Here is a 115343-nt window from a genome sequence, read left to right on the forward strand (position 1 = left end):
AGTTTGCTGCTATCGCTATTGTCCTCATTACTTGGTTGCTACTCACTGGTAAGCGTCATGAGTTAGCCTTAACGTGGCAGTACCGTTATCGCTCCGCAACCGCAGGTATTATGATGGCATTGACATACGGCATGGTACTGTTCGCCATGACCATGGTTGATAACGTCAGCTATGTGGTGGCATTGAGACAAGTAAGCATCATCTTTGGTGTATTGATGGGTATTTGGTTTTTAAACGAGAAGTGGTTTTATACTCGTGGCGTTGGTGTGAGCTTGGTTTTGGCCGGGTTGATAGTGGCGTTAGCGTAAACCTTGGCTTTCATCACTCACTCTGCGGAGTTGGTATCATTATTAGGTTGCGATATCTAGAGTTAGAGTGCTGGGTATTTGTCGGTTTAATTATTACTACGTAGTGAGGGTAAAATTAAAGCCCAATATTTAGATATTGGGCTGGAGTCTTTTAGAGGCTATTTTTTCACAGCCCTTGTCTCATTGGCGGATACTGAAACCGTCACATAGCTGACGGTTTGCCCGTTAACTTGCTTTTGTTCGGTTTTGATGGATTGTCCGTCTACGGTTAGTGATGCATAGTCACCATAGAACCAAGCTTCCCATTGTAATGTTTGTGTTGAATCGTTAGTGAGTGTTGATTGGTGCAATCCATCATGGCGAATAGTCACCTCATGATTGCCCATTGGCAGTTGTGTCGCTTCTAGCCAGTCAATATCACTCGGCAAATGTGACGCTGTCACTAATTTGTGGTTCGCCGCGTCGGGTTTAATCCCCATTAAGCCTTCAATGGTATTGGAGATGAAGGTGAAAGAGATCTCAGGGTAATCGCCGTTGGTGCCCTGCGTTGGTCGTTCGTGCGGCTGGTCCTTGATATCCATAATGTACTGCATCCACTTCCACGCTTCGTTATTTCGGTTGTATGGGAAGTAGGTTTCAGGGATATACGTGTAGGCTTCAATGTTATTTGGTGCTTCCGGTGTTGTCCCGATACCATCGCCCAAATTCTCTGCAATAAAGTCTAGGTACCTGTCGTTGCGCTCACCGGGTTCGGTGATACGTTTCATCGGCATAAACCAGCTGTTTTCTTTGCCAAAATCGTTCATTCGGAAACCGTCTCTTTGAACAATATTGACGTAGTTGTCCAGCGGCTTATCGGGATCGGCGATACTCCAATCTTCATTAAAGTAAGTTTTGAGTTGCTGTGCTTTTTCGCGCCACACCGCAGCTTCACTGTATTCTTCTCTTGCTTCTAGCATGGCGGAATAGGCGACCGTAGCTTGATACTGCGAGCCAATGCCATCTCCGGCTTCAATTGGGAATTCCCCACGCTCGTTGTAAGTGGCGGAGCCTTCAAAAATACCGCCGTAACCTTCAGCAATGCCATTGGGATCTTGGTCGTCATGCAACTCGATATAGTCGGTAAGCACCTTGGTGTAGAAGCGCCATAAGTCTTCGTCTTCAATGTAGCGCGTATCACCCGTCCATTGGTACTGCTGCCACGCTTTTTCTACAAACTCGAATTGTGCGGGCACCTCACGCACAAACCAGTCGTCATCTTTGTAGTCGATGGTGTGGGCCGAACCGTCGAAGTTAATTGCCCATAATGTGTACCACTTTCTCGATTCGGTAGCGTGTTTAGCAAAGGTCTTGAACATAGAGAAGTTTTCGAGATCCAGCCCCGCAATTTTTGCCCCGCTGGCTTGGTGTAAAAAATCCCGTGAATAGAATGCGGTTCGATCAAAGTAGCCGGCCCAATAAGAAGGAATGTAGTCAGCGGTTCCGTCCCCATCGTTATTGAACTCATCACGGTTGAGTAAATCATGTTGCCCTGTCATCACAAAGCGGCGGGTTTTATCCATCGCCCACTCGAAGGAATCTTGCAGCTTTTGATTGGAAGAGGTGACGACCACTTGTTTTTCTTTTTCGATGGCTTTGATTGTCCATCGCTGTTTATTGCCTTTTTTGTCTGTCACGATGGCGCGCACTGGCTGAGTAAAATCAACCGTATCGCCACTTTTCAGCGATAGTTGACTGCTTGATGAGATCAGTATGTCGTCAATGGTGATATGGCTTAAATCAGTACCGTAAGGTACGTAGAACGTTATTTGCTTGGACTTTTTATTGAGGTTGGTTGCCCCGACTTGTTCGTGAGCTGAAAACTGAATGATCTGATTGAAATTGAGCGGTTTATTTTTGTTATTTTTAATTAGCCCGACACTATCCACACTTACTCCACCACGCTTAGAACCGGAGAACCAGACTTTCAGTTGCTCTCCTTTCTCTAAAGGAATGTGCTTAAGCTTATTGCGCTTATATTTCGAGCTTTGTTTTACTTTGTCACGCACTAATATTTCATCGTACAAATTTGTTATTGCGAGAGTGGCGTCTTGCCCTGGGCTGACGATAAACGCGGATAAATCGTAGTAGCCGCTTTCAGGGATAGTTACTTCTTGGCTGATGTGATGGTTTTGGCCTTGTGCGATACGGCCTCTGTATTCCCCCTCATGGGTTTGATCGCTTTTGATATTGGCGAACCAATAGCTCCAGCCTAAGCCTTTGTTTTCAAAGCTAGGGTTGACAATTATATTGTCGTTTTGTTGTGCAATTGCCCCGCTAGATAGTGTGAGGGCAAAAGTGATTGCGGATGCAAGGACTTTACGTTTCATACTGTTCTCTTTATTGGAAGTGGAATGACTAGCCGATGTTTGACGTGTTAGTGCATCAGTACAGATTGAACAATCTGTACTGATTTTGGTTTAGGTTTTATAGCACTTGCGCTGGCTCTGCTGGTTTCGTTGGTTTTTCGTGGTCAGAGCGGTCATGGGTAACGTGATCGTACTTTTCAGTCAGATGGTCTTGAATCTGCTGGTGATAAGCGCCGTTTAGCTTGTAGTAGCGGAAGTAAATGATGAGGGCGATAGCAAAGAAGAATGCGGGTAGTCCTACCATGATGCACTGCATGCCGAATACGGTGTCAGCGCTTTGCTCTACATTCGGAATATAATTCACTGCGGTGAGCGCAATACCGATGAAGAATGCGGCAAACGCAGAGCCAGCTTTGACCACCAACGTTTGTACTGAGTAAGCAATGCTTTCGCAGCGCGATCCCAGTTTGTATTCGCCGTAGTCAACGGTGTCTGCGACCATAATAACATTCAACACCCAAAATAAGGCCGTACCAATTTGCAGTAACACACCTGCTGTTGAAATCAGTAGGATGCTTTGTTTGTCGTACATGCCGACATAGATAAGGACAGCACTGCCTAGGATTGGAAAGCTAGATGCGCAGGCCCATAAGACGCGGCGTGAAAACATTTGCGCCAGTTTAGGGAATAGCACCAGAGTAATGAGATTGGCGATGCCTGCATAAGCCATGTAGTAAGGGAATAAGGCTTCATTGCCAACGACATAGGTGAAGTAGTACACCGCAAACGCCATAATGATGTTGGTCGCTAAGTTGTATGACAGCGCCATACAGAGCACGCTGGTGAGTTGGTCATTTTTGTAGATTAGCGTGAGCAACTTTTTCAGCGATACTTTTTCTTCCGGCTGCGTAGCGTCTAAATTGGCGGTTGAGTAGCGTTCTTTTACGTTACGTAATGTGATAAAGGTTGAGACTAAGAAACAGGCGATCAGTAAAAAGGTGAAAATTTGAAATCCGAAGCCTTTATCGTCGCCGCCGACGTAATTAATAAATGGCATCGCAATCGCAGCGGTGACGATCCATGCCAAGCTAGCAAAGAATCTAGGGTAGGGAACCAGTTCTTCACGTTCGCGTTTATCGAGCGTTAACGTTGGTACGAGGGACCAGAAAGGAATGTCCATTAATGTATAGGTCATGCCCCAAAGAATATAAGTGACAGCAACATAGGCGATAAGCCACGGCCCTTCGATGTAATGGGCACTAAATAGTAGAATGAGTACGACAGAATTGGCAATAGTACCGATTAAGATCCATGGCTTAAACTTGCCCCATCGACTGCGCGTGTTGTTGACGATCCAGCCCATGATAGGGTCATTCACCGCGTCCCAAATACGGGCCACAAGAAAGATGGTTCCGACAGCAGCTGCCGAGATCCCAACCACGTCGGTGTAATAGAACATGAGGTACATGTAGACGATCGTGATGGCAAAGTCCTTGCCGAATGCGCCAAAGCCGTAGCTTAGCTTGGTATTCATAGAAATACTCATTGTTGCTCCTTACGCCCTCTCTTTGAGAGGGCGCTGATGTTCACGTTATTATTAGTTAAATTATTAATAGCTAAATTATTATTTTTGAAATGACATTACTGATGAACCCAACTTGGCAACCAATCGCCATGAGCTTCGATGAGGTCATCAACCAGTGCATATATCTCTTCTAGCCCAAGTACGGTTGCGGTGTGAGGATCAAGCAGCGCAGCATGGTAAATTCGGTCGCGATTCTCGGTAAGAATCGCTTCTGTTAATAGAGTTTGAACATTGATGTTGGTTTGCATCAACGCCGCTAAGTGGTTTGGTAGGCGACCCGCTTTTAGTGGTTGAACGCCGTTCGCATCCACCAAACACGCTACTTCGACACAACAGCCTTGAGGTAGGTTGTCAATTAAGGCTTCATTTTTTACGTTGCCGTAAATTACGCTTGGTGTACCTGTCAAGATAGAGTTCATAATTGTGCTCGCGTACTCATGCGATTCTTGAACCACAATTTGATCCGCGTTCTTAAAGGATTGTAAGTCTTGTTTCCAATCAGCAATTTGTTCTACACAGCGTTTAGGATATTCATCCAGTGGCACTTTATAACGTTCTATTAAATCTGGGCGATTTGGTTTGATAAAATATGGCGTGTATTCAGAAAAATGTTCCGATGACTCTGTGACAAAGTAGCCAAGCTTCTTAAACATTTCGTAGCGAACGAGGTTTGTGCAGCGCCCGTTGTGGTGAAGGCCTGGTTTTGGTGCTTTGCCACTTTCAAACGCTTCAAGAAGATCGGGATAGATGTCGACGTAGTGACCTTGCGGTGTTTTTTTCTCTAAAGTCAGGTAATAAGCCATGTGGTTAATCCCTGCGCACGTGTAGCGAAGATCGGCATAATCGATATCCAAATCGCGGGCAAGTTCTTCGGCGGTGCCTTGTACGGAATGGCACAGACCAACTTGCTTAATATGCGGGTATTTTTCATACATCGCCCATGTATTCATCGCCATTGGGTTGACATAATTCAACATGGTGGCATCTGGACATACTTCTGTCATGTCTTCACATACACTCCAGAGGTGGGGAATGGTACGTAGCGATCGCATAATGCCGCCAGGGCCTAATGTGTCGGCAATAGTCTGCTCTAAGCCGTGGCGTTTGCAGACGTCAAAGTCGATGACTGTACAGGGTTCATAGCCACCAATTTGGAAAGCAATCACCACAAAGTCCGCGTCTTTTAGCGCTTCTTTTTGGTTAAGGTGACAGGTGATGGTGCCGGTGGCTCCTGCTGACTCCATGAGTTTACCGACGACTAGGTGAGATTCTTCTAGACGCAGTTCATCGATATCCATCAATGCAATTTGTGCTTGTTTAAGCGCAGGCTTGTGGAAAACATCACCCAGAATGTTTTTAACGAAAATGGTGGAGCCAGCACCGATGAAGGTAATTTTAGGGGTTTTCATAGTTGAATCCTATCTCTTAACGTTCTGTTTCGATGGAGATAAGGTACACCTTGCGCAAGGGGGAATTCGTCTCAGATAAACCAATCACTCTCCCATTTACTAATATTTCAACTTGGAAAAATTAAAATCTTAGGAAATAGGATAACTTTGTTGTTTTTGCGGATAGTACGGGTGAAATAACTGTTGATTTTCAGTTAACGTACTGACTTTAATCACATAAACAAGATCTTATGAATCAGGGTAGTTCCGCTCTATGATCACCTTCAGAGTTTTATTTTTAGTAACTGGTTAAGATTCTTTTATACAACTTCCTAAGGAGTGATAAATGCAACAGTACGACCAAGATGCCCTTAAAGTGATCACTCAAGAAAAGTATTCTTCAGATACGGTTTCGGTCAGTCCTCTGTCGCTTTATTCTTCTTATGAGAAAATTGATATTGAACTGCGGCCACCCCATTCTATGCCGGGTTACCATTGGCATGGGCAAGTTGAGGTGAATATTCCATTTGGGGATGATGTGGAATACATCATTAATGGTAGTCCTGTTGTTGTCAAAAGTGACACGATTGGTGTGTTTTGGGCATCAGTCCCCCATCGGCTGACAAACCCGGGTCAAAGCCATAACATGGGTATCATCAATATTCCGATTCACCATTTTATGTCTTGGACGCTAAGCCGAGACTTAGTGAACCAAATCACCCATGGTAGCGTATTACAATCTAATTCAGCTTCGCTGATCAGTGAATTTGAGATTGCTCGATGGGCAGAAGAAATGAATCACCCGTCCGAAAGCCGTCAGCAACTGGCGATTGATGAAATTGGGTTGATGCTAAAACGAGTTTGTCTAGATGGCTGGCGACAATTGCTGATCAATAAACAAGATAAATCGACCAATAAAGGGGTATCTAAGCACTCGCAATTCTACGTGAGTCAAATGTTGGAATACATTGCTACACATCATAATCAGCCTCTAACGATTAAAGATATTGCGGAGCATATCGGCCTGCATGCTAATTACGCCATGAATGTGTTTCAACGCACCATGCAGATGACGATTAAGCAATACATAACCGCTATGCGCATTAATCATGCACGTGCGCTACTAAGCGATACCGACCGAACCATACTCGATGTCTCGTTGACCGTTGGTTTTAACTCGAGTAGTCGTTTCTACGAAACTTTTCAAACGTATATTGGTGTCACTCCCACTCAGTACCGCAAGCTTGCGAGGGAAGATCATCGTTGGAGTAACCATGGCAGTAGCCCTTTATATGATTTAGAAAAAGGCGCTTGCGATGGTAAGCGCCCTTTGGGGGTGATGGGTAACTAGCAGGGTGTCTCGCCATAAAGTGCGTTTCTCCCTTACAGAAAAACTGCGCTGTTGCTACGCCTTAATATATCGATTCTTAACAATGCAGTCGGCATAACGTTGCGCTGAGAGATGCTTAAATTTTATTGGTTTATCCAGTGAACCGAACAGAGAAATCCCTCCGCCAAGCAAAATTGGGATGGTGGTAATAATCATTTCATCAATCAGGTCTGCTTGTAAGAAGTTTTGAATCGTGACTCCACCATCAATATAAAGGTCGTGGTAACCTCGTGTGTTTAAGTCTTTGACGATGTCGTTTAGGTCACCGTTTATTAAAAATACTTTACCTTCGTACCCTTTTGGCACTTCTTTCATTGTATTACTGAGTACAAAAACAGGCTTAGAGTAGGGCCACTCGCAATCAAAACTGAGCACGACGTCCAGAGTATTACGTCCCATGACTAGGGCATCAATACGATCCATAAAGTCGACAAATCCAAAATCAGATCCTTCGGGGTTTGGAACGTCGTGAAGCCACTCTAGGTTATTGTTTTTATCAGCTATAAAGCCGTCTAGGCTGGTAGCAATATAAACGATGTTAGCCATTATTGTAGACTCCGTAGTTTGAAAAAGGTGAGGTTTAACATATAATTCTACAGTGTAGAAAATAAGTTTAGCTAGGAACTCATATGACTGTCAAGCCAAAGAAACGTGGCCGCCCTTCTAAATCAGGCCCCAACCTAAGTCAGAAAATGATTGTAGACACCGCTAAGACACTGATGCAGCAACAAGGGTCTGTGCCAAGTATTCGAAAGCTAGCGGCGGAGCTTGGCGTTGATGCTATGGCTATCTATTACTACTTTAGCAATAAAGAGGAATTGTTGGAGGGGGTGGCCATTTCGCTTGTTGAAGGCATTTATCAGCCTGCAGGGTTAGCACCCTGGCAAGAAGAACTGACCGAATTAGGTTGGAGCTACCTTACGTTGTTAAGTGATTATCCGGGCTTACTTGAAACGCTATTAAAAATGCGCAGCAGTGGGCCTGCTGAGGTATTCATGACTCGATTTGAGCAAGTGATTTCTGATATTGGTTTAGTGGGGGATGCAAAGAGACATGCTGTGAACTTATTTGCGGACTACTTACATGGTTTTGCATTTTCGATGCAGTTTACCACTATTGAACGAGAGGAAAAAAAGGCGATTTATGACGGCTCTATGTCGTTGTATCTGCAAGCGTTATCCCCAACGGCAACGACGGGCTGTAATTTGACCTCCAACGCCAGCGTATAGCCGAAGTGTGGGTTGGCGTTGAAGGTCGTGTTAATGCGTTAGGTGTTAGAGTTGCTCTTCAATTGGTAGGATGCCGCTGAACCAAGCCCCCATTCTTCGCCATATGCTGGCGTCAGGTTCAGTAGTGAGCTTTTCACCCGTGGAATGGTCAACCCAGATGGTATTGCCATCAACCACTTCAATTTGATAGGCGGTGTTGGGTATTTCCTTCATAATTTCTAGGTAAACTTTGTGTGCGTACTCGGGCTGCTCAATGACGACACCCATTTCAGTGTTGAGATCGGCAGATCGTGGATCCCAATTCATTGAACCAACGAAAATCTTCCGTTTATCTATTACAATCGCTTTGGTATGTAAACTAGAACGGCTGCTACCGGTTAAGCTCCAGTTCTTCTTAATTTCGGCGTTAGATTTGACTTCCCAAAGTTGCACCCCCCCTTCGACAAGGTCTTGTCGGTATTTGGCATACCAACCGTGTACTGCAAAGACGTCGTTTGAGGCTAGCGAGTTGGTAATAATGATTACCTCACGCCCGTCCTTTACTGCTTGGACAAACTCAGTCACACCAGATTCTGTGGGGACAAAGTAGGGGGAAATAAGGACCAGTGACGTTTTACCTTCATTAATGACAGCGCCGAGGCTATCGATAAGTGTGCTTCGTTTACTGTCTGGTTTATCTGGGAGATCATAAAGGAGATCCCCCTCGCCCCAATACAGCTTAATAGTGCCATTGAGCAAGTCACTGTAAAGGGGCAGTTTGGCAAAGTCATGTGCACCACCGGAAAACTTTTCTTCTAAGCCTTGTGCTTGCACCCACGCATCCACATCGGCGTCGGTATATTGCAATTGGTTGTCGGTTAGCCATTCAATGGGGATTGAATAATCACTATTCCAATAAAGATCGTACTGTCGGTTGACTTGTCTGACGGCTTTACCCACTAGGAGAAGATCCAAATCGGCAAACTCCACATTAGATTCAATGGAGTAGTATTCGTTGCCGACATTTCGTCCTCCGATGATGGAGGCGACGCCATCGACGGTTAAGGACTTATTGTGCATACGGTGGTTTAAACGTTCGAAGTCACTGAGCATAGCAAGTCCGCGAGCCGTGCGCAGGTGATGTGGATTAAACATGCGGACTTCGATGTTGGGATGGCTACTAAATCGTACTAAGTCACTGTCGTCGTAATTTTGCATGTCATCGAGAAGCAGCCTAACACGCACGCCACGCTCTGCCGCTTCAAATAAACGCCAAGCAATGAGGTTACCTGCGGTGTCATCGCGGAAAATATAGTACTGCACATCAATACTTGATTGTGCAGTTTCAATGATAGCGAGTCGGGCAAGTAATGCGTCGTGCCCTTTATCAAGTGGATAAAATCCAGTTTCTTTTGTTAATGAGTGTGAAGCCACTTCACGTTCGAAATATTGATCCAGTCGAGTTGGTTCGTCGTTGATGAGCGTATATGAAGTGGTTTTTTCATATCGTGACGGGTCAATGCTTGAGGATACACAGCCACTAAGCATCACAATAAACATGAGGGGTAAGAGTTTTTTTATAGACAAAAAGTAGGACATAGTTAAAGTGTTGGTCACGAGAATAGTAAAAAATGCACGGCGAGTTTAGCCACTTCTAAATGCAAATGCACTGTATCTCCAAGGATTTGACGGATATTTTTCACACCTGCATGGTAAAGGTTAATTGAAACGTCATAAGTTGCATAGTGCTTGCTTATAACTCTTTTGGTGTGGGTGCTGAGTTTAGATATTAGGAGATATGATGGCGGGATTAGGCTCGAATAAATACACGCTTTTTGGTATCAGTGCGATATTACTTTGGAGTGGTTTACTCGCATTGACTCGTAATATTGCTGAGCTGTTTGGACCTATTGGTGGTGCGGCATTATTGTATACGGTCAGTGCTATTGCTTTAACGCTCGTAATGGGTGTACCTAAGCCAAAAGACTTTTCGGTTAAATACTTGATAGTCGGAGGGGGTTTATTTGTTACTTACGAGATTTTTCTTGCGTTAGCATTAGGAATGGCTAACGATCGCCATCAGGCCATAGAAATGGCGGTCATTAATTATTTGTGGCCAGCATTGACCGTGCTATTTGCGGTTGTTATGAGTAAGCGCCATATTAATATTATGGTCTATCCAAGTGTGCTGCTGGCATTTTTTGGTGTGGTTTGGTGTATTACAGGCGATGAAGGGTTATCGCTTGCACTTATTATGAAGAATATCGCCTCAAATCCAACTAGCTATTTTATGGCAGTGTCAGCAGCGTTTATTTGGGCGGTATATTGCAATATTACGCCGATAATGAGCAATGGCAAAAATGCTATTGTGTTGTTTTTCATTGCCACGGCGAGTGTATTATGGGTTCAGTATGCCTTGAGTGATGAGCAAGGCATGACGTTTTCTTTGCCGTCTGTGTTGACTTTGCTGCTTGCCGGGGCGGTTATGGGAGCAGGGTATGCGTTATGGAATCACGCCATTATAGGCGGCAATATGATGTTATTAGCGACGTTCTCCTATTTTACCCCAGTGCTATCGACTATTTTCTCTTCATTTTATTTATCAGTGGCTCTAGGCGCGTCATTTTGGCAAGGCGTGATCATGGTGACCGTAGGGTCTTTGACATGCTATTGGGCGACGAGAGAGAAAACTAAAACGGTGAGTAATACGTAGATATTTGGTGTTGGTCATTAGTTCGCGAAAAGCGCTTTGTTAAACTAACGTAATGGATAGAGTGGGTTATCTTTGACAGGGATGGATTATTGTACCTATATCAATTACAGCAAGGTATTCGTTTAATGCTGTTGGCTATGGTGGTTTTCCCCATAGTCTGTTTCGCCAAATCAACAGAAACGCTTGCGGAAACAACAACGTTTGTCCAGACACAACGTAAGCCTTGGCTCGTGAGTTACAACCAAGATGCGATCACCTTGTATAAACGAGAGCATAAGGATGGGCTGGTCGAAATTCGAGTTCATGCTGATGTGGAGACAACTTTTAGTGGGTTCTTGCTCCTTTTTGAAGATACTGAGCATGTGCCGACGTGGCTGCATAACGTCGATCAAACTAAGGTGTTGTCACAACTATCGGTCAATGAAAATATTGTTTACACGACGTTCGCTGCACCGTGGCCTGCGTTAGATCGTGATATGGTGACGTATTCTCGCTACTACCAGCAAGGTAAACGTTTTGTATTGGAGATACGGGACGCATCTGATTATCTTGCCAAGCAAGCTGGCTTTGTTCGTATTACTCAAGTGAAGTCTCGTTGGGAGTTAACTAAGTTAGGCGATGGGCAGGTATTTATTATGTATACCGCTTTTGCCGATCCAGGGGGAGCACTCCCTGACTGGTTAGTGAATCAGCTAGCCATTGATGGGGCGATTGAAACGTTCAAGGGATTAAAAAGAGAGATACGGCATTACCAGCATCTCTCTCATCCTAATGTTGTTGATTAAAGGCAGACTTTTAAAGCTTATTTAGGCGCTTGTTGTCGCTACTCGTTTACTTGGAGCAACTCGTTTACTTGCCGCTGTGCGTGTGGCTCGCGATTGGCGGTTTTGGCGTTCGCGCTTTGTTCTTTCAATCGCAAGCTGAGTGAACGCTTCTTTTAGCATCACAGCAGGTACTTTAATAAAGTAGGCTGACATTAGAATCATCATCATAGGGTCTGCGTAGATGCTATAACTTGCCCATGGTGTTTGCTCGACAAACCAAGCCACAATAAAGCCTGCAGTCACCGCAACACTAAGCATGGTGTCCATTTGCCACTGTTTTGATTCAGCGTTAATTAAATTTGAAGACAAAGCCTTGTTTTTGTTTTCAATGTACCACCATGCATAACCACAGCCGAGTACGTTTAATACGCCAAAAATCGTTGCTACAGAGGTGTCAATTGGACGTCCACCAGTAAACATGGCAGAGACGGCCGAGTACAAAGAGACACTGACTATCAATAGAATCACTGACGCTTTAATGGCTATCACGATGGCTTCAACACGATTGCGGCCAAGCAGAGATAACATGCTCTGATTATTTTTTAATTGGTTTGCCGCTGCCAGTGACAATAATGTTAACAGCAAGCTGACTAATGAATACACTCCGTCAAAAGCGATGACAAGAGAGCCCATTACCAATCCTACAACTAAACCACCAACAGCAAAGACTGTAGCAATAAAGGCTGAGACTGTTAGCGTTCTTGTTTCACTATTTCCATTGTTCGGGCGCATACCATATACCTTATTTAATTTCTAAGTCTATTGTTTGCTCTATGTGGTGTTATTTCAAACAATAGTTAAGAAGTTAGTAGGTGGTGATATGAGTGACTATGTAATTTTTCTATTAAATTCAATAGTATAAGGTGGTTATTTCGGTGTCACAAATACTGACGGTCACTGATGGAAGGTGGATATAAAGTGGAGAAATAGTGATGAGCGTCTGTCGTTAGGGATGATCAGCATGTTTTAGCAGAAGGCTGTTCACTGAAAAGAGAGATAGGTTTAACTACTTAAAAGGCAAAAAGATAATCACTGATTTGATCCGCTGTCCACGTCATCGCAGGGTGTTCGGACATTCCTGCGGCGGTGAACATACAAAAGTCTTCCTGGTTGAGCCCGTAAGTGTGCTTGATAACCGACAGCTTTTGTTCACGAAGATATTGACGAATGAGAGGCTCAGGTAGCACTCCCCACGCGCCTTCAGAGATAATGGTTTTGAGCATATATTCGAAGCTTGAAAACCCGATGTATTTCAAGGAAAAAGGCAGCAATTCAGGGTTCGCTTTTTCGTTTAGATAGGCTAACGAGACTTGCATAGAGTTACGCAAAACGTCGTCGGAAACACGGGGTAATTTCGACAGCTTATGGTCAGAACGACATACCGACATCATGCGGATTTTACCTAGCGGTTGATAGACAATTCTAGGATCATCGATACGTTCGTAGTCGACACCAAACGCGAAGTCCACTTGACCTTTTTCGACCAAAGCGGATAAATCACCAGAAGAGGCTAAGACAACGTTAAATGAAATGGCAGGAAAGTTTTGGTTAATTTGTACGGTGAGATCTTGCCATAGTGTGTCTGGAAGCGAGTCGTCGTGAGCGATCCACACTTCTGTCGCAAATTCTCCGGAGATCTGCGCGCATGTTTTGCGAATTCTATCGGAGGTGATCAGTAAATTCTCACAGTCTTTATAAATGGCTTTTCCAGTTTCAGACAAGGTGACATTGTTGCCGGTGCGAACAAAGAGTTCTGTCCCGAGATCTTTCTCTAACGCTTTAATTGCCATGCTGAGTTTGGTTCTATTGCAGTCGATCTGGCGAGCAGCAGCAGATACCGAACCTGTTTCGGCGACGGCACAAAACGCTTCAATTTGAGTAAAGTTCATAGTCATCCAATGATAAAATTTCGGCAATAAATGCAGGGTAAAATCATAGCATGTATCGCAAAGATTACGAAGATAACACTAGGAATTGGCGGGTATTCTGGTTTAATCTAGGGCCAGAGATTAAGGAATTAAAATCAGTGTGGGATCTGTAACCAATACTGATGAAATAAATGGAGTGAACGATGTCAAACGATTGGGATGAGTACGCAGCGACATGGGAAAACAATCAAGCGACGGCAGTTTTTGCTCAATCTTGTTTTGAAGAGTTAACGGCAATCACCTCTCTGACCCGCAAGACGGTGCTAGATTTTGGTTGTGGTACTGGGTTGCTAAGCCAGTTAATGTCGCCATGTACGAAACAAATCATCGCATTAGATGGCTCTGAATCAATGATTGAAGAGTTGGACAAAAAAGCGTTAGTGAATGTTGAACCTGTGGTTGACTTCCTGACACGCGGTTTAGTCGCTCAGCATCCAGCATTTCGTAATCAATTTGATTTAGTGGTGGCGTCTTCTGTATGCGGCTTTCTTGGCAATCCTCAGGAAACCGCGAATATTATCTATACCTTGCTCGACGAATACGGTTTATTTGTTCACTGGGACTGGGCGGTGGACAGTGATGACCTTGATTACGGTATGACAACACGACGAGCAGAGACGATATTACTTAATGCTGGCTTTGAAAGCGTGACCGTATCGGTGCCATTTGAGGTTGAAACTGACTCAGGTACACGTTCAGTACTGATGGGCGTGGGGCGTAAGTAACGCATTACTCACTGTTCATGTTCATTGCGCTGTTGTCGCGAATTCTTAGTCTGGGTTAATGTTAGTTTGGATTAATGTTAGTCTAGATTAATGTCAGACTTGGGTTAAAGTGGCAACATTGTTAATAGGTGGCGTAATCAGCGCCACTTTTTCTTGATACTATATGCTCCAATCCCTCTTTGGAGTCAGTTATGCGCGACCTACCTCTTCTTTTAAGCCGTACGCTCGTGTTCGGTCTATCTCTTCTTAGTGTTTCAACATTGGCTTCAGATGATGTAATGGCATTGAATACGCAATCGTTGCAAGCCAATACTTCCAGCATTGATACTTCTACTAGACCTCCTCAAAGTGAAGAAGCCAAGCGAGCCTCTAAGGTTATCGCGCTAGCGGCAGAGGAAATTGATAAGTTTGATTCTACTGCTCACTGGCAATCGGTGAAGCGTTTGACAGGGGTTGCCCAAGCCGTGGTTATTTTTCCTATAGGCGGGCAGGCCGGATTTCTTGTGGGTGCACAATGGGGAGAGGGAATATTGCTAACTAGGCATGAACATCAATGGAGTGAGCCTGTTTTTGTCGAGTTTACGAGCTTTATGTTTGGCTTACTGGCTGGGGCGCAAAAAATTGGTGGTATTGGGGTGATCTTGTCAGACGAGGTGGTGGATGATCTAGTACAACAGCCAATCAAAATGGGTGGGACAGCGGACTTAACCATTGGGTCGGGTGTTAGCGGTAAAGTGGTGGGTGGCACCAGTGGCATTTCAGCCATGATGGTGTCTGAGAATACAGGGCTGTATTTCGGTGGCAGCATTGATACCTTTCAAATCAAGTTAAACCAACCTCTTAATCAAGCGCTTTATGGCGATGATGTTGATATCTTACAGATTCTGGAGCGCTATGATAGTGACCAAGGCTATGCTCAAACGCTGCGTAAACGATTAGAAGGCATTGCTTACCGTGCGGTGTATCAATAGCTACGTATACCAATAGCTACGTATACCACTAGAAACTAGTACAACCGTAACAGTAATGGCAACAATCACGCGAACAGCGTACTGGCAAAGTGGTTGTTTTTACTAGGCACTTGTCAAAACGTGAATTAGTATTAGACGATAATTGAGTAAAAAAAGAGCACGAGTATGAAGTCATCATTACTAGTATTCATTATGAGTGGCTTACTTATAATGGGTTGCACCACGGTTACTCCACCTCAAGCCGATTTTTCTTATGGTATTGCTACCACAGGTGATTTTTCATTTTTGCCAGCCAGCAAACCCAATACCTATTCTTGGAAATCAGACGCGGCCGTAGCCCATGTTTCCAAAGAAATAGATGCTAAAGAATATCTCTCTGTGATTCAAAGTCTTATTGACCAAGAACTGCTTAATAAAGGGTTTGTAAAAGTGGCGCCTTCGCAATCACCGCAGATGTGGATGGAATTTGGTATCGCGACAGAATCGAAGATGACGGATGATGATATTTTTGCCAGCACGCAAATTTCGACGGGTATTCAAGTCGCGGCCGAACCGGGCGAAAGTGGTGAAAAAGGCAGCTTATATATCGCAGCCTTTGCGCCGTTAGGCGACTTTCCCCGTTGGCGAGTCTTAGCGCAAGGGCCAACCGAGCGCCGTATAGAAGACCCGGATCAGCGAGCAGAGATGGCGCAAATTATAGGTTCAATGATGAAAAATGTCCCCGCTAAGCCATAGCTGAGAACGCGAAGAATCCGATAGCTGGTAAATACAACCGTGCCCTGCCAACGAGCAGGGCACGGTTGTATTTACCGGTCAGAATGTCAATCCTCTAAGCTCTACTCGGCTGGTTGGCCATGCGCTACCTTGTAGCGGAATGGGGCGTACCATTGCTGAGATGTTAGTACCGGGCATTAACATCGACTTATCCATTAGGAAAAAATTGGTGACCCGTTTGTAGCCGCTGGATGAATAGACTTCATCACGACCAAATAGAATCGAATACTGCATTCCCAGTTGCGCCATCTTTATATGCGCGTGCTCAAGTAGTTGTTTCACATAACCTTGCCCCCTGTGCTCGGGATGAACACAAACCTCCGCAATGCCGCCAATGACAATCGGTTTTGCATTGTGATAAACATACTTCTCGTGCACAGCAAGGTGAGCAACCAACAGGTTGGATTTAGAGTCTTTTATATACCAGCGATGAGCGGGCATCTCATTGTAATAGCGTTGTGTTTTAAATCGCTCGTCACTGGGTTTTGTGAAACAAGCGCTCAGCAAGGTAATTAATTGCTGATTTAATGTTTCCTCAACAGCGCTATCTTTGATGTACTCTATGGTCATTTCTTACCTCAGGTTGTGAACGTATTAGTCTTCAACACACTTGTCTGTAATGACGTTATGTGTGCCTTTATCTGGGCCTCTCGCAATGTTAAGGCGGCTTAAAATGCTGTAACAGATTGCGTCACTCTCATTGCTCACCGACTGGATGATGACTTCACCACTATTGCCTGAACGAGAATTAGACCAACGTGTAGAGTGGCCTTTTTTGGGTGTTTTCATCAATTTTGTTAGTGCGGCTTTGTGTTTATCTCTATCTCCGTCGGTATAGCTCTTATCTTGCTTTAACCCAAAGGTATCTGAAGACACGTCGGTAATTTTGTCGACTAATTGAAAAGGAGAGTTGAGAATGCCGCCAATGACACCAGAAACAGCACCCTTGCTTGCTTCTCGACCCGCTTGCTCAGCTTGAGCGACCAACCCTTCTGCTTGAACAATGATTTCAGGTACCTCTTTTCGAAGTGCTGCGCTTTCTGCCAAAACATCAGGTATTTGCTTGTTCACTTTGTTAATTTGTTGATTCGTTTGACGAACCGTTTGATTGGTATAGTCGACTTGTTTTAGGACGCTGGGTAATGAACTATGCCACGCCTCACTCTGGGCGAGAATAGGTTGGATCGCATCACGTACTCGTGCAACTTCGCCGACAACAATTGGCAGTTGTTGGTTAATGTCGTCAATACGTTGTAGTACTTCGGGCACTAATCTTTGGTACTCTGCGCTTTGCGCCAAAATGGACGGCACAATGGATTGCAGGTTATTGATTTCTTCTATGACAGGGGTGATACGTTGTGCTGTCGTATCTACTTGCGCCAACAGTGCAGGTAGCTCGGTGCGTAATTGTCTTGCTTCTTGAGTAAAGGAATAGATTGATGCTGCAAGTGCGATTAAGGCAAGCGCAAATAACAAGCGAGATAGCGCGATGAGTTTATCCATGTGTGAGTTTGTCCATAAAGCATCCATAGAGGTTACAACATAACGAATGTTGAGCAGAGAGTAAAAGACAACCGTATACCTTGTGAGTATGCTCGATAACTTAGTAGCAAAACTCGGCAATTTTTTTTTTGGGGGGGGGGAGGAATTGATTACATATCGGCGCACTAGCGTGAATCTAGAGCGCCGAAAGATCGGATGTTGAGTTTGGCGTTAGGCTAGAGTTTGATAGCTTTAACGTTAAATTGCCCATTGTCTAGTGGGTAGGCTTTTTCATTTTCGGTATTAAAGTCGATGCTGTTAACGTCCACTTTTTTGATTTGGCTATCATACATGGTTTTGTAATAGAGAAAGCCATTGCTTTGGTCAATCGCCGATGTCCACTGTGTCGCACTAGGTAAGTCAGGGATGTGCGCACGATGTTCATTGTTAAATTCACTGCCAATGGGAATATCAAAGTTATTTAGAATATGGAACGCTTGTGAGATTGCTTGGTCTGCTGTTTTAGAAGCTGGCGCTGTGCTGACATAGAATGCTGCACGTACAAAGCGAGAAGGCGGGGTGATGTCGCCTGGCAACCCTAAAAATCCCGTGCCAATACCAAAGGAAGTGGCTTTAGCATCACCAAATTGACGAGGCGCACTGCTGCCTGGCTGCAAATTAACGTAGTTATTTAAATTGGTGACGTGCCAAGGGAAGGTGGGTGAGTTGGTCAGAACGCCAACGTTGTTATCGTAGATGTTAATTTCACCTTGGTTCATGATCTCAATGACAATGCTTTTACCACTCTTATCTGTGACGCGCCAGTGAGCAGTCGGCGATGGTTGGCCATCTTTATCAAGATACACCGTGACGATATTAATGGTATTTAGCGCCGCTTTGACTTCTTCAACGGTCTTGAAATTAGAAAGCATCCAACGGACAAAGTCCATGTCGGTGATATTATTTTTCACGTGGTTAGGGTCAAAAGGCGTGAGTGAACCGTAGCCTTTAAAGTAAAACAATCCTGCATTTAGACCTGCTTCATTTACCCCCTCGCCGATAAAACGATCATCGCTGACCGAGATACCAACAAACCCATACCGGCTGCGCCATGTCAACCCAGCTTGTTGGTCGGGCATGGTTGAGGTAAAGGCGTAATCTCGAGGAGAAACAATCAGCCGACTATTGAGGTTACTTTCCCCCCACTCGATGGTTCTGGCCTGAATGTGGCTGTTATCAAGAGCGGAGAGTGAAATCCCAGTACACGCCTGCGCAGGTATTAGAGCGTTGGAGGAGAGCAGTAAAGCAAACAGTATTTTCTTCATGATAGTTAGTAAACAATAAGGAATCCTCCTCTGATGTTAGACCTAATTTCGCCGTATGCAATACCAATTGTCGCCAATAACCTTAGTATTGATGAAATATAAAATTGAACGAATAACGTGATGGTTCGACGAAAAGAACCCTATGAAGTGAGGGGGGAAAAAAGGGTTCTTAATGAAGTCGATATCTATCTTTTAAGGGTTAAGGCGTGAGTTCAGCTCGTAGTTCCTCCATTTGTCGGCGACGTTGCCAAAACGCTTCGGATTTTTTCTCACCCTCAGTGAGATTTGGGCTCTCGCCAATATAGTCAATACTGTTCAATGATGCAGAGTACGTTATGGCTGGTTTATTAACTATTTTACTCGTCACTGAGTGTTCAGAGGTGCCTAGTGCAACGGCTTCACCCGGTGACAGCATTGTGTCGCTCCAAATAATCACTTCGTCAAGCAGCGCGGCGTGACCAGTATTATGAGCTTGGGCATGGTCATTATTGAACAGCCATGGTAGTTCTGTATGGATGGTATTATTTCGGTCACCTGTTAAATTGACGCTACCATATTGCAACTTATTATCTGCGTCATAAACGCCGAATGTCATGACGCCATGACCTTCTCCGTTATCCCAAGGTTGAGTTTTATCTACCCCAATGACCAGTAGATTCCATTGCAAGTTATTTGGGTTAGTTGTTGGCGTATAAGGAAGTTGTACGAAGCAGCAGCTGCCTTCACCATCCATTCCGACCTGAAGCTTTAAACTGTCGTTGAGTTGAGCGAGTACAATACCATTGGCGCTGGAGGTCCAGCGTTTATTGGTAAGCACTGCCGGGTCGTAGGAAGAGCCGTCTCCGGCAAACCATAGTGAGATTGAAAACTTGTCAGTGTTGGTGATGGTGTCTTCTAAAAGTAAATCGTTATTAAATGAGCGAATATGGTACAGCGCATTATTATATTTACCTGACACTGAAGAAATTGTTGGTTCACCCGTTTTGATTAATGCATTGCCACCAGAGATGCTGTTACTCGTGAGGTCATCATCAAAACTGTATAGTGACGTAATGGACGCAAAAGGTAAGTCGTCAAAGTCCACGTGATCGACAACGGTAATATTCGTTGTGATGGATTTAGGAATAGTATTGTTGATTAAGGTGTAAGTGATTTGGTGGTTACCCGGTTCTAAATCTTTGGCGATATAGTCGAAGGTATAGACTTCACCGGTCACAGCATCGGTTATTTGTGCCATTTCTTTTCCGTTGGCGAGCAGTTGAACTGGCAGGTTGTTGGAGGCGGTAAAAGTGATGCTGACACGGTTGGTTTCTTGCTCACTTGAAACAAACAATCCGCGAACGCCAACGTCGCCAATGAGAGGGGTCCCTTCAATCTCCCACTCAGGTTCAAGAGAGAGTTGGTGCCAAGTAAGGATGGTAGGCGTGACATCGGTTTGAGCCACATAGCGATAGAGGCCATCTTTATCTCGGTTACCGATATTGTTTAATGGCTGTTTAAACTGTTGATTAAGTAGTGGTTGTTGGTTTGATGCAACCCAGATTTTTTTTGCGTCGATGTCTTGCGAACCATGAGCGCAGTCAACAGAACCATTGTCTTTTTGACGGTTAAAACCATGGTCAGGGGCAACCATCACAAGCCAGTCTTCGTTGTGTTGTGCTTCTCTTGCCTTTACTGCATCTAACATGTAGCCAAATACTTGGTCCGCTTCTTCTATCGTCGCGACATAATCGTCAGACCAAGCCCCGCCGCTGTTGCCGTAATTACAATGCCCAGAATAGTCGACCATATCAATCGTCGTAAATAAAGCGTCGTAGTTACCTGACAAAATTTTATCGGCGACGATTTGTGCATTGTCATGTTCTGCTTCGCGACTTGTGCCCGTACGAAAGGCTTCCTTATGCTGAATATCACTTAGGTCAAAATTAACATAGTCGAAAATGGGTCAATTAGGGTATAGACCAATCGACATATTAGGCTTGTCTTCTTTCAGGTGCTGCCAGATCGTTTTGAAACCGTTTTCGCCTGATTTTTGAATAGTGTGCCAGCTTCCCGTCCACAGTGTTGATTCGCCTTCCACCGTACTTGTTCCAGATTGTGACAGCGTGTTGGATATACCTCCAGTGTAGGCTTGTGAAATGGCAAGCTGGTCTAAGTTAGGGGTAGAGGCGTTGAGGATGGCTTCGTAGCGCGCACCATCAATCATCACTAATAGTGACTTTCTTGTCTTGTCGATGGATTCTGACTCACTTTCATTTGAGGAGGTGTTACATCCTGCCAGTAGCAATAAAGCACAGGCAATGCTAGTTGACCTTAGGGTCGTATTCATTTGTATTACTCCAATTTGTATTAATGTGATTTATGCTTTTTCTTTTGATGTTCTTGTGGTCAATGTTTTCGCGGTCAATGTTATGGCGGGGAGGTGGCAGAACTATTTCAAAATTGCAGCGCGTTTCTTTACGGGTTTCACATAAAAACTAACTTGTTTAAAAATGAAAGTTGAATTAAACGCGCGCTAGGCCACAGGAGCTAAAGCAGGAGGCTTAGTGTTGAAGAATGTGTGAAAAGAAGGGTGAAAGATTCTATCTATCGCGTTTAGATTTTCTAACTGAGTAGAAAGATGGAATGCGATTACCCTAGCGCTACACAATGAAACTTGAATAAGCAGAACAACACTATGTCAAAGAAATACAGTTATTGGCTTAATAATGCATTGGCTTCAGAATCTGGAACCGTTGAAGTCCTTTCCAACGACATCACCGTCGATGTTGCTATTGTAGGGGGAGGCTTTACAGGGCTTTGGAGTGCCATTCTTCTTAAACAAAAGCAGCCTGAATTGTCTATTGCCGTATTAGAACAAGCAATCTGTGGCTCGGGAGCATCCGGTTATAATGGCGGCTGTTTATTGACTTGGGCGACGAAATATCCAACATTGAAAAAGCTATTTGGAGCAGAAGAAGCGCGCTGGTTAGTCGGAGAGTCAGAGGCGGTGATTGCAGAAATTGATGAATTTTGCCAAGCATTTGATATTGATGCTGAGCTGTATACGAAGGGGACGTATTATACCGCAACAAATCACGCTCAAATGGGAACGATGGCACCAGTTGTGGGCGCGCTCAAAACGGAAAAAATAAACAGTTGGTCGAACGTCGATATTAATAGTCTCTCATCTAAAACTGGATCGAAGGTTCACAAAGAAGCGCACTACTCACAAGCCGCAGGCAGCGTACAGCCAGCTAAATTAGCGCGTGGGCTCATGCGAGTCGCCAAGCAACTTGGTGTGCAGGTTTATGAGCAAACCGCAATGGAAACCTTACAAGAAACGCAGCCAGCGGTGATAGGTACCAATCAAGGTTCGGTAACGGCGGATAAGGTGATCTTTGCAACGAACGCATGGCTCATTGAACAATTTCCCGAATTTAAACGCTCTATCGTCGTGGTGTCATCCGATATGGTATTAACAAAGCCTGTGGCAGATACGCTTGCCACTCATGGCCCGGAAAAGGGAGTGACTGTGGTTGATTCTCGTATTTTTGTACACTATTACCGGGATACGAAAGATGGGCGATTAATGTTAGGGAAGGGCGGAAATCGCTTTTCATTCGGTAATAAGATCGACGGTATGTTTGATTCTAAAACTCGTTATCTATCGCAGTTAGAAAGCAGCTTTTCTTGGTTATTTCCTTATTTAACTAAAAACGATATAGAGCATAGCTGGACGGGAGGCTCTGATCGTTCGGTGACCGGCTTACCCTTTTTTGATCGCTTACGTGGGCATCCGCATATATTTTATGGGTTAGGTTATTCAGGAAATGGTGTCGCGCAAACCCGTATTGGAGCAAAGATATTATCGAGTATGGTATTAGGTGACGATAATCGATATACCCAATGTGGTTTAGCCAAAGGGCCCAGAGGACAGTTTCCGCCAGAGCCGTTTAGATGGTGTGGAGCGATGGTTGTGCGAGATGCAGTAAGAAGAAAAGAAGTAGCGGACCAAGAGGGAGTGAAGCCATTTATTGTCGACCGTTGGTTATCTAGGTTGGCAGGGCCGGCAGGGAAAGCCGACAAAGTGTCGTAACGTCAATAGATCGAAAAATGAGGGGACTGAGTCTCACCACCACAAAAGTGAAAATTAGGGCCCTCATTCATTGCTGCTTAACAAAGTACTGTTATGGTTACTGCTTACTCTTCTTAGCGGCCATAAATAGTTAAATGCAAATAAATCGATCGGCACCGCCGACTAACTTGACGCCCAAGTTAATCAATCATCAGCGACGAATCCCTCCTTTTAAAGCACTGCGTGCGTTTGAATCGGCAGCGAGACATAGTAGTTTTTCGCAAGCGGCGAGTGAACTCAATGTCACTCGCGCTGCAATTAGCCAGCAAATTCGCGTATTGGAAGAGTATCTGGATGCTCGCTTATTTGAGCGAAACGGAGCGCAACTTGTTCTCACTGAGCAAGCGTTGCACTATTTACCGTTACTCACCGATACGTTGAATAAGCTATGTTTAGGCACGGATCATTTGTTTGGAAAGAAAGCTCGTCAAACACTGTCAATTCGTGTTGCTCAAAGCTTCTGCCATACGTGGCTTTTGCCGCGTCTTGCTGATTTTCACCGTAGGTATCCTGATATTTCGCTGCAGTTTTACTCTACAACAAACCTATATCCAAGTAATAATAACGCCGTTGACCTTGAAATTATCAATGGCTATGGTCATTGGGATGATGTGATGTATGAACCCCTGACGTCTAATGAAGAGTGGCTGGTGGTCGCGAGCCCTTCGTTTACCAAGCGGTTTGATTTCTCTCGCTCAATTGAAGATATTGCTTCATTTCCAAAATTGGCGACGCTGGGTTATAGCGAAGGTTGGAAAGAATGGTTTGCTTTGCATGACGAGACATTACCTTTTAGTGAACCTGTGATGTCATTTGATAGCACCCAGTTATCGACGGAAGCCGCGATACAAGGGCTAGGCATGCTACTCGCTAAATCGGTACTTGTTGAGGATGCAATTAAACAAAATGACTTAGTCATCGTCCAGGCAATGTCTATGGTGAGTAATAGCCAACATTATCTAGTCAAAAATAACACCGCTTCAAATGAAGCTAAAATAGCCAGTTTTTGCCACTGGTTGAAACAGTGTGGTTTACTAAGATCATCAGGCTAATTGTACGTGAGTAGGACGATATCGTAACAAATAGCGTTGTCTGGAAAGTTAGTGATTGTGTAAAAAATAACCACTTGAATGGGTTTTAAGAGTAAGTCACTAAATTTTAAAAGTAATTCAGCTAAACTGAGATTATTAGAACAATAATCAGGAGCGAGTTATGGCTATTCAGAGGTTAGAATCTACATCGCTATACTATCCAGCAGAGCTGGAAAAATTGCCTTGCAAGTCAACGAAAGAACTCTCTCCCATTGATGAGATCGTTGGGCAGGAGCGCGCTCAAAAAGCCGTTGAGTTCGCGATGTCAATCAAAGAGAAGGGCTACAACATCTATGCCATTGGACAAAATGGTTTAGGTAAAAGAACCATGATATTGCGCTACCTTAGCCGCCATCAGCATGATAGTGAGGCGCTATTTGATTGGTGCTATGTTGCCAATTTTGCGGATACTCGAATTCCTCAAGTGTTGAAACTCCCTAGTGGTACGGGAACACGTCTAAAACAAGATGTAGAAAAACTCATTGCTAAGCTGATGAAAGCGATCCCAATGGCGTTTGATAATGAGCTCTACTATGGGCGCGCTGATAAATTAAAGAATGATTTAGCGAGCGTCCAGCAAGCCGAGTTAGCGAAATTAAGTGAAGAAGCAAAAGACAAAGGGATTAGCTTAACCATCACTCCGCAAGGCGATTATCAGTTTGTGGCACTGAACGGTGAGGAGTTGCACACTGAGGAATCATTCGATGAATTGCCTGAAGAGGAGCAGACTCGTTTTGGCGCTAATATCGACGAATTAGAAATTAGCTTACGTGGTATGGCGCGTGAGCTAACTGCGCTTGAAGAGACGTACACCGATAACATTCAGAAGCTGAATGATGAGGTGACGCTAGGCGTGATTGCTCATCTCATTAAGAAGTTGAAAAAAGGCTACAATGGTTACACTGAAATCAAGCAGTACCTGACAGAGCTTCAAAAGGATATTTGTGAAAACGTCGATATCTTTCTTGAGGAAGGCAATGAGCAGGGTGAAATTGCTACTGCGTCACTGGATAAAAACTTCCCTCGTCGCTATAAAGTGAATGTGTTAGTGAAGCAGACCAGCGAAGAACTGCCCATCATCGTTGAAGAAAACCCTAACTACCATTCACTGTTTGGGTATATTGAAACCGCAACGTACAAAGGGACGGTATTCACCGATTTCTCGCTAATTCGCGCAGGTAGCCTACATAAAGCGAATGGTGGTGTATTGTTGATGGACGCAGTAAAAGTGTTAGAACAGCCCTATGTTTGGGATGGTTTGAAGCGAGCATTGCGCTCAAGGCAACTGAGCTTTACTTCATTAGAAAAAGAGGTCACGTTGACGGGCGCGGTGTCATTAGATCCTCAGCCTATTCCTCTTGATGTAAAGATCATTTTATTTGGTGATTACCGAACTTACCAACTACTGCAACACTATGATCCGGAGTTTAGTGAGCTATTTAAAGTCACCGCGGATTTTGAAGATGAGATGAAGCGAACCGCTGATTCTGAATTGCATTATGCGCGTTTTATTTCCAGTATTATCCACGACAACAATATGCTGCATTGTGATCGAAAAGCGATTGCGCGAATTATTGAGCACAGCTCTCGTTTATCTGGCGACCAAAAGAAACTGTCGTTGCATTCAGCTCACATCGCCAATCTGTTGCGAGAATCTAATTACGTGGCTCGAAATGCCAAATCGAACTTGATTCGCGTAGGGCATGTCGAGCAAGCATTGAGTTATCAACAAATGCGGGTCAATCGCCTACAAGATAGCGTTATGGAAGGGTTTACTAACGGTACAACGTTGATTCATACCCATGGAGAAGCCGTAGGGCAAGTGAATGCTTTATCGGTATTGAGCACCAGTGACCATATGTTTGGTGCGCCTAATCGAATTACAGCTACGACATCTTATGGCGAAGGCGACGTTATTGATATCGAACGTAGCGTTGATCTTGGCGGCAGTATTCACTCTAAAGGGGTGATGATCCTTACCGCGTATTTGTCTTCCGTATTCGGCAAAACAGCGAAAGTACCGCTGACCACAACGATTACGTTTGAACAATCATACGGCGGTGTAGATGGGGATAGTGCCAGCATGGCAGAGTTTTGTGCCGTGGTGTCGGCGTTTTCCGGCCAAGCTAACCGACAAGACATTGCCATTACTGGCTCTATGAATCAGTTTGGCGAGTCTCAGCCCATAGGTGGAGTAAACGAGAAAATCGAGGGCTTCTTTGATGTTTGTGAGATTAAGGGGCGACACTCGGAGCAAGGTGTCATCATTCCGCGCTCTAATGTTCATAATCTCATGTTACGTGCTGATATAGTTAAAGCGGTGGAAAAAGGCGAGTTCCATATTTGGGCTATTGACCATGTGACTGAAGCTATTGAGTTATTTACAGGTAAACAGGCTGGCACGCCATCACTGGAAGGAAGCTACCCTATTGATACGGTTTTTGGAATTGCGCAAGCACGGCTTAATGCCTTAAGAAAGTAACCGTATAACCTTAATAAAAAATGCCACGTTTACAACGTGGCATTTTTAGTTCTGCTACTGGCTTTCGGCTTTTTTAAAACTATGCGCGTAGTTTAATTATGCGCGTAGTTTAAACTTGGTGCCGTCGAATTTTAGCAAGGACAGCAGTTCTTTGGCGTTGTTGGTGCCAAGCTCATCAAATTTAATGCCATAGCCATTGTAGTGGTTGGATTTTTGGACATTACAAATAGGCCCTGATAATGCAGGGAATGAGCGGCCTTTACCTGTTTCCGATTGGACGACAAGCGTAACGGGCTCTCCAATAGTCAGGTGTTTGCTTAGAGCTGGGAGGATAAATCGACACCCGCTTTTTGACATATCACGGACCTCACAGCGAACACGTCGGTCACCAATTTCCAACATAGCTCCCAAATTGACTTCATAACGCGCTTCTTTGCGTAAGTTTGTGATGGTCATTGACTGAGGGATACTAAGTACCAATAACGGAACAGGCTCCTCAATAATATTAAGAAGTTGAGAACGAAATTGTACAACCCCCCCTTCCCCACGCTGTGAGATTGCACGAATTATTAACCAGAACCCTTCTTGATAAAAGTCTTTAAGATCCGACTCTGAAATACGTGGCATTTCCAACAATACTCGATGACTAGAATGTGCACCAATGAATTTAGAAGGGCAGCGGAATGAAGTTCCAACAGGGGTCGTTACCGTTAATGTCACGTCGCTACCATGTTCAATCATAGCTAAAGCATCGGTACTGTTTAAGGTTTGTGTGCTACGTGAGGGCATAGTTGAAATTGGCTTTTTATTATTTGTTTGCGTCACTGCTTGATAATTCCTGACGTTTTAGTACTTGAGCACCCATTGTATTTTTAGCGGTGCTGGCAAAATACTAGGGTCTCCTCTCTTGAGATGCAACGAAAAACCTCAGGAATAGTCAAAATATTGACTTAGTTGTCAGTTTTGAATATCAATTTGCCTATACTTATCTGTTGTTATTGTAATCATTACCAATTTTGTTGAATACAATAAGGAGACGTGGGTGAATAGAGCGGGATTGAGCTGAGTATTTCACGTTACTAAAGAGTCGACGTAGTCATCAATATGAATATCAGCACACAGTGATAGCAGAAAGCTTCAGGCGCGATCATGCTTTTCTATTGTTTTTGTGAGTTATAGAAATTGACTGAAAAGAGATTGAAAAGCTATTCTTGCGACCAATTTATAAATAGCGAGTCATAAGTAAGGTGAATTATGAACGAAAGTGCCAAAAATGAGTTCGGACGATTACTTGTCAATCAAGATGCTTTGTTAGAAGTACTGTCTAAGAATCACACATCACTAACGGATTACCCAGAATTGCAGGAGTACTTAGTGCGTAAAAACCCTAACGTTGCTTTGTATTCTAAAGCTGTTAGAGAAGGTCAGTTTACGAGACAAGAATATTTAGATGAAATTGGAGAACGACTCAACTGGATCGCTTATGAGTTACAACCGCATATTGATATGGAGTTTCTGGTGAACCGTGTTGCATCCATTGTTGGTGATGATCTTGAGAAGATAAAAACATTAACCATTGAAGACATTGGCGCAGACACTTTATCTAAGCTATTGAATCTTATTGGTCATGCGCTTTACTCTACACAGCAAACGAAGCCAAGTTATCCGTTTTTAGCGACAAAAGGGCAGGTCGATCACGTATTTTGGAAGCAGTCGCATATTGCTTATGATGCTTGGGTTGATGGTTATCAAAGTCACTATAAATTGACGAATTATTGTCAGGATCAGCTTGATTGCAAAGCGCCACAGAGTTCAGTTCGTTTCTTCCGTCAATTTGGGGACCCTCGTGATATCCCTGAGTGGCGCGAATATGCTGGATTTATACTCGAAGAGAATATGTAAACGAATGAGTTATAGGGGTAAGGTACAAAGGATATGTACCATGACTGCTTGTATATGATGACTTGCTAGCTAACGGTTAGTGTTACCGTGTCGCTGATTTCATGTATTTTTAAAACAGCGCATCCCCATGTAAACCAGTTATTTCTAAGTCGATTATAAATTAAAACTCCTGCGTTCAGACAGGAGCTTTAGTAATGGTTTTATGACGACTATATTTTATCAGAGCTGCGACGTGATACACGGCGAGCCGCTGGCTTTTTCGCGGCAGGTTTTTTAGCCGCAGGCTTTTTAGTTGTCGGTTTCTTGGTCGCCGTTTTGCGAGCTGGCTTTTTAGCTGGAGCGTTTTTCTTATCTAGCTTTGCTTTCGCTTTTACAAAACGCTCTGGAAGGATTTGCGTGGCAAATACGTCTTCTACTGTTTCAGCTCGTTTGATTAGCTCGGCTTCGCCGTCCTTAACCAGTACTGTTGCAGGGCGTGGTAGTGAGTTGAATTGGCTTGCTTGAGACTCTGCGTAATGACCCACATCCATGATAGCAAGTACGTCATTTGGTACCAGTTTAGGCATGCGTGCGCCGCTTTCCCAGATAGATGGGATGCAGATAGGGCCAGCGATTTCAGTGGCTCTATCAACAAGCGGTTGTGTCATCTTGTTAGCTGGAAGTACTGGGTTTTTAGACTCTTGAGACTCAACTAGCGTTGCTAGGTAAGTAGAMGCRTCMACCATKGTGTAGGTGTAGTCCATCTCTTGGTCATCTTTCACTACGTAAACAGAAGTCARTAGCGTACCGATGTTACCWGCGATGTAACGGCCAGGTTCTARCCACAGTTGTGGGACTTCAAAGCCTTCTTTGTTGAACTCTTCAAGCATACCGGCACAGACGATYTTCGCGTAGTCTTCGATAGTGTTTGAGTTCATCATGTGYTCTTTGCTACGACACTCTGGCTCACGCTCACGTGGCCAACCGCCGCCTAGGTCACATTGGAAAGGTTGCACGCCACACTCGCGAGAGATCTCAATGATGTTACGCGCGTATTCGCGATAAAGCGCATCCCAACCTTCTGGTTGCTTAGAGAAACGACCTAGGTGAGTATGGAAACCGTAGAATTCAAATACGTCGATTTCTTTCACGCGGTTAACAATTTTCTTTGCTTCTTCTTTAAGAAGACCAAATTTGATCCACTTCATCGCGCCGATGAAGTTAGGGAACGGGTATGCGTCTGGTTCGAAGTCGTTGAAGAAATCTTCAGGGATAACTTTTAGGCGAACCGCGATGCGAACTTTTTCAGCAGGCTTCACTTCGCGAGCAATACGCTCAACAATTTCAATCTCTTCGTACGAATCTAGGTGAACCGCGTAGCCGTATTCAATCGCTTTACGGATAGCAAGCTCAGGCTTAACCGTGCCGTTAAGTGCGATCGTTTTTGGATCGGCGCCAGCGTAGTGAGTTGCCTCAACTTCACCCGGGCCGAAACAGTCACCACCTACGCCTTCTTCGCTACAAATAGCACGAACCGCGAAGTTAGTGTTTGATTTGATAGCAAACATAACGTTTACCGGCTTAGGCCAGTTGTTACCGAATGCATTTTTAACGCGACGTAGGTTGTTACGTAGTGTGTCTTCGCTTAGTACGAAAAGCGGGCTACCGTATTGCTCGATAAGATCAGAGGCTTTACAACCGCCGATCAATAGGTCGTCGCCTTGAGTCGTGAGTTCGTCAGTAGGAGTGAGAATATTATCAAGACGCTCAGCGTAGTTCATAGTTGCTTTGTGTTCTTTTAGAAGTTGACGTTGCTCTTCTAGGACAATGCTTAAGTGTTTTACCGATTCTGCTAAACGATCTTGATGCTTCATATGTTGCCTCTGTCGAATTGGAAATCAAATTTCTAGTTAGTCTAACTGACGATAATGTTATCGATTGTTTGTAAAGCCATCACGTCACCCACCGTCAATAAATTTTACGCATTAAGTTTTTTTGTTGCATTTAAGTTATTTTACCCATTAATTAAATTTATGGGTTGCAATATCGAACGATTACTCTAAAGTACTGAACACGAATTATTGTTAGGTTTAGATACGAATAACCTTTGCAACCTAATGATTTTATAAGTATTATCTATATCTCACCTCTTGCATCTCCCCTTATTATACTTGTCAAGTTTCCAAGAAGACCTGGATCACAAAACGATAACAATCCATTCAATATTATTGACACTGAGTGACATTACCCACGTTGTTTATTCGATTAAATTGCAATCACTTTCTCGGCATGCTCAACACATTAATTACTGTCGAGAAAGCGCTAAAGCTAAATTATTGGCTAAACAATTTTAACTACAGTGCCTAGCCACTGAATCTTTATGAGGTAATGACTATGTCTTTTGATTTGAATAACGCCCAAGGTGTATTCGCGACAGTGGACGCTGCGATTGAAGCAACACACAAAGCTCAAGTAGAATTTTATGCAACATCTACAAAAGAAAGTCGTGAAGTTATCCTGACCGCTATTCGTGGGGCAGTATTGGCGCGTGCAGAAGACTTTGCAAAAATGGTTCGTGAAGAAACAAAGCTAGGTCGTGTGGAAGAGAAAGTGGCTAAACATCAATTGGCTGCAGTAAAAACGCCAGGTACTGAAGTTTTAGAAACGAAAGTGTGGTCTGGGGACAACGGTATTTCTTTAGAAGAGCGTGCACCATACGGTGTTATCGGCGCAGTGACTCCTGTTACTAACCCAACTGAAACTATCGTTAACAACGCTATCTCTATGCTAGCGTCTGGTAACGCAGTAACGTTTAACGTTCACCCATCATCAAAAGTTGTATCAGCTGTGATGGTAGACATGCTAAACAAAGCAATTATTGAAGCCGGCGGTCCAGCTAACCTAATTACTATGGTTAAAGAACCAACGTTAGAAACCCTCAACGAAATCGCTAAATCGCCACTCATCAACATGCTTGTTGGTACTGGTGGCCCTGGTCTAGTGAAAGCTATCCTACAATCAGGTAAGAAAGGTATTGGCGCTGGCGCGGGCAACCCACCAGTCATCGTCGATGCTTCTGCTAACTTAGATCTAGCGGCGGCTGGCGTATACGGCGGCGCTTCATTTGACAACAACCTACTATGTATTGGTGAGAAAGAAGTTTTCGTTGAAGATTCAGTGGCTGATGAGTTCCTAGCTAAACTAGAAGCAACAGGCGCTTATGTACTTTCTGCTGAAGAAGCCGAGAAGTTAACTTCTGAAATTCTAACGATGGACGAAATCGATGGTGCTAAGCCTTGTACCGCTCAAGAAATTGCACGCGTATGGCACCCAGTTAAAGAGCACGTTGGCCAAGATGCTAGTGATATCTTGAAATCTATCGGTATAGAGTCTGAAACTCGCCTTGCGGTTATGGTGGTAGAGAACGATCACCCACTCGTGCACGTTGAGCAAATGATGCCAGTACTTCCAGTGGTTCGTTGTGCCAACATCGACGAAGCTATCGAGCGCGCAGTAGCGGCAGAGCGTGGCAACAAGCACTCTTCTTGCATCTACTCTGGTAACATTGAGAACGTGACTAAATTTGGCCGCGCAATCAACACGACTATCTTCGCTCACAACGGCCCAACATTATCTGGTGTTGGTTACAATGCGGAAGGTACGTCAACGTTCACGATTGCTGGTCCAACTGGCGAAGGCATCACCAATGCGATGTCTTACACACGTGCCCGTCGTTTTGCTATCGCTCAAGGCGGTCTACGTATCGTTTAATCGATAATAATTGAGACTTTCATCGACTCTTCCCAAGCGATGACATACTAAAGCCGAGCGAAAGCTCGGCTTTTTTTTGGTTTGAATACGTCATTACTGAGATGGCATGATGGTATTAATGTTTCAATTCGAAAACTGCGCTAGCTGCTCAGAAGAGATTAGGTTGTAAATTTCTTTGGCAGCATTAAAGTTGATGTGCCCAGTGTCGTAATAAACTGGCACATCATTGATTTCAACAAGGCATTCGCCGTTACGACATACCGCACCATAAATATCAAGATAAATAACGCCGTCATACTTACGTTTTATATCTTCAAATAACCCGCGATAGAAGGTCACTCTTGCATCGTTCTCATCGACAGGGAGTGTTTTAAGTGTGGCCAAGCCCTCTTTTAATCGACGAGCATTGAAATGTGTCGGTGAGGGTTCAACCATAATATTAGGAACATCAGACATAAGTACTGGCGTGACATTGTGGGCGAGCAGCGTTTCCACTAACCTTGTTAGTGAGTACTTAAAGGCTTGTTTTGAATGTACAGGGTCAATGATGTCCTCTTGGTACATTTTTAGGAACCCGCCAGAGGCACTCGTTGGATCGCTATCAATGTAGTTAACCCAGTTGTTGCCAATAAAGACGTATTTAGGCTTTAACTTCTTGATGGTATCAAGCAAGTTAAGGTTTATCTCATCACAGTAGTCACGGAACTTCTTATTGATGTAAATATCAACAAAAAGAAAGGAGGGACAATAGTGTGGGTCTAGGAAAGTATTAAACCCAAAATCTCGGCCAATCTCTGAGACCAGCCCTTGAAAGTGATGCGCATGGGAGTCTCCAAGTACGAATGCGATGGCTTGGTTGTTATCACTACCAATCCCCTTACTTTCGAATGGAGAGAGGTCAGTTTGAGAGTGATAATCTTTATCGCCAACCTTAAAGTCTAGGCTTTTGCTGAGATATTCCACTTCGACTTGGCTACTAAATGTTGAAACCCCCAGATTTGCTTCGATATGCTTACAAGCGAAAATGAAAGCGGTGATCGGCAGGACTAAGTACAAAATAAAGACGTTACGTCGCTTTAAGTTTGCTTGTCTTAAAGGTGTTTCAAAGAAAGTATAACTTGCTGAAGATATCAGCAGTACGATGACAATAATAGCGAGTGAAGCAATAAGTGTAATATCGCCAAGGTAGCTCATCCACATGGAAATAAATAACCAATGGAACATGTATATCGAGTAGGAGAGACGCCCGATATAAGACATTGAACGCCACGTCAAAACTTGATAGGAAAACGAGCTAGATCCTGAGAAGGTGAGAATAGCGCCTGTTAGCATTAAAACCGGTAATGCCGCAATTCCTGGGAAGGTAACAGTGCCATCATAAAAATAGAAGCATGCAAGCAAAAGGACAAACGCACTATTCACTACAACCCGAGATTTATGTGTCACTTTAGATAGCGCTAGAATAACACCAAAAAGTAGCTCAAAGGCGCGGCTTTGCAGTAGATAAAATGCATCACTGGAGAAAAAATCCTGAGATGCCCACTGTTGAGATAAGAATAGAGAACCGAAAAACAATGATGAAAAGATCAGTAAAATATAGCGGCTTTTTTTGACAGCCTTGTATGCAAGGAAAAGGAGGATCGGAAATAGTAGGTAGAACTGCTCTTCCACTGCTAGTGACCAAAAATGGAGTAGTGGTTCCAAATCCGCATCTTTTGCCCAATAACCACCATGATTGTTAAAGTGGATATTTGCGATAAACCCAACAGCATGCCTTAATCCGATAACGAAATGCAGTAAGTCATTAGGTAGATATGTCACATACGCATATACGAGTGCCATCAAAGAAACTAAGAAAAACACGGGTAGTATTCGCTTGATTCTTCGGATGTAGAAATCAATAAAGGAAAAGGAGTGACTCTCCATTTCTTTGTTGATAAGGCTAGTAATTAAGTATCCAGAGATAACAAAAAAGATATCAACACCAATAAACCCACCGGGTAAAAATGATGGGTTTAAGTGAAAAATAAATACGGACATTACCGCTAGGGCTCTTAAGCCATCAATGTCACGTCTATAAGTCATCATGCTGTGTTTCCTGAGTTGTAGCAGTCATTGAAAGGGGGCAATATAGCATGCATAAAGCTAACGTCAGAGAGGTATTAGCTTTATACATGTGAGGGTGTTGTGCTATTCACCCATTGAAGTGGAAGCTCGGCGTCTATCGGTTGCGCCATAGATTTTCTTATCTTTTATTTCTATGGCATTGAGACCGCTAATCACGGGAATAACATGCACTTTGTAGCCCATATCGTTAAATTCGGGCACGAGCGATTCCGCAAACGTCCTTTTTTCGACCAAAAGCCCCGTTGGGTTGTATGGTTTGGTTCTATCAATTTTAGTCCCATATTGGATATTGGGCAGATCGATAGCGGCCTGAGCGGAAAGACCCCAGTCAACAACGCCGACAATCGTCTTAAGCACATAACCTGGAATTTGCGAACTACCAGGGCTTCCTAGGACGAGTCTTAGCTGACCTTCTGGGTCCATCACCATGAGTGGCGTGATGGCAGAACGAGGTCGTTTTCCGGCCTCGATTGCATTCTGAACAGGTTTGCCATTGAGCGTGGGGATTGATGAAAAGTTGGCCATTTGTGCATTAAGTAATACGCCATCGACCATGACACCAGAGCCCATCCCTGTCCCTACAGTGCTGGTCATTGCAATTGCATTTCCTTCGTTATCGACAATGGAAATATGCCCCGTATCTTGGCTTTCAAATCCTTCATGACTAGCGGGGGTTGTTGCTTCATCTAACCCCGGCTTTATAGATTTAGCGTTACCTGCATTACCTTGTTCTGGAATAAGCTCGTAGCGATCGTCAATATAGTCCTCTGCTAAGAGTTCTTTCACTGGTGTATCGACGTAGCTTGGATCACCAGCGTAAGCAATGCGATCTTCTTTTGCTAGTCTCATTGCCTCGACCATTAGGCGCCAAGGTTCCGCATCTGTATAAGCCATATTGGCGATATCTGATTTTTCTAGCATTTCTAGAGATTGTGACACTAATACCCCCCCAGAAGCCGGGTAACCGAACGATATGATGTCGTGCCCTCGGTATTGCGACTTAACAATATCTCGCTGTTTGACTTTGTAGTTGGTGAAATCTTCTAGTGTTAGCTTGGCCTCATGGTCGTCAAGGCGAGCATTGACGGTCTCAACAATATGGCGACCTAGGGGACCGCCGTACATGTATTGGTCTCCTTGTTGAGCTATCTCTTTTAAGACCACTGCCATTTTCGGGTTGGTCATGTTTGTTCCGGTTGGCCGAATCTCTTTTACGTTCCAATATAACGATCTGATCTCAGGGTCGTGAATGAGGCGTGTTTGCTCTCGCACTACAATATCGTATGTGTAGCTGTTCATCGCATAACCATTTTCGGCATAGTGGATAGCAGGTTGAACCAATTGTTTCCATTCCAACTTACCGTGTTGCTGGTGTGTGGTGTATAAGAGTTTTAAGGTGCCGGGTATCGCAACTGAGCGAGGCCCAAGAATGTCATTTCGGCTAATAGCTTTGCCATTACTATCTAGGAACATATCCGGCGTCGCGCTTGCTGGTGCAGCGTCACGACCATCGTATGCGGTGAAACTCTTGCTCTTATTGTCGTAATAGAGTGCAAACGTACCGCCACCAATTCCTGTCATATCCGGTTCTACAACCCCCATGACGAGCTGCATGGCAACCATAGCATCAATCGCATTGCCCCCTTGTTTTAAAATAGAGTAGCCCGTACTGGTGACATAAGGGTTGGTGGCACTGACCATGAACCTGTCACCCTGTGCATTGGGTAGGGTGGGAAAGGGATCGGGTTTAGCGATAGCGGCACTTGATACGATGGTTACAAGCAGGAGACTTCGGACAGACATGCAGACCTCAATGAATTGGCGGTTGATAGTTAGTAGGTTAGGGGATAGGAGTAACATATCCAGTCAAGTTGATGTTACGCCAGTGTCAGAGAGTGTGCTGAGAAATGTAATAAAGAGGTGAAATATCTTGATGGATAGTAGCTGCTTATGTTTAGGGGGTTTAAAGAGCCTGAGTGTTATAGGAGTTAAATGAAATGCAACAAAGCGTCAGGTATTCGACGGTGAAGAATAACGGGGGGCACTTTTACTTTGCTGAGTACGAATTTCTAGTCACCTATTGAAAATACCGATACGGATCTAATTAGTTCCTTGGATGCTATGCATGCATAATCGGCCAAAGTTGAAGTACGTATCATTACCAGATAGAAGCACTTAAACATCATTGAAGTCGCGATAAACCTCAGTTTAATTAAGCCGAACGTTGAACAAAGCAGTACAGTTCTTCTATTGAGGGAGACCGACAAAGACATCGTCTTTAAACATCTACAATACAGGTAATTATCATGAAAAAGTTATTCTTGTCCGCCCTAGCCGCTTTGGTTCTAGTGGGATGCGCTGGCGCGCCTAAGTATGGGCAAAATATTGTGGTCGTTGAGCACAACGCAACGATGCTGACCAATTGTAAAGTGCTAGGTCACGTATCAGTTGATGCACGGTCATCTTGGCAAGATTCTGATGGGGAACTACGTGATAAAGCTAGATTTGCGATACGCGATGCAGTGGCTTTGGAGTTCCCGTCGGCCAATGTAACCGCTATTAATGACCGTACTGAAAATCGTTTTTTTTCCGGTCGATTTCAGGTCATGGCAATCGCATATCAGTGTTATTAGTTGGGGGTTAATGCATCTCTGAGTTCTCGTCTAGCTAATGGAAATCCAGCATCACAATTCAGCAATGGATCTGGTTTAGAGTTGTATCATTCGCTAATTCAATAGTAGCTAATTATTCCCTAGATCCAGACCCTACGATAATAAAGTAAACCAATATCATCAGAGGCTAATAATATGTCTGTTCAAAATGATTACCCGAAATTAAAAGAACTTTGCAGCTTGCTTGACAAGGTGAATGAAACCGCCGACTTGGCGTACATGGAGTTAATGAGTGACCAGCACCTTATCGCTCGCACAATAGCGGTGCTACAGCATGTCACTAGCGAACAGGAAAATGTAGAACAGGCTCGAAAAACATTGCTTGCCGATCTAGAGTTGCGCTTGAAAGTGGGGGATATTTTGGGTGATTATGAATTACCACCCGCGCACTAAAAAAATTTAGCTATGGAAGCTATTGAGTACCTTACTTAATTAAGTGAGGCCGAATCGATGCTTTCATGGCTAATATCGCCATAGTGATTGGGGTAGCGCGAGCTACATCTACTCTCCTTCTGTATATCTTTTCTGCCTCTATAGATTGAGGTCATCGTGAAAATTAGACTATTTAGTATCGTGGTAGTACTTCTGACGGGGTGTGCTATCCACAATCCCGCCAGCAAAATAAACAGCTATCAATTATGTGTCGCTCTTAGCCAGCATGAGGTGATTCGAAATGCCAACTCTCCGCTGCAATTCAACATGTCTGATCGTCAAATTAAACAAGAGTTAGAGCGTCGATTAATCGACCCGATGGGAATTCAATGTGGTGCGGTAGGCGAAAAGCATAAGCACATGAAAATAATGAAGGAATTGAGGTTAGCGAAGGAGTATACATATAAATGAGTGTACTGGCTGTGGGGTAGTGGCAGCTGGATGTGGTTCATGCGCCTCATGGTCTTCCTAGGCTAATTCGAAACATAGTATGACGCGAACTCATCACACTGGTGCTGATGACATGGATTGATCTAGGGTAACAAGCGGTATATAGCAATCCCATCTATCCGCTCTCTCGTGACATACCTATTTTGTGAAAAAGTTGCCAGAAGGATATATTAGTCCTGCATTAACGGCACCATGATTCTTCCAGAAGAAAAGCCCAGCCAGTGAGACGATATTATATCGTTGGCTATGGTTATTGATTATCTGTGAAAAGAAAATGAATAAGCACTGTATTGCAAACGTGATTGCCAATGTTAGCTTTCATCGCCAGTAGTAGATCTAGATAGCGATGCAGTGTTTGATACGGTTATTAATGAGATAGTCATTATTTAATTATTCGCTCTAGGGTTATTAAGGTGAAAAAATTAATTGTATTTTTAACTTGGCTTACGGGCACTGTTGTTACGGATACTGTGGCTGCGAATGAGTATAGCGACTGGCGTATAGGTGGTGGAGGTACTAGTGGAGTAGGGGTTGAAAATTATGAGAATGACTTTAAAACGAGTAAGTTTGAGATAGGCTACGACCTAAATCGTGTTTTCTCTTTAAATTTAAGCTACCAAAACATATCCAGGTCCGCGACAAATGGGGTCGAAAAGTACCAAGTTAATATGAAAAGAACCGATTTGGAGTTTGAAGGAGGTTATGCAATACCCGCTTTCACATTCGATATTAAACCGTATTTAGGTATAGGGATTACTGATATTAAGGGGAAGGTCACTCTTAATAATAAACTAATGAACGGTAGGGATAACAGCGTGACTACTTTTGTAGGCGTACGCGTTAACACTCCATACGGAGTATATATAGACGGGCGCTACGGAAATGGACGAGTTGTTCACGCTATGAACAGCGAACACTACACGGCCACTATCGGCTTTAAATTTTGAGGTAATAAACCATGACTAATACAATAGGAATGTCGGCTATCGAAAAGCCAGAACCTACAATTAAAGACTTAGTAAATACACCAGTTAAAAAGGCAGCGCTAATATTATTTGTGCTATCAAATATCACAATGGTTGGCTCACCTGCGATCGGGGGGACTATTGGTAGCATGTTAGATATGACTGCGGGTGAAATAGCGAGTTTAGTTTTTGCGGTATTTGTTGTTAGTGAGGTTTTTATTTGGACTACGATCTTAGTGATGGGCAAAGCTGCTGCAGGTCTAGTTAAATCAAAAATAGTTAAAATATTTAAAAAGAAACCAACAGGAAATAACTAAATCTTATTTGCTTCAATACTGACATACCAACTGACTTTGCCATAAATGGCTAAGAACCAAACGAAATTAATGGTGGGTTGGATACCACTAAATAAACTCGGTAATAGGATGACCACAAACCTAAAAAGGTAATTAATATGTGCGACTTACATTCAAAGCAAGATCAAATTAACACAGAATACAACACGGATATCGATCCTGTGAAAACCTATGAAGCTAAAGCGGCTCCTGATATGGAATTTTACGCAAAGGTTAGGGCGGCAAAGTCGGAAGGTACTCGTACTCATGTGTATGATGATCTTCTTGATGCGCACACTGGCAACGCGTTCTTTGTGAAAGCGGGTCAAGTCATCCGCTTTGAGCAGCGTCCTAGTTTACACAACGGCCGTACTCAAATTATTGATGTGCAAATGGTGACTCCTGATCTATCAATGTGGGCTGACCATTTAAATACATCGGCATTCGAAGGCCTAAATCAACGTCAGTTTTCTGGAGTATGGACGCAATCTGGAAACTGTTCAAAAATGGCGACGCTAGTAGAAGATGAATTCCCGTATGAAACATTAGAGGAAGGATTTAATCACATTTTCTTCGCTGCACACTGCAATGCTGACTGGTTAACGATGCTCTATGGGGATAGCGGCAATGTCAATTCTTGTCATGAAAACTTTATGCACGGCTTCCTGCGTGTTCCCGCTATTGCGTCAATTGAAAATGAAGAAGAGAAACGCCGTGTGGTGCAATTTCATTCAGACCGCAATGACATCAATATGTTTCAGCCAAATAAATTTGAACTCCAAGATGGCAATATTGCCCGCTGTGTGCTGGCCCCAGCCCCTGCTGTTGAAGATGGTGTAGGTTGTGAGTATTACGCTGAAATGGACATGTATGTCGTGGTTTCAAACTGTCCCTACGCGGATCAAGCAACCGCATTCCCAGAGTGTGAACCAAATCCTGTCTATGTATCGGTCTATGACACTGGTGTTGCTCCACAGCACGAAGGTATTGGTAATACAGAGTGGAAAGGCTACGTTTGGGATCGTATCCACACCAAAGAAGTCACAGCGAAGTAGTCGGGAAAGATAGCTTATAAATAAAACTCTTTATGTCCACTAGAGAGTTTATGCAAAGCCTCCTTATTTTTTGGGGGCTTTTTTAAATCTGAGATAATTAAATGAGAAAACTATTAATTATAGCCGTTAGCCTATCGGCTGCATTCGCTGTGAGTGCAAACCATCTAGATCGCGAAACAACCAGTTTTCAGCCAGGATTGAATGCGGGTGCTAACGCTGCGAAGCGTACAGGTGATGGTTTTTTTGGTTCCATTATTTATAACAATTATCGTGCGAATACCACCGATGAAAATGGTCAAGCCGGCGGGGGAGTCGATGTATACACGATGTTCAATGGCCTAAATTACAATACGACGTGGGAGGTATTAGGAGCGAAATATAGTATCGGCGCTATTGTGCCAATTGGTGAAGTGCACTCAAGAATACCGAATGCGGGCAATGTGAGTTCTGGGATAAAGGTTGGTGAGCCAGTATTGATGCCTGCTCAATTGTATTGGGAAGGTGAGAAGTTAAATGTTACGGCCCGTTGGTTTTATCGTTCGGCGAATAATGGGGTATTAGATAAGCCCTACGAAACCCATCAGTTAATGACTGCGGCCACCTATGATGTTAGTGGTTATTGGCAATTAAATGGGGCCGTAGCTTATGAATTGCGTGGCAAGCATACTGCGCAAAATAACGATGTGCGACCGGGTAATATTCTCACCTTAGACGGATCTGTCGTGCGTAAATTTGAGGGAGGCTATTCTTTGGGCTTATTGGGTTATCACATGAGTAACGATACCACCGATCGAGGCCACTCATACCGTTCAAAGAATGGAAAGCCTAATAAGTACGGCGCTAACCCCCATCGCGGTACCCTAACAGGTTACGGTGTAGAAATTGCAGTCCCTGTATCTGCTCAATCTGGCGTGTCGATGCGCGTGTTTAATGAACTCAATTCAAAAACCTCGACTCAAGGTACTCGGCTATTTCTATCATACGGTCATCAATTCTAAAGTTAGCCCCAGATAGGGGGTTTTTGCTAGAGGTAATAAATGAAAAAAGTCCTATTGGGTGCCGTTATCTCCGGCAGCGTTGTGGCACACGATTATTCTGGTTTCCGTTTGGGGGTGGGATCGACGTTAGGAGCTTCGGGATCGGAAGGGGTTGGTAGCCTTGGTCCACAAACACGCTTAGAGGTCGGCTACGATCTTAATAGATACTTGTCAGTGAATTTGCACACCACCATGATCAAGCGGTGGGAAGAAGAACGTTCTCAAGATCCTCAACACTACCACTACGCAAGAATTAGCGCGTCAGGTTACCGCACTGGAGCAGAGTTAGAGGCGGGTTACACCTTCGATATACAAGATGGTTGGGGAGTAAAACCTTATACAGCGTTCGGTTTTATGCACCAGAGTGGGAAATTAACCAAGTCATTTAGTGATACGACTAATCATACGCCAATTCATCGGGTCAGTCATAGCCTAGAGGCCAGCGGACTTATCGTGGCTGCAGGCGTTCGAATCATGCCAACACATCGGGCGGCCTATGGTGACGTGCGCATTAACTATGAACCCCTAAATGGTAAGTATAAATTTGTACAAAATAGTTCCACATTCACGATAAGTTTCGGCGCTAAATTTTAGTACTTTCCCTGATGTGAGTTTCTTATTTTCACATGAATAGTTCCATTGAGATAGTCAAAGCGTGTATTTACGATCCAATAAAACAAATTAAATAATAGACAGTGTACAGGAGCACCCGAAATTTATTAGTGCGAGTAATGACGGGTGCTAGGGTATTTATCATAGAGAGGAGGAGAGTGTGAAATTTCTTTTCAGTTTATTTGGAGCAGTATTAGCGAGTAGCTGGGCGGTATTACTATGGGGAGGAATCCTATCGTGAGTTACTTATCGATTGTCGGTATATTTATTGTAGTGCTGGCTCGCATATTTCTCGGCATGAAATACCGGGTATTGGTGGTGAAAATGTGGCCGTAAAAATAAAAGCCGAGACAGGTGAATATTTGTCTCGGCTTTTTTATTGTGAAGAGCTTTAGAAAGCGCTGCCAAATTTAATCTGTATGGTGGTGTCATGTTGGCTTCTCGCCGCATCTACACCCCATTTGATACCTAATTGGCGGGCGATTGTGTGCCTAAAGCCCACGCCCGCCATGTTATTCCAATGCGCTGTTTTGTCGGTGTGTTCGAACGCAGTACCGATTCCGGTAAAGCCTACCAACTGCCATCTAGGGGTGATGTTGTAGCCAATCTGCGCTTCGGCAACTGCGATATTATCGCCCTGATATCTCATTGCGGTAATTCCACGCATTTCAACATATGGCCTTGCATAAAAGGGGACGTCTCCGTTTGTAGTGACGCCATTAACACGCCATGCCGCCTGCCATGTATCATTAATTGAGTAGTATGATCTGACATCTACATTGATGCGCTGGTGCTCGTTTTCACCACCCCACCGGGCGCTATAGTCTGAATAAATTACTTTGGCTTTAATACCGTCGGTAGGGGAAAATGGGTTATCCACATTTTCGTATAACATGCGCATATCGACACGCACGTCCTTATCTGACGTTTGAGTGGACTTGTCCCTACCAAAAATCACATGACCGTCCATATAGTGATAGCCCGCTCCTGCGAAAAAATTACTTCCTGCAATTCGAAAATCGAGGTCAGCGTAAATATAGTTACCCTGAGTGTTCATTTCTATAGGGGCGCCAAACCCAAAGTAGTTGATATTAATGTTGGCATTAAATGCCCCTACATCAAGACGAATAGAGTCATCTTTCCAATTGCCTTGATGGAATCCGCCTCCAATTTTGGTTCCGTTTTCGGTACCAAGCGCCACAATGCCAGACATACTGGGCGCGATACTAGTAACTTTCTCTGGGTTTTCTTTACGAATCTTTTTTTGCTCGGCGGTTTCGTGAAAGAAAACCGCCGCTACTCCTCCACCGAAACCTATCGCAGGGTCGGTAATCATGAAGGGGACGGGTAAAAATCCGTATGCGTTCTCTAATAACCATCGACTGGCGTCAAGCTTTCCGTCTACTGGGTCCTTCCATATGCTTCCCTCTGCCGCGATGCCTGTACTAACCAGCGCTGCGGCTATAGCAAGTTTTTTCATGTGTGTGACCTTAAAAAATGGACGCCAACCTTATGGAATTATGCGATGGGAAGCAAAATGGGTACGTATCTATTAAGCGGATATGTCAGCCTGAAACCAAGTAAAGTGAGGGGGATTAAACTATTTGAAAACCCGATGGCCATCTAATTCGATGACCACTATCATTAAGTCCATACTCGAAGTAAATAAATCGAGGGACTCAATATGAGAAATCTAAGTCTAATTTTTACGATGATGCTGACACTAAGTGCAAATGCCGTAGAAACAAAAGTGACAGGGCAATTAAAGGCAATCGAAGCGCAAGTATCCCCGGAAAGACTTGGGACAATACAAGGTTCATAAATTTAAAATCAAAGCAAGCCTCTGCACTGCTTATCTATTCGAGTCTCTTCCAACCACCTAATTTAGTGAAAATTCCGTTCCCTCGTATAGTCCGTCCTGCTGAAAGGGCACAGCCTGACAGCCAACAACTATTAATTTTCGAGAAGGATTCGGAAATTTGTATTTCCACGGATGGCTAAGAAATCAAAATCATTTTCGAGGCTAAAATGAAAAAACAAACTATCGCTCTGGCAATTATCACCGCTTTCTCTTCTGGTACTGTAATGGCAGGCAACATTCATGAGCGTGAAGTAATTCGCGACGGAAATGAAATTGTGGCTGTAGTTGATACGGTTACGGATAAAGTAGGCAATAGCCGCATCGTAATTGATGAAGGAAGTAAAAAAACTACTATCGAAGCAGATAAAAATGGGAAGCTTGAAGGTAGTTATGAAGGTGCTGGCGAAGGTAAAACTGAATTCCAAGGTGAGATCGTCGGCAAAGATCGGGCTGTAATTTCAGAGAAAGGGAATGATAGCAACTACGCGATATTAGATGATCAGGGTAAAGTACTGGTTGCTGACGGCGATTGGGCTAATGTTGGCGGTATGCCTGAGCAAAGTGTCAAGCACCCTACTAATGAAAATCGCGATAACATTAACAAGAACCGTGATGATATAAACAAAGCGGGTACCGAGCTTGAAAAAGCAGAGCAAGATCAACAGCGCGATAACCAAGCAGCTCGAGACGCTGTTGACCAGCAACGCGAATGGAACAAACAAGCGGAATCAGCGGGCAAAGAATTGGCGAATTCGGTAGACAAAAAATTTGGTCAAGCAGAGCGTTCAATCTCAGACAACGCGACCGCAATCGCAGACAACAAAGCGGCGATTGACAACCTTGGTGAAGCGATGCAAAAGCAGGGGCAAGAAATGCGAGAGCGTTACGATGGTGTGAAAGCCTCCATGCACGCTATTACTAACGCGAAGCCAGTGGCGTATGATGTCGGTGAGTTTGCGGTAGGTGCAGGTCTAGGCGCGGCGGGTAGCAAGCAGGCGGTCGCTATTGGTGGTGCGTATCGCTTCAATGAACAATGGGCTGGCTCATTCACTGTCAACCACGAAACAGCAGGCCGTCATACTAAAGCGGATACATCGGCTGGAATTGGCGCGCAATTTAGCTTCAAGTAGTGAAAGCCTTCGGCTGAATAATCTTTTACTGAGCTCTTAATCAAGCCCTGGCATTAGCTGGGCTTTTTTCGTTTATATTCAAAACCAGTTATTCAATATTCGCTACAAGTAAGTGCTGTAAAAGAAATACAAGGTGATCGATATCGAACTAAAGGTAACAAAGCGTCGTACAATTATTTGTGGAACTTGTTGTGAGAAGTGTGCAGCAAAATATCCACCTGTTAAGGTGCCTAACATCACAGCAATACCAGAATACCAGTCAATCAAATCAGAGAAGATAAAAATGACGATGGCCATTGCGGAGGCGCAGGTAGAAATCAGCAGCTTTAGGCCATTCATTAGGTTGATATCGCGGTAACCAGCGATGGCGAGGTAACTTAACCCAATCACTCCCAGTCCGGCATTAAAAAAACCGCCAAATACACCGACTGAAAACAAGAATAAGCCCAAAAAAAGTGCAATGAAGCCACCATGATGAGTATTATTGGTTGAGAGTGTTTGCAGAGCGCGATTGGCTTTCCCGCCAAAGATAAACAGTAAAGTGGCGATGAGCAGAAGCCACGGAACGGCATACAAAAACTGTTGCTCAGAGGTGTAGATCAACAGCAGACTACCGCTGAATCCACCCAATATGCTGAGTAACACAATGTTCACCAAATTGGCTTTGCTTTTGACAATTTCACGTCGAAAGGCCAACGTGCCGCTGATGTAACCCGCACAAGCTGCAAATGTGTTGGTAGCGTTGGCAATGATGGGCGGTACGCCAACAAAAATCAGTGTGGGGAATGTGATAAAGCTGCCGCCGCCGGCAATCGAATTAAGAATGCCACCGAAGATGCCAGCCACAAAGAGTAATAATAATTGTAGTACGTCCAGTGACATGGAGAATACCTAAATCGATGAAAAAGAAACAATTCATTAACACTAAAGGATTTTCTTTCTGTAGGCAATGGGGTGACAGAATGGATAGGGGATGGGCTCTATACACACGATGTGCACATAGAGCCTTTTGGTTAGGAAATACCCATCAGTAACTTAGGTAAATAGAGAGATATTTGCGGGAAAAAAGTCACAATGAAGACAACAGGAAGGTGACCAAATGCCAATAATATGATCGTTGGTTTAAAGTACTGATCTAATCGAAGCTTACTTATTCCTCCAGCCATATAGAGCATTGGCGCACAGGGTGGGGAAACATTACCTAACCCTAAGTTGACCCCTACGATGGCGGCGAAATGGATGGGGTGTATCCCCAGCGCCTGAGTGACAGGTAGAAAGATGACCGCGGCTAATATACTTCCTGAAATATCATCGACGATCATACCGATCAAGAGAAGTAGAATGTTGATCAGAAATAATATGACATATTTATTGTCGCTGAGTCCCAGCATCGCTTCGGCCAGCTCGGAGGGAATTTTTTGCATTATCATGGCTCGGCTCATGACGAACAAAAAGAACAGTACCGCGATGATGGAACCTGTCACGATCGACGCCCTAAGTGCTACGTCCCCTAATTGTTTGAACGACATTCCTCGGTAAATGAATACGCTCACTACCGCTGCATAAACCACCGAAATCGCCGCAGCCTCTGTGGGGGTCGCCATACCACTATAAATCACGCCTAAAATGAGAATAGGCATTAACAAAGCAAAAGAAGCGTTATACCCAGAACGCATGACTTCTTTAATCGAAGTGGAAAGTGTTGTTTTAGGTTGGACAATAATATGGTCGTTTTTGCGTAGTATTATAAAGTTGAGAATGCAATACCATATTGTCAGGAAGATACCGGGAATGATGGTTGACAAAAATGCGGCACCGACAGACAGACCTCCAGTAATTGAGAAAATAATCATCGGAATACTCGGAGGTATTAATAGCGCCAATACAGAAGAAGAAGCGACTAAGGCAGTGGCGTATCCCTCCGGATAGCCTTCCCGAATCATTCGCGGGATCATGATTTGGCCGATAGCAGCAATAGCCGCAGAAGAGCTTCCGGAGATCGCACCGAATAGGGCGCAGGTTAAAACGGTTACCGCGCCAAGCCCACCTTTTACTCGACCTACAATCGCTGAGACAAAGTCTAGTATTCGTTCAGAAATACCGCCCTCAGCCATAATGGAACCCGCTAAGATGAATAAGGGCAAAGCAAGAAGTGCAAAGCTTGCTGTTGTGTTGTAACCATGGGGCAATAAAAATGAAAGGTCACTTCCAGTAAACCAACTAAACAGTAATGCACCAACACCAAATGAGAAGGCAACGGGAGTGCCTATTAATAACAGTACGACGATGATGAGAAGCGAAACGAGGAAAATGATCATATAGAGGTCCCTTTATTTTCTGGATTAATAGCGCTCGTATCCACTCGTTTCCTGAGTGCTTTCATCGTCAATACAGTATTCCACTGACGAATGGCACCTAGGAAAAAATAAGCGAGCATCACGACAAATCCAAATGCCATAGAAGTGCTCCATAAATATCTAGGCCAGCGTAGGCTAATACTTACTCGACCTTTATCAAAAACGCCATAGGCATAGTTGACCGCGAAATAGCAAAATATCGCAGCGGAAAAAATGCTGATAAGATAAATGATAAATTTAATGACAGACAGTATGTACTCGTCTTTTACTAACAGTTCAACGATACCACCATATATATGTTCGTTTGTTTTTGTGGCATACCCCATAGCAGGGAAATAAATCCACACGCCTAATAAAATAGCGACCTCTTCGATACCTGGGAATGGGGAATCAAAAAAGTAACGGGTAACTACTTGCGTAAACATTAATATAGATAAACCAACGGAAGCTACGATAATTTGCATTCGAATTATGGATTCGAGAATTTTACCCACTCGTTGATAACTCTGCTCACTCATACACCCTCTCTTTAATTACTTCTATTTATTTACTTTATGCTTGCCAGCAGATATGAATAAAAGTCCGGTACGGTTAAGAGAACACCCAAAGACCCTTAACCATACAAGACTTGATCATAGTTAGTTCAGTGGAACAAATAAGACAATTCGGGGATCTTATTAATACTGACTAATACTTGGCTATTGCTGGGTGATGGCAGTCACTTTCTTCATAATATCGACACCAACCAGTTTCTCCATTTTTGGCCACTCATTTTTGTAAATAATGCTTTTTGATTTGTTCATTTGGTCATCTGTCAGTTCAACGACTTTGATGCCGGAATCTTTTACTTTTTGTAGGTACCCTTCATCAATGGCTTGTGCTTCATTCCATACCCAAGCCATTGTTTTATCTGCGGCTTGTTGGAATTTCGCTTGTTCATCTGAAGGTAGGTCTTCCCACCAGTCTTTATTGACGAGGAAAAACGCTTGCTCAAAGTAATCTTTGGTTAGGATATAGGTTTCAAGAACATCACGCATTTGCCAGATTTCAACTGCCGGGGCGGTTGCACGAGCATCGATAACACCGAGTTGTAAAGAGGTGTATAGCTCGCCATATGGGATAGGTACAGCAGCAAAGCCAAGATCATTAAATCGGTCAACCCCAATTTGAACGGTCGCTGTTCTCATCTTGATGCCCTTACCATCTTCGGGGAAGTTTACAGGTACCTTTCCCACACCCTTACGTACGGCAATAGAACCAAAACCCGTCGGGACGATCCCTAACGCATGTAGACCGATGTCATTAAAAATTTCATTATAGATATCTAACATGTCGCCATTTGGACCATAGGCCACTTTGGCGCTTTCCCAGTCATCAACGACGTAGCCTAACCATGTTAAATCGAGGCGGCTATCGAACTCAGAAGCGCCATAGCTAATGGTCATGGGAATCACGCCGTCTATGGTTTGTTCGAATTGAGCTTCCCAACCTCCTAGGTCACCGCCGGAATGATAAGAAGGCTTGAACTGAGAGCCTGTCGAGTCGAGGTTAGACATGAAGTTTTGAGCCGTCATATGGAATATATGATCGGTCGGATAGGATTGAGACAGTATAAAGTCTTTCGCGTATACGGAGGATGTCGCTAATGTTGCGGTCGCTAATGTCGCAATAACGGTCCCCACTAATAATTGAGATAAGGCTTTTTTGGTCGTGTGTAATTGAAACTGCATAGACGTTATCCTTAACATAAATGGTATTATGCTTTGCTGTGGTAAAAGGACTAACCCCAATTGGTATTAGGGTTAGTGGTACAGGAACGCTTAACTTGGGAATGAGAATTTGATGCCTTCACGGACACCGTTTGAAGGCCAACGTTGAGTGATGGTTTTTCTCTTGGTATAGAAGCGGACAGCGTCAGGGCCGTAAGCTCCAAGGTCTCCAAACACGGAACGCTTCCAGCCACCAAAGCTATGGTAGGAAACAGGGACCGGCAACGGGATATTGATCCCAACCATGCCTACTTCAATATTCTTACTAAAGTAGCGTGCGGCCTCACCGTCTCTTGTAAAAATACAAGTGCCATTTCCATATTCATGTTCGTTGACTAAACGCATTGCGTCTTCCATTGAACTGACACGTACGATTTGAAGTACAGGACCAAAGATTTCGGCTTGGTAGCTAGACATCTCAGTTGTCACATTGTCGATGAGTGTGCCGCCAACAAAATAACCATTTTCGTAACCGTCTACTTTTGTATGACGACCATCGATTAATATCTTCGCACCTTGCTCTTCTGCGCTGTTGATATGTGCGACCACAGCATCACGGTGCTCTGCACTGATCACTGCACCAAAGTTGGCGCTATTGTCATGGTAAGGACCTACTTTGAGTCCTTCCATTGCCGTTGAGAGTTTATCAATGAGCCTGTCAGCAACGTCATCGCCAATGGCTACGGCGACAGACAGTGCCATACAGCGCTCGCCAGAGGAACCAAAGGCGGCACCAATGAGTTGTTCTACTGCATTATCCAAATCAGCGTCGGGCATGACGATGGCGTGATTCTTTGCGCCGCCTAATGCCTGACAGCGCTTGCCATTATCGGCTGCGGTCTTATAGATGTACTCAGCAACATTCGTGGAACCCACAAAACTAACGGCTTTGATGCGATCATCGGTGAGAAGGGCATTGACCACCTCATGGTCACCATTGACGACATTCATGACGCCATCAGGTAAGCCAGCCTCTTTCAACAATTTAGCGATAAATAGTGGTGCAGAAGGGGCTTTCTCCGAGGGCTTTAAGATAAAACAGTTTCCACATGCAATGGCGATGGGATACATCCACAATGGCACCATGGCAGGAAAGTTGAATGGGGTAATACCTGCGACGACACCGACAGGTGCAAATTCACTCCACGAGTCAATACCAGGTCCCACATTGTTGGAATGTTCTCCTTTGAGCTTTTCAGCGATACCCAGCGTGTATTCAACATTTTCGATACCGCGAGTGAGCTCACCGAGCGCATCATGGCCAATTTTTCCGTGTTCTTGACCAATAAGCTCGCAAATGGTGTCTTTATTTTCATCCAGCAACAGTTTGAAGTTCTGCATGACCTTAACGCGTTTCGCCGGCGGAGTATCGCGCCATGCTGGAAAGGCATTGGTGGCTTTTTCAATGGCATGTTTTACTGTTTCTAATGAGGCGGCGGCAACCGTATTATCAACGCCACCAGTTGAGGGGTTGTATACCGGTATTTCTCTTAGTGAATCAGAGACTAATGCACCACCAATAAAGTGTCCTATATTCGCCATGTCTTTTCCCTTTTAATGTAATTTAGTGATGTGTAATGTAATTTAGTGACGTGCGCCAAAGCGCTATTTAATTGACTTGCTCGATACTTTCGCCAAGCGCATTAACCAAGGAATCAATTTCATCAGACGATGACATGAAAGGAATGCCGAGCTGAATAGTGTCGCCGCCAAAGCGGGTATAGAAGCCTTTCTCCCACATCTTCATTGCGATGTCATAGGGTCTATCGGTTGGCATTCGACCAGAGGAGTCGATAGTAAGACCAGCGGCTAGGCCATAATTTCGAATATCCAATATTGAGTTGAGGTTGCCTAATGAATGTACTTTTGATTCAAATTCAGAACTTAGCGCTTCAACCTGACTGATCACATTGTTAGATTGAATGTAATCGAGTGTCGCTAAAGCAGCCGCACAGCCGATCGGGTGCGCTGAATATGTGTAGCCATGCGGGAGCTCAATGGCAGATTCAGCTCCGCTGTTACTCATATAGCAGTCATAGATTTCTTGGCGTGCGAGTACCGCCCCTAATGGAAAAACACCGTTGGTAATTTGTTTCGCAGTTGTCATTAGGTCCGGGGTAACGCCAAATGCTTCGGCAGCGCTATAAGCGCCCATGCGTCCAAAGGCGCAAATCACCTCGTCAAAAATGAGCAAGATATCGTGTTCAACGCATATCTCTTTCAGTCTTTCCAGATACCCTGCAGGGGGAGGGATGACGCCAGCTGAGCCTGCAACAGGTTCAACAATGACTGCTGCAATCGTAGAGCTATCATGCAGTGCGATAATATCAAGCAGCTCATTCGCGAGACTTGCACCATTCTCTGGTTGCCCTTTATTAAAGGTACCAGCGGCCTGCATAGTGTGGCTCAGATGGTCGGTTTCAAGACCCTGCCCGAAGAGTGAACGGTTGCCGACAATGCCGCCAACACTAATGCCGCCATAGTTGACACCATGGTAGCCTTTCATTCGGCCCACAAAGCGCGTTTTTGATGCTTGGCCTTTCTTGCGCCAATACCCTCTGGCAATTTTTAACGCACTTTCAACCGCGTCAGAGCCGCCTGTGGTAAAGAAAACTTTATCGAGTCCATTAGGCATGATTTCAAGCATTCTTTCTGCTAGCTCAAAAGACTTTGCATGCCCAAACTGAAAGCCTGGCGCATAATCCAACGTTTTTAATTGCTTACTGATGGCATCATTGATTTCGGTTACGTTATGACCAAGACCGCACGTCCATAAGCCAGAAAGGCTGTCATAGATTTTTCTTCCCTTGTCGTCCGTAAAGTAGTGACCCGATGCTGATGCGAAAATACGTGGATTGTTTTTGAATTCTCTATTGCTCGAAAAAGGCATCCAATGAGCGTCAAATTGAGATTGGGTCAATGACATAGTGTGTCTCCCTGTTCTATGTTGGTTTCTATGACAGCAATCTACACACGACTAAATATGAGATAAATCACCAATTACGAAACCTTACGTTAACAATATGTAAACATATGGCCGTTTGGTGCTACATTATCCCCATTCAAAATGGATGGATATTCCCCTCATGAGCAGAGATTACTTTAGGCAGTTAGCTAACATGGACTTAAGAACGATGAGAATATTCTGCAAAGTGGTGGAATTGTCGGGCTTTACTCAGGCGGCGGGCGAACTCAATATTAGTCGCTCAGCGGTCAGTATCGCTATTTCGGACTTAGAGACCAGAACGGGACTTCATCTTTGTAATCGGGGGCGAGGAGGTTTCTCTTTGACGAGTGAGGGGGAGCAGTTTTATTCACACGTTCAGGAGCTGCAAATGTCTATTTCAAATTTTTGCAGTGAAGTGAACCAAATACATAATAAAGCGGCAGGTGAGATCTATCTTGGAATTACCGATAATTTTATTAACCATAAAAAAATGGTTATTACGGACATGATTACTCAGATGCGAGATAGATTTCCAGATGTGGCGGTTCATTTGCAAATGATGCCATCGAAAAAGGTGGAGATTGATCTGCGCAATAATTTATTGAATGTTGGTGTTATTCAGGTAGGAAAGAAGGTCGATTGCTTTGATTATTTTCCGCTGTATTCTGAAATTGAGAACTTATATTGTGGAGTAGGTCATCCTCTATTTTCTGTAAAATCAGTGGATTACAAAATTGACGATATCAGCCATTATCCAACGATTCAATCCAGCTCCACGGCGAATATCGACTGGTCACTGTTTAATGTGTGCGCTGAGTCACCAGATAGAGAAGGCGCTGCATTTCTGGTGTTAAGCGGCAGTTACCTTGGTTTCTTACCTGACTTTTATGCAGAGCAGTGGGTCATCAGTGGTCGCATGCGGCGCCTGAAAGTTAAGGAACTTGAAAATCAAATTTCTTATGAGATGGCGATTAATAAATCAAATTCTAAAAGTTTAATCATGGATTATTGGATGGAACTGTACAGTAAGATGGTCGAGCCCTCAACGCGGCACTAAAGCCACGCTAGGATTTGATAGGAACAATACAAAGCGTTAATCAGCTAACCAATACGATGCGATGAATGTAATTTGTGAACAAAAAAGGAGCCGAGGCTCCTTTTTTGTTTGTAGCTACTAAGACGAGTGGTGTGTTAAATAGCTTTCACTAGTTCAGCAAGCTCATCCCATTTTCCTTCATTAATCAGGTGAGTTGGCACCATCCAAGTACCACCGCAAGCAAGAACGGCTGGTACGGCTAGGTACTCCTCAACATTACTCGGGCTGACGCCACCCGTTGGCATGAATTCAACCGGGTAAACGGCGGATAAAGCTTTCAGCATAGATACGCCACCTGAGGGCTCGGCAGGGAAGAACTTAACGGTTTTAAGTCCGAGTTCCATTGCTTGCTCTACTAAGCTTGGGTTATTGACGCCCGGAACAATCGCAATACCGACTTTTTGGCAGTATTTCACGGTTGTTGGATTTAAACCTGGGCTAACAATGAAGTCAGCACCTGCGGCCTTTGCAATATCTACTTGCGCAGCGTTAAGTACGGTTCCGGCACCAATGAGTAGCTCAGGGTACGCCTCACGCATGAGGCGAATGGATTCCGCCGCAGCTTCCGTTCTAAATGTCACTTCAGCGCAAGGTAGGCCATTTTCGACCAACACTCTAGCCAGTGGCACGGCGTGATCGGCATTGTCGATGGCGATAACCGGGACGATTCGAATTTCTTTTAGCTGTTGTTCTAGCGTTTTCATAGTATACCTTAAAGGATAAAGCTGAGTGTCGCGACGATAGCAAACGCAATCGTACCAAGTAATGTTTCCATCACTGTCCATGTCTTAAGTGTCGTTTTCTCATCCATTTCAAGTAGGCGAGATACTAACCAGAAGCCTGAGTCATTGAAGTGAGAAAGTACGGTTGCACCGCCTGCAATAGCGATCACGATGAAACATAGATCTAATTCACTTAGGCCAGTGGTTGCAGCAACCATTGGTGCAACAAGGGCAGCCGTTGTTGTTAACGCGACCGTTGCAGAGCCTTGGGCAACACGAAGACAGGTAGAGATAACAAAAGCCGCAACAATAACAGGCATACCAGTGTCAGCCATCACGTCTGCTAAAGCATCGCCGATACCGCTGGCACGTAATACACCACCAAACATACCGCCAGCACCTGTTACCAGGATAACAGCACAGATAGGGGCTAAAGAGTCACCACATAGGTTTTCCAGTTTCTTCATGCCGTAGTCTTTGGCAAAAACAGCCAAACAAACCAGCAATGTAATTAATAATGCAACGGGTGTTTTACCCAGCATTCTTAAGAATTCAACGAGTGGTGATGTACCGTCAATCACGCCAGCAACCGCAAGCGTGTTCAGACCTGTATCCATAAAGATAAGGAATACAGGGAGTACAAGAATCATGAGTACTGTTGCGAAGTTTGGCAGTTTAGACTCGTCGATGATCGCGTCAGAGTTAAAGAAGGCTTTAGACAGTGGGATATCGAATTTTTTACCCGCGTATAAGCCAAATAAGTAAGCACCAAAGTACCAAGTAGGAATCGCAACCAAGATACCAACAAACAACAATAGACCGATGTTAGCGCCAAGAAGATCGGCCGCAGCAACTGGCCCTGGGTGTGGAGGGACAAAGGCATGCATTACTGCAAACGCACCAGCAGAAGGCAGGGCGTATTTGATTGGTGAACCACCAAAGCGTTTTGCGACGCTAAAGATGATTGGCATCATCACGACTAGGCCCGCATCGAAGAAGATAGGGAAACCAAATAGTAAAGAAGCAACACCTAAAGCAAAGGGGGCTTTTTCTTCTCCAAATCGACCAATAAGCGTATCGGCGAGTACTTTTGCGCCTCCCGTTACCTCTAAAATTTTACCAATCATAGCGCCTAAGCCAACCAGTAAAGCAACAGAAGCAAGCGTGCCGCCAAAGCCACCCATCATGGTTGGTACGACTTGATCAGAAGAGACACCCGTCGCGAGCGCAGTACCTAAACTTACTAATGTTAGCGACGCAAATGCGTGTATTTTGAGCTTGATGATAAGCAGTAACAATGCCGCTACTGCAAGCACCGCCACGGTTAATAGGTAGGTAGGATCCATACCTTGGGCTAGTTGTTCCATGTGTTCACCTTTAGGAATATTAATTGTGTTATAGTTCACATTTATTTAAGTTACGGGTAACATGTTACCGATAACACGAATAAGATAAACCCATATTTACGAGTTAATTCAAAAATTGGGATCCAGCGCAAACTTGGATAGGAGAAGAGATTATGGCGGGTAGTAGTGTAATTGTGATGGGTGTCTGCGCATCAGGAAAAAGCACAATCGGGGCAATGTTAGCGCAAAAGCTTGGTCGAAAATTTATTGATGGAGATGATTTACACCCACGAGCGAATATTCAAAAAATGGCATCGGGTGAACCACTCAATGATGATGACCGTGCCCCTTGGTTGGAGCGCATTCGTGATGCAGCTTATAGCCTAGAAAGCAAGAATGAGCATGGCATTATTGTTTGCTCTGCATTGAAGCAACACTACCGTGATCAAATTCGTGAAGGCAATGAACACGTTACCTTCTTGTTCCTTGACGGCAGCTATGACCTTATTCTTGAGCGCATGCGTAATCGTTCTGGTCATTTTATGAAAGAGAACATGGTGAGAAGCCAGTTTGATGCTTTGGAGCGGCCTGATGCAGAACCTCAGACCGTGGTTGTGGATATTGATTGCACCATGGAAGAGGTCGTTGAACGTGCGGCTGTTGCTTTGGAGGTAGCGCGTGACTAATCAAGTAGTAAGAGAAGTAACGGCTCGTATCATTGAGCGCAGTAAAGTATTACGTGGCCAATATTTAGATGCCATGAAACATCAGGAGTCTCAAGGCAAAGGGAGGACACAACTATCATGCGGAAATTTGGCTCATGCGGTGGCGGCGTCATGTCAGTCTGAAAAGGACCAAATACTCAATTTTACCCGCTCTAATGTTGGTTTAGTGTCGTCGTACAATGATATGTTGAGTGCTCATCAGCCATATTTGGGTTACCCGCAAGAAATTAAAGTGGCGTTGGCTGAATATGGGCATACCGCACAAGTTGCTGGCGTGGTGCCTGCAATGTGTGATGGTGTGACCCAAGGTCAACCGGGTATGGACATGTCTTTGTTTTCCCGTGATGTCATTGCTCAGGCAACGGCGATCTCGCTCAGCCACAACGTATTTGATTCAACACTTCTGTTGGGTATCTGCGATAAAATTGCCCCGGGTCAATTGATGGGGGCACTAACCTATGGTCATCTACCTACGGCGTTTGTCCCAGCTGGGCCCATGAAAACGGGTATTAGCAACGAAGAAAAAGTTGATGTTCGTCAAAAGTATGTGTCAGGCGAAGTGGGGAATGATGCGCTGTTAAAAATGGAATGCAGTGCTTATCACTCTCCTGGCACCTGCACGTTTTATGGAACGGCGAATACCAACCAGCTTGTTTTTGAAGCGATGGGGTTAATGCTGCCGGGGTCGGCATTTATTCAACCTGATACAGAGTTGCGCCGTGAGTTAACCAAATCCGCTGCGGTGTCTATTGCCTCTATGGCGAAAGCGACACCAAATTATCGCCCTTTGTATCGAGTGGTTGATGAAAAGAATCTAGTGAATGGCGTGATTGCACTATTAGCATCGGGTGGTTCAACCAACCACACCATCCATATGATCGCGGTAGCGAAAGCGGCCGGTATTATCCTTACATGGCAAGATTTTAGTGATCTATCTGATGTGGTACCCCTACTGGTTAAGGTGTACCCAAATGGCCCCGCAGATGTGAATGCGTTTCAAGATGCAGGCGGTGTTCCTGCGCTGCTAAAGCGTTTGGATTCGGAGTCACTGCTTCACCGTGATGTACAGCCTGTGTTTGGTTCTTTTGCTGACCAAATGACGCTGCCCGTCATTGAAGAGGGTGAACTGACTTGGGTGCCTGTTGAGCAATCAACGGATAGTACGGTGATCTCATTAATTGGTGAACAGTTTAGCCAAACAGGTGGTACGAAAGTACTTAAAGGAAATTTAGGTACGTCAGTAATTAAAGTGTCAGCCGTTGCCGAAGACTACCGAGTCATTGAGGCTCCAGCTAAAGTGTTTCGTTCGCAGCACGATGTCGAAAAGGCTTACCACAATGGTGAGCTCAATCAGGACTGCATGATTGTTGTGACTCATAATGGCCCTGCCGCCAACGGAATGCCTGAGTTACACAAATTGATGCCGATTCTTGGCAATATTCAAAAAGCGGGACACCAAGTTGCTCTCGTCACGGATGGTCGTTTGTCTGGTGCGTCTGGCAAGATCCCATCGGCGATACATATGTCACCGGAAGCGGTGCGTGGTGGTGCGATTGGTTTGGTTAAAGAAGGTGATTTGATTCGTCTAAATTGCCATACAGGGCAACTCGATAACCTAACGGATATGGAGGACCGTACTGCTGTTGCTATAGAGACAGAATCGCAACAGCAGGCGTGGGGACGCAATTTGTTTTCGGTCATGCGTCATTCTGTATCAAGTGCAGAAGAAGGGGCGAGTTTTATTGTCTAGCATAAAGTCCAGAAAGACGGTCTGTTGACGCTAATTGATAGAGCTTGCCGCTTCCCTTTTTCTAGTTAAAGCAGGCTCTTTTTTCGTTTTCGTCAGGAAAATCGCGGATTCAGGCTTGCTCGCAGGGTGATTTCTTGGGATCATTAACGCAGATGAATTTTTTATAGGCCTGTTATTTTATGTCCAAACTAAGTCTCCAAGAGCAGATGCTAAAAGCTGGTTTAGTCAACGAAAAGAAATTGAAAAAAGCTAAGAAAGGCTCGAAAAAATCTCGAGTACAAGCTCGTGAAGCCAAAGCTGCGGTAGAAGAAAACAAAGCGGCGCAACTTGAGCGTGATAAACAGTTAAACAAAGAGCGTGACGCGCTGGTTTTGAGTAAAGAGATGCGTGCTCAAGTTAAGCAATTGTTGAATATGAATAAAATCGACAATAAGAACGGCGATATTAAGTACAACTTTACCGATGAAAACTTGGTTAAGTCTCTGTATGTCGAGCAAGAGACACGTGATCAATTGGCGAAAGGCATTCTATCGATTGCGCGTTATGAAGATACGTATGTCGTAATTCCAACGATTGTTGCCAAGAAGATTGCTGAGCGCGATACTGAAACCGTCATCGAGAATGACGTGAAAGAAGAAGTCGCAGCTGAAGATGATCCGTACGCGGATTTTGTTGTTCCAGATGATTTGATGTGGTAATGATAACTATTCGATAGACGCTGTTTTAGGAGTAAATCTCTTAGTGGCGATAATAGTGAAGCATTGGATGAAAAAAGACCGCTGATTATTCAGCGGTCTTTTTTATATAGAGTCTAAAGTACGAATGTCTTTAGAATTTGTATGATGCGCCTAGGTATAGACCACCTACTGAGAATGTGTTTGTTACAGTGCTGCTTGGATCTTGAACGTTGAATGCATCTGCTTCGTAAGCCAAGCGCATAGCTAGACCATCGATCATCTGTGGAGCATACTCAACACCAACGCCGTAGCGGAAACCTGTCGCTGAGTCTTTTTCTGAATCAGAGTTTAGTTTGAATTCCATACTTACGTGCGATAGACCCACTGTTGCGAATGGGCGAATACCGTTATCAAACGTGTAACCAAGATTTGCCGCTACAGAGAGTGCAGTTGGAGTCGCAGATAAACCAGGCGCAGCAGGGTGTGTGAACTTACCGTAGTTCGTGTAACCTGCTTCAACAGCAACGATGCGGTTGAACTGGTAGCCACCGTAAACTTTTAGTGCGCGTTCGCCGTCAAAGGTTGGAAAGCTAGAATCATCTAGGTTGTTCAACTTGCTTTCAGTTAGACCGAAACCACCACCGATGTAGAAACCTGGATCTGTTGCAGCTGCGTAAGCGCTTGAGGCAAAAACGGTACATAGTGCTAGAGCGATTGCTTTTTTCATTCTGAAACCTATATTTTTAAAAGTGGTATTTATAAGGGGCTTAATAATTCGACGTGCAATGTAATAGCTCACGCCTAAAACATCCATGGGAGAAATGTCTGACAATGTAGGAAATGTCGCGAATTGTCAGGGTTATGTCATGGGTAGCTTTCGCATTTTCATTTGAGAGGTAAAGCGATCGGTGACCGATCGCCTTTTGCGGGAAGGGGAAATAAAGAGTCATTGCTAAATGAAAGAATAAAGTGTGAGAGAATAGAGCAAGTACTAACCGTTACAGACTCTCACCTTCAGTTAATCGATAGCCCAAATCAAAGCTACGCTGCGTTGGTGCATTGCCTTTTAAAGTTACAATCAATAACTCAGCACTTTTTTCGCCAATTTCATAACGAGGCGTATCGACGCTTACGAGTTTAGGATGAATAGTTTGGCCAATATCCAAGGCGTTATAGCCCACGACGGCAAGTTGCTGCGGTACCGCAATACCGCGTTGCTGAGCGGTTAAAATGGTACCAATAGCAATATCATCATTGGTACAAAATACGCCATCTATATCAGGGTGCTGTCTCAACGCCATATCTAGGAGCTCGGAAGCTAGAGAAAAACTAGAGTGCGATTCAGTGAGGATATGCTTAATTTCCAGACCCGCTTCATTCATGGCCTTGTCGTAGCCTTGCATACGCAGTTGAGTACGGGTATCCAAGCGAGCACCAAAATAGGCAATCGAGGTTCGCCCTTTTTTGATCATTTGTCGAACCGCTTGATAGGAGGCCTCTACGTGATCTAACCCTACCGCCATATCAATAGGTGTTGCGGGTAACTCCATGGTTTCTACGACGGGTATGTCTGCAGTTTTAATCATCTGTAATGTACGTTGAGTATGATGACTCTCGGTAAGGATTAAAGCATCAACTTGATAAGACAGTAGTGAAGCGATTTTATGTTCTTCCTCTATTTCATCATAGCCAAAATGGGCAATAAGGGTTTCATAACCATTGGCCTTGGTGACCGCTTCAATACCTTGCACAAAAGAGGCAAAGATTTGGTTTGATAAAGAGGGAAGAAGAATACCGATGGCTTTGCTGGAAGACTTAGAGAGCATAGCTGGCGCGCGGTTTTCAATGTAACCCACCTGTTCTATGACAGCCGCAATTTTATCACGCGTTTTTTGAGCGACAGAATCTGGATTGCGCATAAAGCGAGATACGGTCATCTTTGTTACGCCTACTTGATCGGCAATATCTTGTAGAGTAGGGCGCCCTTTTCGTTCAGTTGTCATTATCTTTTACTAACCAATGTAATGTTACATGTAACATTATCACCGAATCCCTTAGTATGCCAATGACTTATGAATGCATGCTATTAGCTGAGTAAACTGTTCTATTATTAATAGATTATTTATAAACCAACAGTGATGAGAAAATTTTTATTTTTCACGCATACGTTTGCGTCAAATTTGAGGTTTGAAAGCGAATTTCTAATCCTGTAGGTTTATGGTCTATAGCTAAGCAAGTTTTGAGAATGGAGATTCAAGCGTAGCTCGGTTTATGAACCCCCTTCGTTAGCAGAAGTCCACACCTTAAAGACTTCAATAATAAAAATAGAGTGAGAGCGATAATGAACTACCATGCATTACCCAAAATTGATCTACATTGTCATTTAGATGGCAGCGTGCGACCTGAAACCATCATTGAATTGGCTGCGCAACAAGGCGTAGCGCTCGCGAGCACAGATGTTGATGTTGTTCGTGAAATGATGGTGGCGCCTGAAAGCTGTACCGACTTGCTTGAATATTTGAAACGTTTTGATCTTCCCCTTTCTGTGATGCAGCAACAAGATGCGCTAGAGCGAATCGCTTTTGAAGTGTATGAAGATGCGGCGTTAGAAAACGTCAAGTATATGGAAGTGCGCTTTGGTCCACTGTTGCACCGTGAGCAAGGTTTGTCTATCGATGACATTATTGGCAGTGTTGTCGCCGGTATGAAACGTGCTGAGAAGGAACATGGCATTAAAGGTAATATTATTTTGTCACTGTTGCGCCATATGCCGACCGATGAAATTAAAGACGTCATTGATGTTGGTGCTCAATATGTTGGCAAGGGTGTTGCTGCGTTTGACTTAGCGGGTGGCGAGGAGCTGGGTTTTTGCGAGAAGTTTATTCCTTTTGCTGAATATGCAAAGGAAAAAGGTTTGAATGTCACGATTCATGCCGGTGAGCAGGGTGAAGGTCAGAACGTGTTCGATGCGATCACCATGCTAGGTGCTGAGCGTGTTGGACACGGTATTCACATCGCCACACATCAACAAGCGTTTGACTTGGTACACCAGAAGCAAGTCGCTCTTGAAACGTGCCCAAGCAGTAATGTACAAACGAAAGCGGTAGAGAGCTTAGACGTTCACCCGATTGAGTCTTTCCGTAAGCAAGGCATTCCAGTGACGATCAATACCGATAATCGCACAGTATCGAATACCACCATGACAAAAGAAGTACAAAAGGTCATCGAGCAGTTCAACCTATCGGCTGATGACTATGCTCACATCTATCGTAATAGTGTTGAAGGCGCATTTACCGACGCTGAGACTAAGCAATGGCTAATGTCGCAAATCTAAACGCGTTTCGGGTTTAGTGGCTTTAGGTTATATCGCTGGTTGAACTAAGCAATAGCGAGAAAAAGCCCTGAAAGTGTCTGCTTTCAGGGCTTTTTTATGGGTATAGATTAATGATTCACCACACTGGTGGGCATGTTATTAACTTTGACGGTTGAACTTAAAGGTTTGTACTTTTAGCTCTTCGCCTTTGACGACCACGAACGTATCGATAATCCAGATATTCTTACCAACGAACCCTAATTCCATGTGGACATCGCTTGCATTAACACCTTCATAAATAACGGCCTCTAAATTTTCTGGGTAGAAACTATAGCGGTTTTTTGAAGCTTGAAACTCACCAGCAAACTCAACGGATGTATTTGATTTCTCGTTGTTGATTTGCATCTTATAGCCAGTTTCGGGAGTAAAACTAAAGTTAGCGTTAATCGCTAATTCATCAGTGCCTGAGAGTACGACTTCTGCTTCAGATGTCTTCTTCAATGAACCGCTCGCTGATGTTGTTGTTGAACCCGGCTCAACAACATGAGTTTGAACCGTTACCCGCCATTTTCCAGTGAAGTTATCGAGTTCTTTCCAAACTTTTGGCGTAGATTCGCTGTTTTGATTGCCAATTGCAGCAAGAGCGGCATCTCTTTTTTCTGCGCGAATATTTTCTCTATTATTGGCGAGATCTTCCGAGGCACCAGACACGCCACCAGCCACACCACCAACTAGAGCGGCTTTTGCTGCGACGTCAGCATCCCCTGTGATCGCGCCAATCGCAAGTCCAAGTAACGCACCGCCAATAGCGCCTTGTTTTGTCATTTCATTGGGATCGGTTTCACCGGGTGTCGCGCAACCAGTTAACACGATAGTTGCTAGTGATAACGCGGCAAATTTAGATTTAAGGTTCATGGAACAAACACTCGTATCAGGAATTAAGGGAATGGAATTCTATTTAAATAACGAATGGGTTGCAAGTGAATGTGGTGGTGATTCGTACTAATTTCTGGGTTATCTATATGGTTTTTAAATGCATTGGGGCAGGGATCCCCTTATGCGATAGGGGGATCGGCCAGCAACGAGAGGGGTAGCTGCTGGCCGTGATGTAATCGCTTAAAAGTCGAGTTCGTACCCTAGGCTAAAGGTTTGTCCTCGGCCAGAGAAGTAGTAACTTGAGTGATTGCGGATCTGGCTGAAGTAGTTGATGTACTGCTCGTTGAGCAAGTTTTCAACGGCAAAGCTTACGCGACCATAGCCGTTCATGTCATAAAACATTGATATGTCCATCAGTCCATAGCCTTCGAAGTGTTGCGCAGCGCCAGCACCGTTGGCTTCTTTTGAGCGAGAAAACATATGATTGTACTGGACACGCCCATTCAAGCGGTCTGAAAAGTTATGGTTAACCGCAACAAGCAGGCGGTCTGGGGATAAGTTTTTAAGATCCATATCGCTATCAACGCTACCATTTCCTGTGCTATCTACTTGTCCTTGTACGTGAGAGTACAACGATTGGATAGATGTAGTCGGTAATACATTGTAGGTCGCAGTGAGTTCATAACCTTTGATATCGGTACGTTGGCGTGTGACATCATAGGTGCCACCACTGTTTAATGACAAGTTCGCACCATCTTTGGCGATAGACATATAAGTACTGCCGCTCACATGCAGTTTGTCGTCACTGTAGCTTAAGCCTATTTCATAGTTGTCGGTCACAACGGGTTTCACTGCTGGCATAGTGTTGAAATCAATCGGTGCACCGCCTACCGGTGCGGGTGGCGTACTTGGCCCTCCGACCCAATTTCCGCGTAATACGCGACCAATATCAGGTAAGCCAAAACCTTGGCTAAAGCCAACGAAAGAACTTACCGAAGGTGTAAAATCGTAAACTGCGCCGGCATTAAATACTGCTTGGCTAAAGTTTTGCTCACCACCGATGATATCAACTTGGCGATGACCTGCATTGCCGTACCCCCATAGGGTTTGCCCGTTCGCTACTTTAACTTTGGTATTTTCTAGACGAACACCACCGGACAAACGTAGGGAGTCTGAGACAAGAAAATCACCTTGAACAAAAGGCGCAAGGCTTTGATACATCATATCCGGCGTGACATCTTTACCAGATTGCATGAGTTTTTGTTTCGTGGCGTCTTCCATGCCATCTAAGCCAACTACCCAGCTGTCGTCCCAGCCTAGAATATCGGTTCTTACATAGCTGAGCTTAAACCCTTTCTTAGACGATACGATCGCGCCTTGATCCATTTGCTTGTCAGCGGTTGGCCACCATGATGCTTGGCCATAAACCGCTTCGAACTCTTGGTAAAACGCTTGGAACTTCAATTCACCACCGGCGAAGTTGTAGTGGTCATAACCGAAGTTGTACAACTCTGCATAGTTAGAGGTTGGAACGCCTTCTGGTGTGCCACGTACAACCGTACCCGGCGTGCCGTTCACATGGTCGCCTTTCACTGGGATGTAATTTTGGTTACTTTTCAGCTGAAAACGGCTGGCACTAAAGCTGACGCGTTGATCGCCACCATCAAAGTTATAGCCACCCTTAGCTAAAAAGTTCGTCGCATTAGAGTCTTGAGTTTCACCTTGGACGGCATTCATACCGATAGGGTTGCCGTTACCGTCATAGTAAAGCCCTTGTTGCTCCCAAGAACCACCAATGAATAGATCGTAGTCTTCATCGTATTGTTTCAGGTTGTAGTAAACCTTGCCGCCCGTGCCATCGTCTTTTAGGTTAGACGTGACTCGCGTACCAATCGTTTGTTTCCAGTGATCGCCCGGTTTAGCACTTTTAGTGACGTAGTTGATGATACCGCCTGTTGCACCATTGCCTTGGACGGCGCTCGCCCCCTGCACGACTTCGACACGTTCAACCATGGAAGGATCAACCGTGTAACCGTAGCGGTTACCGTTACGTAGTGGGTTATTTTGTGGTACGCCATCTACCATGATAAGTGCGGTTCGACCACGTAGATTTTCACCTTGATTTGAGAGTTTCTGGCGGCTAGGCGTCATACCCGGAACAAGGTTTGCAATGACACTGGTTAAGTCATCACTTACCGCTGTCTGTTGCTTGAGTTCTTCGCTAGAGATGACGTGAATAGACCCTGGGATTTTATCGGTATCCTGGCTGTAACGCGTCGCTGTGACCACCATGGTTTCAGCCGCTTTCGATTCACTTTCTACTTGGCTCGGCGCTTCCTGCGTCGTGTCTTCCGCTGTTTTGTGAGAGGCGTGATTTTGAGCTTGATCCAACGGTGCATTTTCAGCGTATGCACTGTTTATTGATAAAGCTAAAAGAGACAAGGTAAATAGACCTGTCTTAACGGAGTGAGACGATTTCAAAATAGTGTCCTTATACTGCTTGGATAAATTGTTGATTTTTATTATTAGAGTGATTCGCATTACTCTGTTGGATTGAACTGGTATGAAACCAAGTACATTCTAGGGAACCAAATAAGCCCGCTCGGCGATGGTTCGGTTTGTCATACACAAGGTGATTTCATGCATCAGCGTTACCGAGCAACGCACATGGGAGAATGAGAAATAGGGTCCGTGATCACCATAGCGTCGAGATTAAATACTTGCTGCAATAATGACTCAGTAAAAACGTTTTCTGGCGTGCCTTGCGCAATGAGTTTACCTTTTTCAAGCACGATCAAGTGATCACAGTAACGACAAGCTTGATTGAGGTCGTGGAGCACGACGATGACGGTCTTTCCCTGACGGTTCATTTCATGCATGAGATTCATCAGATCGATTTGGTGCGAAAGGTCGAGATAGGTAGTCGGTTCATCGAGCATGACAATGTCGGTATCTTGCGCCATGATCATCGCGATCCACGCACGCTGCTGTTGCCCACCTGACAGGCTGTCTACCGGGGTGTCGGCAAGATCGGTCACGCCCGTTGACGCCATGGATTGCTCAACAATACGTTGGTCATCTGCTGTCAATTTACCCCAATGAGAAGTGTAGGGTGCGCGGCCATAGCCCACCAATTTTCGTACACTGATCCCTTCTGGAGTGGTGTGGATTTGCGGGAGCAATGAAAGGCGTTGCGCTAACTGCTTAGTGGGAATTTGCTCAAGCGCGACGTTATCGAGAAGTACTTTCCCTGATTTCGCTTTATTAATGCGCGCTAAGGTTTTTAATAGCGTGGATTTTCCGCAACCATTAGGACCAATTAGGGCGGTAATTTTGCCTTTTGGAATAGACAGGTTGAGATCGTCGATAATCACGTTGTTGCCATAGGCAACTTGCAAATGTTGAACAGACAGCATTACCAACCCTTATAGCGTTGTAGTAAAAAGATAAAGTACGGCGCGCCAATAATAGATGTCAGCACTCCTGCAGGCAGCTCGATGGGTGGCTGGATACCACGGGCAATCGTGTCGGCGGCGAGAACAAGGAGCGCACCGATTAGACTTGAGCCAACGAGCAGAGACTTATGATGATGCCCAAAGATTAGTCTGGCTAAATGGGGCGCCAGTAAACCAACAAAGCTGATGGTCCCTGCGATCGCAACACTGATACTTGCTAGCGCAATCGCACAAAGTAGCGCGATCATTTGAACCCTATCTAACGCCACGCCTAAAGAAATAGCGGTGTCGTCGCCCAAGCCAATAACATCGAGTCGCCATGCAAGCCATAGTGTGAGAGGAAGGAGTAGCGCTAATGCCGCCCAAATAACCGGGACTTGCTCCCAATCTCTTCCCCATAAACTGCCTGTTAGCCACACCATCGCAGTGTTAATTTCAATCGGGTGTACCACGAGTAAATAATCAATGCCGCTGGCAAGAAAGGCACTAATAGCAATACCAACGAGTGCCATTCTCGCAGGCGTGAGGTTGGCGGATTTGGTGATCATGAGCAGTAATATACCAGTCGTCACCCCCCCAATTACAGCGGCAAACGGAAGGACATATAGGGGGGCATCTGGGTATATCGTCAGTACTAAAGTGGCGACAAAACCTGCACCAGCGCTAATACCAATAAGATCGGGAGAGGCGAGAGGATTGCGGATAACCCCCTGTACTAATGCACCAGATAGCCCAAGGCCCGCGCCGACACCAATAGCAAGAAATAAGCGAGGAAGGCGGTAGTGATTGACAACAAAATCGGTATCACCGCCATGCATCACGGTCTGGATAACGTCAGGTAGGGATAAATCCGCGACGCCAACCATCAAACTCATGACGCTAGTCAGTAAAATCACTACCACGAGCGTTAGCCATGGTAAGTATTTTGTGTGGTGAAGAGTGACACTCATGAGTTCAAGCGACCTCGAATAGACAGCAAAATGAAAAATGGCGTGCCGATCAGCGCAGTGACAACTCCTACGGGCGTTTCAGTAGGAAAAGCAATTGCTCTAGAGAGCATGTCTGCTAGTGTCATCAGTAGTGCACCTAGGCATGCGCTGGCAGGAATGATTAGCCGATAATTTTGTCCAACAAGTTTTTTAGCAATGTGGGGAACAAGTAATCCAACAAAGCCAATAGGGCCTGCTGTTGCGACGCTGACACTGGTCAAAATGACGATCGCGAGACAAGCAAGTAAACGTACAAGGCTGGTATTAACACCAAGATTGGTGGCAACATCATGCCCGAGAGAAAGTAGATTGAGTTGGTGCGCTAACAGCCATGAGAGGGTAAGCGCCGCTACGCTTATGGGCATCATTTGTGTGAATAGGGCCCAGTCTAGGTTACTGATTGAACCTATCAACCAAGATTGAATACTATAGGCCATATCATCGGCCAATATGATAGAGGCGCGCGTTAAGCCAAGTAGTAAAGCATTGACGGCAATACCTGCAAGAACCAGTTTTAGAGGGTGAGGTCGATGGTCAAAGAAACCACCTAAGTAGATGACGATAAGACCACTTAGCAGACTACCTATCGCGCCCATGAGCATGGTGGGTATTGGCAGGGTAATAAGGCCAACACTGCCAATGACGATACACAGCGACGCACCAGCATTGATTGCAAGTACGGATGGCGAGGCTAACGGGTTACGGGTAAGGCCCTGCATGAGTGCTCCTGCTACCGCCAAGTTAGCGCCAATGACCGCACCACTCAACGCTCTTGGCATTCTTAGTGTCGCGATGATTTGCTGTTCCATACTCGTTTCATCGAAGTGGAGCCAAAAATTCCAAAGTGTTGCCATCGATAGGTCGAAACTAGACCAAGCGATCAGCGACAGATTGAATGTGATAACTAAGGCGGCGCTCAATGCAAACCAAAGCGCAAGCCTTTGGGGTTTTAATGTCGTCAACATTACTTTTTGGTTAACAGTGTTTGCAGATTTTTGGCGATGCCTTCGGCCGCGAGCATGCCTCTATTTAGTGACCACAATTGTGGAGAGACGCGCACGGCTTGCTGTTTTTGTGAAACCTTAAGTAGTTTGCTCAACGGTTGTTGTTGCCAGTCATCATACACAGTATGCGGCTTATATGGACCGAGTAGTAACCAGTCTGGGTTTACTTTTAATAGCTGTTCAAAGCTGACTTCAATGTAGGCTTTGTCATGGTTTGGTAGTGTTGGACCTTGCAGACCAAGCGCTGTAATTACGCCACCAGCATAGGAGTTAGGACCATGCAGCCACATCCCTTTGTCAGTGACGACGGCAAATTGTATGGTTTCTGTGTTGGCAAAGGCTTTTTTAAATGAGGCCATTTTAGCTTTATGCTGCGAAATTCGCTCTGCCATTTGAGTCTGTTTATTGACTGCAATACCAATTTTTAACGCTGAAGCGAGGTTTTCTTGATAGGTTTCACCGCGGCTTTTAAGTAATAGAGTCGGGGCGATAGTGCTAAGATCCTTGTAAACCGTCGCATGCCTCTCCGCGTCAGCAATAATGAGATCCGGTTTGAGTTCGGAAATGGCTTCCAAACTAGGTTGCGGTCGCATACCAACTGAAGTCCAAGGTGAAATTAGCGCACGAACATCAGGAAGAATGCGTTCAATGTTCTTGTCATCTGCAACCCCAACAGGAGAAACGCCCACAGAGGCAAGCGCATCAATAAACGAATATTCAAGTACGACGACTCGTTGAGGTGTACCGGAAAGAGTGAGTTCCCCTTGTTCATCTTGAATGGTTCGAACGTTATCCGACGCTAATGATAGTGGCGTTGAGAACAAGAAAAGGGCAACAAATAATCGACGGATTATCGCTTTCGAGTACAGTCCAGAAGCAAGAAGGGGTTTGCAAAGTTTGGATTCAAAAACTTTAGATTGTAACTGTTTTATTGCTAACAACTTTAACACCGTCGATGTATAAAAAATAAAAACGGATATTAAAGTAATTACGAATTATTATCAATACTATTAATAATTACTATTGATAATATAAAAAGGGTAATAATAAACCCTATTTATACAAAGGTTAATTGCTTGGTAATTGACACGCTTCTATGCGTCGCAGTAAGAAGAGTCATAGGGGGAATGACGGCTGTTTCGGATAATGGAGTTGGTATTCTGATGACGGTGAACTACACCTATTAGAGCAAGGACAAATCAAAGGAGTGTGATATGAAAATCGGAATCAGTGGTTTACTGGCACTAATGCTGGCATGCCCCGTGTCAGCAAGTTGGATGCTAGATGATAAAGCATCTTCGCTAAAATTCGTTTCAACCAAGAAAAATGCCGCGAGCGAAGTTCATCATTTCTCTGCGATGTCAGGCTCAATATCGGATGATGGAAAAGCGACGGTGATATTGGATTTAAGCAGTGTCGAAACCAATATCGAAATTAGAAATGAGCGCATGAAAAGCATGTTATTTGATGTTGCGTCATTTAAAACCGCAACGGTTACAACCGTTATCGATATGAGCGAGTTAGATGGAGCGGACATAGGTGGTATTTATACAACAACATTCGACGTCACGGTAGATTTACATGGTAAACAAAAGACCTATCCGGCGAATCTAACCGTTATGAAGCTGACTGATGACAAAATTGTGGTTGTAGCCAATGACCCTATTATTGTAAAAGCGGTAGACTTTGGATTAGAGCAAGGGATTGAAAAGTTGCGAGAAATTGCGGCGCTACCTTCAATCGCGACGTCAGTTCCTGTGACGTTTATTCTCGTTTACGATCAAAAATAATATGTGCGCCCATAAATAGGTTGATGGCGAAAACGACTGTCTTAGAGCAAAGCTAGTACCTATGAGTAAAACTAGTGTCTATGAGCGAAATCCGTGTTAATGACTAGTCTCCCGGTATACCACTGAATCTATCGTGTATTTGCTCTCCCTACTCAAGTAGGGCGAGCATTTTTCTATTTAAAATCTAGTTGTTTGATAGTTTTTAACTATCAAACAAATTTAAAACTCCCATTATATTTCATGTTTCAGTTTCATTATGCTGTCACCAGTATTGATGATGAGAGACAAATGATGAATAACAGTGCACTGATCGTAGAGGGTGGCGCAATGCGAGGTATTTTTGCCAGTGGAGTGCTAGATGCCTTTATGAATCATGATTTTATGCCTTATGATTTTGCAATTGGTGTTTCTGCAGGGGCATCGAATTTAGTTGGTTATCTATCAAATTCTCCTCAACGTAGCTTTGAGGTCATCACTAAAATGGCGACGAACAAGCGGTTTTTTAATCCAGCGCGTTTTGCGAAGGGTGGGGATCTGGTTGATGTAAAGTGGTTATGGAATGAGTCTAATCAACGCTACCCACTTAACTGCGAGGCGCTTTTTTCCAGCATCCCCATGTTTGCGGCAGTGACGAATATTGATAGCGGTCTTGCTGATTATTATCGCGTGGAGCCTCATTCGTTATCCAATATTATTGAAGCAACAACCGCGCTCCCTATTGCTTACCGTCGCCCACCTTGTTTTTCGGGTGGTTGTTATACCGATGGTGGTGTCGCGGATTCTATTCCCGTAAGAGAAGCCTACCGTCGTGGTGCGCGTGATATTACGGTGATCTTGTCGCATCCACTGAGCTATGAAATGAAGACCAGTCGTTCAGCTTGGTTGGTTCAGGCCTTATTAGCGAAGTATCCGAATATTGCTCAAGCGATGAGGGTTCGAGCGGAAAACTACAATCAATCGCTAGAATTTATTAGGCATCCGCCGAAAGACGCGACGATCAGAGTGATCACACCTCCAGAGGATTTTGCCGTTAAGCGATTAACGATGAAGCAGAAGACTTTGCACCAAGGATATGAAATGGGGCTAGCGGCGGGTGAGGAACACTTGTCTATTCGTCGTGGTGAATACGGTTTACACCAAGAAAATTGTCATTTTTGTGTGTAGGGCGTAGTCATTTCATCGTGAAGGATCAAGCTAGAAAGGAGTACGGTGGTAAAAGCAAAGGCTACCTCCGTACTAAAACGACATGCGATAGCGGTTGATCTTCAGTTAAAATTTAAAGTAAGCCAGTTTTTGTGACAATTCGTCAGACGCTTGTGCCATGGTTTGAGATTGCTGAGCTAAACTTTGGCTAGTTTGCTTTATCTCACTAATGGAAGTGTGCACGACCGTCACGTTCTCATTCACGTCATTAGCGACAATCCCTTGTTGCTCTGCTGCCGCCGCGATCTGAGTGACCATGTCATAAGTTTGGTTTAGGCTGCTAACGGCACCATCCAGCTGTTCTTGCGTTTTTGTGGCGAGTTGAACACTGTGGGTGATCTTTTCTTGATTGGTCGCCATGACAGATAAGACACTGGTCGTACGCTTGTTTAGATCATCGATAGTGCTTTGTACTTGAGTGGTTGACTCTTGCGTTCGGCTAGCAAGGTTTCTCACCTCGTCGGCAACCACGGCAAAGCCACGACCTTGCTCACCAGCACGAGCGGCTTCAATAGCAGCATTTAACGCCAGTAAATTGGTTTGTTCAGAGACTTCGGTAATCACGCCGACGACGTTGCTAATATCAGCGACGCCTTGTTTCAATGAAGTCATCAGTTCATAAGTATCGGTAATGTCGTCTGAAATGGTGGCAATGTTGTCTAACGTGTATCCCATGCTTCGGCTGCCATCGCCAGCAAGGGCCTTGCTTTGCTCTGTGGTAGCAGAGGTGCGCTCTGCATTTTCTGCAATATCTTGAATGGTGGATGACATTTCATTCATCGCCGTCGCCAATTGCTCAAGTTGCTCATTTTGTGAGTTGATGCAGGTTGCTGTTTCTTCGCTGGTGGCGGCAATAGAGGCGGACAATTGGCCGGAATGACTGGCAGATTCTTTCGCAACCGATATGGTGTCGCGCAGTGTGTGCATCATTCGGTTGAGTTCGAGGCTTAGGATGCCAATCTCATCTTTGCGTTGCGTCGTTAAGTTTCGGCTAAGATCGCCATCGGCAACGTGGTGAACACTTTTCACTAGATCTTCAATAGGGACGACGATGTTTCGTGCAATGGCGCCACATAATAGAATCAGGAATATTGCCGCAATGCCATCAATAATCAGTTCTTTGATCATGGCTGATTTGAAACTGTCGTCTATATCAGACAGAGGAACACCCGAGCCAATGATCCAGTTCCATTGAGGAATATACGTCACATAGGTGATCTTCTCTGATTCGTCCCCCGAGGCGTCTTTCCAGTAATATTGCACGAAGCCTTGCCCTTGACTGGTCGCTAAGTCAATAAGTTGCTGCATAAAAGGCTTACCACGCGCATCTGTGATCCTAGAGGTACTCATTCCTTCATAGTGAGGTTGGGTTGGGTGCATGACGATCTTTTGATCTGAGCTAGCGATCCAAAAATATTTGTCGTGGTCAAAACTAAGTTGACGAATTGCCGCCATAGCCTGTGCTTTTGCTTGCTTTTTACCAATCTCAGAGCTAAGCGAAACGTAGTGTTCAGTGAGGGTTCTTGCAATATCAACATTGGCTTGAATGCTGTTCTTACGTTGTTCATAGCTATTGGATTTTTGTATGTTGAGATTAAACACACCAATAGAAAAAAGGATAATCACGGCAATGACAACGATGCATTGCAGTTTGGTTCGAATAGACAGGTTGCTGAGATTCACTTAGAGGTCCTCGAGGTGGGCTTTCGTCATTTGATGATTTTTATTGAGCAGTACTAAGAGGTTGTCGGCATGTTAACGCAGATGTTGATGCCCGTGATTAAGGACGTATAGGCAGTGTGAATGTTTGTATGGGGTGTACTATTAGTCGATCGAAGATAACGGAAGTTGTTATTCTTTTGGTGTATGAGTTTGGTGTTTTATATTTATCTGTGTGGGGGCACTACGCGGAGAAAGGGTTTCCAAGCCATTGATTAAGCCATTGATACAGTAGCTTGAGAAACCACGCTGTTTTTATAGTGGTGGTTGGCTTTCTTGGCCCTGAATTTGGGTTATTGCTTCGTCGCTGCAGCTTTCTTCAATACAACATTCGTCTTGTAGGAAACCGATAACGCCTTGTAAATGCTCATATTGTGCAACGCAATAAAGAGTACGACCTTCTCTGCGTTGAGTAAGTAAGTTTGCCGACGTTAAACTTGAAATATGATGGGATAGCGTAGAACCGGGAATATCTAGCCGCTCTTGGATTTCCCCTACTGGGATGCCTTGGTGCCCAGCGCGGACGACTTGCCGGTAGATCGCTAAACGCGTGACGTGACCCAGTTCTTTTAGTGCTTTGGCGGCGGTAGTGATCTGCATGAAGGTTCTCCCAAATATCCTATTTCGATAGTAATGGAAATTAGGAGTGCGCTCTAGCGATTTTTGACACTTTTATTCAGCCTTTTATCTTTTTTAACCATTTATCAACGAAAGGGTAAGTCATCGGGATAACGGCGTATAAAAGTAAACCAAACAGCATAGAACCAAATAGGTCGATAGGACGGTGCATACCAAGCCAGAGCCGGCTCATTGCCACGCTTGATGCCCAAACAATGGTTAAGACTGCCAAAAAATAGCGGCCACTATTTAACAATAGTCCACCAAAAAATAATACACATACCGTCGCAAAAATGGTGTGCCCAGACGGAAAGGAATAGTCGGTTTCACCCATCCAGTGCTTTGTTCTCCATGAGCTGACTTGCTCGGACACTTGATCAATCGCTTGATCTTTTTCGGCTAGGTTGAGGGTGTAAAAGTCGCTCGGAGTTTTAATGACATGCTGTTCAGCAAGTAAGTGGGTATAGGGGCGCGGGCTTTCAGTGACGTTCTTTAATAGAGACTTCGCGCCAAAGCTCAGCACTAGCAATAAGCCTAATTGAATAAGCAGATGCAGTTTAATAGGGGACTTTTTAATCACCCATGCCGTGGTGATGCTCAATATGGATAAGGTGATGAGAAAACCTTGGTGCCCTGCAGAATAGGTGAGCGTTTGCATCGCTTTACCTGTCATAGCATCGACATCACCGCGTAAAGGCAATGGATAAAAAAGTAGCGTAAGGGCAAATGTGACGGTAGCGAAGATAGCGAGGCAAATCATGCCAGATGTTTTGGTATCTTTGATCGAAGTAAGTGGCATGGTATCCGTCTGCTGAATTAAAGAGCGAGCATCATAATGGATTGTTAGGCAGTTTCGAACAGAGCAATGTCATAATGTGACATTGAGAGGGGCATGGTTGCCCTTTATCATCGCCAATGCTCAGCACACCTTTTCAAAGGCATGCTGTTCATAGGTGACGTGAGTCTAAAAATTCAACTTGCCGTTGCCGCGTAACAGGCTACAAATCGCGCATCAATGTTTCAAGTTCATCATTAGCACGCAAAATTAATGCATTAAGCTCATGCGCATCTTGGCAATGTAAAGGAATATTCCAGAGCTGGTTACTGTGTTCGTCGACACCCTGAATGTGGGTCACAGAGCCAGCGTGCTTGAACGTCAATTGTTCAAACTCTGAATCATGGTGTTCCTTTAATTCAACAATATCAATATCTAGGTGACCGATCGGGTTGATATCAATATTGACGTGGTGACCGTTGGATTCAGGGAGCAAAAAATTACGGTGTGTTTTGATCATGTTCCTCTCCTTGGTTACGTGTATTAAGGGGAAGCGCATTATTACAAGCTATTGCCTCAACTTCTGTTGATGAGATATTGCCGTTAGGCTTCCAGTCGTGGTGTCTTATTCGTTAACACGCTTAGTAAAAGTTTAGGATAAAACCAGAAGAGAAAAATGAAATTGTTATGAACGTTGATTTATATCAATGGAATTGAGAGTTCAGTTCTCATATTGCAGGAATATAGGCCTCAATAATTGGAGAACGGTTATTTAGTTGTGAAGTGCTCGCTCAATGCCGAACGACGATTCTGCCCTGGGCTATAACCATCCATTGGTACCGTGTGTTCGAACCCTTGTAATATGAATCGTTGGGGAGGTAATGCCGGAGTAATACGACGTAACTGAGGTGAGCGGGGTGTGCCTACTTTCTCGTAGACCCAAGTACCACTGCCTGTTTTTAGCTTGACAATGCGGCCATCAAACTCATATTGAGTAGCGATAAGGCGATGATTTCGTTGTACGCCGTGAGAGGCAAATGTGAGTATTTCGGTACTTTGTTTTGGCGCACCGATTTCAATCCAATTGCCATAGACCTGTGTTGGGGAGATGTGTTTTTGATGGCTGTTATAAAAGGCAAACCCTAGTACCGAAGCGAGAATAATCGATACCAACAAAATGATGATGAGCATTAAACTATCATTGCTTTGTGTGTGCTTTCCTCTGCGTGACGCCATTCACCACTCCCTTTTTTGGCCTTAATCATGATATCGGCCAGCTTAGCTATTACTTGAGCTTACATCCATTAATTGTAGGTTTAGATTGTAACAGTTTATCTGTCAGTCGTTGCAGGTTATTGAGCGGAGCTTCTCGTGAATGTTGGACATAAGACTTTTCTGTTAGTGGATTCATAAATTAAGCAAATAAATGCCCACTACGACCGTGTTATACCAATTGAGCAGCGTTATTGATCAATAACTTGTTTTACGTTAAATAGTGCGGTAAAACCATGTTTTTATGTTAGATACTTAAACAGGGAAGTCCCATGATAAAAGAAAATAGCTATTTTGATGGCGGCGTTAAATCGCTTGGTTTTACTCAAGCTGATGGTGATAGTAGTGTTGGCGTAATGGCTGCGGGTAGTTACACCTTTGGAACGGCAGCGCCGGAAAAAATGAGTGTAGTGAAAGGCGCATTAACGATTAAACGCAGCACCGACGCAGACTGGGTGACGTTTAACGCTGGCGAGAGCTTTGATGTTGAAGGTGACTCGAGTTTTGATGTAAAAGTCGAAACTCCAACCGCGTATTTGTGTGAATACTTGTAACTTAGTTCTGCACTAACCTTGCTACTTTACTAATGTTAGTGCTTTATTGATTAAACGATCATGGTGAGTGGAGTAAGCATCAGAAGTGATCGTTTGATGAATAAAATGACGCATCGACAAGTTGTCGATGCGTGACACATTAGCAGTGAATATCGTGTCCAAGTGTTTTTCCCTATGCCCAGTTAGTAAGTTTCAAATAGTCCGGCATTATAATCATCAATCGCCTGCTGAATCTCTTCTTTGCTGTTCATGACAAATGGACCGTAGTGAACCACAGGTTCGTTGATGGGCTCACCAGAGAAAATTAACATGCCAGACTCGCCTTTCGCGGTGAGCGCCAGCAAATCACCTTTTGATAACAGTGCTAACTCGCCCTGTTTCAGCATTTTCCCTTCAATCGTTGCTTGTCCAAGATACACGTAGACCATCGCATTGTGGTTGGCATCGAGTTGTAATTGAATACTTTGGTCGTGCGTTGCTTGCCAGTCTGCGACCATCAGTGGTACCCCCGTTTTTTGCAATGGACCAGTGGCAATGGCGTCATTAAACCCCACCTCGCCTGCAATAATACGAATGGAACCCATGTCGTCATCGGCTCGTTGTGTGATGGTTTCAGGCTGATAGTCATGGTACTGAGCCGGTATCATTTTGTTTTTCGCTGGTTGGTTTATCCATATCTGGAAACCGTGCAACGCGCCTTCTTCCATGATCGGCATTTCACTATGAATCACACCTTGACCTGCTGCCATCCATTGCGCGCCCCCAGATCGTAATTCACCCACGTTTCCCATGTGGTCACGATGTTGAAAGTGCCCTTGGCGCATGTAAGTGAGGGTTTCAATCCCTCGGTGAGGGTGTGGAGGAAAGCCACCAATATAGTCTTTTTTGTCGTCAGAACGGAGCTCATCAACCATTAAGAAAGGTGAAAACGCTTGATTATCAAACCCGTGTACACGACGAATCTTTACGCCATCACCATCAGAGGTGGCATGAGAAGGAATAATGTGTTGAACATTTCGATAGACAGTCATAATGAATCTCCTTGGTTTGGAATCACTATAGAACTCAAGTAGTGCGGGTTGCAGGGGAAAGAAGTGATTGAGTTGTTCAAAAAAATTGAAGGATGTTTTTATCGTGACCATGTAATGCGAGGTGAGCTAAGTCTATCCTTTATCCTAAGTCAGCCGTGTCTACCGCAGAAAAAGCTCAAGCAGCAATGGCAATATCGATAGCCGTATCAATAGTGGTAATCGAACGGATGTTCCGTATAATGACAATCGTTTGCTTCGTATAACCCCAATAATATGGTTTGGGGGTCTCTACCAGTGCCCTGAAAGTGCTGATTACGAAGAGTTAAGAGCATTAGTGTGCTCTTACTCTTTGTGTTGGTATCGGCTTAGGATACGCTCAATCCTTTTCTAGGTTCTAGGTTCTAGGTTCTAGGTTCTAAGCGATAAAGCGGCGACTGAATTTCGAAAAAATCGCTGATCCATTCCATACTAAGAGTAAGTGCACCCACAACACTAATTATAAAGGTGGAATATGAACGCATTTATTCAAGGTCTTCCAAAGGTAGAGCTGCATTTACACATCGAAGGTTCACTCGAGCCTGAATTACTATTTACACTGGCTCAGCGTAACAATATCGATTTGCCCTACTCATCACCAGAAGCGCTTCGCAAAGCCTATGAGTTTGATGATCTTCAGTCATTTTTAGATATCTATTATCAAGGGGCAAATGCGCTGATTACGGAGCAAGATTTTTACGACTTAACTTGGGCTTATTTACAGCGCTGCCATTCGGACAATGTTATTCATACCGAGATATTTTTTGATCCTCAGACACATACCGACCGCGGGATTGCGTTTGATACTGTGATCAGTGGCATTTATCGCGCTTTACAGGATGGCCGGCAGAAACTGGCTATTTCATCTCACATCATTATGTGTTTTCTTCGCCACTTGTCGGAAGAGTCAGCGATAGAAACCTTAAAGCTTGCACTTGATCATAAGGATAAGATCATAGGAGTTGGATTAGATTCATCAGAGCAAGGGCATCCACCGAAAAAATTTCAGAATGTTTTTGCACGGGCGAGAAATGAGGGATTCTTGACGGTGGCTCATGCTGGGGAAGAAGGGCCCGCGCAAAATATCGTTGATGCGATTGATATCCTTGGAGTGAGCCGTGTCGATCACGGCGTTCGCTGTGTAGACAGCCCTGAGTTGTTAGACTCGCTAATTGCGAGCCAAATGCCACTCACAGTCTGTCCGCTATCCAATATTAAATTACGTGTGTTTAATGATATGTCCCAACACAACATTGTGGAATTACTACGTAAAGGGGTTGCTGTGACAATTAACTCCGATGACCCGGCCTATTTCGGCGGTTATATGACGGATAACTTCCAAGCGGTGAGTGCTGCTCATACCATGACGTATAGTGAATTAGCTCAGTTTACGCTTAATGCCATTGACGCCAGTTTTATTGAATCTTCACTGAAACATGAATATCGACGTCGTGTTGAAGACTACCTTGGCAAGAATATTTAAGGGGCATCTTAAATGAAGTCGTCATCCCGAAGGTGGCAGCCTAAAAAGGAATGACGACTTTTCGTTACTCACATCTATGCCTAGACATAAGAGGGTTAGTATGAGTGGTAAAATGGCGATGAATCAATATGCTCTCGTTGCTTTATGAGTCTTTTATTAATGAATGTGATTGATTTCAAATTTGATATATTGAATTAATCGACGTCATATCAGCCAACATCGCCGTGACAAGCTATGCTTATAAAATTGGCTAGGTTGATGAATTGCGCCCAATTTCACAAGGATGCAAGTCGCTTCCGAAAAGAGGGTTTATGCCGCGCGACTCTGTGTACTGAAGACGAACGGTACTGGAGACGAGCGGTATAGCGAGAGGGCTCGGAGAAACGTAATGATAAAATATGGATTGTTGCTGTGCTTGTGCCTACCATTCTCGTCATTAGCAATGAATCGTTCATGGGAAGAGGTCACTCTACCAAGTGATGGGGAATCAAACTCGATTGGAAGCTATGCCAATGGCTGCCTAGCTGGAGGCGCAGAGCTTGCGCCAGCAGGTACGGGCTATCAAGTGATTCGGACTCAACGCAATCGTTATTACGGTCACGCCGATATGATCGATTATCTGACGTCACTTGCGGTTCGTGTCGATTCGTTGGGAATTGGTCGTATATTAGTTGGTGATATTGCTATGCCCCGGGGAGGGCGTTTTTCCTCAGGACATGCAAGTCATCAGACTGGATTAGACGCCGATATTTGGCTTCGACTTCCAGCTGCGCCATTGAGTGTTGAACAGCTTTCAACGCCCCAGCCTTATTCGGTGGTTGACCTTAATAGCTATCGCTTAGAAAAAGAGAAATGGACCGAGAGTCATGCGCTGTTAATTCAAACCGCAGCGGTTGATGAGCGGGTAGCTCGAATCTTTGTGCATCCGTTAATAAAGCAGCAATTGTGTGATACCGCTTGGAAGGATAGAACTTGGCTTAGAAAGGTTCGACCATGGTGGGGGCATTATTCGCACTTCCATGTTCGTTTGCATTGCCCTGAGGGCGATAGCCAATGTGTGGCGCAATCGCCACCACCAAAAGGTGATGGCTGCGGCGCAGAATTAGCGTCGTGGAAACCTAATCCTTATGTCGCGCCTAAACCTGCAAAACCCGTGGTCAAGCTCGCCGATAAACAGAAGAAAAAACCAACAAAACCTAAATATCAAGAGTGTGTAGCGTTACTTAATCAGTAATAGGCGTCATGCATGCCGTCAGTCTTTGGCTAGGTTCTCCAAGAGCTAGGTTCTCCAAGCAAAATGTGAATGTGTTTTTAGCGTATCAGCTTACTGAACACGATATTCAATGACCACTTGATTACCATCGATCCTCACGTTGGTGATTTCGCCATCAATGGTCAATTTCGTATTAAACAGGCGCTCGTCGATAGCGGCAACCCGAGCTGAGCCTTTTAGTGACGGTAAATGATGGTTAGGATTGATATGGAGCAATTTACAGAATCGGTCAATAAAGGGGGCATCTAATGGATGTTGACCGTTTAGGCGATTAGACAGTTCGACTTGACTGATGCTCAAGCGTTTCGCGACTTCCATCTGGGTAATGTGCATTTTTGCTTTTTGTGACATCCAGACGCTGTAGAGCGCTTCGGTATCTTGTAGTGTGTAATTCATGTGTGTTTAACCCTGCAATGACTAAGAGGACTAACGCCCCTTTATTTATGCGCAGTATTCAACCGTAATTACGTTTTATGGTTGTCAGGATTGAGAAAGCTAGGTAAGCGCTAGGTCGGGAAAATGACAATTTCAGGCAAAAATAATCAATCGTGAGAGTCTCCCCCCATCTTTCTAATCTGTAATCAGTAAAAGCTCCCACAATAGTAATGGGAGCTTTATTGCTTATCGCCAGTTGCTTATAGATTAATACTAATAAATTACAACAATACCGCGACAGATTTAGCCATTACATCGCAGCAGAAAAAATCTCAATAATTTCGTCGAGATCGGCTTTTCTCGGATTCGTTAATCCGCAGGCGTCCTTGAGAGCATTTTCTGCGAGTATACTTAGGTCCTCCCCTTTAACGCCTAGTTCTCTAAGGCCGTTAGGAATATGGACATCCGCAGACAGTGTTATAATTGCTTTTATAGCCGCGTCGGCGCCTTGTTTTGGGGTCATTCCAGTTGTATCAACCCCCATGGCGGTAGCGATATCATGTAGACGTTCTGGGCAAACAGAAGCATTAAATCGTTGTACGTGAGGTAATAATATCGCGTTACAAACTCCATGGGGAAGGTTGTAAAATCCCCCGAGTTGGTGGGCCATAGCATGCACATAACCGAGTGAAGCATTATTAAATGGCATACCCGCCATGAATTGGGCATATGCCATTTGTTCTCGCGCTTCTAAATTTTTCCCATCCTTAACAACAATGCGAAGATTAGTTTGAATCAACGCGATAGCCTTGATCGCAACTGCATCTGTGATTGGAGTTGCATTCGTTGATACATATGCCTCGATAGCATGGGTTAGAGCATCCATTCCTGTTGCGGCAGTTAAAGACGCAGGTTTGCCGAGCATGAGCTCTGGGTCGTTGACGGAAATGAGTGGTGTGGTGTTTTTGTCGACGATTGCCATTTTAATGTGACGAGATTCATCAGTGATGATACAAAATAATGTCATTTCTGACGCGGTACCAGCAGTAGTATTGATTGCAATGAGGGGAAGTTGGGGTTTACTTGATAAATTAACACCCTCGTAATCTTTAATACAACCTCCATTGGTTGCGACTAGGGCAATGCCTTTTGCGCAGTCGTGAGCACTACCGCCACCTAATGAAACAATAAAGTTGCAGTCATGGCTCTCTAATATAGCTAGCCCTTCATTGACATTGCTAATGGTTGGATTTGGTTGTGAGCCGTCAAACACTACGGTCTCAATGCCTTTCATAAACAGTTGTGTTTGTACGTTGTCGACGATGCCAAGTTTTGATAGCACTTTACCACAAACAATGAGGCCTTTTTTGAAGCCTTGGGATTGAATATTGTTAATAGCATCTTGTAAACAACCTGCACCCATTAAATTAATGGATGGAATGAAAAACGCTGACATAGATTACTCCATTTATTCTTATTTTTGTAAGAAGGGTAGACATTATAATTGTATTGTTAGTATTTATAATTGGTATTGTTGATAAGCCAATGCTGATGTTGTTATTTTCTAAGATTATAATAAATAACAATATTTCATAGTGTCAGTATAATGTCGTTTTATTGAGTGTTTTTTAAATGGGTTTCATAATGTTTCATTTTAATATTGATTTAATGATGTGGTTTTGGCGCATTATTAAGATGAATATATATTATTCAAGATATAATGAGTGTGGGAGAATAATAACTCAAGGCATAGATGATACCTTGAGTTACTCGGTTGTTTCGGCATGGCTAGGCGGTACTGGCCGCCTCATCAACAAGATACAAAATAGATTGGTATGGTATCCCGCTATGATGCGCGAGCCCTATCTCACAGGTGATACTATTACTATAACCACGCTGGCAATCACTAGGTACCTGTTCTTTCAGTGGCGCGACAGCCGCTTCGTTAAGCTCAGGCGTGGTGAAGCCTTTATCACCTGCCCAACCACAGCATTGAATATGCTCAGGAACGATGACAGACTCCGCGCACTGTTGGGCAAGTTGGATCATGCTGTGCTCTAGTCCCATTCGACGTGCACTGCAAGTAACATGCAACATGACAGACTCATTGATTGGAACTAAAGATAAATGTGGTAGCAGATAACGGCTGACAAACCCAACGGGCTCTGAAATGTTAAGTGGTCTGGTAAACTGCTCGATACTGCGCTTGGCACAGGGACTGGTATCCATCAGTACTGGATATTTTCCTTCTTTGCTGGCTTGCCATAAACTTTCTTCTAACTGTGCTGATTTTTGCGCGGCGAGTTCAACCATCCCTTTGCTGTCATAAGGCATACCGCAGCATTGCTCCGTTAGTGCCTCGGGAAGGATTATATCGTAGCCAGCCTTTGTTAAAAGTGACATTGTCACCTCGCTAAGCGGGCGTTGATCTTTTGCCTTGGGCTGAGTACCCATATTGCGACTTGCGCAGGAAGGAAGGTAGACGACTTTCTTATCAGATTGTCTTGATGAAGAAGCCAGCGTTTTATTCACATGAGCGGTGGGCGTTTCTGCTAACCATGCCGGCGTACGGTTATGGCTGAGCTTTCTTAGCCCCTGTGCAAGGTTTTCGATTCTTTCATTGCCAATTAGATTAGCAGCCAACGTACTGGTTTTCAGCCCAACACGAGCAATGGCCGTCGTGGTTGCGAAGTGTTCTGCTGTCCAATTGGCGATGGGCTGAAATTTCTTATAGTGAGCGGTTCTCAGTTTTTTTACTAAATCCCCGGTATTGATACCAACAGGGCAACGATCGGCGCATAGCCCAGTGGCGGCGCAGGTGTCTAGACCTTGATACATAAAGGCTTGCTCAAGCTGAGCATCGCTTTCGTTAATCGTTATGGAAGAGGTCTCATGGTTATGACTGCTGGCAGAGAAACTTGCGACGCTACGTCTTCTTTGGATTTCCCGGTACAGTACAATACGCTGACGAGGAGACAGTGTAAGAGTTCGTGAAGGGCAAACGGGCTCGCAAAATCCACATTCAATGCAGCGATCGATAAGATCGTCTGCTGCTGGCATGGGTTTTAGGTTCTCGATATGGGAGTGAGGATTGTCATTGATGATCACTCCAGGGTTAAGTAAACCGTGAGGATCAAATAAGGCTTTAATCTGCTGCATTAATGCGTAACCATCTCGACCCCACTCAAGTTCAACATACGGTGCCATATTACGACCCGTTCCGTGCTCGGCTTTTAGTGAACCTTGATATTTTACCGCCACAAGCTCGGCGACATCATCCATAAACTGGCCATAGCGTTGGATCTCTTTTTCGCTATCAAAACCTTGCGTGAAAACAAAGTGTAAGTTGCCTTCGAGAGCATGACCAAAAATAATCGCTTCATTGTATTGGTAGCGGTCAAAGAGCTGCTGAAGATCGCGAACACCCGCGGCTAGGTTTTCAACAGGAAAGGCGACATCCTCAATGATCACCGTCGTTCCCACTTCTCGGACTGCGCCGACGGCGGGGAACATCCCTTTACGGATTCCCCATAGTGTTGCGACAGTGCTAGGGTCGGAAGTGAAGGGGACCGATTCAATAACAGTAAAGTCGCTGAGTGCTTCCATAACCATAGCGTTAGAGCGTTGAAGATCTTCGTCATGCGACGCGTGGACTTCAATCAATAACGCGGCAGCTTCAAGATCGAGATGTTGAATAAAAGCAGGCATGCCAGGTTGATCAGCAACAGAACGAAGTGATCGACCATCCATCATTTCGACAGCTGCGACAGGGGTATCAGCAATGATAGTGACGGCTTGGCTAGCTTCTTCAATACTGGCAAAGGTAAGTAGGGTAGAAGCTTTAAATGGGTGCTCTATCACTGTGTTGTATGTGATGTCGGCAATAAACCCTAACGTGCCCTCAGAACCTATCATCAGGTGCTTTAGAATTTCGATGGGCTCGTGAAAGTCAACCAAGGCGTTGAGAGCATACCCTGTGGTATTTTTTAGGCGATATTTATGGCTGATTTTTTCTGATAATGTGACGTTTTCTTGCGTTTGCTTAGCCAGGGTTTGTAGACCAGTGACAATATCGGAACGCGTTTCTTTGAATCGAGCAATACTGTGACTATCGCTCGTGTCAAGAACGGAGCCGTCAGCAAACACGACTTTCATGCTATCAACGGTTTTATAAGAATTTTGAGCGGTACCACAACACATTCCGCTGGCATTATTTGCCGCAATGCCACCAATTTTACAGGTGTTGATCGACGCAGGATCTGGCCCAATTTTTCTTTGATAAGGCGCCAAATACCGATTGGCGTCTGCCCCAATAACACCAGGTTGAAGACGAATCTTATGGCCGTCGTTTTTAATTTCATGCCCACGCCAATCGTCGGTCAGGGTAATCAAAACCGAATCAGATACCGCTTGTCCTGATAGACTGGTTCCCGCTGCTCTAAAGGTGAAATGAATACCAAGTGTGGCGCATTGTTGAATGGCGAAGATGACCTCGTCGAGGCTTTTAAGCCGTAGGATCATTTTAGGGATCAGGCGATAAAAGCTGGCATCGGTACCATAAGCCAGTCGCTCAGGTTCACCGGTGATGATTCGCTGCGTAGGAATTTCTTTAGCGAGGATAGTCTGCAGCGTCTGGTAGCGATCTATCGTCGAGTCATGCTTTGGGGGGCTCATTACTATCATCCTTTAAATGTTATTCATCTTCCAAGAAAATGACGACCAGTTGGCTGGGGCCATGCGCGCCATACGCTAAGGTTTGTTGGATATCTGCGGTCTTTGATGGTCCAGAAATTAACAAGGCGTTGGTGGGCATATAATGATTCCACTGACTGTGCGCCATTGCTTGTTGAAAATGCCCAAATAACATCGATTTTTTTACCAGCGCAATATGGAAAGGGGGAACGAGTGAGAGCGTTCTCGGTTCATGCTCAGTTGGCCACAAAATGATGGCACCAGTATCGGCAATTCCGCCAGCCGAGTGTGTGATGCCAGCATCAACTTGGTCAAAAAGTTCCGCTTTCCAATGCTCTATACATTGGTTAAATTCCGTTACTTGAACGTGGGAGGTGGCATCTTGGCACGCGTCTATGTATTCACCAGCGGTCCCAATAGCGATGTGATTAAGTTGATAGTCTGATATCACGTCCTGAAGTGTGGATACGAGCGCCGCACGAGTGGTGACTTTTACGTCGGTATGATTGGCCGTCATCATTGAGATAAAGCGTTGTGCTTTGTCATCCATACTGATCGCTGAATCACTCCCCCATGGACGATAAACGGGTTCATCGCCTTGATAAGCGGTACGTGGTGCGCGCTTGAGGCGATTAAGGATGTTTTCTTTACTACGGCGTGTATCCATTGTTATCACCTCATTTCGGATTATTCGTTTGACCCTTACGGTCGGTCATTCGCTGACGAGCTTTAATACGCTGGTGCAGCGTTTTGTCGGCAGGCTTAGGGCGTGTTCGACATTGCGTCCATGCACCAAGGTTACTGGGAATAAGGTGTTGCAGCTTACTGGTAAGAAAAGTGGCCGAGTGATAAAGGGTTGGCGATGATGCGGCTAGCGCATAACCGGACATGAGCGCAGACTCTATCGTGCTATGCGCGGTGTTTTGCCCTTTTAATGGGGCACTGTCTTTGCGTGCCGGGTGCTTGGCTTCCTGTCTTAGCCGTAACAGCATATCAGGAATAGGGATTTTAACCGGACAGACTTCACCACACGCGCCACATAAGCTTGATGCTGTCACAAGGTCTTTGGTTTTATCCAGCCCTAATAAGTGCGGTGAAATGATCTTCCCTATTGGGCCGGGATACACCGTCCCATAAGCATGTCCCCCTATTTTTGTGTAGACAGGGCAGTGGTTCATACACGCACCGCAACGTATACACTGTAAGGTTTTACGCAGTTCTTCGTCTTGGTATGCTTGGCTGCGACCGTTATCTAGTAAGATGAGGTGAACCTCTTCGGGACCATCTTTTTCGGCATGTTTTCGAGGTGAACTGATCATATTGAAATAGGTGGTAATAGCTTGCCCCGTCGCGCTGCGGGTTAGGGCACTATACAGAGGTGGTACATCTGCCAGAAACTCGACAACTTTCTCAATTCCCGTAATGGCAATATGCACTTTGGGCACGGTGGTGGACATTCTGCCATTTCCTTCATTTTCAACTAAGCAGAGTGTGCCGGTTTCGGCTACCGCAAAGTTCACTCCAGATAGGCCAATATCCGCCTCAAAAAACTTACGTCTTAGGCGAGTACGACCCGTTTGAATAAGGCTGTCAACATCGTCAGTCGGGGTGAAGTTCTCCAAATGAGTACTAAACGTGTCGCTGACTTCTTGCTTGTTTTTGTGGATCGCAGGCATGATGATGTGTGAGGGCTTGTCACCATCAAGTTGTACAATATATTCGCCCATATCACTTTCTAGGCAGCGGATCCCAAGCTTTTCCAACGTATGATTCATTTCTATTTCTTCGCTGACCATCGACTTACCTTTGATGATCAGTTTGGCATCGTGCTGATCAGAAATATCAGCAATCAAAGCATTGGCTTGTTGTGGTGTTTCTGCCCAGTGCACTTGTATTCCGTTTCGATAACAGTTGAACTCTAGTTGCTCTAAAAGTTCGGGTAGTTTGCTTAAGCAGCGTTGGCGAATGGATTCTGCAATATTGCGGATATTCTCTTCTTCCGCAGGATCATCAAACGCCGTCTTTCTTTTGTCGCGTAAGTAATCCATCGCGCCACGAAAATTGTCGCGAAGCTGAGCATCATCGAGCGCTTCTTTGGCTTGCTGATGAAAGTTGTTAGGTTGTTGGCTCATGAATTTACCTCCTGCGTACGCTCAAGTAAGAAAGACGCAAGGTGACGACCAATGATCGGTTTCTGTTGGTATTCGAACGCGCCGTTGATATTAAGTAAACAGCCCCAATCAGCACTGACGAGAATATCAGATTGTGTATTGCTGATATGGCGAGTCTTATCTTCTACCATCGCTTGAGAGATGTCGGGATGACGGACCGAAAAGCTTCCCCCAAATCCGCAACACTCGCTTTCGTAATCTTGTACCCGTAGTTCGACATTGGAGAGCTGCGACAGAAGCTCGGTTGAGGTGGTATGGACATTCATTTCTCGTCGTGCCGCGCATGAGGTATGCATCACTACTGAGGTCGGCTGCCCTTGATCGGTTAGCTTAACCCGGCAGACATTGACTAGGAACTCAGTCAGTTCAAACACTCGATCACAGAAGGCGTGTACATTGGCTTCTTGACGGTCTCCTTTGAACAGCTTTGGGTAGTGGTGGTGCATCATGCCACCGCAAGACCCTGATAACACGATGATGGGAAAAGGGTCTGGAAATAAGTCAATTTGGCTCTGTGCGACGTGTTTTGCCTCTTGGGTATAGCCGGAGGTATAAGCGGGTTGGCCACAACAGGTTTGCTTTTCGACAAAAATGACGTCGATGCCTTGCTGCTCGAGCAGCGTTATTGCGTCGAGCCCAGCATCAGGGTCAAACACGTCAACGAGACAGGTAGCGTACAAATAGACCTTTGTTGGTCGTGAAGGGTAGATGCGCATGGTATGACTCCAACGTTAAACTCATGTTATGCCACGTTGTGACTGGGCTGTTAATAAAGTGTGAAGTTAACGCTTTCAATTTTCTTTATACAGAGAAATAATGAAAATGATTATTTCCAAAAATGACCTAATATGATGCGTGCAGATGATTTGATTTTGTTCTATCAGGTAGTTGAACTGGGTGCTTTTAGTCGAGCAGCTGAGCAAAACAACCTGACAAATTCGGTAGTTAGCAAAAGGATTGCTCGGCTAGAAGATGAACTCGGCGTACAATTATTATATCGAACAACGCGTAAATTAACGTTAACTGAAGCGGGTAAAGCATTGCTCCACAGTGCTAAAAATGTGACGCATGCGACTATGGAAGCTGCAGCGTCTGTCTCAGGCTTTGGTGAGAATATTAGTGGTCATATCAAAATGTCGGTTCCGACGATTTCCGGTGATTTGATTTTAGCCGATGCCGTGGCGGAATTTTGTAATATGTATCCGGGTCTCAGCGTCGATATGTCGCTAGACAATCGTTTTGTCGATTTGGTGGATGGCGGGTATGACTTAGTTATTCGCACTGGCTACTTAGAGGATTCAAGTTTGATTGCTCGGCACATTTTGGACTCCCAATGGGTTGTGTGTGCTTCGCCCTCTTACATTGCCAAAAACGGTAAGCCGTTAAAGCCGCATGATTTAACGCAGCATAATTGCTTGCAATACGCCTACCAAACGACAGGGGCGTCAGATTGGGAGTTTAAAGCTGGACAGAGTGGTAATGAGATTATTAAGGTCTCGGGTTCGTTTTCAACCAATAATGCTGGAGCATTGAGAAAGGCAGCACTGGGAGGGCATGGTATTGCGTATGTACCTCGTTGCCTTGTGTATCACGATGTAAGAAACGGACAGCTGGTGGATATATTTCCGGAACAAGTTGGGAAAAAGTTGGGTATCTATGCGGTGTATCCTTTTACTCGGCAGCCGCCAAATAAAGTCCGCCTCTTAATTGAACATATACGGACAAGATATTTAACCATATCCCATTATTTTTAACCATATCCCACAATTTTTAAACGCAGTGAAACGCAAAGGAACCAGGAGCAACGAGCTTGAAAATAGCGCTACTTAGCGAGCAACCGCACCACCAAGGGTGAGGTTTGTTGGCCATTTTGTAATGCGATTGCCACCAAGAAAGATGTTGCCGTCAACGGTGAGTGTTGCAGGAAAAGTGGTAATATTTGAGCCACCGATATACAAACTACCTTTGACGATAAGATTGTCTGGTAGCTCTGATAGTGGAGTCCGAATTAAGCCAAAATCACCATTGACGACCATGCCATCAGGAAGCTTAGCTACAGGCGTATCGGTTAAGTTGATATAGCCTCCGGGAGTGACGCCTTCAGGCCAAGCCTTTAGTTGGCTACCGAGTAGATTCGCATAACCTGTGATTTTGGTTCCTCTTGGGATATATGCCACTAAACTATTGGAGGCGTCTAGGCTACCTTGGACATCTAAATTGTTGGGTAAGGCTTCTATCGCTGTTTTTGCGATGTTGAGGTTACCTTTGACAATGAGCCCATCAGGTAATGTGGTGTAGGGTTTGTTGCGAAGGTGGAGATTGCCATAATTATCAAGATGGTTGAGAATTTTATAATGATCAAGTGACGTCGCGTTAAGCTGACCAGTAGTAACAAGCCAAGTAATAATAAGTAAACAGGCGCGAATCATAGAAAACAGAGCCGAAAATTAATGACAATACAGGTAGTGTGCAATGGATAGTCAACGAAAACAATGGAAAACGTGGCGAGCGATTTCAAAATTAACGGCAATAGCTATTGTAGTAGTAGGCGTACCGCTGTCATCTGTTAATGCAAAGGTCATTACGACACCAGGTGTGGATGTAGGGGCTGCGGTGCTGCTTTCAGATTCTAAGTTAGGTAAACGCGTGTGTTATTACAATGACAAGGCGTTTTCATTGGGGTCAGTGATCACTGTTGAAGGTGTCATCTTGCAGTGCGTGGCTGAGCAAGACTTTGAAATGAATGGTGAGTTAAAGTGGAAGCGTTTAAAAAGCGAGCAATAGCGCTCGCTTTAGTAACGTTTAGCCGATGTATTAAAGGCTAGCGTGAGATTGAGCGCGTCTTAAGTTCAAAAATGAGCTTCTCTGCACTCACTTCGAATTTAAAACGGGCTTGAAGTTCGGTCGAGTCCTCTTCGAGAGCAGAGATGTCGTATTCAACTTCCTTAGAGACTGACTGAGCAAGATCGATGTACTTTTGAATTTCTTGTTCTAATAGCGCTTTAGATTCAGCAAAGAGCTGAACCTCAGCCACATCGTCACCTTCTTTGATGATGAAGCCCATCTCTCCGGAGACGCCACATGCGTCACATACCGCTTCTTCTTTGTACGTGTTTGACATAACAATACCTCTTACTAATTATGAGACCATTCTATAACTGTGGTTTTCAGGTAGCCAGAAAAAATTGATAGCGATGATGTCAGCGCTTTAGGACCATAGGGCCCTTTGTTGTGATTGATCCTATATCATCCACATTTTGCTAATAAGGTATTGGATGAGTGATATGGGTATTTTCCCAATCAATGCGTTTTAGTTTCGTATTTGCATTTATTATGCAAGTGATTTGTTGTCAATGTGACTAATGTCTCAAAAACGAGACCAGTGTCCTAGCGATAGAGTACACAGTTGTATTTACTTAACGGAGAAGTGGTAGACTTTATAAGTTATAAATCTATTAATGATTTTTTATAATATTTCAATTGTATGCATATCTAATATCCACTAATGGGTGTGGCCCTTGATGCCGTAAGCAAGGGTTAATAAATATTCATGTTATTTTATTAGATTAATTTACAGAGAATTGCTTTAATTATGGTATAGCATACAGTCAATGCAGCACAGCGATAAGAGAAGAGCGTCAAATGCCAAAGCGTAGTAAAGAAGATACTGAAATCACTATTCAGAAGATTATGGAGGCGGTTGTCGACCAAATTATCCGTTTGGGTTACGACAAGATGTCTTACACGACTTTGAGTCAGCAGACCGGTGTATCAAGAACAGGGATTAGTCACCATTTTCCAAAGAAAACGGACTTTACAGCAGCGCTCGATGGACGCATTTTCAAGATGTTCGTTGAACACCTTGAGTTTGAAGGTGGGCTAGATAGCTTTGTAAATAGTTGGTTGGCGGCACTGAAAAATGATGAATTTTTGGCAATTTTGAAATTGCTCTTTCATCATATTGTTACTTCAGAAAATGCGCATGAGTTTGCCTCTAAAGGTATCGACCGTTTATACAAATTGGTTGAAACTCAATATGGCTCTGGAAGTGAAAAAGAATTGGAGTGGCTGTTAGGGCGCTCTTTGATTCAATTAAGTAAGTAGGGCATCACGCTTACTTAATTTTGTACTATCGTTAGCTTGCAGCCCCGCAAGTTGTGGATTGTGCATTCACTAAAAATACCGTGACTAATTAATAGTCGCGGTATTTTTTTGCCCAGAAATCATCTTATTTTAAATAAATAACGTTCATTTAGTATATTTTCTCTATTTAACTACTGTGAGATTACTAACGGAAAGCCCTTTTTAGGGTGCTCAGTAATTATGACGTCATAGCCATAAACGTCTGAGATCATTTCACTGGTAATTGCATCCCATGGTGAGCCATCAGCAACGATTTTTTGTTGATTCAATACAATGATCCGATCTGAGTATTGAGAGGCTAGGTTTAAATCGTGGAGGACGATGATGACGGCTGCGTTATTCTTGGTTGCCATCTCTCGTGCAAGTGAAAGAGTATTGTGTTGATGAGCAAGATCGAGGGCAGAAGTCGGTTCGTCAAGCATGAGGATCGTTTGCCCTTTAGCATGGTGAAGCTGACTTAATACTCTTGCAAAGTGGATACGTTGCTTTTCTCCCCCGGATAAACTTGGGTAGGGACGTGAGGCAAGTGGCAACATATCGACAGTCGTGAGGTAGTGTTTTGCTAACGCTTTGATATCTCGGTTGGGCAATTTAAGCGGTATGGCCCCAAGTTCAACCACCTCCGAAGCAAGAAATGGAAACGTTAACGTACTGTGCTGTGACACGAGACCTAGATGCATGGCGAGCTTAGCAGGCGTCCAGAGGTCGCGTGAGTGACCGAAATAGCAAAGGTTAGCTTGTGTTTTGATTTCTCCACTGAGTACTTTTAGCAGTGTGCTTTTCCCTGCTCCATTTGGGCCGAGTAGTGCGGTGACTTCACCGGGCTTTAGGTCTATTGAAACATTGTCCAGAATAGTCGTATCGGCAAACTTAACCGAAATATTGCTGGCCGAAATGGCGTATTCAGATTTACTTGTCACTGAATTTCCTGTCGTTGTCTCTTGGTATGTCATTAAAGAATCTTCCCTTTTTGCTGAAAAAGCAGATAGAGGAAAAACGGCGCGCCGATGATCGCAGTAACAATACCGACAGGCAATTCCGCAGGTGCCACGACGACTCTGGCAATCATGTCAGCGCCCGTCATTAACAATGCACCAAGTAGTGCGGATACTGGCAACAGAGTTCGGTGATCAGGGCCTATGAGCATCCGTCCTAAATGAGGGATGACTAAACCGATAAAACCGATAGGCCCAGAAACACTGACGGTGACTCCGACACCGACGGCGGTGAGCAGTATCAATTGACGTTTGAGACGCTGTACGGCAATACCGAGGTGCATTGCTTCAGACTCCCCAAGAAGCAGTGCATTAAGCGCCATTGCCTTCTTGGAAAAAAGTATGATTAGAACCAGAAGCGTCAATGTGGCAAGTGATATTTTTTCCCATGTTGCACCAGCAAGAGAACCCATTGACCATAGAGAAAGATCGCGAAGCATTTGGTCATCGGCGACAAAATTGAGAAAACCGATCCCCGCCCCAGCTAGAGCACTTATTGCCACCCCGGCTAACAGCATAATAGTCACTGATGTGCCAAATTTCCCAGAGCCTAATTTATAGACTAAAACGGTGGTCAATGCACCGCCGAGGAAAGCGAAAACGGGGACGACGGCGAGATTCATCAATTCAGGGAATTGTGTGCCGAGTGTAGAAAAACAGACGATGGCAATCGCGCCACCCAACGAGGCACCAGCCGATACACCGATGATACCGGGCTCCGCAAGGGGGTTGCTAAATAACCCCTGCATGACAGTGCCGCAAATGGCTAGGATTGCTCCAACAACGAGACACAATAAAGTGCGGGGCAGACGGATATCATTGACGACTAAAGGGATATGAGGCGCGAGTCCATTGGAGCGCGTAGTCAATGCGATTAAGCTATCTGAGAACGAAATCGCCATTGGTCCCACCGTTATGGAGTAAACAGTTGCGACGACAAGTAGCGTAATAAAGCCGATGAAAATAACTGGTAGAGAGTAATGTCTAAGCATAAGTTTACAAGAGCCGCTTAAAGTTAAGGTTAATCTAATTTAGTGCTGCGCAGTCTAATAAAAAAGATGGGAACAAACGGGCGATAGCCAATGAGGTTGTAGTATTTACAATGTCCCATTGGCTGATAGGTAGTTATTTTTGATAGATCTTCTCGTTCAATCTTTGCGCTTCCGAGAGGCTTTTTAACCCCAGTCCACCGACTAGCGCGTGACCATCAATGGTGACAAATTGCTGATTTTTCCCGGCCGGCGTCGCTGCAAGCATAGGTAGGGCTTTTAGTAAGGCATCGCTTCCGCCTAATTGACGATAGCTGCGGTCACTGAGCAAAATGATGTCTGGCTGCATTTCAATGATGGCTTCATTTGATAATGGTTTATAAGCATTTAGCTGTTTAGCAGCAGGATTAATGCCCCCAGCAAGCGAGATAATGGCGTCGGGCGTGGTACCACTGCCAGCCACATTCGCAGGTCTACCCTCATGGATAAGTAAGAACAGAATCTTTTTCTTTTCGTCTGATGTTGACGGTTGGTTAGAAGTGAGGGCATGGAGTTGGGCATCAATTTTATCATTCAATGCGGCAACATTATCTTGGGTATGAGTTAACGCCGCTATTTGGTCGATTCTTTTTTTAAGCCCAGTGATGCTAGCAGATGTATCAACAACCTCAACGTTAACACCCGCTTGCTTTATCTGATCCAGAGCTGGTTTCGGACCCATTTCATCAGTGCCAATGATGAGATCAGGGTGCATCGCGAGTAAGCCTTCCGCTGACAGTGCACGATGATAGCCTACTTTGGGCAAGACAAGAGATGAGGGTAATACACTCGTTACGTCAACCGCAACCAATTGGTGTTGAGCGTTAAGGGCAAGTAGCAACTCGGTAACCGATGCCCCTGCACTGATGATATTCTGTGTCTCTTCGGGTAATACCGTCGCTTCTACTTGAGTGGACTGAGCAAAGACACTAAAAGCCATCATGGATGTGATGGTACTGATGATTAGCGTTTTACGTAATAGTTGAAACATAGTATGAAAATTCCTAATTATTTGGCAGAGTCTTCGGTTAAGAGCTGCGTTGCGGGAATGCCGTTATCTTGCATAAAGGCGAGCAACTTGACTAAATGTTGAACATCAGCCGTTTTGTCGGCTGCAATAATGATCGGTTGGGCGGTGGATTTTGACTCTTCCAGTAGCGCGATTTTGAAGTTGTCCCAGTCGATATATTGTTTGGTATTCAATGCCCAATATGGAGCATCAGCAAGGATGTTGACAGTAAGGGACTGATTAGCCACTTCTGATACGGCATTGGAATCCGTTGCCGGTAGTTCAACGTTTAATGACTCCAAACGAACTGAGGCGGTAAGCATCAAAAACACCATGACAATAAAGATTATGTCCAATAACGGCGTAAGGTCAGGGTAAATAGACGCGCTGGATGAAGGATCACTGACTTTGATCATGATGCATCCGTTACTGATAATTTATCGAGGTTGCGGGTCTGTACTGGATCTTTGTCGGAATGCGGCATTTCAATTCCCTCAAGCCATAGGTTGACAAAGTTAAGGGTATGCTCCAATTTAGCGACAATTCTGTCCGCCCATAAACCAATGAGTTGAGCGCCAGCTATGGCGGGTAGAGCGATCATAAGACCAGCAGCTGTTGTTCGCATAGCAAGGCCAAGACCTTGTGCGAGATCGTTTGGTGTGACATTACCGGAAGCAGCCGCAATACCTTTAAACATATCTATCAGCCCAAGCACCGTTCCCAACAAGCCAATTAATGGGCTGATAACACCGATTAGCGATAATAGTTTTAGACCTGAGTGAAGCTGATGGCGCTTATCCTGTAGCCAAATACTGGCGGCATCTTCACGCAGTGACTTAGCAAAGGAGTGATGCGCCAATAGCATGGCGACACCACGGTACAGCAATGGACGTTTGTCAGACAAGACTGTGGCAAGTTGCTCGATCTCTTTCGCGTCAGTAGGTGATATTTGATTTAACTTTTGTCGAATGGCTTTCATGCCTACGCCAGTACTAATGACGATTTGGAAGAGTCGTTCGATGATGATCATCGCAGTTATCGCTGAGCAAATAAGCAACGGCCAAGTCATCAACCCAAGTTGCTGTTGTAGGTAGTGTAGTGATTCCATGATTAATCCAATTTAAAACGAACAGGAATTTGAATACGATGGGCGACCGCAACCCCTTTAACGGTATAGGCTGAAAATTGCCATTGTTTGATTGCGTCAAGTGCGGTCTTATCTAAAATAGTGGCGCCAGATGAAGATACAAGTACTTGTTTTGTTTGGTTTCCGGATTCATCTAGCCAGATTTCATAGGTTGCAGTGCCTTCAATGCCGCGCTTTCTGGCAATTCTCGGATATCTAGGTTGCACAGGTGTCGTAGTGAAAGAAGGGGTGTTTCTTAGCACGGGTTCATTACTTACCCCTTGATTGACGATGGCTGGTTGCGCCGAAGTGGGTGCGGAATCGTTCCCCGATGTTTTTGTTTCTTTAATTTCTTCTTTTAGTTCACTTTTTTTAGGAGCAGGATTTGTTTGCTCCTTCGGTGATTTCTTTTGGGTCGCCGATGCGCTTTTCGGCGCCTTGTTAACAGCCTTTTCCCGTTTTACAGGTTGCTTTTTGTTTTTTGTCACCGATGAACTGTTCGATTTCGTTACGGCTTTCTGAACAGAGCGACTTTCTACGGGCTTATTGTCAGTAGAGTTAGCCTTAGCAGAAGTGGTTTCAGAGGATTTAGGTGGTACAGATGCTTTTTCTGCCGTGTCCGGTGGAGCGTTTGTATCACTTGGAGGTGTCGATGATGCCGCTGCAGCCGAAGATTGAGCGATAAAATTGAGTGATACCGATGTAGAGTGGCTACCTGACGGCATTGCAAAGACTTGTTGTGTGTCGTCGACAAGCATAAAACCAATATGGAATGCCACAGATAAGCTTCCTGCAACGACATACCTTTTGATGTTCATAACCCAACCTCTATTCACTTAAATTCTCGACTGACGACCGAGCGCTTTCTCTTGTCATTTACTTTTTCACTAACGAGAGAAGGCAATTATGTATCACAATGAAAATAAGATCAATTATCAATTGCATTATCATTATCACCAATTTATGATCGTGAATATCTTCTAAGACCCCTAATTACGGGGGTGATCGGTAACAGAGAATAGATATGCAAATCGACTTAACTCATCTTGATGCGACACACTTCGGTGTTTCTTCGCCCGATCCGCTGCGCTTCGCTTTTACTCAGAAGACGTCGCCTCATGCTGGTGGTATGGGCACGCCGATAGAATCCGCGCGTTATGAGTCTCTATTTCAATCACTGACTTCTGTGTCTTCAAAGCGCTCGAGCAAGCGCTGCCTTTACATCCATATTCCTTTTTGCCGAGTACGTTGTACGTTTTGTAACTTTTTTCAAAACGCAGCAAGTCGGCAGTTAGTCGATGATTATTTTAAAGCGTTGCTTAAAGAGATAGAGCTGAAATCTCGACTTGCTTGGACTCAAACAGGTTTGTTTCATGCCGTTTATATTGGTGGTGGAACGCCAACGGATTTGTCCCCTGATCAGATACAAAGACTGGGTAAAGCGATTCGTCGCTCGTTTCCTTTAGCGACGGATTGTGAAATGACGCTAGAAGGAAGAACTAACCGGTTTAGCGATGAAATGTTCGATAAAGCATTGGAAGGCGGGTTTAATCGCTTTTCCTTTGGTGTGCAGAGTTTTAATACTAAAGTAAGACGCAGTGCCAAAAGACTGGATGATCGTGAGGTTGTGCTTGAACGGGTCTCTCACTTAAGTTCATTGGACGAAGCCCCCATTATCATCGACCTACTCTATGGACTCCCATATCAAACACTCGAAGTCTTTGCCCAAGACCTTGTCGACTTTAAAGATTCAGGCGCGCATGGCGTTGATCTTTATCAGCTTGTTGTTGGTGGTAACGCGCCAATGCTTAATATGGTCGAGAAAGGACGTATAGAGCCACCAGCCAATTCTGCGCAGAAAGCTTCTATGTACGAATACGGTGTCGCATTCATGAATGAACACTTTATTAAGCAACTCAGTGTTAATCATTGGGCACGAGACAACAGAGAACGCAGCCAATACAACAGTGTTGCAAAGACCTATGCGGAAGTGTTGCCAATCGGGTGTGGGGCTGGTGGTAATATAGGTGGCTATGGAATGATGAACCATCGATCATTAGATTCGTATATGTCTGCGATGCGTTCAGGCGATACAACTATTGCGATGATGAGCAAACACCATTCACTGGAGTCAGTATTTGCGAGTTTGAAAGCTGGGTTTGATAGTGGCGTAGTGCGTCGAAGCGTATTAGCCATGACTCAAGGGCACGATACTTTTGCGTTGCTTACACCTTTGTTTCAAGTGTGGGAGCAAAATGGTTTAGTTGAACTCAAAGGGGACTACTTGTTATTGACGCTAGCGGGTAGCTTTTGGGCGGTAACCTTAGCTCAAGGGGCGATATCTGCCTTGTCGACGTTGAGTCATGGGCAGCTTTCCGTTTCATCACCGCTGTCTCATGGTAATAAAAAGTTGCATTTCGTCGCCTAATTGACGAAATGCGATGATGAATCATTAGATTAAATAGGAACAACAAATGACGTTAAAGCAAAAAGTTGCAGCGATTCTGGCGGACGAACCTAAATTACTACCCGCTGCGATTGCAGATAAACTCGCGGTAAGTGAGTGTGAAGTAGTGTGCGCATTACCTAGTGAAATGGTTGCTGTCGCTGGAGGGAGTATTGCCCAAGAAGTCTTGGAATCCATCACCACGTGGGGAGCTGTGACAACGATTGTCCACTCGTTCGGCTCCATCTTTGAGGTTAAAGCCCCGTTCCCAAAAGGTAAAATGGCACGAGGTTATTATAATCTTATGGGTAAAGAAGGCGAGTTACATGGACATCTCAAGTTAGATCTGATTACTCATGTTGCGTTAGTGAGTAAGCCTTTTATGGGCAATGAAAGCCACTACTTTGGCTTTTTTGATGCACTTGGTCATAACGTGTTTAAGATTTATCTTGGGCGTGACGACAAGCGTCAACTGTTGCCAGAGCAGGTGACTCGTTTTAAAACGATGCAAAGTAAATTACGCCAATAGTACGATACGGCAGCGAAAAACCCACTTTATAACACGATAAAAATAATCAAAGTACAGTCAGAAAAGGAACAGAAAATGGATCAGCAAGTTAAGCAAGAGCGACTACAGGGGCGATTAGGTCCTGAAATCAAAGAGTTTCGCCAAACGCGTAAAACGATTCAACTTGCTACCGTCGATGGGGAAGGTTGCCCGAATGTTAGCTATGCACCATTTGTCCAAAATCAAGATGGCTACTTTGTGCTGATTTCACAAATCGCACGTCATGCCCGTAATTTACAAGTGAACCCAAACGTATCCTTGATGATGATTGAGGATGAATCTGAAAGTAAGCAGTTGTTCGCTCGTAAGCGTTTGACGTTTGATGCCGTTGCAACCGTAGTTGAAAGGGACACACAGCAATGGCATGCAGTGGTCGCTCAGATGCAAACGCGTTTTGGTGAGATTATTGATGGCTTAAGTCAGTTGCAAGATTTTGTATTATTTAACCTAAAAGCGGAACAAGGGTTATTTGTTAAGGGGTTTGGTCAGGCGTATCAGGTATCTGGTGAGGACTTAGTCGACTTTGTCCACTTACAAGAGGGGCATCGCCGCATAGAAAACAGCGATACCGTAGAGTAATGGTTTTATTGTAAATACGATAATCGATGCAGAATCTGTTATGAGGCCGCTTTGGATTCCACAAAGGTTTCGGCGCCTCGTAACATAGCCTCAATGAGCTCTCCGGCATTAAACTTTACTAACGCTTCGTGAGCTCCCACCTGCCTTGCGCGATCGGTACACATTTCGCTAGATAAAGAGGTGTGTAGGATTCGATAGGCGCGGTTCAATGATGCGTCATTTTGCACTTCAAAAACAAGTTCATAACCGTCGAGTCCTGGCATTTCAATATCACTCACAAGGATATCAATCGCTTGAGAGGAGTGCGCTTTTTCACGCATAAAAGCCAAAGCGCTGTTGCCATCTTTGCAGATCTCAAAGGGGATATTGATTTGGTTCAGCGCATCGCCGAGCTGCTTTCTCGCGATAGATGAATCATCCACAAGCAATACGTTCAAGGCTTTCATTCGCTCTCGTTGCACATCTGTGAGCATCGGGATTTTAGTATCAGCGTATTGTGGGTAAATTTTCGACAATAGTAACTCTACATCCAGTAGCTGAACAATGTCGTCATTAAACTTAGTAACCCCGGTAACGAAGATGTTCTTTCCAGAGCTTTCTGGAGCAGGCTCTATTTCCTTCCAATTACACTCTATGATTTTATCGATTTCTCTCACCATAAAGGCGACCACGGTGCGCAGACAGTCGGTCACAACAAGATAAGTCGTGGAATACTCTTCGGGAGTAATCGGTCTAAAGCCAATTGCCGCCGCCATATCGATGACGGGAACGGTTAAGCCACGGATGCTCACTGTGCCAACCACATGACGATGAGAGTAAGGGATTTGTGTTGTAGGCAAAAATGGCACGATTTCTCGAACTTTAAGTGTGCCGATGGCAAAGCGCTGTTTCTGCATATTCAGCGTAAACAGCAGCATACCTTGTGCTTGATTGGCTTTACTTATTTTTGTCGACATTGGAATTCATACTCTAAGTTGGTGACAGTCTAATTCTATAGAATAGTTTTACTTTTCCCTAACTTATCTGCGGCAGATCAGAATAAAGTTGAAGTGGCTTGGATTGTAAACGTGATTTCGCTCTCATTTTGATTTACACTTTGCGCTATTAGCAGCATCTCTTCATTTTGTATTAGGGTAGACACGTCATGGCAAGAACCGCACACGCACTTCACATCCTTGTTAAGCATAAAGACAAAGCAGACGACATTATGGGTCAGTTGAAAAAAGGTGCAAAATTTCAGGCTCTTGCTAAGAAATATTCAACGTGTCCTTCTGGTAAAAAAGGAGGAGACCTCGGTGAGTTTAGAAAAGGTCAAATGGTCCCACAATTTGATAAAATCTGCTTTACTGGCGAAGTGTTAACGCCTCATCTAGTGAAAACAAAGTTTGGCTGGCATATTGTAAAGGTTCTTTACAGAACATAGTTTCTAGATATTTATTCTAATAATGGCAGGTTTAACTTTCGTTGGTCGTTTCAACCTGCCATGTTCTCTCTCTATATATATTCTTGGACCTTTCTCAAGCGATGAGCTATTCAACCGCGAGCGAGAAGTAAGTTTTAATAGTATTAGTGCGTAAATGTTTTACTTGTTGGTATTCCAAAGACTCGAAGCATTCTTGTATATGAGCCATTGACGGAAACTCAACGATAGACATTTTCGCGTCTTTGCTTGGCCACTGCCCGTCAATCACTTCGAACTTTTGTTGAGTTTTACCAATAACCAGTGGCTTCGCGCCATATTTTTGGAATATGGGTGCACACGCTGTAGCGTATTTTTCTAGTGATGGGTGTCCCATAGGATAAAGGCTAGAAGACACTAAATAGGCAGGTTTTTTTGGGGTTTGATATGCTCCACGGATTGCTCTAAATACCTTTCCTGTGTCTGTGCCTTCAATACTGGCTGAATAATAGGAAGCTACATCATCAGCCTTAATGCCGGAGGAGCTATCAATGCCCCACATATCCATCGTTTCTTTAACCATGCTAGGGCAAACCGCATTGATCCTAACTCCGCTCCCAAGCTCTAGTGCTGAGTTGGCGACAAACGCATTTATCGCGGCAGTACCCATCGCAATAGCGCTGACACCCGGCATAGCGTTAAAGGCGGCTTCACCGGAAGTTAGAGTAATGCTGCCATTAGGTTTTAAGTACTCTAGCCCTATACGAACTATATTGACCTGCCCCATGACTTTATTGTCTAAAACGGTCGCAAACCCTGAATCTTTCATTTCAGTAAGCGAGCCCATTTCACCATTGCCAACCATACTGACGATAGCATCGATCATTCCGACTTGCTCAAACATCGCTTTAATTGAGACTTTGCTTTCTATATCGACGGTTAAGTCACCGTGGCTATGGCCCACACGAATGACCTCATGTTGATGATTGAGGTTTGCGACAACGGCTTGTCCAATGACGCCATTTGCACCAATTGCGAGTATTTTCATTTTGGATATCCTAAAAATTTGTTTGTTGTAACCAAGAGACGGTTTTTTGTACTAACTGAGCAGGCTCATCTTCTTGTAAAAAATGAGAAGCATTTTTAATGGTTGAATGAGGTTGATGTTGAGCGCCGGTAAAATTATCTTGAAATTTAACGTCGTAGCCTTTATCAGCTAAGAACGGGTCTTGGTCGCTGAATAAGGTCAAAACTGGTTGATTCCACGTTTTCAGTTTGTCCCAATCGGCGTTGACTTGATTTAGGTCAGAGGCCACGATTTGTGGCATCTTGCGCGGGGCTGCATAATGGTCAGCGTTTGGAAATGGAGCGTCATAGGCTTGTTTTTCCAAATCGGACAGATTCTTCACGCTTAGTGCTTGTATTATCTCTCCTATTTTTAATGTATCGGCGTGTCGAAAGTAACTCGCCCAGTTCCCATAACTGATTTTACGATTTAGTGCAGCTAAGTCAGCTTTGCCTGCAACAGAAGCGAGTATTTTTAGCACTTTAGGAACCATGAACTTTTCAAGGCCATTCATTTCTGCAAGGGCAGTGTTAGATAAAATGAGCCGAGATAACCATAAAGGTTCTTGAGCGAGCACTCGCAGACCGATCATCCCCCCCCAATCTTGAAAAAATGCCGCGGCATTTTGAATATTGATTTGACGAACAAAGCTTGTCATCCATTGCACATGATGTGCATAGGTATGAGCAGACGCTTGAGTGGGTTTATCCGATTTACCAAAGCCAATGAGGTCGGGTGCGATAACTCGGTAGCCTTCATTAACGAGTAACGGAATCATATGCCTATACAGGTAACTCCATGATGGCTGCCCGTGGAACAAGAAAATGGTTTTTGCGTGTTCACTGCCTTCATCCAAGTAATGCATGCGCATTCCATCAACGTCTAAATAGTGCGAGGAAAATGGGTAATCGATGAGACCATCGAACCGGTTGTCAGGAGTTCGGATGGTGTGCGCTTTGATTTTCATAGTCAGTCCTTCTATGCGTGTTTAGTGGCTCAAACACACTTTAGAACTATCAATGGTCAATAAAAAGCATAGCTTTTTGACGTATATGGTCATATTATTTGACCATGACAAATTTAGAACAACTCCAAGTAATTGAGACGATCTGTGACGAAGGTAGCTTTCAGAAGGCGAGTGAAAAGTTATATAAAGTGCGCTCTGCTATTTCTTATGCTGTAAAGCAGATGGAATCTCATTACGGAGTACAAATATTTACTCGAGATACGTACCGCCCGGAACTCACTGCTGAGGGTAAGGTACTTATTGTGCAAATAAGACGATTACTCCAGCATGCAAGTGACTTTGAAACCTTTGTTATAGAGATGAAAGGGGACATTGAAACAGAGCTACGGTTAGGTGTTAGTTCATTGTTTCCAATAGATAAAATTACAGGGTTATTGCTTGATCTTAAGAAAAAGTTTCCAAAGACAACGATACATTTAGATATTGAAGTCGCATCTGGGGAACGACGCTTAGTTGATAAGAATGTTGATATCGCGATTTACGGCAGTTTAAGTCGCCACAGTTCGGTAGATTATCTTCGAATTGATACCATTACGATTCCATTGGTCATATCCAAAACGTTGGTCCCTTCACTTTCAAAGCCTTTGTTTGAAAACGATTTGCTACAATATCCACAAGTGATTATGAAATCGTCTGATCAACAGTCTCCAGACACAGGGGTCTTAGATGAAACTATTAAATGGTACGTGACCGATTTGGCGACCAAAAAAGCGTTAATCGAGTCGGGGTTAGGTTGGGGGAGAATGCCACTGCATCTCGTTCATGAAGAAATCCAAAGCGGACAGCTACTAGTATTAGATATTTATGATGAATTGAACTTGCCGATTTATGTGGCAAAACTAAAAAGCAAACCACAAGGACCAGTAGCAAAAGCCATTTGGCGATATTTTGATGAATAATAAACGATATCCAAAATAGAAATGGATGAACCGACACTATTGGATGCTAGCCTTGGTTCACTTTCATACCGTCACCTTAGTGACATTATTTCACCTTACGGAGTGCCGCGCGTGAATCTTGTGTTTTATGTACGCTTTGCAAGAACCTCGGGGACATAGGGTGTTAGTATTGTACTTGAATGAACTTTATACCTAACGTTTTATACAGTACTTAAAGTTAACAGCATGCATGCAGAGTCTGTGGTACACTCCGTCTCCATTTTATTCATTCGTTTACTAGGTTCAGATTACAATGAGCATGAAAAAAGAAATCCAAACACTTAAAAACCGTCTTGATGCTTGTCGTCATAAGCTAAACAGTGCTCAATCTCGTAGTGACAACGAGATGATCTCTAAATTTACGGATGAAATTGATAAGCTGACAAAGAAGCTGGCTCAGCTTCAGCACAAAGCAAGCTATGACATGAATAAAGAGCGTAAGAGCTTGCTAGACATGCCGTTCTACCGTGAAATCACTAAAGCAGAACAAGCGGACCTAGGCAAATTGAAAAAGAGCGTGAAAGGCCTAGTTGTTGTTCACCCAATGACGAAAATTGGTAAAGAGCTACGTCTAGATGTGATGACAGGATTCGCACCTAAGAAGTTTTAACTCTGTGAAGTCAGATAGACTGGTAGAGAGAGATTAACGCGCCTTTAACGGCGCGTTTTTTTATGCCTAATTCTTCGGCAGTAGCGGTGATAGAAGCTATCAATGGTTATAGCACGAGTGTCGTTTTCAATACCAAGTGATAGCTACGCCTAGCTTCTCATACAAAAGAAAGCGAGTAGAGGAGGATTTGGGCATGGTTAGTTTCGATATAATGGCTGATAGAGTCACACACGCATTATTGACAGGAGTCAACATGTCACATTCGGCACTGAGCCAGAGTAATGTCATTCTGCATGCCTTTGATTGGCCATATGCATTGGTAACAGAAAGAGCACAAGAGATTAAAGCTGCAGGCTATAAGACGATACTGGTTTCACCTCCGATGAAATCATTTAGACAATCTACGTCTGTTCAATGGTGGCAGCTTTATCAACCGCAAGACTATCGAGTGATTGATAATAAACTGGGTAATACCGAAGATTTCAAAGCAATGATGTTAACCCTTAATACACTTGATTTATGGGTATATATCGATGTGGTCTTTAATCATATGGCCAATGAATCCAGTATTAGATTAGACCTTCAGTATCCGAGTTCTTCAGACCTAGAACAGTATCGTTCTCATCGTCAGTACTTTGAACAACAAAAGCTATTTGGGGATCTTAGTGAGCCACTTTTTGATGAAAATGACTTTGTTGAGGCATTTGGTATTAAAAATTGGAAAGATCGATGGGAGGTTCAAAATGGACGGCTGACGGGAGGTCCCAAGGATCCTGGCTTGCCAACCTTAAGAACGGCTCTGCGGGTGATTGAACAGCAGCAAGCATATTTACGTGCGATGAAGGATCTTGGGGTTCGAGGCTACCGTATTGATGCGGCAAAGCACCTCAGCCTAGAACATATTCAGGCGGTATTCACCGACGATATCACGGATGGAATGCACGTCTTCGGGGAAATCATTACTGATGGTGGTGCAACTAAAGAAGAATATGAGCTGTTTTTGCAGCCATATTTGGAAGAAACTCGTCTTTCGGCGTATGACTTTCCATTGTTTAATACCTTGTTTGACGTGTTAGAAAATGAAGGGAGTATGGCCTCGCTTATTGACCCTTATTGTTTTGGTCAAGCCCTCACCAACGCTCGTTCAATAACGTTTGCAACTACCCATGACATTCCCAACAATGATGTATTCAAAAATTTGGTATTAACAGAGCAAAATGAATGGCTTGCTTATGTATATATCTTAGGTCGAGATGGTGGGGTTCCGCTCATTTATGCGGATTTGGATCCTAGTGGGATCACCAATCAACAAGGGCAGCCAAGGTGGGTCAACAGCTGGAAAGATCCTAAACTATCGCGGTTGATTGAGTTTTATCATCGTATGCATGGTGAGAGCTTTGAGGTGATAGAAGCCAATGAAGATATTCTTGCCTTCACTCGTGGCAGTAAAGGTTTAGTCGTGATTAATAAATCTCAGCGCGATAAGACCATATCTATTGAGCCGACGATTCAGTTAGTGTCCGCCTTTGATACTCGTCAAAAGGACACTCAAGGAGAGGTGCGAGTTGCGAGGTGTAGTGCAGAAGTTTTCTATACCAAGGCACGAGGCGACTGAATGAAAAAAACGGAAGAAGCGACCGCTTCTTCCGTTTTTAATTGCACTAATTAAAGGGGTGACCCGGCTATTTTGTGTATCGAGTTAGCACTTCTAACGCGTATTGCATACGTTCACGATCAATCTCTTGTTCTGGTAGCAGTCGGTTGCTGCCGTCTCTGACTTCGTATAGTCCGTTACCTTTCAACGAGAAGATTTTATCTTGTGACACTATAGAGTAGTCACCATAGTCAGCAACGATGGTAAACGGTCGATCAACCGCTTCTCCTAAGAGGTCTTCACCAATGGTGTAGTCTTTGAGATTGTTGGTGACGCCTAAGTAGTTTTTCATCAGCGTTGGGACAAGATCAAAGTGGGTAGTCATCATACCTGCTGGCCATTGGTTGCTGGCTTTGTCTATACCCGCCCCTAGCATGATAAATGGTACTTTGATTTGCGCCTCGGTAAAGTTGCCGTTGTGACCCCAGAAGTTTTGTCCGTTGTCGTTAAACTCTTCCCCATGGTCACCCGTGACAATGATTAATGTATCGTCGTACGTGCCTTCCGCTTTAAGCTTCTCAACCACTTCTTTAATTTTGCTGTCAACAAAATGTGTGCTGGTGCGATAACGATTCAATACTGGCTCTGGATCCGAATCATTACTGCGAACAAACGGGTTATTGGGCCCAGACATTGGCTCAAATCTTGGCTGGTAATCTTTAGGGAATACGAAGCCGTGTGGCGCATCAAAGAACATAAATGAAAAGGTTGGTTTGTCGGTACGGTTGTCGTACCAAGTCTTCCAATCTTCCACTAATTCAATGTCTCTGTCTGAGGCATTACCTTTTGATTGACCACGAAGACGTAAGTTAGGGATCTTGGCAAAAATAGTACGATTGAACTCAGGCGACTCAATGTGCGCAGAGGTAAACACACCAATTTGATAGTCGAGTTGTTGCAATCTATCCATCAATACGGTTGGACGCTGGTTGGCTAGCATTGGGTGCCAGTATGGACCCGGTAGTCCGTAGAATAGACCAAATGTGCCCATGCGAGTTGCGTTTCCCGATGCGTAGTGTTTGTCAAAAGATACGCCTTCTTTAGACATCTCATACACGGTTGGCATGTATTGCGGTGTTACAGTATCTGGTCGCCATGAGTCAATCAGGATTAACATGATGTTTTTTGGTTGAGCTGGAGCGTCGCCCACCAATGGGTGGATAGGGTAATTCAAACCGCCTTGGATTTTTGGCGTTTTTGCCTGACTTTTTTCAAGCTCTGCTCGGTCAAGCCATCCATGTTTGATTAGGAAAGAGTTGGCAATCGTTGGGTAAAACACGGGCAAGTATTGGTTTACAAATGTTACTGGCTGATAGGTTGTAGCCGATGCCCAGATGTGAATGCCATGGCTGGTCAATGTCGTGACTAAAAACAGTGGGAAAAAGATTTTACGTAGTGATTTAGTGAAGCCAAAAGATTGGCTTTCCATTCGACCTAGCGCCCACCATTGCAGTGCAAATACACCGCCAAGTCCGGCAACAAGCATTGCCCATGCAGATAGTGGGAACTCTACAATTTGACCAGACATGACCAGTGATAGCACTGGATAATTTAGGTGGAATCGATAGAAACCAAACACCATGGTATCAACGAATAAAAACGTCAGACCTAAGGTCGCGATAAGAGCAAGAATAGGTCTTTTAATCTTGAGAGGGAGAACGCAAAGAGCCAATCCCAGTAACCAAAACACTAACGCTAATAGGCTCATGTGACTAAAGAGACTTGTTGCAGCAAATGTGGTTTGGATGCCATCAAAGGGCAGCTCTGGAAAGTATAAGAAGTAGCGAACGCCAATCAGCGTGGCCAGCAACGCATTGAGAATAAGGAACTCATAATAAGCACTTAAGCGCGTTTTAAATAGTTTTAACATTTTGATTAACCAATTTACTAAGTAACGTTAATACAACAGGTCAGTAACCTGAGATTAGGATGTGGCACATTGTAGGGGAGTGAGACATAAAATTGAAACGAAAAAGAGTGATTGGTGACAAATCGTTACTTTTCGCTTTAACCCATGCAGTTACGTCGAACGATAGGTTACTGTGGCGAAAAGTAACAAATGTCAATGCATTATCAATGTGGAGCAATTTCACTTGATCATGCCAGTTTGACCAGTTGTGCGACGAGCTTTTCGATGCCGTTTGCGGCTTGTGATAATGTCTGGGCTTCCATGTAAGCAGGAGTGGAAAGGACATTGTGTTGCTTGTCATAGACGACATCATCTACGTTACAATTAACATGTTCTCCACCCAATCCTAGAAACCCTTGCGCAGTACCATGGTCTGTCCCTATTGTGCCGTTGACCCCTTGAGGATAAACCATGGGAATAATGACCGGAGCGATACAGAGGTAACCCGCTGGTTTTCCTGCTTGAGCAAAGGAGCGACAGGCTTGTGCGACATCCGCATTGATGGAACATTCTGCGCCATTGATTGCGAAGTCGGTCAGGTTTTTTGCCGCGCCAAATCCACCAGGAACGAGCAACGCGTCATAATCACTGGTGTGCAGTTTATTGACATTGCTAATGTTGCCACGGGCAATGCGTGCTGCTTCCACGAGGACATTGCGAGTTTCCGTTGTGGTATCACCGGTAAGGTGGTTAACGACGTGTAACTGTTCAATATCCGGCGCGAAACAATGCCATGTTGCCCCTGCTTTTTCGATTGCATGTAGCGCTAATACCGATTCGTGTATTTCTGCGCCATCGTAAACGCCACAGCCGCTAAGTATGACCGCTATTTTTTTCATGGTGGTTGCCTTTTTAATATTCATAACCTAATGATATTAGTATGAAACTGCTCCTCCTGTCTGTTAATTGCAGTAAAGATTGCTACTTATTGACAGAACGTGATGTGTTAGCCGCTTATCGCTATTACAGCGAGCTCGAACGATTGAAGTCCGCAGCTTTACTAGGCGTTAATTGCTAAGACTTATTAGTAAAAAGCCACTCTATGAGAGTGGCTAACACACTGGAAAGCTAACCTGAGTTATTTTACCCGGTTCTTTTTATGTAGGGATATCTAGACACATTAAATTGAGTAGAAGTAGTAAAGCTGAGACTTCATTCTTAAAATGATGCCCCGTATCACATCCAGAAAACCAAGGAACGCGATGGGTTTTTCTCCACTTATCCAAGCAAGCCCGACAGCACCAACAGGGATATCATAGCCAGCGGTTTCATACACTTTTAACCGTACAAAGTGATGTTTATTGTTTAGGTTTTTGCCTGTGGTCGCTCGCACAGATTGATCTAAGCCGAGTAATGTTCCTTGTGATTCACCTGTTGCTTCAATGATCCCTTCTACTTCTGCGGCGAAGACATGTCCTGGGTATACCGAGGTGGAAAATTCAGCGGGTTGACCAGGCTTGATATTGCGGATCGCTTGATGATTGACTCGCATTAAAACGTACTTTTCGTTGGTGTACATTTGTATTCTCGGCACCCGAGATAAAAGCTGACCTTCACGTAAAATAAAGTTGGTGACAAAGCCATCACTAGGCGCGGTGACTTGAGTGCTGTCGAGATCCCATTTCGCTCGTTCAATGGATTCATCTGCGGCTTTCAAGTCATTGTTCCTGCTTTCAACCGCTAGCTGTGATTTATTGATAGCCAAAAAGGCTTTCTGAGCATCGATTTTCTTTTTATCGAGTTGTGAACTAATGGTATTGACTTTGTGTCTTGCCATCTCAACAAGACTGATTTGCTTGTCGATGTCGCTTTCAGTGATGGTATTACTCACCGCTGAATTTTGTTCTTGATAGCGCTTGAGCATCTTTGTCTGCAATTGATAGTCAACCGATGCCGAACGAAGCTGACTCTTTGATGTTTGTACACTTTTTAGCATCGAGTCATAATTGGATTCAGCGATGTCAACATCCTGAATAGCACTGTCATAGGCGCCTTTTGCAATATCACGCTGAATCAGTGATTGATCAAAAGCAATTTGATATGGCTTGGGATCAATTTCGTAGATGAGTTGCCCCTTTTCTAATTGCTGGTTGGGCTTAATATGCAATTTAATGATTTTTCCAGAGACATTGGACGAATCTGGACGCAGTTGGATATGTGGCGCTTGTACTAAAGAACCGCCGGATAAATCCATAGGGGTGTAATTGATGAGTCCGACCCAAACGAAAAGTAACCAACTGATTCCGCCAATATAAGCAAAGCCTTTGGAAAGCTTGTTCCACGGCATACCAACTAGGCGTAGTAAGTAGATAAATAAAGCCCATACCGCTAACCCTTCTAGCATGCTGTATCCTCCACGTTGTCGTGTTTACCTAACCAAATGTCTCTCAATCGAATGATGGCTTTTTCCATATCCACAAACGCGATGATAACGGCGATGACCCACACCCAGTGCCAGACAAAACCAATCCAAGTGAGCGTGGTAATTAAGCCTAATTGATGATGATCATGGCGATGAGCCTTATTGATAGGCAGGTCATGAATACGCCAGAAGCCATAAATAGCGGCGCTAATAGTGGCGACTAGCATCACGGCGGACACAATGTGTAGTGCGGTATCGGCTCCTGTCCCCACAAACGGGACACTTAATAAACTCATTGTTTGCTCTCTTGTTCTTACGAAGAGTGCAGAGTCTATGCGACTACGAAATATTGATTTACAAAATGATTGATTTCATCAAAAATCATCAATACTTGATTGAATTGATGCTAGTGGTGAAGGGGATGTTCGAAAATGTTCATTTTGTACGTGCAATAGCGATTAAAGGGTTGATGGAAGGGTTGTACGCCACATATGGTGTTAAAACCGCGGTGTTTGGCATCCCTAGTTCCGTATTTGATTCTTCAATGACTTTAATACCAGTCTCTGTTCTTAATCACTACTACGAAAATATCGAGGCGGTGACGGGTGATCCTGACGCAGTCCTTAATTTGGTGCGTAGGGGAAACTTAGAGCAGTTGGGTTCTATCAGTCGTTGGTTTTTTTCTGGCCATGATTTAGCGTCTGCCATTCGCAGAATTAATTTTGGAGTGACCTGTATTCAGTCGGGCGCTTTCTTTAGGGGAGAAGCTGTTGGGCCATTAGTTAAGTGGACCTACTTAAATGATTCGATTTCAGCTCGGGGAAAAGTGCACGATGGCATTCGAGTGGCTAATTTTATGTGCAATGTACTGATGCGTTATCTGGGCAGTCAATTTACGCCTGACCGTATTTGCATACCGGGATCACGAGTCAACACTCAAAAGTATCAGGAGTATTTTGGCTGTCCCATTGAGTGGGGGCATAACCAAGTTGAAGTTTGGTTACCTAACAAACTCCGCCTTGAAGGGAGTAAAGTACCATCCATAGCGGCTGATAAACTATCGATGAGTTTTGCCGACCTTGATAATTACCTGAACATGCCTGATCCACAAGATCATATGAAGGTTCTGTATGAAGTGGTGAACTACGCCCGTCATTCTGGCCTGCCGACGTTAAAGCGGGTGTCTAGTCTTTTGTCTTTATCTGAGCAGCAATTGCAGCGGAGGTTGCAATCTTCAGGGTTGAATTTTACTTCGATTGTGGGGTTTGTTCTCTCAGGAGAAGCGGCAAATATGATTGTTCTCGGGATGCCCTTTGAACAGATCGCCTCTCGTCTCGGTTATCGTAATCTGACAAGTTTTAGTCGTATGTTTAAAAAGTACCGCGGTATCACCCCTACGCAATATCGTCAGAATTACCTGTCGGCATACTAGAAAAAGGGAACGTCACTAATGATGGTGAGGGTGAAATGACGCGATGATGTCGCGTCATTTCATTTGAATATTGGGCTTGAGGAGTGGTTAGTTTCTGCGTATTTTGATTATCCCAATCTGACAGAGTGCGGTTGTCGCATCCCATGACTCCGGCACTGATAAATACTGCTAGATAAAACACAAAGGCAACCATTTTTCGGCTGTGCCGTGCTTTTAACCGCTGCGGCTGGCTATTTGGTTGAGACGTTTTCATATTCACCTTCGATAGTCGCTCCAGAGGCGGCGTCTTGGCGGAATTGTTGGTTGTTTAATTGTTGTTCCATCTGCTTTTTAATACGGTTGCCAGTAATAAATGCGGCGATGGCCAGTGGGATTGCCATTAGCAAACTGAATATCATCGCAAAGAAACCAATGATCAACGCGCTAATGGTAATAAGTAAGTTTTTCATAGTAACCTCTGATAAAAAGCGAGTAGGGGGATAGCATACCGCCCTGATTCTGAATCAAACATGAACAACTGGATACGGTTTGTATTAATACTGTGAAAGTGGGTGTTTTGGTTAATCGGATATTGGTCGCATGAGTCGTGAGAAGATCAAAAAAGCTGCACGAATGCAGCTTTAGAATTATTTGCGGGATTTACCTAATACTCATGGTTGGCATAAAGCCTATAAGCACGGCTAGTCACCTAAAGGTTGGCGATCACTGCCTGTTCGATGCGAATCGAGAGCCAGTTTAAGCCGTCGCAGGCGATCTCGGGAGCGACGTTTGTGATTCACCGCCAACTCCATAGAAAGCACGTCGACCAACGCTAACATGGCATAGCGAGAAGCGGATGGCTTATAAATAAAATCCGTTTCTTGGTGAATGATGGGCAGCACTATGTCGCAGGTATTTGCCAATGGAGAATCGGCTGGTGTAATCGCGATCAATTTAACACCATATTCTTTTGCAATCACTGCAGATTCAATCACTTGTGGTGTATGTCCCGTAGCCGAAATTAACACCATCACATCATTTGGATCGGCGGTCGCGGCAACCATACGAGTCAGCAAGCCATCATTATAGGCAACAACCGGGTAGCCTAAGCGAAACAGACGGTGCTGTAGCTCTTGCGAGGTAATAGTGGATCCGCCGCCCACACCGATTGCTATGACTTGTCTTGCAGAGTGAAGCATGGCAACGGCTTGGGTAATATCTTGCTCATTGATTAGCGCTCGGTTGATGTCGAGAGCTTGTTTAATCGACTCATAAATACCTTGGTGGCTAGTATGATCGGGCGGCTCAATAATGAACCGCTGGCCAACGGCGAGAGACTGGGCAAGCTTAATCTTGAGATCACGAACATTAATGCATCCAACCGCTTTTGCGAAGCGCGTAATGGTCGCTTCACTGACATTAGCCTGTTGAGCTAACTCGGTGATGCTGGCGTTAGCTGCACTACTGACATCATCCATCACTAAATCGGCTACTTTTTTTTCTGCATCACGAAGCGCACTATAGCGCTCAGTTATTTGCGAAATAATATCGACGTCTACATTCACAGTTTTTTCCTTAGAAAGCCGTTTCAACCCATTGTTCTACAACGTGTTCATCATCACTGATGGCAATATAGCGCCACTTGTCAAACGTTAGGCATGGATGCGAAGTTGAAAACGCTATCATATCACCAACTTGGATATCGGAGTCAGTTGGAATCTCCAAAAATGTATGTTGATCCATGACATTAGTCGTGGTGATACCATTTACCGGTAGTGCTTTCCCGTCACGATAGCGGCGTTCAGCGGTTGGCAGTCCAGCGTCAAAGGCGACATCCCGTTTGCCCAATCCAATCACGGCTTTATTGGGTTCAGGTCTTGAAATCACGTAAGCCCAGACTTCAAGGGAAGAGGTAAGGTCACCTCCTAAATCACAGGCAAAACCACTATTTTTTTGCGCTCGTGCCATGACTTTTTCTTGTGCTTCCAGATAAATACCCGTGTCATGGATAACATAACAGCCAGGGCGAATGATGGCTTCAAAGTCATCGAGGTTTGCCAGCGTTTCTGCAACGACGTCATACCATGCCGACCCAGCTCCAGTGAGAATGGGTAGTGAGGGAAGAAGCTTATCGCTGAGTAACTGGCGACCTAACTGGATGGTGGATGTTAATAGGTCACGAACTCGTTGCTCTTCATCTCCGCCATGAATAACGCCTTCATAAACTTCAATACCAACGAGTTTGACGTTGGATTTTGCATCGATGTATTGCGCTAGCGTAATGACATCATCGTGGTTTCTTACCCCACATCGACCGCCTTCCACGCCTAGTTCAATGAGTACGTTAATCGTTTGGTTTTTTGCCGCAAAGAAGGTATTGAGTTGCTCAACGTTGGTTTGGGAATCAACACAGCATATGACTTGGCTTTCCGTCTCTTCGATTAGGCGAGAAATGATCGCCATATTGGTTTTGCCGACAAGCTGGTTCGCCATAATAATATTAGTCATACCGCTGTGAGCGGCTATTTCTGCTTGTGGTGCGGTGGCAACGGTAATCCCCCAAGCGCCTTTCTCCTTTTGTTGCTGGAAAAACGCGGGTGTCATGGTGGTTTTCCCATGCGGACATAGCTTTACGTTATGGTGAAGCGCAAATTGTTGCATCCAGTCCATGTTGTGTTCTAGAGCTCGCTTATTGATGACGGCAACCGGCAAGCTAATGTCCTCGTTAGTCACGTAGTAACGGTGCTCTTGGTGAGAGGTAATAGGTAATCCTTTCATGCCTCTAATGGATGAGAAATCCATTAGTTTGTGATTGTTTCTATCATTCATAATATTTTTCCCCGGACAAGAAATGTTAGATAACTTAATGTAAGTTGTTGTTTTTAGTGATTTGATTAAGGGTATATTAGATGTTGTGTTAGAAACTATCAAACTTCATGGTGATAATTGTGTGTTTGGTCACTGAAATGTTTAAGGATAGTTTCTAACATAGGCTTCGTGAAATGAATGGGAATAAGAGAGATGACTATGTTGTTCGACATCATTATAAAAAACGTAGAAATTGTCGATGGAATGAGCTCTAAAGCGTATTTTTCGGATGTGGCAATTCTTGGTGATCGAATTGCTGAGATTGCACCAATGGATGCAGGGTTAGCTAAGCATGTTATTGATGGTCAGGGAAAAGTGCTTAGCCCTGGTTTTATTGATGTTCATACCCATGATGACACGAATGTTATTCGCTACCCAGAATGTTTGCCTAAAATTAGTCAGGGCGTGACGACCGTGATTGTGGGAAATTGTGGCATTAGTGCGTCTCCGGCTGTGTTAGCAAATGATCCACCCGATCCGATGAACTTGTTGGGGCAGCAAAAGGATTTTAAGTATCCAACGTTTGGGCATTATGCCGATGCCGTGATGACGGCACAGCCAGCAGTAAACGTTGCTGCACTTGTCGGTCACACCACGTTACGAAATAACGTCATGGATGAATTGCTTCGTGAGGCAAGTGAAAGCGAGCTATTGTCTATGAAAGCAACGCTTTCGCAAGCGTTACAGCAAGGAGCGCTTGGTCTGAGTTCTGGTTTAGCTTATGCCAGTGCCAAACAAGCGACGGCTGAAGAAGTCATGAGCTTAGCTGAAGTACTCGCCGATCATGGTGGCATCTATACCACACACATGAGAACAGAGTTTGAGGCGATTTTAGAGGCGATGGAAGAAGCTTTTGAAACCGGTAAACATGCCAAGGTGCCTGTTGTTATTTCTCACTTGAAGTGCGCAGGCGCGGGAAATTGGGGGAGAACGGTTGAGGTTTTGGAGTTGATGGAGGAAACCGTCAAAAATCAGGATGTTTCTTGTGACTGTTACCCGTATTCGGCTAGCTCTTCGACACTCGATCTTAAACAAGTTACGGATGAAATTGATATTTTCATTACATGGTCGGAGTCTTTCCCTAAGTTTGCGGGGCAAATGCTAAAAGACATCGCAAAACAAATGGATTTACCATTGCTTGAGGCGGCAAAGGCATTGCAACCAGCCGGGGCGGTTTATCATTGTATGGATGAAGCGGAC

The 115343-nt window shown here is 44.4% G+C and carries 109 protein-coding genes, 1 pseudogene and 1 riboswitch (2 of these 111 only partly in view); of the genes and pseudogenes, 45 read left to right on the top strand and 65 right to left on the bottom strand.

The features are described from left to right. Positions 1 to 308 carry the 3' portion of an EamA family transporter gene (locus tag L4D05_RS12330; RefSeq protein WP_428794180.1) on the top strand. Its footprint begins 592 nt before the window's first position, so 308 of the gene's 900 nt are visible here — the last part of the coding sequence; the start codon falls outside the window, past its left edge; its stop codon occupies positions 306 to 308. 158 nt (positions 309 to 466) lie between these two features. Here L4D05_RS12330 and L4D05_RS12335 read toward each other — a convergent pair whose 3' ends face one another. From L4D05_RS12335 to L4D05_RS12345, 3 genes are all read right to left on the bottom strand, one after another. Further along, positions 467 to 2677: a hypothetical protein gene (locus tag L4D05_RS12335; RefSeq protein WP_428794181.1), complete on the bottom strand. Its 2211-nt coding sequence runs from the start codon at positions 2675 to 2677 to the stop codon at positions 467 to 469. Positions 2678 to 2774: 97 nt separating this feature from the next. Then, on the bottom strand, positions 2775 to 4202 hold the full coding sequence (gene melB / locus L4D05_RS12340) for a melibiose:sodium transporter MelB (protein WP_428794182.1): 1428 nt from the start codon (positions 4200 to 4202) through the stop codon (positions 2775 to 2777). Positions 4203 to 4297: 95 nt separating this feature from the next. Then, complete coding sequence (locus L4D05_RS12345) at positions 4298 to 5650, bottom strand: alpha-glucosidase/alpha-galactosidase (protein ID WP_428794183.1); 1353 nt, start codon at positions 5648 to 5650, stop codon at positions 4298 to 4300. Between the two features lie 325 nt (positions 5651 to 5975). On the opposite strand from L4D05_RS12345, the gene melR reads away from it, so the two are divergent. Further along, positions 5976 to 6980, top strand: a complete 1005-nt coding sequence (gene melR, locus L4D05_RS12350; RefSeq protein ID WP_428794184.1) for a transcriptional regulator MelR — start codon at positions 5976 to 5978, stop codon at positions 6978 to 6980. 54 nt (positions 6981 to 7034) lie between these two features. Here melR and L4D05_RS12355 read toward each other — a convergent pair whose 3' ends face one another. Beyond that, a complete protein-coding gene (locus tag L4D05_RS12355) occupies positions 7035 to 7565 on the bottom strand; it encodes a dihydrofolate reductase family protein (RefSeq protein ID WP_428753040.1) in 531 nt (176 codons plus the stop codon). Between the two features lie 83 nt (positions 7566 to 7648). On the opposite strand from L4D05_RS12355, the gene L4D05_RS12360 reads away from it, so the two are divergent. Then, positions 7649 to 8248: a TetR/AcrR family transcriptional regulator gene (locus L4D05_RS12360; protein WP_428794185.1), complete on the top strand. Its 600-nt coding sequence runs from the start codon at positions 7649 to 7651 to the stop codon at positions 8246 to 8248. A 45-nt stretch (positions 8249 to 8293) separates the two neighbouring features. Here L4D05_RS12360 and L4D05_RS12365 read toward each other — a convergent pair whose 3' ends face one another. Then, positions 8294 to 9826, bottom strand: a complete 1533-nt coding sequence (locus L4D05_RS12365; protein WP_428794186.1) for a phospholipase D family protein — start codon at positions 9824 to 9826, stop codon at positions 8294 to 8296. Between the two features lie 202 nt (positions 9827 to 10028). Here L4D05_RS12365 and yddG point away from each other — a divergent pair, with 202 nt between their 5' ends. Then, a complete protein-coding gene (gene yddG, locus L4D05_RS12370) occupies positions 10029 to 10940 on the top strand; it encodes an aromatic amino acid DMT transporter YddG (RefSeq protein WP_428753220.1) in 912 nt (303 codons plus the stop codon). A gap of 89 nt (positions 10941 to 11029) precedes the next feature. Beyond that, positions 11030 to 11725 carry an START domain-containing protein gene (locus L4D05_RS12375; RefSeq protein WP_428794187.1) on the top strand — a complete coding sequence of 232 codons (696 nt, stop codon included), beginning with the start codon at positions 11030 to 11032 and terminating at the stop codon, positions 11723 to 11725. Between the two features lie 132 nt (positions 11726 to 11857). Here the strand turns inward: L4D05_RS12375 and L4D05_RS12380 are convergent. Both L4D05_RS12380 and L4D05_RS12385 read right to left on the bottom strand, forming a co-directional pair. Beyond that, positions 11858 to 12496, bottom strand: a pseudogene (locus tag L4D05_RS12380) (cation efflux transmembrane domain-containing protein); the annotation flags it as partial. A gap of 278 nt (positions 12497 to 12774) precedes the next feature. Continuing rightward, complete coding sequence (locus L4D05_RS12385) at positions 12775 to 13653, bottom strand: LysR family transcriptional regulator (protein ID WP_265675461.1); 879 nt, start codon at positions 13651 to 13653, stop codon at positions 12775 to 12777. A 182-nt stretch (positions 13654 to 13835) separates the two neighbouring features. Here L4D05_RS12385 and L4D05_RS12390 point away from each other — a divergent pair, with 182 nt between their 5' ends. The 3 genes from L4D05_RS12390 to L4D05_RS12400 all read left to right on the top strand — a co-directional run bounded on the left by L4D05_RS12390 (position 13836) and on the right by L4D05_RS12400 (position 16123). Beyond that, positions 13836 to 14417: a class I SAM-dependent DNA methyltransferase gene (locus L4D05_RS12390; RefSeq protein WP_428794188.1), complete on the top strand. Its 582-nt coding sequence runs from the start codon at positions 13836 to 13838 to the stop codon at positions 14415 to 14417. A 191-nt stretch (positions 14418 to 14608) separates the two neighbouring features. Further along, on the top strand, positions 14609 to 15388 hold the full coding sequence (locus L4D05_RS12395; RefSeq protein ID WP_428794189.1) for a lipid-binding SYLF domain-containing protein: 780 nt from the start codon (positions 14609 to 14611) through the stop codon (positions 15386 to 15388). A gap of 165 nt (positions 15389 to 15553) precedes the next feature. Continuing rightward, positions 15554 to 16123 carry a DUF4136 domain-containing protein gene (locus tag L4D05_RS12400; protein ID WP_428794190.1) on the top strand — a complete coding sequence of 190 codons (570 nt, stop codon included), beginning with the start codon at positions 15554 to 15556 and terminating at the stop codon, positions 16121 to 16123. A 78-nt stretch (positions 16124 to 16201) separates the two neighbouring features. On the opposite strand, the gene L4D05_RS12405 is transcribed toward L4D05_RS12400, so the two are convergent. From L4D05_RS12405 to L4D05_RS12425, 5 genes are all read right to left on the bottom strand, one after another. Then, positions 16202 to 16732 carry a GNAT family N-acetyltransferase gene (locus tag L4D05_RS12405; protein ID WP_428794191.1) on the bottom strand — a complete coding sequence of 177 codons (531 nt, stop codon included), beginning with the start codon at positions 16730 to 16732 and terminating at the stop codon, positions 16202 to 16204. A 24-nt stretch (positions 16733 to 16756) separates the two neighbouring features. Continuing rightward, entirely contained in the window at positions 16757 to 17665 is a 909-nt protein-coding gene (locus tag L4D05_RS12410) for a hypothetical protein (RefSeq protein ID WP_428794192.1), read from the bottom strand. A 215-nt stretch (positions 17666 to 17880) separates the two neighbouring features. Next, entirely contained in the window at positions 17881 to 18969 is a 1089-nt protein-coding gene (locus tag L4D05_RS12415; RefSeq protein WP_428794193.1) for a linear amide C-N hydrolase, read from the bottom strand. Positions 18970 to 19168: 199 nt separating this feature from the next. Continuing rightward, on the bottom strand, positions 19169 to 20797 hold the full coding sequence (locus L4D05_RS12420) for a hypothetical protein (RefSeq protein WP_428794194.1): 1629 nt from the start codon (positions 20795 to 20797) through the stop codon (positions 19169 to 19171). 117 nt (positions 20798 to 20914) lie between these two features. Continuing rightward, positions 20915 to 21298, bottom strand: coding sequence for a hypothetical protein (locus L4D05_RS12425; protein ID WP_428794195.1), 384 nt, complete (start codon positions 21296 to 21298; stop codon positions 20915 to 20917). A 348-nt stretch (positions 21299 to 21646) separates the two neighbouring features. Here L4D05_RS12425 and L4D05_RS12430 point away from each other — a divergent pair, with 348 nt between their 5' ends. The 3 genes from L4D05_RS12430 (at position 21647) to L4D05_RS12440 (ending at position 26659) form a co-directional block, all read left to right on the top strand. Next, on the top strand, positions 21647 to 23047 hold the full coding sequence (locus tag L4D05_RS12430; protein ID WP_428794196.1) for an FAD-dependent oxidoreductase: 1401 nt from the start codon (positions 21647 to 21649) through the stop codon (positions 23045 to 23047). Between the two features lie 134 nt (positions 23048 to 23181). Further along, positions 23182 to 24138, top strand: coding sequence for a LysR substrate-binding domain-containing protein (locus L4D05_RS12435; protein ID WP_428794197.1), 957 nt, complete (start codon positions 23182 to 23184; stop codon positions 24136 to 24138). A 160-nt stretch (positions 24139 to 24298) separates the two neighbouring features. After that, positions 24299 to 26659 carry a Lon protease family protein gene (locus L4D05_RS12440; protein WP_428794198.1) on the top strand — a complete coding sequence of 787 codons (2361 nt, stop codon included), beginning with the start codon at positions 24299 to 24301 and terminating at the stop codon, positions 26657 to 26659. Positions 26660 to 26755: 96 nt separating this feature from the next. Here L4D05_RS12440 and L4D05_RS12445 read toward each other — a convergent pair whose 3' ends face one another. Beyond that, on the bottom strand, positions 26756 to 27448 hold the full coding sequence (locus L4D05_RS12445) for a flagellar brake protein (RefSeq protein WP_428794290.1): 693 nt from the start codon (positions 27446 to 27448) through the stop codon (positions 26756 to 26758). Between the two features lie 465 nt (positions 27449 to 27913). Here L4D05_RS12445 and L4D05_RS12450 point away from each other — a divergent pair, with 465 nt between their 5' ends. Further along, entirely contained in the window at positions 27914 to 28561 is a 648-nt protein-coding gene (locus tag L4D05_RS12450) for a hypothetical protein (protein WP_428794199.1), read from the top strand. Positions 28562 to 28770: 209 nt separating this feature from the next. On the opposite strand, the gene L4D05_RS12455 is transcribed toward L4D05_RS12450, so the two are convergent. Continuing rightward, entirely contained in the window at positions 28771 to 30414 is a 1644-nt protein-coding gene (locus L4D05_RS12455) for a diaminopimelate decarboxylase family protein (RefSeq protein ID WP_428794200.1), read from the bottom strand. 520 nt (positions 30415 to 30934) lie between these two features. Here L4D05_RS12455 and L4D05_RS12460 point away from each other — a divergent pair. Then, the gene (locus tag L4D05_RS12460; RefSeq protein WP_428753063.1) at positions 30935 to 32311 is read left to right on the top strand and encodes an aldehyde dehydrogenase; all 1377 of its coding nucleotides are present in this window, start codon (positions 30935 to 30937) and stop codon (positions 32309 to 32311) included. Positions 32312 to 32434: 123 nt separating this feature from the next. Here the strand turns inward: L4D05_RS12460 and L4D05_RS12465 are convergent, their stop codons facing one another. After that, positions 32435 to 34399 (bottom strand): acyltransferase family protein, encoded by a 1965-nt coding sequence (locus L4D05_RS12465; protein WP_428794201.1) that lies wholly within the window; start codon positions 34397 to 34399, stop codon positions 32435 to 32437. Between the two features lie 102 nt (positions 34400 to 34501). Beyond that, positions 34502 to 36241, bottom strand: coding sequence for a gamma-glutamyltransferase (gene ggt, locus L4D05_RS12470; protein WP_428794202.1), 1740 nt, complete (start codon positions 36239 to 36241; stop codon positions 34502 to 34504). Positions 36242 to 36744: 503 nt separating this feature from the next. On the opposite strand from ggt, the gene L4D05_RS12475 reads away from it, so the two are divergent. The 8 genes from L4D05_RS12475 (at position 36745) to L4D05_RS12510 (ending at position 41978) form a co-directional block, all read left to right on the top strand. Further along, positions 36745 to 37071, top strand: a complete 327-nt coding sequence (locus L4D05_RS12475; RefSeq protein ID WP_428794203.1) for a putative periplasmic lipoprotein — start codon at positions 36745 to 36747, stop codon at positions 37069 to 37071. A 174-nt stretch (positions 37072 to 37245) separates the two neighbouring features. Beyond that, positions 37246 to 37503, top strand: a complete 258-nt coding sequence (locus L4D05_RS12480) for a hypothetical protein (protein WP_428794204.1) — start codon at positions 37246 to 37248, stop codon at positions 37501 to 37503. A gap of 156 nt (positions 37504 to 37659) precedes the next feature. Then, the gene (locus L4D05_RS12485; RefSeq protein WP_428794205.1) at positions 37660 to 37953 is read left to right on the top strand and encodes a hypothetical protein; all 294 of its coding nucleotides are present in this window, start codon (positions 37660 to 37662) and stop codon (positions 37951 to 37953) included. Between the two features lie 452 nt (positions 37954 to 38405). After that, positions 38406 to 38939: an outer membrane beta-barrel protein gene (locus tag L4D05_RS12490; protein ID WP_428794206.1), complete on the top strand. Its 534-nt coding sequence runs from the start codon at positions 38406 to 38408 to the stop codon at positions 38937 to 38939. Positions 38940 to 38950: 11 nt separating this feature from the next. After that, the gene (locus L4D05_RS12495; RefSeq protein WP_428753070.1) at positions 38951 to 39274 is read left to right on the top strand and encodes a hypothetical protein; all 324 of its coding nucleotides are present in this window, start codon (positions 38951 to 38953) and stop codon (positions 39272 to 39274) included. A gap of 137 nt (positions 39275 to 39411) precedes the next feature. Continuing rightward, a complete protein-coding gene (locus tag L4D05_RS12500; RefSeq protein ID WP_428794207.1) occupies positions 39412 to 40347 on the top strand; it encodes a DUF1989 domain-containing protein in 936 nt (311 codons plus the stop codon). A 101-nt stretch (positions 40348 to 40448) separates the two neighbouring features. Further along, entirely contained in the window at positions 40449 to 41345 is an 897-nt protein-coding gene (locus L4D05_RS12505) for a transporter (protein ID WP_428794208.1), read from the top strand. 39 nt (positions 41346 to 41384) lie between these two features. Beyond that, the gene (locus tag L4D05_RS12510; RefSeq protein ID WP_428794209.1) at positions 41385 to 41978 is read left to right on the top strand and encodes an outer membrane beta-barrel protein; all 594 of its coding nucleotides are present in this window, start codon (positions 41385 to 41387) and stop codon (positions 41976 to 41978) included. A gap of 409 nt (positions 41979 to 42387) precedes the next feature. Here L4D05_RS12510 and L4D05_RS12515 read toward each other — a convergent pair whose 3' ends face one another. Further along, positions 42388 to 43476, bottom strand: coding sequence for a BamA/TamA family outer membrane protein (locus L4D05_RS12515; RefSeq protein ID WP_428794210.1), 1089 nt, complete (start codon positions 43474 to 43476; stop codon positions 42388 to 42390). Positions 43477 to 43680: 204 nt separating this feature from the next. Here L4D05_RS12515 and L4D05_RS12520 point away from each other — a divergent pair, with 204 nt between their 5' ends. Continuing rightward, on the top strand, positions 43681 to 43818 hold the full coding sequence (locus L4D05_RS12520) for a hypothetical protein (RefSeq protein ID WP_428794211.1): 138 nt from the start codon (positions 43681 to 43683) through the stop codon (positions 43816 to 43818). A 206-nt stretch (positions 43819 to 44024) separates the two neighbouring features. Continuing rightward, the gene (locus L4D05_RS12525; RefSeq protein ID WP_428794212.1) at positions 44025 to 44987 is read left to right on the top strand and encodes a YadA C-terminal domain-containing protein; all 963 of its coding nucleotides are present in this window, start codon (positions 44025 to 44027) and stop codon (positions 44985 to 44987) included. Positions 44988 to 45089: 102 nt separating this feature from the next. Here the strand turns inward: L4D05_RS12525 and L4D05_RS12530 are convergent, their stop codons facing one another. From L4D05_RS12530 to aptA, 6 genes are all read right to left on the bottom strand, one after another. Then, positions 45090 to 45869, bottom strand: a complete 780-nt coding sequence (locus L4D05_RS12530) for a sulfite exporter TauE/SafE family protein (RefSeq protein WP_428794213.1) — start codon at positions 45867 to 45869, stop codon at positions 45090 to 45092. Between the two features lie 131 nt (positions 45870 to 46000). Beyond that, positions 46001 to 47305: a TRAP transporter large permease gene (locus L4D05_RS12535; protein WP_428753076.1), complete on the bottom strand. Its 1305-nt coding sequence runs from the start codon at positions 47303 to 47305 to the stop codon at positions 46001 to 46003. Then, entirely contained in the window at positions 47302 to 47862 is a 561-nt protein-coding gene (locus L4D05_RS12540; protein WP_428753078.1) for a TRAP transporter small permease, read from the bottom strand. Before L4D05_RS12540 ends, L4D05_RS12535 begins: the two co-directional genes overlap by 4 nt. Before the next feature lie 180 nt (positions 47863 to 48042). Next, positions 48043 to 49074: a TRAP transporter substrate-binding protein DctP gene (gene dctP / locus L4D05_RS12545; RefSeq protein WP_428753079.1), complete on the bottom strand. Its 1032-nt coding sequence runs from the start codon at positions 49072 to 49074 to the stop codon at positions 48043 to 48045. Positions 49075 to 49164: 90 nt separating this feature from the next. Further along, entirely contained in the window at positions 49165 to 50655 is a 1491-nt protein-coding gene (locus tag L4D05_RS12550) for a CoA-acylating methylmalonate-semialdehyde dehydrogenase (RefSeq protein WP_428794214.1), read from the bottom strand. A 67-nt stretch (positions 50656 to 50722) separates the two neighbouring features. Beyond that, complete coding sequence (aptA, locus tag L4D05_RS12555; RefSeq protein ID WP_428794215.1) at positions 50723 to 52039, bottom strand: omega-aminotransferase AptA; 1317 nt, start codon at positions 52037 to 52039, stop codon at positions 50723 to 50725. Positions 52040 to 52232: 193 nt separating this feature from the next. Between aptA and L4D05_RS12560 the strand changes: the two genes are divergently transcribed. After that, a complete protein-coding gene (locus L4D05_RS12560; protein ID WP_428794216.1) occupies positions 52233 to 53117 on the top strand; it encodes a LysR family transcriptional regulator in 885 nt (294 codons plus the stop codon). Between the two features lie 134 nt (positions 53118 to 53251). Here the strand turns inward: L4D05_RS12560 and L4D05_RS12565 are convergent, their stop codons facing one another. Together L4D05_RS12565 and L4D05_RS12570 are read right to left on the bottom strand one after the other, a co-directional pair. Next, complete coding sequence (locus tag L4D05_RS12565) at positions 53252 to 53860, bottom strand: bifunctional 4-hydroxy-2-oxoglutarate aldolase/2-dehydro-3-deoxy-phosphogluconate aldolase (RefSeq protein WP_428794217.1); 609 nt, start codon at positions 53858 to 53860, stop codon at positions 53252 to 53254. 8 nt (positions 53861 to 53868) lie between these two features. Continuing rightward, complete coding sequence (locus L4D05_RS12570) at positions 53869 to 55245, bottom strand: GntP family permease (protein WP_428753085.1); 1377 nt, start codon at positions 55243 to 55245, stop codon at positions 53869 to 53871. A 152-nt stretch (positions 55246 to 55397) separates the two neighbouring features. Here L4D05_RS12570 and L4D05_RS12575 point away from each other — a divergent pair, with 152 nt between their 5' ends. From L4D05_RS12575 to L4D05_RS12585, 3 genes are all read left to right on the top strand, one after another. Further along, entirely contained in the window at positions 55398 to 55910 is a 513-nt protein-coding gene (locus L4D05_RS12575) for a gluconokinase (protein ID WP_428794218.1), read from the top strand. Beyond that, positions 55903 to 57699 (top strand): phosphogluconate dehydratase, encoded by a 1797-nt coding sequence (edd, locus tag L4D05_RS12580; protein ID WP_428794219.1) that lies wholly within the window; start codon positions 55903 to 55905, stop codon positions 57697 to 57699. Before L4D05_RS12575 ends, edd begins: the two co-directional genes overlap by 8 nt. Before the next feature lie 179 nt (positions 57700 to 57878). Further along, complete coding sequence (locus L4D05_RS12585; RefSeq protein ID WP_428794220.1) at positions 57879 to 58397, top strand: DUF2058 domain-containing protein; 519 nt, start codon at positions 57879 to 57881, stop codon at positions 58395 to 58397. Between the two features lie 130 nt (positions 58398 to 58527). Here L4D05_RS12585 and L4D05_RS12590 read toward each other — a convergent pair whose 3' ends face one another. Together L4D05_RS12590 and L4D05_RS12595 are read right to left on the bottom strand one after the other, a co-directional pair. After that, entirely contained in the window at positions 58528 to 59103 is a 576-nt protein-coding gene (locus L4D05_RS12590) for a porin family protein (protein WP_428794221.1), read from the bottom strand. A gap of 271 nt (positions 59104 to 59374) precedes the next feature. Then, positions 59375 to 60379: a LacI family DNA-binding transcriptional regulator gene (locus tag L4D05_RS12595; protein WP_428794222.1), complete on the bottom strand. Its 1005-nt coding sequence runs from the start codon at positions 60377 to 60379 to the stop codon at positions 59375 to 59377. 338 nt (positions 60380 to 60717) lie between these two features. Here L4D05_RS12595 and add point away from each other — a divergent pair, with 338 nt between their 5' ends. After that, complete coding sequence (gene add, locus L4D05_RS12600) at positions 60718 to 61710, top strand: adenosine deaminase (RefSeq protein ID WP_428794223.1); 993 nt, start codon at positions 60718 to 60720, stop codon at positions 61708 to 61710. Between the two features lie 138 nt (positions 61711 to 61848). Here the strand turns inward: add and L4D05_RS12605 are convergent, their stop codons facing one another. The 6 genes from L4D05_RS12605 to L4D05_RS12630 all read right to left on the bottom strand — a co-directional run bounded on the left by L4D05_RS12605 (position 61849) and on the right by L4D05_RS12630 (position 68882). Beyond that, positions 61849 to 62604, bottom strand: coding sequence for a YMGG-like glycine zipper-containing protein (locus tag L4D05_RS12605; RefSeq protein ID WP_428794224.1), 756 nt, complete (start codon positions 62602 to 62604; stop codon positions 61849 to 61851). A gap of 201 nt (positions 62605 to 62805) precedes the next feature. Next, positions 62806 to 65046 carry a TonB-dependent receptor gene (locus L4D05_RS12610; RefSeq protein WP_428794225.1) on the bottom strand — a complete coding sequence of 747 codons (2241 nt, stop codon included), beginning with the start codon at positions 65044 to 65046 and terminating at the stop codon, positions 62806 to 62808. Positions 65047 to 65216: 170 nt separating this feature from the next. Then, complete coding sequence (fecE, locus tag L4D05_RS12615) at positions 65217 to 65981, bottom strand: Fe(3+) dicitrate ABC transporter ATP-binding protein FecE (RefSeq protein ID WP_428794226.1); 765 nt, start codon at positions 65979 to 65981, stop codon at positions 65217 to 65219. Then, positions 65981 to 66970, bottom strand: coding sequence for an iron chelate uptake ABC transporter family permease subunit (locus tag L4D05_RS12620; protein ID WP_428794227.1), 990 nt, complete (start codon positions 66968 to 66970; stop codon positions 65981 to 65983). The genes fecE and L4D05_RS12620 overlap by 1 nt, the downstream gene beginning before the upstream one ends. Beyond that, on the bottom strand, positions 66967 to 67974 hold the full coding sequence (locus L4D05_RS12625) for a FecCD family ABC transporter permease (protein ID WP_428794228.1): 1008 nt from the start codon (positions 67972 to 67974) through the stop codon (positions 66967 to 66969). Before L4D05_RS12625 ends, L4D05_RS12620 begins: the two co-directional genes overlap by 4 nt. Next, complete coding sequence (locus tag L4D05_RS12630; protein WP_428794291.1) at positions 67974 to 68882, bottom strand: Fe(3+) dicitrate ABC transporter substrate-binding protein; 909 nt, start codon at positions 68880 to 68882, stop codon at positions 67974 to 67976. The genes L4D05_RS12625 and L4D05_RS12630 overlap by 1 nt, the downstream gene beginning before the upstream one ends. 345 nt (positions 68883 to 69227) lie before the next feature. On the opposite strand from L4D05_RS12630, the gene L4D05_RS12635 reads away from it, so the two are divergent. Together L4D05_RS12635 and L4D05_RS12640 are read left to right on the top strand one after the other, a co-directional pair. Further along, entirely contained in the window at positions 69228 to 69803 is a 576-nt protein-coding gene (locus L4D05_RS12635) for a YceI family protein (protein ID WP_428794229.1), read from the top strand. Positions 69804 to 70094: 291 nt separating this feature from the next. Next, positions 70095 to 70967: a patatin-like phospholipase family protein gene (locus L4D05_RS12640; RefSeq protein ID WP_428794292.1), complete on the top strand. Its 873-nt coding sequence runs from the start codon at positions 70095 to 70097 to the stop codon at positions 70965 to 70967. Between the two features lie 105 nt (positions 70968 to 71072). Here the strand turns inward: L4D05_RS12640 and L4D05_RS12645 are convergent, their stop codons facing one another. The 5 genes from L4D05_RS12645 to L4D05_RS12665 form a co-directional block, all read right to left on the bottom strand. Then, positions 71073 to 72689: a methyl-accepting chemotaxis protein gene (locus L4D05_RS12645; RefSeq protein ID WP_428794230.1), complete on the bottom strand. Its 1617-nt coding sequence runs from the start codon at positions 72687 to 72689 to the stop codon at positions 71073 to 71075. Positions 72690 to 72980: 291 nt separating this feature from the next. Then, the gene (locus L4D05_RS12650; RefSeq protein WP_428794231.1) at positions 72981 to 73325 is read right to left on the bottom strand and encodes an ArsR/SmtB family transcription factor; all 345 of its coding nucleotides are present in this window, start codon (positions 73323 to 73325) and stop codon (positions 72981 to 72983) included. 76 nt (positions 73326 to 73401) lie between these two features. Then, positions 73402 to 74142 (bottom strand): phosphatase PAP2 family protein, encoded by a 741-nt coding sequence (locus L4D05_RS12655; protein WP_428794232.1) that lies wholly within the window; start codon positions 74140 to 74142, stop codon positions 73402 to 73404. A 199-nt stretch (positions 74143 to 74341) separates the two neighbouring features. Further along, positions 74342 to 74638 carry a hypothetical protein gene (locus L4D05_RS12660; protein ID WP_428753103.1) on the bottom strand — a complete coding sequence of 99 codons (297 nt, stop codon included), beginning with the start codon at positions 74636 to 74638 and terminating at the stop codon, positions 74342 to 74344. Between the two features lie 248 nt (positions 74639 to 74886). Next, positions 74887 to 75309 carry a DUF2850 domain-containing protein gene (locus tag L4D05_RS12665; RefSeq protein ID WP_428753225.1) on the bottom strand — a complete coding sequence of 141 codons (423 nt, stop codon included), beginning with the start codon at positions 75307 to 75309 and terminating at the stop codon, positions 74887 to 74889. Positions 75310 to 75662: 353 nt separating this feature from the next. On the opposite strand from L4D05_RS12665, the gene ppnP reads away from it, so the two are divergent. Continuing rightward, complete coding sequence (gene ppnP, locus L4D05_RS12670; RefSeq protein WP_428794233.1) at positions 75663 to 75944, top strand: pyrimidine/purine nucleoside phosphorylase; 282 nt, start codon at positions 75663 to 75665, stop codon at positions 75942 to 75944. A gap of 21 nt (positions 75945 to 75965) precedes the next feature. Here the strand turns inward: ppnP and L4D05_RS12675 are convergent, their stop codons facing one another. Then, positions 75966 to 76106, bottom strand: a complete 141-nt coding sequence (locus L4D05_RS12675) for a hypothetical protein (RefSeq protein ID WP_428794234.1) — start codon at positions 76104 to 76106, stop codon at positions 75966 to 75968. 20 nt (positions 76107 to 76126) lie between these two features. After that, entirely contained in the window at positions 76127 to 76975 is an 849-nt protein-coding gene (locus L4D05_RS12680) for a pirin family protein (protein ID WP_428794235.1), read from the bottom strand. Positions 76976 to 77210: 235 nt separating this feature from the next. After that, positions 77211 to 77310, top strand: a riboswitch (purine riboswitch). A gap of 176 nt (positions 77311 to 77486) precedes the next feature. On the opposite strand from L4D05_RS12680, the gene L4D05_RS12685 reads away from it, so the two are divergent. Together L4D05_RS12685 and mepA are read left to right on the top strand one after the other, a co-directional pair. Then, positions 77487 to 78494: an adenosine deaminase gene (locus L4D05_RS12685; RefSeq protein ID WP_428794236.1), complete on the top strand. Its 1008-nt coding sequence runs from the start codon at positions 77487 to 77489 to the stop codon at positions 78492 to 78494. Between the two features lie 388 nt (positions 78495 to 78882). Next, on the top strand, positions 78883 to 79728 hold the full coding sequence (gene mepA, locus L4D05_RS12690) for a penicillin-insensitive murein endopeptidase (protein WP_428794237.1): 846 nt from the start codon (positions 78883 to 78885) through the stop codon (positions 79726 to 79728). A 90-nt stretch (positions 79729 to 79818) separates the two neighbouring features. Here mepA and L4D05_RS12695 read toward each other — a convergent pair whose 3' ends face one another. The 6 genes from L4D05_RS12695 to L4D05_RS12720 all read right to left on the bottom strand — a co-directional run bounded on the left by L4D05_RS12695 (position 79819) and on the right by L4D05_RS12720 (position 87721). Further along, complete coding sequence (locus L4D05_RS12695; protein WP_428753111.1) at positions 79819 to 80163, bottom strand: helix-turn-helix domain-containing protein; 345 nt, start codon at positions 80161 to 80163, stop codon at positions 79819 to 79821. Positions 80164 to 80452: 289 nt separating this feature from the next. Next, entirely contained in the window at positions 80453 to 81598 is a 1146-nt protein-coding gene (gene yiaY / locus L4D05_RS12700; RefSeq protein WP_428794238.1) for an L-threonine dehydrogenase, read from the bottom strand. 332 nt (positions 81599 to 81930) lie between these two features. Continuing rightward, positions 81931 to 84816 (bottom strand): FAD-binding and (Fe-S)-binding domain-containing protein, encoded by a 2886-nt coding sequence (locus L4D05_RS12705; protein ID WP_428794239.1) that lies wholly within the window; start codon positions 84814 to 84816, stop codon positions 81931 to 81933. Between the two features lie 19 nt (positions 84817 to 84835). Then, entirely contained in the window at positions 84836 to 85501 is a 666-nt protein-coding gene (locus L4D05_RS12710) for a LutC/YkgG family protein (protein WP_428794240.1), read from the bottom strand. Positions 85502 to 85511: 10 nt separating this feature from the next. Next, on the bottom strand, positions 85512 to 86966 hold the full coding sequence (locus L4D05_RS12715; protein WP_428794241.1) for a LutB/LldF family L-lactate oxidation iron-sulfur protein: 1455 nt from the start codon (positions 86964 to 86966) through the stop codon (positions 85512 to 85514). Beyond that, positions 86963 to 87721 (bottom strand): (Fe-S)-binding protein, encoded by a 759-nt coding sequence (locus tag L4D05_RS12720; protein WP_428753115.1) that lies wholly within the window; start codon positions 87719 to 87721, stop codon positions 86963 to 86965. The genes L4D05_RS12715 and L4D05_RS12720 overlap by 4 nt, the downstream gene beginning before the upstream one ends. A 135-nt stretch (positions 87722 to 87856) precedes the next feature. On the opposite strand from L4D05_RS12720, the gene L4D05_RS12725 reads away from it, so the two are divergent. After that, entirely contained in the window at positions 87857 to 88759 is a 903-nt protein-coding gene (locus L4D05_RS12725) for a LysR family transcriptional regulator (protein ID WP_428794293.1), read from the top strand. Between the two features lie 72 nt (positions 88760 to 88831). On the opposite strand, the gene L4D05_RS12730 is transcribed toward L4D05_RS12725, so the two are convergent. After that, positions 88832 to 89434, bottom strand: a complete 603-nt coding sequence (locus L4D05_RS12730) for a hypothetical protein (RefSeq protein WP_428794242.1) — start codon at positions 89432 to 89434, stop codon at positions 88832 to 88834. Between the two features lie 43 nt (positions 89435 to 89477). Here L4D05_RS12730 and L4D05_RS12735 point away from each other — a divergent pair, with 43 nt between their 5' ends. Beyond that, positions 89478 to 89789, top strand: a complete 312-nt coding sequence (locus L4D05_RS12735; RefSeq protein ID WP_428794243.1) for a DUF1496 domain-containing protein — start codon at positions 89478 to 89480, stop codon at positions 89787 to 89789. Positions 89790 to 89826: 37 nt separating this feature from the next. Here the strand turns inward: L4D05_RS12735 and L4D05_RS12740 are convergent, their stop codons facing one another. Then, the gene (locus tag L4D05_RS12740; protein ID WP_428753119.1) at positions 89827 to 90126 is read right to left on the bottom strand and encodes a YfcZ/YiiS family protein; all 300 of its coding nucleotides are present in this window, start codon (positions 90124 to 90126) and stop codon (positions 89827 to 89829) included. A 521-nt stretch (positions 90127 to 90647) separates the two neighbouring features. Between L4D05_RS12740 and L4D05_RS12745 the strand changes: the two genes are divergently transcribed. Continuing rightward, positions 90648 to 91109, top strand: coding sequence for a TetR/AcrR family transcriptional regulator (locus L4D05_RS12745; protein ID WP_428753120.1), 462 nt, complete (start codon positions 90648 to 90650; stop codon positions 91107 to 91109). A 170-nt stretch (positions 91110 to 91279) separates the two neighbouring features. Here L4D05_RS12745 and L4D05_RS12750 read toward each other — a convergent pair whose 3' ends face one another. The 6 genes from L4D05_RS12750 to L4D05_RS12775 form a co-directional block, all read right to left on the bottom strand. Next, complete coding sequence (locus L4D05_RS12750) at positions 91280 to 92101, bottom strand: heme ABC transporter ATP-binding protein (RefSeq protein WP_428794244.1); 822 nt, start codon at positions 92099 to 92101, stop codon at positions 91280 to 91282. Continuing rightward, positions 92101 to 93135 carry a FecCD family ABC transporter permease gene (locus L4D05_RS12755; RefSeq protein ID WP_428794245.1) on the bottom strand — a complete coding sequence of 345 codons (1035 nt, stop codon included), beginning with the start codon at positions 93133 to 93135 and terminating at the stop codon, positions 92101 to 92103. Before L4D05_RS12755 ends, L4D05_RS12750 begins: the two co-directional genes overlap by 1 nt. Positions 93136 to 93268: 133 nt before the next feature. Then, on the bottom strand, positions 93269 to 94162 hold the full coding sequence (locus L4D05_RS12760) for a heme/hemin ABC transporter substrate-binding protein (RefSeq protein WP_428753126.1): 894 nt from the start codon (positions 94160 to 94162) through the stop codon (positions 93269 to 93271). Between the two features lie 17 nt (positions 94163 to 94179). After that, positions 94180 to 94596 (bottom strand): ExbD/TolR family protein, encoded by a 417-nt coding sequence (locus tag L4D05_RS12765; RefSeq protein ID WP_428753127.1) that lies wholly within the window; start codon positions 94594 to 94596, stop codon positions 94180 to 94182. Beyond that, a complete protein-coding gene (locus tag L4D05_RS12770) occupies positions 94593 to 95288 on the bottom strand; it encodes a MotA/TolQ/ExbB proton channel family protein (RefSeq protein ID WP_428794246.1) in 696 nt (231 codons plus the stop codon). The genes L4D05_RS12765 and L4D05_RS12770 overlap by 4 nt, the downstream gene beginning before the upstream one ends. A 2-nt stretch (positions 95289 to 95290) precedes the next feature. Continuing rightward, positions 95291 to 96124, bottom strand: a complete 834-nt coding sequence (locus tag L4D05_RS12775; protein ID WP_428794247.1) for a TonB family protein — start codon at positions 96122 to 96124, stop codon at positions 95291 to 95293. A gap of 206 nt (positions 96125 to 96330) precedes the next feature. Here L4D05_RS12775 and hutW point away from each other — a divergent pair, with 206 nt between their 5' ends. From hutW to hutZ, 3 genes are all read left to right on the top strand, one after another. Further along, positions 96331 to 97734, top strand: coding sequence for a heme anaerobic degradation radical SAM methyltransferase ChuW/HutW (hutW, locus tag L4D05_RS12780; protein ID WP_428794248.1), 1404 nt, complete (start codon positions 96331 to 96333; stop codon positions 97732 to 97734). Between the two features lie 46 nt (positions 97735 to 97780). Next, positions 97781 to 98281, top strand: a complete 501-nt coding sequence (gene hutX, locus L4D05_RS12785) for a heme utilization cystosolic carrier protein HutX (RefSeq protein ID WP_428794249.1) — start codon at positions 97781 to 97783, stop codon at positions 98279 to 98281. A gap of 75 nt (positions 98282 to 98356) precedes the next feature. Then, complete coding sequence (hutZ, locus tag L4D05_RS12790; RefSeq protein WP_428753133.1) at positions 98357 to 98899, top strand: heme utilization protein HutZ; 543 nt, start codon at positions 98357 to 98359, stop codon at positions 98897 to 98899. A 38-nt stretch (positions 98900 to 98937) separates the two neighbouring features. Here the strand turns inward: hutZ and L4D05_RS12795 are convergent, their stop codons facing one another. Beyond that, a complete protein-coding gene (locus L4D05_RS12795; protein WP_428753134.1) occupies positions 98938 to 99855 on the bottom strand; it encodes a chemotaxis protein in 918 nt (305 codons plus the stop codon). Positions 99856 to 100043: 188 nt separating this feature from the next. Between L4D05_RS12795 and L4D05_RS12800 the strand changes: the two genes are divergently transcribed. Then, the gene (locus L4D05_RS12800) at positions 100044 to 100322 is read left to right on the top strand and encodes a peptidylprolyl isomerase (RefSeq protein ID WP_250616217.1); all 279 of its coding nucleotides are present in this window, start codon (positions 100044 to 100046) and stop codon (positions 100320 to 100322) included. Between the two features lie 106 nt (positions 100323 to 100428). Here the strand turns inward: L4D05_RS12800 and L4D05_RS12805 are convergent, their stop codons facing one another. Both L4D05_RS12805 and L4D05_RS12810 read right to left on the bottom strand, forming a co-directional pair. Then, on the bottom strand, positions 100429 to 101346 hold the full coding sequence (locus L4D05_RS12805) for a short chain dehydrogenase (RefSeq protein ID WP_428794250.1): 918 nt from the start codon (positions 101344 to 101346) through the stop codon (positions 100429 to 100431). 10 nt (positions 101347 to 101356) lie between these two features. After that, positions 101357 to 102331, bottom strand: a complete 975-nt coding sequence (locus L4D05_RS12810) for a haloalkane dehalogenase (protein WP_428753137.1) — start codon at positions 102329 to 102331, stop codon at positions 101357 to 101359. Between the two features lie 104 nt (positions 102332 to 102435). Between L4D05_RS12810 and L4D05_RS12815 the strand changes: the two genes are divergently transcribed. The 3 genes from L4D05_RS12815 (at position 102436) to L4D05_RS12825 (ending at position 105554) form a co-directional block, all read left to right on the top strand. Beyond that, on the top strand, positions 102436 to 103290 hold the full coding sequence (locus L4D05_RS12815; protein ID WP_428753138.1) for a LysR family transcriptional regulator: 855 nt from the start codon (positions 102436 to 102438) through the stop codon (positions 103288 to 103290). A 292-nt stretch (positions 103291 to 103582) separates the two neighbouring features. Then, the gene (locus L4D05_RS12820; RefSeq protein WP_428794251.1) at positions 103583 to 103939 is read left to right on the top strand and encodes a YibL family ribosome-associated protein; all 357 of its coding nucleotides are present in this window, start codon (positions 103583 to 103585) and stop codon (positions 103937 to 103939) included. Between the two features lie 253 nt (positions 103940 to 104192). After that, positions 104193 to 105554, top strand: coding sequence for an alpha-amylase family protein (locus tag L4D05_RS12825; RefSeq protein ID WP_428753140.1), 1362 nt, complete (start codon positions 104193 to 104195; stop codon positions 105552 to 105554). Positions 105555 to 105621: 67 nt separating this feature from the next. Here L4D05_RS12825 and L4D05_RS12830 read toward each other — a convergent pair whose 3' ends face one another. From L4D05_RS12830 to L4D05_RS12845, 4 genes are all read right to left on the bottom strand, one after another. Further along, positions 105622 to 107463 carry a DUF3413 domain-containing protein gene (locus tag L4D05_RS12830; protein WP_428794252.1) on the bottom strand — a complete coding sequence of 614 codons (1842 nt, stop codon included), beginning with the start codon at positions 107461 to 107463 and terminating at the stop codon, positions 105622 to 105624. 227 nt (positions 107464 to 107690) lie between these two features. Continuing rightward, on the bottom strand, positions 107691 to 108341 hold the full coding sequence (gene elbB / locus L4D05_RS12835) for an isoprenoid biosynthesis glyoxalase ElbB (protein WP_428794253.1): 651 nt from the start codon (positions 108339 to 108341) through the stop codon (positions 107691 to 107693). 281 nt (positions 108342 to 108622) lie between these two features. Further along, entirely contained in the window at positions 108623 to 109846 is a 1224-nt protein-coding gene (locus tag L4D05_RS12840; protein WP_428794254.1) for an HlyD family secretion protein, read from the bottom strand. Beyond that, a complete protein-coding gene (locus tag L4D05_RS12845; protein WP_428794255.1) occupies positions 109840 to 110160 on the bottom strand; it encodes an MFS transporter in 321 nt (106 codons plus the stop codon). Before L4D05_RS12845 ends, L4D05_RS12840 begins: the two co-directional genes overlap by 7 nt. A 125-nt stretch (positions 110161 to 110285) precedes the next feature. On the opposite strand from L4D05_RS12845, the gene L4D05_RS12850 reads away from it, so the two are divergent. Continuing rightward, positions 110286 to 111296 carry an AraC family transcriptional regulator gene (locus L4D05_RS12850; RefSeq protein ID WP_428753227.1) on the top strand — a complete coding sequence of 337 codons (1011 nt, stop codon included), beginning with the start codon at positions 110286 to 110288 and terminating at the stop codon, positions 111294 to 111296. Here the strand turns inward: L4D05_RS12850 and L4D05_RS12855 are convergent. The 4 genes from L4D05_RS12855 to L4D05_RS12870 form a co-directional block, all read right to left on the bottom strand. Continuing rightward, positions 111259 to 111549, bottom strand: a complete 291-nt coding sequence (locus tag L4D05_RS12855; RefSeq protein WP_428794256.1) for a hypothetical protein — start codon at positions 111547 to 111549, stop codon at positions 111259 to 111261. The genes L4D05_RS12850 and L4D05_RS12855 overlap by 38 nt on opposite strands. Next, positions 111527 to 111745 carry a hypothetical protein gene (locus L4D05_RS12860; RefSeq protein ID WP_428753148.1) on the bottom strand — a complete coding sequence of 73 codons (219 nt, stop codon included), beginning with the start codon at positions 111743 to 111745 and terminating at the stop codon, positions 111527 to 111529. Before L4D05_RS12860 ends, L4D05_RS12855 begins: the two co-directional genes overlap by 23 nt. A 231-nt stretch (positions 111746 to 111976) precedes the next feature. Then, entirely contained in the window at positions 111977 to 112840 is an 864-nt protein-coding gene (locus tag L4D05_RS12865; protein ID WP_265674155.1) for a MurR/RpiR family transcriptional regulator, read from the bottom strand. Positions 112841 to 112850: 10 nt separating this feature from the next. After that, positions 112851 to 114104, bottom strand: a complete 1254-nt coding sequence (locus L4D05_RS12870; protein ID WP_428794257.1) for an amino acid deaminase — start codon at positions 114102 to 114104, stop codon at positions 112851 to 112853. A 198-nt stretch (positions 114105 to 114302) separates the two neighbouring features. On the opposite strand from L4D05_RS12870, the gene L4D05_RS12875 reads away from it, so the two are divergent. Next, positions 114303 to 115343: the 5' portion of an N-acyl-D-amino-acid deacylase family protein gene (locus tag L4D05_RS12875; RefSeq protein ID WP_428794294.1), read on the top strand. It continues 399 nt past the right edge of the window; the window shows 1041 of its 1440 coding nt (coding positions 1-1041); the start codon lies at positions 114303 to 114305; its stop codon lies off the right edge, out of view.

The sequence above is a fragment of the Vibrio nomapromontoriensis genome, assembly GCF_050337205.1.
Classification (GTDB): Bacteria; Pseudomonadota; Gammaproteobacteria; order Enterobacterales; family Vibrionaceae; genus Vibrio; species Vibrio nomapromontoriensis.

What these genes read in the sequence shown, in the direction of transcription:
- L4D05_RS12405 (WP_428794191.1), bottom strand. Translation starts at nt 16,732, where the DNA reads ATGACCATAGAGTACATCAAAGATAGCGCTGTTGAGGAAACATTAAAT.
- L4D05_RS12705 (WP_428794239.1), bottom strand. Translation starts at nt 84,816, where the DNA reads ATGAGCCCCCCAAAGCATGACTCGACGATAGATCGCTACCAGACGCTG.
- L4D05_RS12425 (WP_428794195.1), bottom strand. Translation starts at nt 21,298, where the DNA reads ATGAATACGACCCTAAGGTCAACTAGCATTGCCTGTGCTTTATTGCTA.
- L4D05_RS12745 (WP_428753120.1), top strand. Translation starts at nt 90,648, where the DNA reads ATGCCAAAGCGTAGTAAAGAAGATACTGAAATCACTATTCAGAAGATT.
- L4D05_RS12860 (WP_428753148.1), bottom strand. Translation starts at nt 111,745, where the DNA reads ATGAAAAACTTACTTATTACCATTAGCGCGTTGATCATTGGTTTCTTT.
- L4D05_RS12575 (WP_428794218.1), top strand. Translation starts at nt 55,398, where the DNA reads ATGGCGGGTAGTAGTGTAATTGTGATGGGTGTCTGCGCATCAGGAAAA.
- L4D05_RS12750 (WP_428794244.1), bottom strand. Translation starts at nt 92,101, where the DNA reads ATGACATACCAAGAGACAACGACAGGAAATTCAGTGACAAGTAAATCT.
- melR (WP_428794184.1), top strand. Translation starts at nt 5,976, where the DNA reads ATGCAACAGTACGACCAAGATGCCCTTAAAGTGATCACTCAAGAAAAG.
- L4D05_RS12465 (WP_428794201.1), bottom strand. Translation starts at nt 34,399, where the DNA reads ATGATGACTTATAGACGTGACATTGATGGCTTAAGAGCCCTAGCGGTA.
- L4D05_RS12795 (WP_428753134.1), bottom strand. Translation starts at nt 99,855, where the DNA reads ATGTCGACAAAAATAAGTAAAGCCAATCAAGCACAAGGTATGCTGCTG.
- L4D05_RS12760 (WP_428753126.1), bottom strand. Translation starts at nt 94,162, where the DNA reads ATGTTTCAACTATTACGTAAAACGCTAATCATCAGTACCATCACATCC.
- L4D05_RS12655 (WP_428794232.1), bottom strand. Translation starts at nt 74,142, where the DNA reads ATGCCACTTACTTCGATCAAAGATACCAAAACATCTGGCATGATTTGC.
- L4D05_RS12450 (WP_428794199.1), top strand. Translation starts at nt 27,914, where the DNA reads ATGAACGAAAGTGCCAAAAATGAGTTCGGACGATTACTTGTCAATCAA.
- L4D05_RS12765 (WP_428753127.1), bottom strand. Translation starts at nt 94,596, where the DNA reads ATGATCAAAGTCAGTGATCCTTCATCCAGCGCGTCTATTTACCCTGAC.
- L4D05_RS12680 (WP_428794235.1), bottom strand. Translation starts at nt 76,975, where the DNA reads ATGACTGTCTATCGAAATGTTCAACACATTATTCCTTCTCATGCCACC.
- L4D05_RS12855 (WP_428794256.1), bottom strand. Translation starts at nt 111,549, where the DNA reads ATGAAAACGTCTCAACCAAATAGCCAGCCGCAGCGGTTAAAAGCACGG.
- L4D05_RS12550 (WP_428794214.1), bottom strand. Translation starts at nt 50,655, where the DNA reads ATGGCGAATATAGGACACTTTATTGGTGGTGCATTAGTCTCTGATTCA.
- elbB (WP_428794253.1), bottom strand. Translation starts at nt 108,341, where the DNA reads ATGAAAAAAATAGCGGTCATACTTAGCGGCTGTGGCGTTTACGATGGC.
- L4D05_RS12805 (WP_428794250.1), bottom strand. Translation starts at nt 101,346, where the DNA reads ATGAAAATACTCGCAATTGGTGCAAATGGCGTCATTGGACAAGCCGTT.
- melB (WP_428794182.1), bottom strand. Translation starts at nt 4,202, where the DNA reads ATGAGTATTTCTATGAATACCAAGCTAAGCTACGGCTTTGGCGCATTC.
- L4D05_RS12335 (WP_428794181.1), bottom strand. Translation starts at nt 2,677, where the DNA reads ATGAAACGTAAAGTCCTTGCATCCGCAATCACTTTTGCCCTCACACTA.
- hutW (WP_428794248.1), top strand. Translation starts at nt 96,331, where the DNA reads ATGCAAATCGACTTAACTCATCTTGATGCGACACACTTCGGTGTTTCT.
- L4D05_RS12755 (WP_428794245.1), bottom strand. Translation starts at nt 93,135, where the DNA reads ATGCTTAGACATTACTCTCTACCAGTTATTTTCATCGGCTTTATTACG.
- ppnP (WP_428794233.1), top strand. Translation starts at nt 75,663, where the DNA reads ATGATAAAAGAAAATAGCTATTTTGATGGCGGCGTTAAATCGCTTGGT.
- L4D05_RS12695 (WP_428753111.1), bottom strand. Translation starts at nt 80,163, where the DNA reads ATGAATTACACACTACAAGATACCGAAGCGCTCTACAGCGTCTGGATG.
- L4D05_RS12460 (WP_428753063.1), top strand. Translation starts at nt 30,935, where the DNA reads ATGTCTTTTGATTTGAATAACGCCCAAGGTGTATTCGCGACAGTGGAC.
- add (WP_428794223.1), top strand. Translation starts at nt 60,718, where the DNA reads ATGAACTACCATGCATTACCCAAAATTGATCTACATTGTCATTTAGAT.
- dctP (WP_428753079.1), bottom strand. Translation starts at nt 49,074, where the DNA reads ATGCAGTTTCAATTACACACGACCAAAAAAGCCTTATCTCAATTATTA.
- L4D05_RS12440 (WP_428794198.1), top strand. Translation starts at nt 24,299, where the DNA reads ATGGCTATTCAGAGGTTAGAATCTACATCGCTATACTATCCAGCAGAG.
- L4D05_RS12345 (WP_428794183.1), bottom strand. Translation starts at nt 5,650, where the DNA reads ATGAAAACCCCTAAAATTACCTTCATCGGTGCTGGCTCCACCATTTTC.
- aptA (WP_428794215.1), bottom strand. Translation starts at nt 52,039, where the DNA reads ATGTCATTGACCCAATCTCAATTTGACGCTCATTGGATGCCTTTTTCG.
- L4D05_RS12500 (WP_428794207.1), top strand. Translation starts at nt 39,412, where the DNA reads ATGTGCGACTTACATTCAAAGCAAGATCAAATTAACACAGAATACAAC.
- L4D05_RS12505 (WP_428794208.1), top strand. Translation starts at nt 40,449, where the DNA reads ATGAGAAAACTATTAATTATAGCCGTTAGCCTATCGGCTGCATTCGCT.
- L4D05_RS12525 (WP_428794212.1), top strand. Translation starts at nt 44,025, where the DNA reads ATGAAAAAACAAACTATCGCTCTGGCAATTATCACCGCTTTCTCTTCT.
- L4D05_RS12850 (WP_428753227.1), top strand. Translation starts at nt 110,286, where the DNA reads ATGTTCGAAAATGTTCATTTTGTACGTGCAATAGCGATTAAAGGGTTG.
- L4D05_RS12735 (WP_428794243.1), top strand. Translation starts at nt 89,478, where the DNA reads ATGGATAGTCAACGAAAACAATGGAAAACGTGGCGAGCGATTTCAAAA.
- L4D05_RS12390 (WP_428794188.1), top strand. Translation starts at nt 13,836, where the DNA reads ATGTCAAACGATTGGGATGAGTACGCAGCGACATGGGAAAACAATCAA.
- L4D05_RS12585 (WP_428794220.1), top strand. Translation starts at nt 57,879, where the DNA reads ATGTCCAAACTAAGTCTCCAAGAGCAGATGCTAAAAGCTGGTTTAGTC.
- L4D05_RS12845 (WP_428794255.1), bottom strand. Translation starts at nt 110,160, where the DNA reads ATGAGTTTATTAAGTGTCCCGTTTGTGGGGACAGGAGCCGATACCGCA.
- L4D05_RS12825 (WP_428753140.1), top strand. Translation starts at nt 104,193, where the DNA reads ATGTCACATTCGGCACTGAGCCAGAGTAATGTCATTCTGCATGCCTTT.
- L4D05_RS12430 (WP_428794196.1), top strand. Translation starts at nt 21,647, where the DNA reads ATGTCAAAGAAATACAGTTATTGGCTTAATAATGCATTGGCTTCAGAA.
- yddG (WP_428753220.1), top strand. Translation starts at nt 10,029, where the DNA reads ATGGCGGGATTAGGCTCGAATAAATACACGCTTTTTGGTATCAGTGCG.
- L4D05_RS12495 (WP_428753070.1), top strand. Translation starts at nt 38,951, where the DNA reads ATGACTAATACAATAGGAATGTCGGCTATCGAAAAGCCAGAACCTACA.
- L4D05_RS12415 (WP_428794193.1), bottom strand. Translation starts at nt 18,969, where the DNA reads ATGAAGAAAATACTGTTTGCTTTACTGCTCTCCTCCAACGCTCTAATA.
- L4D05_RS12830 (WP_428794252.1), bottom strand. Translation starts at nt 107,463, where the DNA reads ATGTTAAAACTATTTAAAACGCGCTTAAGTGCTTATTATGAGTTCCTT.
- L4D05_RS12710 (WP_428794240.1), bottom strand. Translation starts at nt 85,501, where the DNA reads ATGGATACACGCCGTAGTAAAGAAAACATCCTTAATCGCCTCAAGCGC.
- L4D05_RS12435 (WP_428794197.1), top strand. Translation starts at nt 23,182, where the DNA reads ATGCAAATAAATCGATCGGCACCGCCGACTAACTTGACGCCCAAGTTA.
- L4D05_RS12820 (WP_428794251.1), top strand. Translation starts at nt 103,583, where the DNA reads ATGAGCATGAAAAAAGAAATCCAAACACTTAAAAACCGTCTTGATGCT.
- L4D05_RS12810 (WP_428753137.1), bottom strand. Translation starts at nt 102,331, where the DNA reads ATGAAAATCAAAGCGCACACCATCCGAACTCCTGACAACCGGTTCGAT.
- L4D05_RS12720 (WP_428753115.1), bottom strand. Translation starts at nt 87,721, where the DNA reads ATGCGCATCTACCCTTCACGACCAACAAAGGTCTATTTGTACGCTACC.
- yiaY (WP_428794238.1), bottom strand. Translation starts at nt 81,598, where the DNA reads ATGTCAGCGTTTTTCATTCCATCCATTAATTTAATGGGTGCAGGTTGT.
- L4D05_RS12385 (WP_265675461.1), bottom strand. Translation starts at nt 13,653, where the DNA reads ATGAACTTTACTCAAATTGAAGCGTTTTGTGCCGTCGCCGAAACAGGT.
- L4D05_RS12475 (WP_428794203.1), top strand. Translation starts at nt 36,745, where the DNA reads ATGAAAAAGTTATTCTTGTCCGCCCTAGCCGCTTTGGTTCTAGTGGGA.
- L4D05_RS12800 (WP_250616217.1), top strand. Translation starts at nt 100,044, where the DNA reads ATGGCAAGAACCGCACACGCACTTCACATCCTTGTTAAGCATAAAGAC.
- L4D05_RS12355 (WP_428753040.1), bottom strand. Translation starts at nt 7,565, where the DNA reads ATGGCTAACATCGTTTATATTGCTACCAGCCTAGACGGCTTTATAGCT.
- L4D05_RS12815 (WP_428753138.1), top strand. Translation starts at nt 102,436, where the DNA reads ATGACAAATTTAGAACAACTCCAAGTAATTGAGACGATCTGTGACGAA.
- L4D05_RS12445 (WP_428794290.1), bottom strand. Translation starts at nt 27,448, where the DNA reads ATGCCCTCACGTAGCACACAAACCTTAAACAGTACCGATGCTTTAGCT.
- L4D05_RS12590 (WP_428794221.1), bottom strand. Translation starts at nt 59,103, where the DNA reads ATGAAAAAAGCAATCGCTCTAGCACTATGTACCGTTTTTGCCTCAAGC.
- L4D05_RS12360 (WP_428794185.1), top strand. Translation starts at nt 7,649, where the DNA reads ATGACTGTCAAGCCAAAGAAACGTGGCCGCCCTTCTAAATCAGGCCCC.
- L4D05_RS12595 (WP_428794222.1), bottom strand. Translation starts at nt 60,379, where the DNA reads ATGACAACTGAACGAAAAGGGCGCCCTACTCTACAAGATATTGCCGAT.
- L4D05_RS12560 (WP_428794216.1), top strand. Translation starts at nt 52,233, where the DNA reads ATGGACTTAAGAACGATGAGAATATTCTGCAAAGTGGTGGAATTGTCG.
- L4D05_RS12480 (WP_428794204.1), top strand. Translation starts at nt 37,246, where the DNA reads ATGTCTGTTCAAAATGATTACCCGAAATTAAAAGAACTTTGCAGCTTG.
- L4D05_RS12510 (WP_428794209.1), top strand. Translation starts at nt 41,385, where the DNA reads ATGAAAAAAGTCCTATTGGGTGCCGTTATCTCCGGCAGCGTTGTGGCA.
- hutZ (WP_428753133.1), top strand. Translation starts at nt 98,357, where the DNA reads ATGGATCAGCAAGTTAAGCAAGAGCGACTACAGGGGCGATTAGGTCCT.
- L4D05_RS12625 (WP_428794228.1), bottom strand. Translation starts at nt 67,974, where the DNA reads ATGTTGACGACATTAAAACCCCAAAGGCTTGCGCTTTGGTTTGCATTG.
- L4D05_RS12570 (WP_428753085.1), bottom strand. Translation starts at nt 55,245, where the DNA reads ATGGAACAACTAGCCCAAGGTATGGATCCTACCTACCTATTAACCGTG.
- L4D05_RS12620 (WP_428794227.1), bottom strand. Translation starts at nt 66,970, where the DNA reads ATGAGTGTCACTCTTCACCACACAAAATACTTACCATGGCTAACGCTC.
- L4D05_RS12395 (WP_428794189.1), top strand. Translation starts at nt 14,609, where the DNA reads ATGCGCGACCTACCTCTTCTTTTAAGCCGTACGCTCGTGTTCGGTCTA.
- L4D05_RS12365 (WP_428794186.1), bottom strand. Translation starts at nt 9,826, where the DNA reads ATGTCCTACTTTTTGTCTATAAAAAAACTCTTACCCCTCATGTTTATT.
- hutX (WP_428794249.1), top strand. Translation starts at nt 97,781, where the DNA reads ATGACGTTAAAGCAAAAAGTTGCAGCGATTCTGGCGGACGAACCTAAA.
- L4D05_RS12715 (WP_428794241.1), bottom strand. Translation starts at nt 86,966, where the DNA reads ATGAGCCAACAACCTAACAACTTTCATCAGCAAGCCAAAGAAGCGCTC.
- L4D05_RS12740 (WP_428753119.1), bottom strand. Translation starts at nt 90,126, where the DNA reads ATGTCAAACACGTACAAAGAAGAAGCGGTATGTGACGCATGTGGCGTC.
- L4D05_RS12605 (WP_428794224.1), bottom strand. Translation starts at nt 62,604, where the DNA reads ATGAACCTTAAATCTAAATTTGCCGCGTTATCACTAGCAACTATCGTG.
- mepA (WP_428794237.1), top strand. Translation starts at nt 78,883, where the DNA reads ATGATAAAATATGGATTGTTGCTGTGCTTGTGCCTACCATTCTCGTCA.
- L4D05_RS12540 (WP_428753078.1), bottom strand. Translation starts at nt 47,862, where the DNA reads ATGAGTGAGCAGAGTTATCAACGAGTGGGTAAAATTCTCGAATCCATA.
- L4D05_RS12515 (WP_428794210.1), bottom strand. Translation starts at nt 43,476, where the DNA reads ATGAAAAAACTTGCTATAGCCGCAGCGCTGGTTAGTACAGGCATCGCG.
- L4D05_RS12840 (WP_428794254.1), bottom strand. Translation starts at nt 109,846, where the DNA reads ATGCTAGAAGGGTTAGCGGTATGGGCTTTATTTATCTACTTACTACGC.
- L4D05_RS12635 (WP_428794229.1), top strand. Translation starts at nt 69,228, where the DNA reads ATGAAAATCGGAATCAGTGGTTTACTGGCACTAATGCTGGCATGCCCC.
- L4D05_RS12685 (WP_428794236.1), top strand. Translation starts at nt 77,487, where the DNA reads ATGAACGCATTTATTCAAGGTCTTCCAAAGGTAGAGCTGCATTTACAC.
- L4D05_RS12640 (WP_428794292.1), top strand. Translation starts at nt 70,095, where the DNA reads ATGAATAACAGTGCACTGATCGTAGAGGGTGGCGCAATGCGAGGTATT.
- L4D05_RS12730 (WP_428794242.1), bottom strand. Translation starts at nt 89,434, where the DNA reads ATGATTCGCGCCTGTTTACTTATTATTACTTGGCTTGTTACTACTGGT.
- L4D05_RS12650 (WP_428794231.1), bottom strand. Translation starts at nt 73,325, where the DNA reads ATGCAGATCACTACCGCCGCCAAAGCACTAAAAGAACTGGGTCACGTC.
- L4D05_RS12725 (WP_428794293.1), top strand. Translation starts at nt 87,857, where the DNA reads ATGCGTGCAGATGATTTGATTTTGTTCTATCAGGTAGTTGAACTGGGT.
- L4D05_RS12520 (WP_428794211.1), top strand. Translation starts at nt 43,681, where the DNA reads ATGAGAAATCTAAGTCTAATTTTTACGATGATGCTGACACTAAGTGCA.
- L4D05_RS12870 (WP_428794257.1), bottom strand. Translation starts at nt 114,104, where the DNA reads ATGAATGATAGAAACAATCACAAACTAATGGATTTCTCATCCATTAGA.
- L4D05_RS12770 (WP_428794246.1), bottom strand. Translation starts at nt 95,288, where the DNA reads ATGGAATCACTACACTACCTACAACAGCAACTTGGGTTGATGACTTGG.
- L4D05_RS12660 (WP_428753103.1), bottom strand. Translation starts at nt 74,638, where the DNA reads ATGATCAAAACACACCGTAATTTTTTGCTCCCTGAATCCAACGGTCAC.
- L4D05_RS12665 (WP_428753225.1), bottom strand. Translation starts at nt 75,309, where the DNA reads ATGCTCATCATCATTTTGTTGGTATCGATTATTCTCGCTTCGGTACTA.
- fecE (WP_428794226.1), bottom strand. Translation starts at nt 65,981, where the DNA reads ATGCTGTCTGTTCAACATTTGCAAGTTGCCTATGGCAACAACGTGATT.
- L4D05_RS12400 (WP_428794190.1), top strand. Translation starts at nt 15,554, where the DNA reads ATGAAGTCATCATTACTAGTATTCATTATGAGTGGCTTACTTATAATG.
- L4D05_RS12565 (WP_428794217.1), bottom strand. Translation starts at nt 53,860, where the DNA reads ATGAAAACGCTAGAACAACAGCTAAAAGAAATTCGAATCGTCCCGGTT.
- ggt (WP_428794202.1), bottom strand. Translation starts at nt 36,241, where the DNA reads ATGTCTGTCCGAAGTCTCCTGCTTGTAACCATCGTATCAAGTGCCGCT.
- L4D05_RS12535 (WP_428753076.1), bottom strand. Translation starts at nt 47,305, where the DNA reads ATGATCATTTTCCTCGTTTCGCTTCTCATCATCGTCGTACTGTTATTA.
- L4D05_RS12775 (WP_428794247.1), bottom strand. Translation starts at nt 96,124, where the DNA reads ATGAACATCAAAAGGTATGTCGTTGCAGGAAGCTTATCTGTGGCATTC.
- L4D05_RS12530 (WP_428794213.1), bottom strand. Translation starts at nt 45,869, where the DNA reads ATGTCACTGGACGTACTACAATTATTATTACTCTTTGTGGCTGGCATC.
- L4D05_RS12410 (WP_428794192.1), bottom strand. Translation starts at nt 17,665, where the DNA reads ATGGATAAACTCATCGCGCTATCTCGCTTGTTATTTGCGCTTGCCTTA.